The sequence below is a fragment of the Peribacillus sp. SRI_006 genome (genome assembly GCF_057586375.1).
The window spans coordinates 1-115,343 of record NZ_JBYCZT010000011.1 but is presented as its reverse complement, the minus strand read 5'-3'; the positions used below and the strand labels follow the sequence as shown (position 1 = coordinate 115,343).

Here is a 115,343-nt window from a genome sequence, read left to right as displayed (position 1 = left end):
TAAGATGTTTTGTTTATTTGGATAGGTGGGCTTGTTGCCCGGTTTTATCATGCCAAAGTAAAAAGAAACCCATTATTGCCTTACTGCTCGCTTCCGTCACTTTAGGGATCATCACAGGTATGGATATTCGGGATGTTGCAGATGCTGTTCAGACAGGGGTAGGTATTTCTCTTGGTAATGTTGATCGGAGCTTTGGTGAAGATTCAACATGGAATGATGGGTTGATTTCATTGGAAAACCAATCATTGCGCCTCATGGTTTCACTCTTTACATTAGGTTGCGCTAGAGGTTTTAATAAAGGGGAGCAAAACCAATTCATGTCCGCTGCCTCCATCATCTAGATTATTGGGGCGGGCGGTGCATTTAAAAATGTATGGCAAGAGCTGGTGAATGAAGCCATTGCAAGTCAGTCTAGCGACATCCTTTGATTTGTTGGGCTGGCTCGTTACAGCCATGATAAAATCTGCTTTCCTGGTGTTATAGTAAATTGCCGGTCCAATACTCCATCACATGTGAATGGAGCAGATTTTGGATGGTCAGCAGTCGCACATACGATAAAGACTTGAACGGTTATGGAAATGATTATATCAGTCGTTTCACTTATCCTAATCTTACTATTGAATTCAATTGTTTAAGAGAAAGGAGCATGATGTATATATGAAGCATTCAGGTTATATGATGGGGATCGATATTGGCACGACGAGTACGAAAGTTGTTCTTTTTTCAAAAGGGGGGGAAGTTGTCCAATCTTGTTCAAGGGGATATCCTCTGCACAGTCCAACTCCTTCCGTTGCGGAACAAGATCCCGAAGAAATTTATAAAGCGGTCATCATTGCTATAGGTGAGGTCATGATTGCAAGCGGAATAGAAAAGCAAGAACTGGGATTGATATCGTTCAGTTCGGCGATGCATAGCTTGATCGCCATGGGTAAGGACGGCAACCCGCTGACGAATAGCATTACATGGGCGGATAATCGAAGTGTTGCCTATGCGAGGAAACTGAAGGCTTCGAAACAGGGGATGCAATTGTATCACAGGACCGGAACGCCTGTTCACCCGATGTCCCCAATCACGAAAGTAATGTGGTTAAAAAATGAGCACCCCGGAATTTTTAACGAAACGGACAAATTTATAGGAATTAAAGAATACATCATCTATAAATTTTTCAATGAGTATGTAATGGATTATTCACTCGCTTCTGCAACGGGCATGTTCAACATGAATGACCTGAATTGGGATGAAGAGGCACTCACCATTGCTGGAATTGGGGCTGATAAGCTGCCGATGCTTGTCCCTACAACGCATATCCTCTCAGGTTTAAGTGAGGAATTAGCTTCAAAAATGAACATTCATGCTGGTACACCGTTTGTGATTGGAGCGAGTGATGGCGTGCTTGCCAACTTAGGTCAAAACGCAATCAAGCCAGGCGTTCTGGCAGTGACAATCGGAACGAGCGGTGCGGTAAGAACCGTCAGTGACAGGCCGCTTACCGATCCCAAAGGCCGGACATTCTGCTATGCCCTTACTGAGAATCATTGGGTAATCGGCGGACCGGTCAATAATGGGGGAATCACCTTCCGATGGGCACGTGATCAATTGGGCCGTGTGGAAATCGAAAAAGCAAAGGCTTCGGGACAGGACTCCTATGAGATTCTGACGGATATGGCTTCTAATATTGCACCTGGTTCTGATGGGTTGATATTCCATCCGTATATGGCAGGGGAACGGGCACCATTATGGAGTGCCGATGCAAGGGGCTCCTTCTTTGGACTGGCGCTTCATCACACTCGTGACCATATGGTCCGGGCAGTACTGGAGGGTGTAATGTACAACTTGTACAGTGTCCTTATAGCCGTAAAGGAATTGACTGGTGCTCCCGAAAAGATTCATGCAAGCGGCGGATTTGTCCGTTCGAAGCTCTGGCGCCAAATCATGGCTGATATATTCAATCAAAACGTGACAATTCCTGAAAGCTTTGAGAGTTCGAGCTTAGGTGCCGCCGTTCTTGGATTATATGCTTTAGGCGAAATCGAAAGCCTTGATGAGGTTGAGGGTATGGTTGGTGAAACGAATGAACTTGTCCCGATCGAAGAGAACGTCAAAGTGTATGAAGAATTGATGTCAATTTATTTATCCGTAAGCAGGCAATTGGAAGGCGACTACAAGAGGATAGCGGATTTCCAAAGACGCCATTTAGAATGACTCTTAGGATGAATGAGCACTGTGCTTCAATTTGTCGAAAAGAGAGCGGACTTCAGAACACGACTGGAACTTTTTTTAATAAAAACTGAGGAAAACAGGCTTTTCCTCGAATTTGTCTATAGTCTAAAAGCACAAATGCATAAGCACTGTGCTTTTCTTTTTGCCTGGTAATTAAAATGGTAAGATGGAATAAAACGATAAGGGGAATTTCTTATGGGAGCCAGTAAAACGAATGCAATGCGAATTCTTGATAACAAACGTATAGAGTATGGCATGATGAGTTATGATGCCCGCGATGGAAAAATTGATGGGATCACTGTTGCGGACAAGATTGGAAAAGCGCCAGAAACCGTTTTTAAAACGCTTGTCACCCATAACGGACCCCAGCAGCTTTACGTATTTGTCATTCCTGTAGCCACCGAACTAGACTTGAAAAAAGCAGCGAAGGCCGCAGGTGCAAAAAAAATTGAAATGCTTGCGGTTAAAGATCTGCAAAAATACACAGGGTACATTCGGGGAGGCTGTTCCCCGATCGGAATGAGAAAACAATACCCGACCTTTATCGATGAAAGTGCAGCAAACCTGACTGAAATCATCGTAAGTGGAGGGAGAATCGGTACACAGATCGTTTTAAAACCGTCAGAATTCCTGGAAGTCACACAAGCGGAATCTGCCGCCCTAATAAAATAAATTGTTTATCTTTAGGTATTCACCTATTAGGCACTTTTTTCATACGCTGTCTTGAAGATCACATCTTTATTGTGAGGGAGAGTGTGAAAGTGACAGGAAAAGTAATGAATTATTTTGCTGGAGGCAATACGGCTAAAGGTTTTTATAGTTTATATGATTCAAATTTAAAAGGTCTGGAAAGATTATTCATATTAAAAGGCGGACCTGGTTCCGGTAAATCGACCATTATGAAAAAAATCGGCCAAGAATGGCTGGATAAAGACTATGACATCGAGTATTTGCATTGTTCGTCCGATAACGATTCCATTGATGGAGTAATCATACCGGCTTTGAAAATCGGTATCGTGGATGGGACTGCGCCGCATGTGATTGAGCCGAAGGCACCAGGGGCGATTGAGGAATATGTAAATCTTGGGGCTGCCTGGGATTCCCAGCAGCTGGCTTCTGAAAGAGCGGCCATCATAAAGTTGACGAATGCGAGAAGCAAGAGTTTCGAAAAAGCATATACCCTATTCGCTGAAGCATTAAAGATACATGATGAATGGGAAGACATTTACAAGTCAAATATTGATTTCGCAAAATTGAATGGGTTGACCAATAAATTGATTGAAAGCTTTTATAGAGATATCGTCCTTAATAAGAAGTCGGATGTTCGTCACCGATTCTTAGGTGCAGCTACACCAACGGGTGCAGTTGATTTCATACCCAATATTACTGAGGGAATACAAAAACGGTACTTTTTAAAGGGGCGTCCAGGTTCAGGGAAATCAACGATGCTGAAGAAGATTGCAAAGGCTGCGGAGCAAAGGGGCTTTGATGTGGAAATATATCATTGTGGTTTCGATCCGCATAGCTTGGACATGGTAATCGTCCGGGAGGTGGGAATCGCCATCTTTGACAGCACATCGCCTCATGAATATTTCCCGAGTTGTGGAGGGGACGAAATCATTGATATATATAAAACGGCCATTTTGCCAGGAACAGATGAAATATATGCCGATCAATTAAAGGATGTTTCCACCAGGTATCGGACGAAAATGAATGAAGCGACAGCAAATCTGGCTAAGGCAAAAGAGCTGCATGACGAACTCGAAAAGATTTATGTAAAAGCAATGGATTTTACAGCCATCGATGATATTCAAAAAGACATCAATGAACAGATTACTGAACGGGCACAAGATGCAGATAGAAAAACGATTCTACATTAAGAAAATAAACTGCGCCTACCTTAAATAGGCGCAGTTTATTTATATACATAAAAGGATTTTTTAACCCCTGAAGCCACATCAAGAATATATACGGGTTTGTTAAACGTGTTTATCCACGCCCTTTCGGTTAAAATAGGGATTATATTGAAAAAAGGGGCCGATTGAATTGATAAAGACGATTGCGATTGATATGGACGGAACATTGCTAAACAAAATGCAAAAGGTCAGTGAGGAAAATAAACAAGCAATCCTGAGGGCGCAAAGCGAGGGAGTGGAAGTGATCATTGCTACTGGAAGATCTTATGTGGAAGCAAGGTTCGCTTTAGATGAAGCAGGCATCGTTTGCCCTGTCATCTGTGTAAATGGTGCGGCCCTCTTCACGGAGGAAGGGGAGATTGCCGCTTCTAATCCAATGTCAGCAGCCACTGCTAAAATGGTCGCTGGATTCCTCGAAGAACAAGGGATTTATTTCGAAATATATACGAGTCAGGGGATTTATTCCAAAGACTATGAAAACGCAATATCTGTTTTGGTTGATGTATTCGTTACAGCCAATCCCGACATTGACCCTGAGGGTATGCGAAAATTTGCAGAGCAGCGTTTACAGCTGGGACAGGTAACTTCCATTTCCGATTATTCCGAGTTATTCAGCCGTTCGAATGAGGAATATTATAAAATTCTCAGCTTCTCAAAGGATTTAACTTTATTAAATCAAATTGCTTCGAAATTGGAAGGACAGGGAGTTACAGTCACTTCATCAGGACGTGAAAATGTAGAAATCATGAGTGAAACGGCTCAAAAAGGTACGGCACTTGAAACATATGTGAATGGAAAATCCGGCTCGATGCAGGAAACCATGGCTATTGGGGATAATTATAATGATGTATCCATGTTTGAACGGGTAGGTTTGTCTGTCGCAATGGGAAATGCCCCGCTCGAAATTAAAAAACTGTGTGATGAAGTAACAGGCAAGAATGATGAATCAGGCGTCGCGGAGGCCATTTTAAAGGTGCTTAAACAGTCAGCCTATTAAACTCATGAATCAAAGGGGGAAAGAACATTGAAAAAAATGCTCTTATTTTTCCTTATGGCGACATTGTTTTTAACCAGTTGCAACATGAATGATGACGAAAGCAAAAACCAGCCGAATCCTGACAAGGAAGTGACAGGCACTTTAGGGGAAGATCCGGATGTGTTGGTAACGAACCTGCAGGCCCCGTGGTCGATTCAGAAGAATGGGGACATAATGTATGTGTCAGAGCGGACTGGAACAATCGTCGAATGGGACAAGGATAAGATGACACGGCAAAAGGTCAATCTTAAAAAGACATTGTCGGCTAAATCGGAAGCTGGATTGCTTGGATTTTTGCTAGCTCCCGATTTCTCTAAGAGCGGGCAAGCTTTCGCCTATTATACTTATGAAGAGGGCGGGAATTCCATCAATCGCATCGTCACTTTAGAAAAAAATGATGATATATGGCAGGAGATGGAGACCTTAATCGACGGAATACCAAGCGGGGACTACCACCATGGCGGCAGGATCAAGATTGGACCGGATGATAAGCTATATGCAACAACAGGTGATGCAAGAAAGTCTGAAATTGCACAGGACATAGAATCTTTAGGCGGGAAAATTCTGCGCTTGAACCTGGATGGCACCATTCCTAAAGATAATCCTTTCGGGAATTCATATGTCTATTCATACGGTCACCGCAATCCACAAGGTCTGGCTTGGGATGAAGCAGGACAGTTGTATGAAAGTGAGCACGGAGATTCGGCCCACGATGAATTAAATAAAATTGACCCCGGTAAGAACTATGGCTGGCCAGAGATACAGGGCGATGAGCAGAAACCGGATATGGTAAAACCATTGATTCATTCCGGTGAAAATACATGGGCTCCTTCAGGCATGGCCTATTTTGACGGAAAGCTTTATTTTGCAGCCTTAAGGGGAGAAGCGCTAAAGAGTTATGACGTAAAGAGCGGAAAACTGACCAATATCATAACGGGCTCAGGAAGGATACGTGATGTATTCGTTGATGAAGAATTCATATATTTCATAAGCAACAATACGGACGGCCGAGGAAATCCTGATGAAAAGGATGATAAGCTATATCGTTTGCCGCTATCTCGGTTAAATATGCCTTGATGTGATCAATGAGCAGAAAAGAAGCATATATTTGGGAAACCTCGCCAATAGCGGGGTTTCCTTTTTGTGTATGGCACCAAATTCACGAGTAAAGGTGTGAAACTCACGAGTAAAAGCATGAAACTCACGAGTAAAAGCGTGAAATTCACGAGTAAAAGCGCGAAATTCACGAGTAAAGGTGTGAAACTCACGAGTAAAGGTGTGAAACTCACGAGTAAAAGCGTGAAATTCACGAGTAAAAGTGCGAAATTGACGAATAACGCCCAAACTCACGTGTAAAAGCGCGAAATCCCCTGAAAAGGGTATTTTTTTGTCTCGGAAGTGGTGTAGAAGCTGAGGATACTGTTCCCTACGATTGTTTTCGTTCTTCCTGAGGGCTAGACATTTTTATTGAATAGGTGTATAGTTACCTAGGTAACTACTTTGCAGGAGGAATACCTTTGTCCTTTCAAAATGGGTTTTTTCATCATAACTTACAATTTTCAAGGTCATTTACGAAAAAGTTAAATGAACAATTGGCCAAGGTTGATCTTTATCATTCCCAATGGTCAATTGTATATTATCTGAGTCAGTTCGGCTGTTCTACGCTTGTTGAAATAAGCACTTATTTAGATGTGGAGAAACCGACGGTAACCAGGACGGTAAACCGGCTGGAAGAGCTTGAGTTGATTGAACAAGTTCCAGGAAAAGATAAACGGGAACGGAGAATACAGTTAACGGAGTCAGGTTTAAGGACTTATCAAGATGCCAAAAAGGTAGTTGAGGAATTTGAACTTCAATTAATGAGCGGTTTGGCTGAAGAAGACCGGGAGGCAACGTTACGTACGTTGATTTTCCTGAAGGAAAAATTAAAACAATAGTAAGGAAGAAGGATTGAAATGAATCACAAACCGAAATTGTGGACGAAAGACTTTCTGATTGTTTCGTCTGTGAACTTTTTTCTATTTTTAACATTTTATGTCCTGATGGTGACATTGACCATTTATACGATGGATAATTTTAATGCGTCGCAAGCACAAGCAGGGCTTGCTTCAAGTATTTTTGTTCTGGGGGCTGTGCTTGTCAGACCGATTGCAGGGAAAAAAATTGACAAGATCGGCCGCAGAAAGATGTTGCTTGGCTCGTTGGTTCTATTCCTGATCGCATCCATCGGCTATTTCCTGGTGAATAGTTTATCCCTCTTATTGATCGATCGGTTTATTCAAGGTTTTGCTTTTGGCCTTGCCACTACGGCAACTGGAACGATTGCTGCGGATATCATTCCGAATGAAAGACGCGGGGAAGGTACGGGTTACTTTGCCATGAGTACCAACTTGGCAATGGCATTCGGTCCGTTCATTGGATTGCTGATAACACAGCATTTCAGTTATTCCATCATTTTCTATGCAGCCTCCTTATTTGCCGCATTTTCTTTAGTTGCATCATTATTCATGAATGTGCCTGAGGGGGATAAAGGCGGAGCTTCGCCACAAAAAGGATTTAAAATCAGCGATTACTTTGAAAAAAGGGCACTGCCCATTTCCATTTTTATCGGGTTTGCCGGATTTACCTATTCGAGCATCTTGTCCTATTTAACGTCTTTTGCGAAGGAAATGGATTTAATGGATGCGGCAAGCTTCTTCTTTGTCGTTTTTGCTGTTTTCCTTTTGGCGTCCCGTCCGTTTACAGGACGGATGTTTGATGTGAAGGGGGAAAATGCAGTTATTTACCCATCGCTCTTACTATTTGCGGTCGGTATGGTCATCCTCAGCCAATCCCATCATGGTATCACGCTTCTGATTGCCGGCGCCTTGATCGGAGTGGGGTACGGTACATTCCAATCAAGCTGTCAAGCGATTTCCATCAAGGAAGCCCCATCAAATCGGATGGGATTAGCCACATCCACATTTTATACAATGTATGACTTCGGTATTGGTGTTGGTCCATTCCTATTGGGATTCCTTATTCCATTTACAGGGTTCAAAGGGTTATTCATGGGAATGTCGGTTTTTGCATTCGTACTTATTGGCATTTATTACTTGGCACATGGAAAAAAAGCCTCGGCAAGAGTGAAAATGCAGCATGAGGAACGCTTGTCTGCCTAAATTTTTTCAATAGGATTGTATAAAAAGAAGAATTTTGGGGATGCTTATATTATGATTGATTTTCCAAAGTATCCCCCTTTTCTCCGCCTGTAATCCAACAGGCGTTTTTTTTATGCCATAAACAAAGAAAACCGCCTTATTGGCGGTTTTCTTTAAATTTATAGGTCCATAATCTTTCTTTGCGGATCCAGTCTAGGAAATCTGCATCCTGATTTTCGAATTTCTCTTTCCAATCGATCACCATTGCTTCCGTTTGCGAACGGTGGGCAGTGAATGTGGCTACCTTTTTTTCTTCGACGGCAGTGATATCATGGACGATGTCGGGCTGTCCCAGTTCGTCAATGCAGTTATTCGAGAAGGCGACACAATGAAGTTTAGGTCTCTCTTTCTCTTCCATTCTTTCCACGGCCCGAACTACAGCCCGTGCTGTCGCTTCATGGTCCGGATGGACACTGTATCCTGGGTAAAACGTAATGATCAATGAAGGATTCAATTCATTGATGGCATCGGTGAATAATGAAGTCAGCTTTTCATCATCTTCGAATTCAATCGTCTTATCACGCAATCCAAGCATGCGTAAATCTTGGATGCCTATCGCATTTGCTGCATCGATTAATTCCTTTTTACGAATTTTAGGAAGCGATTCCCTTGTTGCGAATGGAGGGTTTCCTAAATTACGTCCCATTTCTCCTAAAGTTAAGCATAAATAGGTGACAGGAGTGCCCGCTTCTCTATGAAGGGCAAGCGTTCCGGAGACCGAGAAGGCTTCATCATCGGGATGTGGGAATATAACTAATACATGGCGTTCTTTTTCCAAGGTATATTTCTCCTTCCGTACTACTTACAGTAAGTATGTTTATCGGTGAATGGGAGTTTTCATCGGAATCATCATATGATATATATCAAGCAAGTTGTCATCATTCAAAGGGAGTGGGACTGAGCTGCATGGAGACAGCAAGCTTTCCGGAAAAATCAAGGCCTGCCAATAGCAATCTCCCCTGTTCATCCATTTCGAAGTGGTTAACGCCTTCTGCATATACCCAGCCAATATTGAGCTTCAAGCCGATGCGGTAGGGTCCATCCCCAACTATCTTGCCATGTTCATACTGAATAAAAGCGTTACGAATATAAGCACCTGCCGAGAAGAAAGCTTCATCTACATGAGTGGCATAGGCGCCATTTGTCGTTTCAAGGTGAAGATATACATCTTGTCCGGCGAAAGAATCAATGGCATTTTGCACCTCTGTACGGTCTATAGGTTTCATTCGATAATTTCCTCCTTAACTGGGCGGCTAGATAAGCTTTTCCTTCTTTCTATTTTACTAGATAAAAACAAAAAAAGCGAAAAAGGCCGCTCGATGAATTTGAGCGGCCATTAAACTTGATGTTTTATTTTTTTGTTTTTTCCGCAACCCCATATTTATGGTATGCACCATGATTGACGGGTCCGACATAGTCATTCATTTTCCAAGAATGGCGAACCGCTTCGGTGATGAAGTCTTTGGAAACGAGGATAGCTTCACGCGGGCTTTTCCCTTCAGCCAATTGAGCTGCAATGGCGGCAGAAGATGAACAGCCGGCACCATGTGTATTGGTCGTTTCGATTTTTTCCGATTCAAGGATTTCAAATTCTTGTCCATCATATAAAAGGTCGATGGCTTTATCATGATCAAGCTTATTACCGCCTTTGATCAAGACATATTTTGCACCAAGTGCATGAATCTTTTCAGCTGCAGCCCTCATATCATCAATCGACTTGATAGGAGCAGTTCCCGCTAACTGAGCGGCCTCGAACAGGTTAGGTGTGACTACAGTTGCACGTGGAACAAGCAGTTCGCGTAGTGCTACAGCCGTTTCAGGGTGCAATACTTCATCTTCACCTTTACATACCATAACTGGATCGATTACGACTTTGTCCAGCTTCAACTCATCTATTTTACGGGCAACAAGTTCAATGATTTCCACTGATCCAAGCATTCCTGTCTTCATGGCATCAATGCCTATTGATAGAATCGTTTCGATTTGGGCTTCCAAAACTTCGACCGGTGTAGGGAATACATTATGGGCCCAGCCATTCTTCGGATCCATCGTCACGATTGTCGTTAAAGCGGACATACCGTAAACGCCGAATTCTTGGAATGTCTTTAAATCTGCTTGAAGACCTGCGCCGCCGCTCGAATCAGATCCGGCAACTGTCATAGCTCTTTTCATAGTCATTATGTGACCTCCTCAGGAGAATTAGATATCGATATTATCAGCATACCAGTTAATATCCTATTTTTAGAATATACCAAAATTTCTTTTATGTAAAACTTAGCTTTCAGCCTACTATGAGTGTCTTGGCGAATGAAGGGCAATCGCCTCGTATAAGTCATTTTTCGAACCTGTAATTAAGGAAATTGGATGGATCTCAGCATGCACTTTTAGCTTCGGACCCTGCCTCCAACTTTTGATGGACAAAGCAAAGGTTGTGAAAGTGTCATTATTTTCAAATTTGATTTAAAATATTTAAATATAGTGGAGACACATTTAGTATAGCTTTTCCGTTCGATGCTGGATTAAACCCAAAAAAGGGAGGTTGATTTCTATGGAGTGGACCATGTTGCTTTTAGCTGGCGGGAAATCAAGCCGTATGGGAGTGAATAAGGCACTTTTGACCGTAGGCGGCGTTGTGAACATTTCAAGAGTGGCATCCGAGTTGAAAAAGGTGTCAGAAAACATTATGGTCATTACGAATACGTTTGAAGAATATCATTTTCTGCAACTTCCGCTCATTCCGGATTTACATAAAGATCAAGGACCTCTTGGTGGATTGCATGCAGGGTTGACCTCATCGAAAACGGAGCTTCAGTTCCTTGCAGCGTGCGATATGCCGTTTGTGAGTGCAGATGCCATAAAGGATATCATTACCCATTATGAACCTGGATTCGATGCTGTCATTCCAGAAATAAATGGCAGGCTCCAGCCGCTTTTTGCTGTTTACCATAAAAGGTGTCTTTCTGTACTGACGGAGTGTTTATTAAAACATGAATTAAAAATGAGTCTATTCTTGGAAAAGATCTCGGTGAAAATCATGAAAGAAACCGACTTTACGTTAAATCGCGAGAATCCTGAACAATTTCACTACCTTTTTTTCAATATGAATACGAGGGAAGATTATCAAGAGGCAGATTATATTGATCAAACTGAATTATATAAAGGATGGTAGACATGAATTATAATATTTCAAAAGAGCCGATTGTCATCCAGGAAGTGATTGATAAAGTAGTCAGTCGAAATGCGGGTGCCGTCACGACTTTCATTGGTACAGTGAGGGAAATGACGAAAGGAAAAAAGACCCTCTTCTTAATTTACGAAGCGTATGTACCGATGGCCATCAAGAAATTGGAGCAAATCGGATCTGAGATCAAGGAGCGTTGGCCTGATGCAGAAACGGCGATCACCCATCGTGTAGGTAAACTTGAAATCACGGATATCGCAGTGGTTATTGCCGTTAGTACGCCACACCGAAATGATGCATATGAGGCCAATAGGTATGCGATCGAAAGAATTAAAGAAATCGTCCCGATTTGGAAAAAAGAACATTGGGAAGATGGGGAAACCTGGGTAGGAAACCAGTTGGAAACCGTTCCATATCCATCAGGGAAACCGGAAGAGGGGGATATTGATGATTAATGTACTTTTATTTGCCCAATTGAAAGATGAGCTAGGCAAAGAGACTGTTTCAATAGAAGGAAATGGAATGACTGTTGCCCAGCTAAAAGGAAAGATGAAGGTGGATTTTCAATTGGAAGGTCTTGAAACCGTGATGACAGCGGTCAATGAGGAATTTGCTGATGATGACACGATTTTATCTGATGGAGATACAGTTGCTTTCATTCCGCCAGTAAGTGGAGGGTGAAGCGTCCGGAAGGGAGGGCTCACGGTGAAAGAGCGATATTCAAGGCAAACTTTATTCGCCCCAGTTGGTGAAGGGGGCCAATTGAAAATTATGAAGAAGCATGTCTTGCTTCTTGGTGCAGGGGCTTTGGGATCTGCTAATGCCGAGGCCCTTACTCGTGCAGGAGTAGGGAAGCTTACCATTGTCGACAGGGATTATGTCGAAACGAGTAATTTACAGCGCCAACAAATGTATACGGAACGGGATGTCGCGGAGAAACTGCCAAAAGCAGAGGCGGCAAAGCGTCATTTATTGGATATCAACCATGAAGTTGAAGTGAATGCCATCATCATGGATGCAACTGCCCAGAATCTCGAACGGCTGCTTGGTGATGTTGATTTGATATTGGATGCAACCGATAACTTTGAGACACGGATGATTATTAATGATTTATCACAAAAGCTTCATATACCGTGGATTTATGGGGCATGTGTGGGGAGCGTGGGCATGACTTTGACGATCCTTCCCGGGCAGACTCCATGTTTGCACTGTTTGCTTAAAGCGATCCCGATTCAAGGAATGACCTGTGACACAGGAGGGATCATATCACCAGCTGTTACGATGGTAGTGGCACACCAAACTGCCGAGGCTTTGAAAATCCTTGTTGAAGATTGGGAATCGGTACGGCCTGCACTAGTTTCTTTTGATCTGTGGAGAAATCAATACCAAACCGTTAAATTGACAAAAGCGAGAAAGAAAGATTGTCTCTCATGCGGAGAGCAGAGGACATACCCCTTTTTAACAATGGAAAATGCAACGAAAACGGCTGTTCTTTGCGGGAGGGACACTGTACAGGTAAGACCGCCAAAACCTCTGGAACTGCAACTCGAAAAATTAGCCAAAGATCTGGACGGCAGCGGTTATTTGGTGAAATTCAATCCGTTTCTTCTCTCCTGTGAAAAAGCTGGGGAACGTATCGTCATTTTCAAGGATGGCAGGGCGTTGATTCACGGTACGAAGGATATGGTCCATGCAAAGGCCGCGTACCAAAGCATCCTGGGATAATGCTCAAAAAAAACGAGGCCTCAGGTTTTGGGGCCTCGTTTTTTTATGAATCCATATAGGGTAATGGTACGGGTTTTAGTGTGTGACCCCGTCTTTGTTATCTTGTTTGGAAGCAACGATGACTACTTTTCCTTCGTCAAGAACTTCCTCGTAACGCTCTGCCTCCATATCGCTAAGGCCAAGGTTGCTCATTCGATTACGAAGTTCATCTCCGCGAGATTTAAAGAGATTTCCGACGGTATCAAGGAAACCTTGTTCCTTCATGCCTACACCTTCTGTATTTGTATTCTCGGTAAGGTGTTTAGAACGGGTTTTATCATGGGCAAACAAATATACATCGTCTTTCGTATAACCTGATGTAACTAATTCATCGATTTTTTCCTTTGCTTGTAAACCGTTTTCTACTACATGTACTTGATACATATAAACTCCTCCTTGAATTTCATTAAGGTTTTCTTGAAAATAGGTAAATGGAATCTTGCTTATTACAGTTGCTGATTGGCTATAGTAGTATATAACCTCATTTGGGCCCTGTTAAACATTTATCTCAAAGAATATTTAGTAAGTGGTGAAGCGGAATACCTTCTGTATGCGGTAGGTCAAGTATTTGAAGACAGGCAGTTTCTTTTGGTATTCACTGTAATCCAACGTGTATGTTCCGTTTTGATTTGTCCAGAGTCTATGGAAATAGCTGTCGACATCCTTGGAAACGTCCGCATCATTTGGAGCATGGATTTCAACATTCGCTTCAAGGTTATAGTCATCTAGATTTCGTGAAGTATAATTAGCCGATCCTCCAAGAATGACCGTTTCATCAGCCTTTCGGATCATCATCAATTTTGTATGGAACTGTTCTTTATCTGTTTTATACCAGCGGATCGAGATGTTTTCATCCCCAAGTTTTTCGAATTCGGCGGCAACCGGAAGATTGGGCAGCCCGATTTTTTCACTTCCGAATGCGTTTTGATTCGGATCCAATATCATTTCAATCTTCACACCCCGTTTAGCTGCATCCGTTAATGCCTCGACAACCTCGCGATCGGCAATGTAGAACATGGCAAGATGGATCTTGTCACCTTTTTCGGCATCCTTAATTGCCTTTAGGACATGTTTATTGATTTTTCCTTCCGTTAGCAGTTGTACTGATATCGGCCCTTTATCAGCTGATTTCTCCTTGAACTCAGGAAATGACTTTGGTCCTCCCGAGAATTTCGAAGCGGCTTCTTCGGCTTTAACGAAATCGCCGATGATATTCCCGTCCATCTGGAAGGCAATATTGGAGTGGAAGCCACTTGCGTCATGAGGATTGGCAGATGAGATGATGGCCGTTTTTTCAGTCGCGACCACTTTTCTGTGATTGGCTTTGATATTCATCAGTCTAAGATAAGAACGCAAGGTGACCTTTGGTGCGCTTTTAGCCATTGGATTGACAATCCAGCCTTTCCCTCTTTCACCGAACCATTGGAAAAAGGTCCGATATACACCTGAATAGAGAGGATTCGGATCCCGGAGGCGGTCTAAGTTGGTAACAATGACATCAATTCCATTTTTCTTCATCGTTTCCAATGCCTCTAACTGGTAGGCATTATAGGAAGTATTCACTTCATCAGTAATGAATATAATCTGGAGGTCAGGTTTCTTTTTCTTCTGTTCAACCAGATTATCCTTCAGCGTCTCGGTTAACTTCGGGAAGTTTATCTTTTCATCATAAAAAGCATTAAACAAAAACATATCGATTACGATATAAGAATCAGCCTCTTCTATGGCTTGATTTATGGTTTGGAAAATTCGCTGCTCATGTTGCAGATTCCCTTGTTCGTCGTGATAGGAAAGATTATAGATGAAATCGATATCCTCGACATGATGAACCTTCCCTTCATAAGAAATGCCATCGGGAAGTGGCTTGTAGCTGTTATAGGCAATGACGATTGCAATGATGATTAAAATGCTGACAAGCAGATAAAATCGTTTTCTTTTGTACCACTTTTTCATAGGAAAGCCTCCAACATGGTTAAATTGCTTGCTAACTTTCTATTTTCCCCTTTTTGGGGTATATAGAAACATAAATCGTAATCTATGGAAAAAGGCAAGGCGATGAAGTTTGATATAATATAGTTTCAAAAAGCGGAGAGGGGCTGTGGCAGATGGCAAAGCAGTTTTTAACAAATGATTGGTGGCCTCTATTGAAAGAGGAATTCAAAAAAGAATATTACCAGGAGCTATGGGAATTCATAAAGCAAGAGTACAGTCAGCAAGTCATTCATCCGGATCAGGACGATATTTTCAATGCGCTTCACTATACTCCTTTCGAAGATGTAAAGGTTGTCATCCTTGGACAGGACCCTTACCATGGCCAGGGTCAGGCGCATGGCCTTAGTTTTTCAGTCAAGCCGGAGGTGCGCATCCCGCCCTCTTTAAGAAATATCTTTAAAGAGTTACACACCGATCTTGGCTATGAGGTACCAGATAATGGTTACCTGGTCGAATGGGCAAAACAGGGAGTGCTTCTATTGAATACCGTCTTGACTGTCCGTGAGGGAGAGGCGCATTCACACCGCGGAAAAGGATGGGAAATCTTTACGAATCAAATTATTCGCCTATTGAATGACCGTCCGAAACCGGTTGTATTCATCCTGTGGGGGAAACCTGCTCAAACCAAAATCCCTTTGATTGATGAAGCCCGCCATAAAATCATTAAGTCTGTACATCCGAGTCCGCTGTCGGCTTCCCGTGGTTTCTTTGGCACCAAACCATTTTCCAAAACAAATCAATTGCTGATGGAAATGGGGGAATCTCCAATTGATTGGAAAATCCCGAACCGATGATATCGGCAAGAGAACGAAACGGGTGAATTGTATGGCTTGCCGTCATTTCTATATAACTTGGGATCTCAGTTTTCCAAAAGGCTGCCGTGCTTTTCAATTCAAAACATCAAACCAGCCTTCTCTTGATGTCTTTCGTTCTTCAGGAGAGCCATGCTTGAAATTTCAAGCAAAGCCAATTAAAAGGTAGGAAATATGCAAGGTGTTTTCTTCTCTGATTTTTGCTATGCTAGTTATGATAGTTTTGACCTGTATATAGACGAGGTGGTAAAGTTGGATATTTCATCAAGACAAATGTTAGATAAAATCGAAGAGCTTGTTTTAAAAGCGAAACAGACAAATTCAGAGGATAAGGTGCAAGGGTATGTAATGGCCATTAAGTCCCTTTGTGAAGTGATGGTTGATGAAAAAGCTGCGAACATCAGCATACAGAAGCCAATCACATTGACCCAGCCCGTCATGCCGGCTACACCGAATGTAGAACCGGTTAAAATGGATGAGGCCAATGGGGAGTCCTTGTTCGATTTTTAAATTAGGGAAGGGGAGCGAAATAATTGAAACTGTTCATCATTTTAGGTGCATTGAATGGGTTTATTGCTGTGGCACTTGGTGCATTCGGTGCACACGGCCTGGAAGGGAAAATTCCTGATAAATATTTGGAAACTTGGCAAACCGCTGTTCAATATCAAATGTTCCACGCGGTGGGTTTATTGGTGCTCGGTTTATTGGCTGGGAAAATTGATAGTCCGCTGATCAACTGGTCCGGCTGGCTTATGCTAATAGGAATTATCCTATTTTCCGGAAGCCTATTCGTTCTAAGCGTTACGCAAATCAAAGTCCTTGGTGCCATCACACCGCTTGGCGGAGTTTCTTTCTTGGTTGCTTGGGTCTTAATGATCATTGCTGCGTATAAATACTTGTAAGGTCAGCTGAGGCTGTAGACAAATTCGAAGAAATCGAGTTTGCCTGCAGTTTTTTTTATGGATTATACAATTTGGACGTACATTACCGCTGCAGGCACTCGCTTATCCAGAGGCGGGCTCGCACCTTTTTCTCCAATCAACTTTGTTATTACATTTAGATAGAAACCATACCTGATGAGTTGAAGGTGGAATGTTCCGAACCTCTACAAACTGAGCTGATCGATCTTTTTGGAAAAAGTCATTCCAATATAAGAAGAGCCTCGGAATTAAATAGATTCTGAGGCTCTTCTATATAGGATTTTTTTACCTTGGCGAATAGGTGGTAAGCCCAGTGCCTCCAAATGGATATTCATATTCGATTTCTTCATCGAACGTTATATAATCTAAGTATACCATCGGGATTAAGTATCGTTTTCCCGTTTGAGGATCGCTTATGATTAAATGATCGCGTCCTGCAGCCTCGATGATTCCTTTGAAGATCTTGGCATTCCATTCCTTGTTGTTTTCAAACGTTGTATAAACAGTGGCCAATTTCCCTTTATTCAAACGCAAGATGTTCTCGATGTACGACTGTTCGACCGGAAGCATGCCAGGTATCTGCGGTCCGGAAGTGGCTGGATTCACCTGCATCGGCATTTGTTGTGGCGTGCCTGCCATAGTCGGCTGTTGTGGCTGGTATGGTGGTTGTTGGTATCCTTGCTGCGGGTAACCCTGCTGCTGGTTAGGATTCTGCTGCCTTAGTTCAGGCTCATTATTTTCATAGGGGTAATAAGGGCTTCCTCCGTACGGGTAATTACCATAAGGATTATTTTGTGACATTGCATTCCCTCCTGAATTCAAGGTTTAGTTGATGCTGTGGAATTTGGATAATCCGAGAGTGTGGACTGGGAGAAACAGTGCGATTTATAGCGACCGGTAGTATTGTATATGTTTTCTGGACAATCCCCGGGTGGCTTAAAAAACCACAATGAATGTTAAGCGATACATAACGGCTGCCGTTCATGATATAAGCCATATCCTCTTGCCGGCTAATGAATAGAAGTAACGTTCCTTCACCTCGCTGGAGTCAGGAATTGCCTTGATCAATTTTCCTGAAGCTGAATGGGACTGTGAAAAAATAAATTCATCACTATTGAAAATGTATGGGATGGGGATTGGATTTATTCCACAGCCGGGGAAAAAATAAAAAGGAGCGGACGCAAAAAAAGCTTCCGGAGACCGGAAGCCCTTCGTCTTAAACGTATAGGAATGAAGATACATTTTCTTCAGGCAGGATATTGCCTACAAAGAAAGAGCCAAATGCAGCGTATCGTGCACTCACTTCATCAAAACGCATTTCATAGATTAATTTTTTGAATTGAAGGACATCATCTGCGAATAGAGTCACGCCCCATTCATAATCGTCAAAACCGACAGAACCTGAAATGATTTGTTTTACTTTACCGGCATAACTGCGGCCAATCAAGCCGTGGGAACGCATTAAGCCTTTGCGCTCTTCCATGGAAAGCATATACCAGTTATCATCGCCATCACGACGCTTGTCCATTGGATAGAAGCATACATGTTTCGCTTTTGGCAGTATCGGATAAAGTCTGGAACGAACATGAGGGTTCTGGTATGGGTCCTCACCATCTCCGCCAGCTAAGTAATTGCTTAATTCCACGACCGAAACGTATGAATAAGCGGGAATTGTATATTCGGCAAGCTTCGTTTTGTTGAATTCGTTTTCGATTGCATTCAATTCTTCCATGGTCGGGCGGGCAAACATAAGCATGAAGTCCGCTTTCTGACCAACGATGGAATATAGGGCATGGCTGCCTTCATTGTCGCTTTGTGTCATATTCCATTTATCCAGTAAACCTTGGAATTCCGAGATGGCCAATTGGCGTTCGTCACTTGATAACGTTTTCCAAGAAGCCCAGTCGATCAGGCGGAAATCATGTAAACAATACCAGCCGTCCAGAGTTTGTGCTGCTTCACTCATTACAATCACTCCTAAGTCTTATTATAACTTTAATATAGCATAGTTTCAGTATAAGGAAATTTATATCAACCCGCAAACACCATCACTGTTTTTCGGTGTTTCTGTAATTTTCAAATTTGCGGAGGGCTGGAATTTACCTGGCTGCTGGAGTATTCTTAAAAGAAGACGACAATGGATTTTACCGGATGGTTAAATATAGAAAAAATGGGGGAAACGTATCTAAAAAGGAGGAAGAGCCAATGAGTGATTTATTTGAAATATTGGAATCGAAAATTATGGGGCATAATCTAAAGATCGTTTTTCCGGAAGGGTTGGATGAACGGATTTTGGGAGCAGCAGGCAGGCTTGCCCAAGCTAAACTGGTGACACCGGTATTGATCGGGGATATCGGATTGATTCAAGAGAAGGCAAAAGACTTAAAGATCTCCCTTGATGCAATCGAAATATATGATCCGAAGAATTATATCATGATGGATGAAATGGTTGAAGCGTTCGTGAAGGTCCGTGATGGTAAAGACACTGATGTACAAGCACGTGAAATCTTAATGGATGAGAACTATTTTGGAACCATGCTCGTCCATATGAAACTGGCACATGGAATGGTTAGTGGCGCAACGCATTCTACTGCCGATACGGTTCGTCCAGCCTTAAAGATCATTAAAACAAAGCCGGGCGTCCAAAAAACCTCGGGAGTGTTCATCATGGTCCGTGAGGAAGAGAAATATGTATTCGCGGATTGTGCGATCAATATAAACCCGAGTTCCCAGGACCTGGCTGAAATTGCTATAGAAAGTGCGAAGACTGCATTAATGTTCGATATCGAACCGCGTGTGGCGATGCTGAGCTTTTCGACAAAGGGATCGGCAACATCCCCCGAGACCTTAAAAGTGGTTGATGCCGTCGATTTGGCAAAGGAAATGGACCCTGAAGTCATCCTTGATGGGGAATTTCAGTTTGACGCGGCCTTCGTCCCTTCTGTGGCAAGGAAGAAAGCACCGGATTCCCTTATTCAGGGGGATGCGAATGTTTTTATTTTCCCAAGTCTCGAAGCTGGGAACATTAGCTATAAGATGGTACAGCGCTTGGGTGGCTTCGAAGCGGTCGGTCCGATCCTTCAGGGGCTGAATCGTCCGGTGAACGACCTTTCGAGGGGATGCAGTGAAGAGGATGTATATAAACTGGCTGTCATTACAGCTGCACAGGGATTTGTGGCGCAGTATCAATAGGCAGCTTGAGGATTAAATGTAGAGGGAGATTCGTATGGGTGAGACAGATTCATTATTAATGCAGCAAGAGTGGAGGATTATTGATCAATCTTCCGTTGGACCTCAGTTTCCTGCTCTGGAGTCCTTTGCGATGGATGATACATTTTGCGCTTCCGTTGGGTCAGGTAAATCAGCGGCCGTAGCCAGGGCGTGGGTACACCACCGAACCATCGTCATGGGTATACAGGATACGAAGTTGCCTTTTCTTAAAAAGGGCTTGGATCATTTGGAGGAACATGGTTTCCGGGCCATCGTGAGGAATTCCGGAGGGCTTGCAGTCGTCCTGGATGAGGGGGTCCTTAATTTTTCGCTCATTTTTCCTGAAAACGAGCAGAAAATTGAAATCAATCGTGGATATGATGCGATGTGGGAGCTTGTCCAATTGATGTTTGCCGATTTCCCAGTCAAGATGGAGGCGCGGGAAATCGTCGGTTCCTATTGTCCTGGCAGTTATGATTTAAGTATAAATGGGCAAAAGTTTGCCGGTATATCCCAACGCAGGATCCGCAATGGTGTAGCGGTGCAAATCTATTTGTGTGTCAATGGAAGCGGGGCTGAACGTGCCAGTCTCGTGAAGGGTTTTTATGATGCAGCTAAAGGAAATGCAGAAACCAAATTCGCTTATCCTGATATCGTCCCTTCGGTAATGGCATCCCTAACCGAATTGTTGGGTGTGCAATTGAGCGTTCAAGAGGTGATGCTCAGATTCCTTCAAGTATTGAAGGAACATAGCGAAAGGATATTCTCTGACACACTTTCCGCTGAGGAATGGCCGCTGTATGAGGCGTACTTGACGAGAGTGGTCGAACGCAATGATAAAGTGTTCGATGCATTAAAGGATTGATATGAAAGAAGCCGTTCCATTAAGTCAGGAATGGCTTCTTTCATTTAATACGACTTTAGCATTCACTGAAACTGTAAAAGGACTGTATGATAGGCGGAGATAGTATTTCTTCTTTCTTGAAACAATGAAAAAAAGAGCCTTGTTGGCTCCCTTTTTTCGGATAAATAGGGGTGAAACGGCCTCTGGCATGTGGTTGATCTATATAACAGAACCCCACATTATCTTATTTATTACTCGGCCATTTTTTCCAAATTGCCATTCCGGTCCATCTTGAACTTCGTTGCCGGACGTTCCTCTTCCTCTAACAAGACCAGCTTTCTTGCTCGATTCATGATATTCATCAAAGTTTCATAATCTTCCTGCATCAAGCCGCTGTTTTGTTCTAGGTGGCTGATTTTATTCTCCAAATCTTCGTTTCGCTTTTTCAGTCCTTTAATTTCAAGCTTCAATCTTTCATTTTCGGTTTTTAATACTTCGGCTTGAAGCATGCGGCCGTTCATGGATTCCAAATAGGCGATGACGGCATCAAGGCTCATGGCCGATTCCAAAGTAACTGGTGTGTGCTGTGTCTTAGGAGTGAGGGCTTCTGCCACAACGAATTCCTCTGCTGCTTCATAATTGGCAGTATCGACTTCGGTATTCAACTCTAGTTCCTCCTCTTGTACATGGGGAACCATTATGTCGGAAATCGTTGGGGACGGCGGTGTATAAAGAAGCCGTTTTTTCCCTCCTTGATCTTTTCCAAGGATCCTTTGCCGCTGCTTACGCTGTTTCTTGGCAAGGGATAGCGCTTTATCATAATTATGGCGGACAACTGCATTCCAGCGGAATCCGCATGCTGCAGAGGTACGATTCAACTTATCTCCTACCTCTTCAAAAGCATTAAGCTGAGTGCTGCCTTCCCGCACATGGCGCAATACCGTTTCTGCCAAAAGCAAATCATCTTCTTCTGTCCAGGCGTCTTGACGAACCTTCATTTCTACATACTCCCTTTCTGGTAACTTTTAAAATAAATAACTATATAAAATATCGTGTGGCAGTGATTTATGGGTGTTCTACTAGCATTTTGGACAAAATATGGATTTTTTATACAAAAAGGTTAAAAGGATACTAGTTTTTTGATTAATTACATCATTTTTCACATCATTCAGCCCTCTTGATATTCATAAGTAGAAACGGTAAAATACCTTTTAGTCATATAAATGGATGAAATACAGTTTGTCATGGAAAGGATGGTGACCGGAGGATGTCCAATGAATTCAGAGTGTGCGATGACTGCTTGGCGGTAAACATAAAAACATTGATCCCGCGTCTTGAAAAGCTTGATCCCGACGCGAAAATTGAAGTGGGCTGCCAATCCTACTGCGGTCCTGGCAGAAAGAAGTCTTTTGCCTTTGTCAATAACCGTCCGGTTGCTGCACTGACAGAAGATGAGTTACTAGATAAAATCAATAAAAAACTAAAGTAGGATCCATGATATATAGGTAGAGTGGATTGTTTCTTATGATATATGGAACCAGTAATCATCACCCAGATTCGACACACTGCGGTGATTTTTTATTTCCTTATTTTCGAGACAAAACCAGACTGGAACTTCCGTTTTCTTAAAAAATGCCCCCTCTTACTAGCGAGGTGGAAGTTAGGGTTTTTTGTCAAAACACGCTATAATGAGTGCATCGAGATTATGAAAAAGAGGGTAGTTCATGGGATATTCCGGCGAAAAATTACAAGAAGAAAAAGTATTCAAGGATCCGGTGCACCGATATATACATGTTCGTGACCGGGTTATATGGGATTTAATAGGGACGAAGGAATTCCAGCGGCTTCGTAGGATCAAACAGCTGGGAACGACTTATTTAACCTTTCATGGTGCGGAACATAGTCGGCTTAGCCATTCGCTTGGAGTATACGAGATTGTCCGGAGAATCGTGGATGATGTTTTCGAGGGCAGACCGGAATGGAAACCAGAGGAGCGGTTACTATCCTTGTGCGCAGCCCTCCTGCATGATTTGGGTCATGGTCCTTTCTCTCATTCTTTTGAAAAAGTGTTTGATCTGGATCATGAGCAATTCACGCAGCAGATAATCGTCGGCGATACGGAAGTGAATAAGATCCTCCTTAGAGTTGGGCGTGATTTTCCAAAAAAAGTGGCAGAAGTCATCGCGAAAACCTATAAAGGCAAATTAGTAGTCAGCCTGATTTCAAGTCAGATCGATGCTGATAGAATGGACTATTTACAGCGTGATGCTTATTTCACTGGCGTGAGTTATGGTCATTTCGATATGGAAAGGCTTTTGCGTGTGATGAGGCCAAGGGAAGAACATGCCGTCATAAAGCAGAGCGGGATGCATGCGGTTGAGGATTATATCATGAGTCGCTACCAAATGTATTGGCAGGTTTATTTCCATCCAGTTACGAGAAGTGCGGAGGTCATACTTACCAAGATCCTTCATAGGGCGAAACATTTATATGAATCCGGTTATGAGTTTACCCAAGAACCGCACCATTTTTATTCATTGTTCAAGGGAGAAGTGACTTTAACGGACTATTTGAAAATGGATGAATCGGTGATGCTCTATTATTTCGAAGCATGGGAAGAGGAAAACGATGCGATTTTAAAAGATTTATGCACTCGCTTCGTTAACCGTAAACTATTTAAATATGTGGAATTCCATCCGTCGAACAGTCAAATGAACAGATTGATGGAATTAAGGACGCTATTCAAGAAGGCAGGCATCGATCCGGATTATTATCTTGTCGTCGATTCCTCATCAGATCTGCCGTATGATTTTTACCGGCCGGGTGAGGAAGAGGAGAGACTTCCGATTCACTTGCTTAAAAATAATGGCGAAATTCGTGAATTATCACGTGAATCCGAAATTGTCGATGCAATTTCAGGGAAAAGAAGAACGGATCATAAGTTGTATTATCCAGCGGATTTATTGCGTGATGAATCTACGAAGAAAAATATTAAAAAACAGATCCGCAAGCTTTTGGAGCTATCGGATTAAAGTGGTACATTTTTGGTGAGGAGTGACGGGCCTTGTTTAAGGATCATGCAAACATTATCAATGCAATTTCTACTGCCGGTGAAATCTCGGGTCGAAAAAAATTACAAAAAATCGTTTATATCGCGAAGAAGCTGTCCTTCCCATTTCATGAAAAGTTTCAATTTCACTTTTATGGACCGTATTCGGAGGAGTTGACCTTACGGATTGAAGAGCTCTGCGAAATGGGCTACTTGAATGAAGTAAGGGAAAAAAAAGCAGGCTATTATCAATATTGTTATTCGATAACGGATGCCGGCCAGGATTTCCTATCCATACAGGAAGTGGAGATGCCGGCACTTGAGGCATGCTTACAGGATATGAACGAACAGAATGCCAGGTTTTTGGAGCTGGTTTCAACGGTATTATACTTCGACACGCTTGAAAAAGAGGAAGTCACCGAGAAGATTTTTACGCTGAAAAGCAAACAAAAATATACCCTTGAAGAAATTGATGAGGCATATGAATATATTGAGCAGTTAAAAACAAAAGCTAAGCCGAATTGATGGCTTAGCTTTTCCCCATTATGTAGATCTTATAGATCGCTTTTACGGACACCGGCTACGGCTAAATGATTTTTTGACATTTCTTCAATGAAAATCGTCACGGCTTCAGCTGGTGCTCCAGTTGTTTCCGTCACGGCTGCAGTCACCTTTTCGACTAGAGCCTTTTTTTGTTCGTCTGTACGGCCTTCAAGCATTTTGACTGTTACATATGGCATCTCTTTTCCCCCCTTCCTCTCTTATCTTGTAGTGTTTCACAATGGAAAAAGAATTGCAAGACACGGAAGTCAGAGTTTTTTCACTTCTTGAGCTTTTGATGTATACTAACGGTATTAAACATTGGGGGAGAAGCTATCGATGCAATTCTTGGAGCAAATAGAACGGTTTTTGGTTTATCCTTTGGAAAAGCTTCCATATGTCATTGTGTCACTGTTGATCGCATTTACGGTTCATGAATTTTCCCATGCGTATGTGGCCTATAAGTTCGGTGACCCGACAGCAAAGAATGAAGGGAGAGTCACGTTGAATCCGATTTCACATTTGGATCCGATCGGAACTCTGTTGATATTGATAGCCGGATTTGGTTGGGCGAGACCCGTACCGGTCAATCGTTTTCATTTCAAGAATCCAAAATTGGCAGGGGTGCTCGTCTCTTTTGCCGGTCCGTTCAGCAATTTGCTTGTTGCAATTTTGGGGTATTTGATTTTTTACGGGTTGCTGGCGGCAGGCGTTGGACCTGAGTTACCGTTTTTCGTCGAGCCCTTCTTAAATATACTCATAAATTTAAATGTCCTTTTATTTGTATTTAATCTGTTACCGCTGCCGCCTCTCGATGGTTATAGGATCGTTCAGGATCTTGTTTCAGCAGACTTGCGGGCAAAAATGACCCAGTATGAACAATATGGCTCCCTTATTTTTTTGATTCTGATCATCACACCGCTGAGTCAATATACAATTAGACCGATTTTGGATACTGGCATTAAATTTGTAGGAGGCACCTTGAGTCAATTTTTTTCACTTTTGTTTTTTTAACCAATAATGACAAACGATAAAGGGGGATATGAACATGGAAGAACAACCAAAGAAAAAGGTAGGCTTCAATATTATAAAAAACGACCCAACAGAAGGCCATGGCGGATATGGGGCAGGGGTATTAACACTCGATAATATTTCTCCGGTCATCATCGATGTGGATGCGGGTGAAGCAGAAGTCGATATCGGTGCGATGCACGCAAGGAGTGCAGTGGAAAAAGGGATCAAGTTCTTAAAGACTAAAGAGGAAGTCCCGAATGCAAAACCCTACTGGCTTGTTTGGGTGACCATTGAAGCCACTCAAAATGGTCCGCACTATGCAGGTGTGACAGCATGTGAAATGACGGTCGACAGATCAATTAGACGCGGTTACAAATCGCTCCCGGAGCATGTTAACCGGATGGATAAATCGCTAAAACGAAAGATCATCGTTGAGGAAATGGACGATAAATCAAAACGTGTACTCGCAGACTTCCTGAAAAACCATGATGCGGGAATGTGGGAGCGTTCTTCAGATCAGCTGAAGGAGTCATTGACGGTTTGAATCTCGTTTGATGGATGAAATGTTAAGTTTAGTGAAAAATGCACTTGTAGGAAAGCGATAAAATCAGTAAACTTAAAGACAGCAGTTTAGTCACTGTGGAACTAGGACAGAAAAACCCCCGAAGCCTCTGCAGGCTTCGGGGGTTTTTCGTTATCCCCAAGGTTTTAAGATTTTCTTGTACCAAGGGGCCTTTTTAAGTTCTTCTTCTTTTGGGGCATGTTTCGGATTCCCACCCTTAAAGTGCTCGGCACAGTATTCGACAGGCTCGGTTCCTTTAACATAATAAGTCATTCTTGAGACGGGACAATCCTTTGTGGCCAATTTTCCGCTTACGGGATTCACGTTTACCCCGATTACGTTTTCGGTTTCCTTAAATGATTTTGCCGGTTTACCTTTTAGACCCTTTTCCATATAGGAAGCCCAGATTTTCTTTGCATAGCCTTTTTCAGCAGGGATCTCGATCTTTTTGCCTTGGTCATATCCAGTCCATACTCCTGCTACAAGCTCTGGTGTGTAACCGATCATCCAGCTATCCGTCGGGGTGGAGCCTGATTTGCCGGCATATGGGCGGGTCAGCTGGGAACTGATGGTGCTGCCGGTCACTTTCGTATAGCCATTTAACGTTTCATCGAAAACACCTGTAAGCATCTGGGTCATGACAAATGCCTTGTCCTTATCCAGAATCTGTTCTGGTTTCTCCTTTTCATCAAAAATCACTTCACCTTTTTGATTTTCCACCTTTTTGATAAACACGGGTTCAACCTTCTTGCCGCCGTTAGCCAGAATGCTGTATGCGTTCACCATTTCAATCGCCCTAACACCTGACGTACCGAGTGCCAGGGAAGGGACGGCATCCATCTTTGCCGTGATTCCGAATCGACGCGCCGTATCGACCAATGACTGTTCCCCAAGGAACAAATGCGTTTTTACGGCAAAGATATTATCGGAAAGAGCAATGGCCTGAGCCATCGTGATTTCGCCTTCCGCATACTGATGGTTATAATTATGCGGTGTGTAAGATGAGTGACCATCATCGAAAGAAAAGGTAGTTGTCTCGCTTTTCAAGGTGGTGGACGGTGTGAAACCATTCTCCAGCGCTGAATAGTATAGCAATGGCTTCATGGTTGACCCAGGCTGGCGAACGGCCTGTGTGGCCCGATTGAATGGAGACTCGGAATAATCTTTACCGCCGACCAGCGCACGGACCTCCCCGGTATCCGGATCCATTGCCACTATCGAGGCTTGAATGCCTGAAGACTTGGGTATGGTATTGGAAAGGACCTCTTCGGCAGCCTCCTGCTGGGTTTCGTTCAGTGTCGTATACACCTTAAGGCCGCCGAGCTCGATCGTCCGGTCATCTAAATGAAGCTGAGATTTTAAAGCCTGCTTGACGGCATCCTGGAAATAGGGAGCGGTCTTCTTGGTGACCGTTCCGTGTTCCCCTTTTAATGTAAGGGATGTTCGCAGTGCTTCCGCGATATCCTTTTCTGAAACGTAGTTTTTGCTTTTCATGGATTGCAGGACAACTTTCTGCCTTGATTTCGCTTTTTCAAAGTTATCCAATGGAGAATAGTTTGACGGCCCTTTTGGTATTCCGGCCAGCATGCTCGCTTCAGGAAGAGTCAGATCCTTGGCATCCTTGCCAAAGTAATATTGACTTGCAGCTTGGGCTCCATATGCGCCATGGCCATAGTAAATCGTATTTAAATAGCCTTCTAGAATTTCCTTTTTGGAGTAGTTCATTTCTAAACGTATCGTATAAAAGGCCTCATTAAGTTTACGCGACCACGTTTTGTCATGCCCAAGAAACAGGTTCCGGGCATACTGCTGGGTAATGGTGCTTGCACCCTGGACCTTGGACATTGCCTTAATATCGGCAAGGATGGCACCGCCGATCCGCTTTATATCAAATCCATAATGAGTGTAAAATTGGCGGTCTTCAACGGCGACAGTCGCTTTGATGAGCTGTGGTGAAATCGACTCCATTCCGGCCCAATAACGCTTCTGGCCATTATCTGTTTCACCGATCACATTTCCATCATCACTGTAATAGAGAGTGGACTGCGGCACGACCAAAGGAGGCGGACCTAATATTTTTGCGTAAATCAGTAAAGAGAGAAGCAATACAAAGAGTATTGTCAGCCCGATTGCGGCAAGGATAATGAAGGCCCGTACATATTTAGTTGTCCTTTTAAATCGTTCGCTTGGAATCAATTCCATTGCTTTCACCTCTCTTATCGGGTAAGAATCTAGTATCTATTACTATTATGGAAAAAAAAGAAAATTTTAAACATAAGAACTGCATTTAAGAAATTTATCTTGCAATTCTGCTAGATTCGTCTATAATTTTTCTAGCTAATGACTATACCGATTTTGGGGAACCTATAAGGTGACTGACAATATGAAATGGAAAAGGAGCGTTAATAAATGAGCATTTGGTTTACTGAAAAACAAACAGACAACTTTGGTATTACGATGAAAGTGAATCGTACTTTACATACGGAGCAAACTGAGTTTCAAAAGCTTGATATGATTGAAACGGAAGAGTGGGGCAATATGCTATTGCTGGATGACATGGTAATGACTTCACAGCGCGATGAATTCGTTTACCATGAAATGGTAGCCCATGTTCCTTTATTTACCCATCCTAATCCAGAAAACGTTTTGGTTGTAGGTGGAGGGGACGGAGGAGTTATCCGTGAAATCCTTAAACACCCAAGCGTAAAAAAAGCTACATTGGTGGATATCGATGGGAAAGTCATCGAATACTCAAAGAAATACCTGCCGGAAATTGCAGGCATGCTTGAAGATCCGCGTGTAGACGTACAAGTTGGGGATGGCTTCATGCACATCGCCAAAAGTGAAAATGAATATGACGTGATCATGGTTGATTCAACTGAACCTGTCGGACCTGCTGTCAATTTATTCACAAAAGGTTTTTATGCCGGGATTTCCAAAGCTTTGAAAGAAGACGGGATTTTTGTGGCACAATCCGACAACCCTTGGTTTAAAGCGGACTTAATTCGCGATGTACAACGTGATGTGAAAGAGATATTCCCAATCACGAGCCTGTATTTAGCGAATATCCCGACGTATCCAAGCGGCCTTTGGGCGTTCACGATCGGATCGAAAAAATATAATCCATTAGAAGTGACTGAAGATCGTTTCCATGAAATGGAAACTAAATATTATACAAAAGAACTTCATAAAGCAGCATTCGTTCTGCCTAAATTCGTTCAAGATTTAGTGAAGTAAGGGAGGCGTGGACCATGAAATTCGATGAAGCCTATTCAGGCAATGTATTCATTAAAAGCCACCCTGTTTTTGAGGAATCTGAAGCTGTGCTATACGGCATGCCGATGGACTGGACGGTAAGTTTCCGTCCGGGTTCTCGCTTCGGCCCTACCCGGATTCGTGAAGTTTCGATTGGTTTGGAAGAGTACAGCCCGTATTTAGATCGTGAATTAGAGGAAGTTAAATTCTTTGATGCCGGGGATATTCCATTACCATTCGGCAATCCGCAGCGCAGTATCGATATGATTGAAAAATTTGTCGACAGCTTGTTGGATGCAGGTAAGTTCCCAATGGGTATGGGAGGGGAACATCTTGTCACATGGCCTGTCATCAAAGCCATGTTCAAAAAGTATCCCGATATGGCCATCATCCATATGGATGCCCATACAGATTTACGTGAGGATTATGAGGGAGAGCCGCTTTCCCATGCGTCCATCATCCGTAAATCCGCAGAACTTATCGGCCCGAAAAATGTATACTCTTTCGGCATTCGTTCCGGTTTGAAGGAAGAATTCCAATGGGCAAAAGAAAATGGCATGCACATCTCTAAATTTGAAGTTCTTGAACCTTTGAAAGAAGTACTGCCGCAGTTAGCTGGCCGTCCTGTATATGTGACGATCGACATCGATGTTCTTGACCCTGCGCACGCGCCGGGAACAGGCACCGTTGATTGTGGAGGCATCACTTCCAAAGAGCTTTTAGCTTCGATTCATGAGATAGCACGGTCTGAAATAAATGTGGTCGGCTGCGATTTAGTAGAAGTCGCACCAATCTATGATCCATCCGAGCAAACTGCGAATACGGCGAGCAAGCTGATTCGCGAAATGATTCTAGGGTGGGTTCAAAAAGGTTAATGATGGAAGACTTGACTGTTCCTGTTTTTTTAGCGGGAATGGTCTTTTTTTATCCGTGGATAGAATTAAGGGCTCTTTTTGAATAATTCCGCCCAATGAGTCATTATTGCGTTAAAATCAAATGGATTGCAACAACTTGATTTCGACAGCACACTTCTGGTTTAACACTTTATTTTCCGCTCCAAGTTGAAACTTCCTTGAAGAATATTTATACTTATAAAGTTAAGAACGACATGATGAAGGAAGTGTAGCTTTGACTCTTCATGATATAGATAAGCATGCTATTAAAGTGACTTTACAGACAAAAATCAAGCACGGTTCAGAAACGGAAACGTATGAGCTAGTCACATTTGGTACAAAAATGTATAAAGGTGCAGATTTATATTTGCAATATAAAGAGGAAAATGAAACTGGTCAAACACAAACGACCATCAAGCACAAACCGGATGAAACGATCCTGCTTAGAAATGGTGCCATTAAAATGAGGCAGCTTTTCCGCTTGCAGGAAGCGACAAATGGGCATTACGAAAGTATATATGGCAGGTTAGGATTACGGACGACCGCGAAGAAGATCCATCATCAATGGGATGAGCAGGCCAAACAAGGGAAACTTGTCCTTAAATATACGTTACATATGCAGGGAAGCGAACCCGGTCAATATGAGATGACTATTTCCTACAAGGAGGAAGCATAACGCATGAATATAGTAAAAGAGGTACAGGAAAAACTGAAAGAAGAGATTAAAGCGGCAGTCATTAAAGCCGGTTTAGCAACAGAAGAGCAAATTCCGAATGTTGTATTGGAGCTGCCAAGAGATAAGACTCACGGAGATTATTCCACGAATATGGCCATGCAATTAACGAAGATTGCAAAGAAAGCGCCAAAGATGATAGCAGAGGCAATCATCGAAAACTTTGACAATTCAAAAGCATCCATCGAAAAAATTGAAATTGCAGGACCGGGTTTTATCAATTTCTACATGGATAATGCTTATTTGACAGAACTGGTTCCTGTCATTTTGAAAGTGGATGAAGCATATGGGGAAAGTGACTTTGGTAAAGGCGAAAAAATCCAAGTGGAGTTCGTTTCCGCGAACCCGACCGGTGATCTCCATCTTGGTCATGCCCGTGGTGCAGCAGTAGGCGATACGCTATGTAATATCCTAGCTAAAGCAGGTTATGATGTTTCACGTGAATACTATATCAATGATGCAGGTAACCAAATCAATAATTTGGCCATTTCCATAGAAGCCCGTTATTTCCAGGCACTTGGACTCGAAAAGGATATGCCTGAGGGCGGTTATCATGGCGAAGATATCATTGGCATCGGTAAGACGCTTGCAAGTGAGTATGGGGATAAATATGTAAATGCCGATGAGAAGGAACGTTTTGAATTTTTCCGTGAGTACGGCTTGAAATATGAAATGGAAAAACTGAAAACGGACTTGGGTAATTTCCGTGTCGGATTTGATGTATGGTACTCCGAGACATCCCTTTATCAAGACGGTAAAATTGATGAAGCACTTAAAGTGTTGAGGGAAAGGGGCCATGTTTACGAGGAAGATGGGGCTACATGGTTCCGCTCTACGGAATTAGGCGATGATAAAGACCGGGTGCTTATTAAGCAGGATGGGTCTTACACATATCTGACACCGGATATTGCCTATCACCGTAATAAATTGGAACGCGGCTTTGAAACGCTGATCAATATCTGGGGTGCCGATCACCACGGCTATATCCCTCGTATGAAAGCGGCGATCGAAGCATTAGGGTACAACCGCGAGCAGCTTGAAGTGGAAATCATCCAGCTTGTTCACCTGTACAAGGATGGCGAGAAAATGAAGATGAGTAAACGTACCGGTAAAGCAGTTACGATGCGTGACCTGATTGATGAAGTGGGTCTGGATGCAACACGTTATTTCTTTGCAATGAGAAGTGCGGATACTCATATGGACTTTGATTTAGATCTTGCGGTCTCACAATCCAATGAAAACCCGGTTTATTATGCACAGTATGCCCACGCCCGTATTTCCAGCATTTTGCGCCAAGGTGTGGAACAAGGGATCAGCTATGAAGGAGTCTCTGATTTCTCTGCCCTATCTACTGAAAAAGAAGTGGAGCTTTTGAAGAAATTAGGAGAATTCCCGCAGGCAATAGCGGAAGCAGCCGAAAAACGGATGCCTCACCGTATGACGAATTATATATTCGACCTAGCTTCTACATTCCACAGTTTCTACAATGCAGATAAGGTTCTGGATGTTGAAGAAATGGAAAGAAGTAAGGCGCGTCTTGGACTGGTCAAATCCGTCCAAATTACGTTAAAGAATGCATTGGCTATCATCGGGGTTTCGGCACCGGATAAAATGTAATGGAAAAAAGCGGCTGTTTCTAGCGAAACAGCCGCTTTTTTTAGGTTATTTAGCACTCAATGGCTCCGCCGCTCACCCTTTTTACACCTCGAATCTTAGCCATATCTTCAATCAGCTGCAACATTGCCCGATCCTTCATCTTGGCCTCGATCATGAAATCCACGTCCTGTCCAAGATCCTTAAGCACTTTAAAAAGGGGCATGATGAAGTCCAAATCGATATAATCTGCATGCGAGCGAAATTCACCTGCCGATTTTGGGGATGAAATATGAATCTTTGGTACCGCCCCTGCTTGATTCCAAGTGGTGAACACCTCGGTGAGCAGTTCGTTAAGCGGCTCATCTGAAAGGTTTGCAAGATGATGGTGATAATCGAATACAAGCGGGATTCCCTCCCTTTTACATACGCCAAGGGTTTCAGATGCTGTATAGGTTTTATCATCATTCTCCAAAGTCATTCTTTTCTTGATGTGCATAGGCAGTGATTTAAGGTTGTCATGAACCCTTACAAGGGCGGACTCTTTATCACCATAGGCCCCACCGACATGGATATTGATGAAAGAGGTGTCCGCAATGCCCATTGCATCAAGCATTTTATAATGGAACTCCATATCTTTCACGGCATTTTGTGTGATCTCGGGCTTAGGGCTGGTGAACAGCGTAAACTGATTGGGATGAAAGCTGAGCCTCATCTTGTGTGCAGTGGCCCAATCGCCAAGCTGTTTCCACTCTTTCTTAAAAGGAGTGACGAAATCCCATTCGATTTCGGGATGTGTCGCTAAAGGAACAATGGAACTGGACATCCGGTATACTTCTATTTGGTGTGCCGTGTTATATTGAAGGACCCTTAAGGTATTTTCAATGTTCTGCCTTGTCACATCCAGGAGCTTTTCCATTCCTTTTTCTGCACCAAGTGTGCTATATCGCTTGAAAGTAAGTGTCTTAGCCGGAGAAGCCTCCCATAAACAGGTGGCATTGGATACGAACCCAAATCTTATTTTCATTATATTTTTCTCCTTGAGCAAAGGGTTGTCAAAGAAAAGGAGAAAGGATGGAAGCCAGCGATTCTTTTGCTGAACGGACTACATTCATGCTGGAAAGAGCGTCCCCGTTCAGCGGTTTGGATTCGGCCAGGTCCACTGCCAATTCCTTTTCTACATCTTTTATAAATGTCCGGTCAAATACGGTGCAGTTCATTTCACTGTTTAAAAAACAACTGCGTTTATCAAAATTAGCCGTACCGATATCACACATTATATCATCGATCAGCATCACTTTAGAATGGTAGAACCCTCTTTGAAATTGCATGATTTCCGCCCCGTCTTTTATTAGTACCCGAAAATAGGGAAAAGAAGCTTCTTTTACAAGGGCGTGATCTGAAATTTCAGGTACGATGACCGTAACGGAAACATTGCGTGCAAGGGCATCCCTCAATTCCTGAAATAAAGTTTCACTGGGAATGAAGTATGGAGTCCCGATAATGATTTTTTTAGTCGCTTGACGAATCATGTGTGTCAGTGACTGTTCAAGATCACTGCCATTCGAGACGACAAACTGATGGGCCTGCGTCCCGGGATTCAATGTCGGAAAATAGGCAGGCGTTCCTCTGTAATCCTCGTTTGTATCATAGAACCAATCCGAGAGGAAGACTTCCTGAAGGTCCTTTACACCTTCCCCGGTCATTTTTAAATGGTAATCCCTCCAGGGGTTCAGCTTCTCCCCTTGGTTTATATACTCCTTACCGATATTAAAGCCGCCAAGATAGCCGATCTTTCCATCTATCACCGAGATCTTACGGTGATTTCTTTTTTGTATGGTATAGAAAAGGAAGGGGAGTTTCGGTTTAAAGCTGAAAGAAAAATGAACGCCGCTTTCAGTCAGCTCCTGAATGGTTTGGCGGGACATTTTTTTACTCCCTATCCAATCGACTAAAAGCCGCACTTCCACGCCCTCTTCCGCTTTTGACTGCAGTAACTTCAAAAAGTCCTTGCTGAATTTATCGTTTTTTACTATATAAAAAAGGATATGGATGGAATCCTGAGCTTGCCTGACTTCCTTGATATAATCTTCAAACAGGATTTTCCCTGATGTGAATACAGTTATTTCGCTATTCCGAGGCGGATATTTAATGTTGGTTGCGTGCTTCAAATAACGGTTATGCCCTACCTTAAGATCAACCCAGCACCAAGAGAAGATCAATAAAAATATAGAGGCAATCGTGGTGATTATCTTCAAAAAAAATCCCCCCTAAATGATTATATTTAGTTTGGCTCTAATTCCCTGTCAGTAACCATTAAAAAGGGGGAAAGGGTCTTCATTTTTTTTGAATGCAGAAGGGTAATGCATGGATTTGTCGAATTATATAATTAAGGGGCAGAAAAATTAAATGGTTTTTAAAAGAAAAAAGTTGACTGAATGCTCATTCATTATATAATGGAATTAATCAAATTTCAGAAAAATGCCAAATTTCCCATAATGGTACCTGGCATTTTGCAATTTACTAAAGAGGGGGAAAGACTGCATGGAAATGAATGGTTTACTATGGATCAACTTAGTTGCATTCCTGCTTGTAACCGCTTACGCCGCCGGTTTGTTTATCTATTTGATAAAGACTCGTATTGCTTATATAAAACTTGGCAAAAAAGTGGAATTCGATAACCGTGTGAAAGATCGTCTTGTCAAAATAGGGGTGTATGTATTTGGACAGAAGAAGCTCTTTAAAGATAAAAAGAGCGGGATCATTCATGCCTTGTTATTTTATGGTTTCATATTAGTGCAATTTGGTGCACTTGATTTTTTCGTTAAAGGCTTAAGGCCGGGGTGGCATTTACCGTTCGGCCCTGTTTATCCGGCCTTTACTTTCTTCCAGGAAATTGTGACGCTTACCGTTCTTGTTGCAATCCTATGGGCGGCATACCGCCGTTATGTCGAAAAGCTTGTTCGCTTGAAAAGGGATTTCAAAGCAGGTTTGGTTGTCATCTTCATTACCGGTATCATGATCACCGTACTACTGGGGAATGGAATGGGAATGATCTGGCATGGACACGATGCAACCTGGTCAGAGCCAGTCGCATCAAGCATCGCTTTCCTATTCGGCTGGATGGGGACAACAGCGGCAACAGTCGTTTTTTATGTAGCTTGGTGGCTGCATTTACTGATCATATTATCTTTCCTTGTTTATATCCCGCAATCTAAGCATGCTCACTTGATTGCCGGTCCGATAAATGTATTCCTGAATCGACTGGACAATCCGGGGAAATTGAAACCGGTTGATTTGGAAGAAGAGGTTTTCGACAAAGAAGGCAATCAATATTACGGTGCCAAATATATCGAGGACTTGACGCAATATCAAATGGTGGACCTCTATGCCTGTGTGGAGTGCGGTCGCTGTACGAATATGTGCCCAGCCACAGGTACCGGGAAAATGCTGTCCCCGATGGATATCATAATCAAGATGCGTGACCATTTAACTAATACAGGCGCTGCCGTTACAACGAAGCAGCCATGGGTGCCATCTTTTGTTTTTGGAAATACGAAGGGAAATAAGATCGCTCTGGCTGGTGCCGCGCAGGGGGTGCAGGAATCAGCTGCAGCAACTGAAGCATACAGTCCGAGCCTGATTGGCGAAGTCATTACGGAAGAAGAACTTTGGGCTTGCACCACATGCCGGAACTGTGAAGATCAATGCCCGGTAATGAATGAACATGTCGACAAAATCATTGATATGCGCCGTTATCTAGTGCTTACTGAGGGCAGACTTGATCCCGATGCACAGCGTGCCATGACGAATATCGAGCGTCAAGGGAACCCGTGGGGATTGAACCGTAAAGAGAGAGAAGATTGGCGGAGCCTTCGGGAAGATGTCAGCGTCCCAACCGTGAAGGAATTAAAAAAGGCAGACGAAGAATTCGAGTATTTATTTTGGGTGGGTTCAATGGGGTCATACGATAACCGAAGCCAGAAGATTGCCCTTTCCTTTGCTAAATTATTGAATGAAGCGGGCGTCACATTTGCAATTCTCGGAAATAAGGAGAAAAACTCAGGGGATACTCCACGTCGATTGGGTAATGAGTTTGTTTTTCAGGAACTTGCCATGAAAAATATAGAAGAATTCCAAAAGAATGAAATAACGAAAATCGTGACGATCGATCCGCATGCATACAATATCTTTAAGAATGAGTATCCGGATTTTGGCTTGGAAGCGGAAGTGTATCACCATACTGAGCTGTTGGCCAAACTTGTCAGTGAAGGCAGGCTGGTGCCGCAGTATCCGGTGAATGAGACGATTACATTCCACGATTCCTGTTACTTGGGAAGGTACAATGAAGTTTACAGCCCGCCGCGTGAAATCTTACAATCCATTGATGGAGTGAAACTTATTGAGATGGAGCGTAACCGTGAGAAGGGTATGTGCTGCGGAGCTGGAGGCGGTTTGATGTGGATGGAAGAAGAAACTGGAAACCGCATTAATGTCGCCCGTACCGAACAGGCGCTGGCCGTCAGTCCAACAGTGATCAGTTCAGGATGTCCTTATTGCCTGACCATGCTATCTGATGGGACGAAGGCAAAAGAAGTTGAGGAAAATGTTAAAACGTATGATGTAGCTGAACTACTCGAAAAAGCGGTCATTGGTGAAAAAAAATCGATTGCCTCTTAATTTTAAATGGAATTGCCTGCTTCCTCTAAATGAGATTCAAATGGAAGCAGGCAATATTTTCAATATTTATAAACTAAATATTTTCATTTTTGAGAAAAATGTGTAATATAATATAATATTAAGCGCTTACAACACTATTTTTTTAACTCCAAATTGAGCGAGCGTTCAATCAATGTTACTTATAGGGGGAAATAATGATGGCGAAAACAGTGATTATTAGCGGTGTGAGAACACCTTTTGGTAAATTCGGCGGTGGTCTTAGCAGTTTGACGGCATCACAGCTTGGTGGAATAGCAATCAAAGAGGCACTTGTTCGGGCAGGGATTGAAGGAAGCCAAGTGGACGAGGTCATCATGGGGAATGTGCTTCAAGCAGGCCAAGGCCAAATACCGTCCCGCCAGGCAGCCCGTCATGCTGGATTGCCTTGGGAAGTGAAAACGGAAACCATTAATAAAGTATGCGCATCAGGACTTCGCAGTGTCACATTGGCTGATCAGATCATTCGCTTAGGTGAAGAAGAAATCATTGTTGCCGGCGGAATGGAATCGATGAGCAATGCACCTTATATCCTTCCAAAAGCAAGGTGGGGCCTAAGGATGGGTGATGGGGAACTGAAGGATACGATGATATCGGATGGACTTAGCTGCAGTTTTACGGGCGTCCATATGGGGACTTACGGTAACAGTACAGCCGAGGATCTTGAAATCACCCGTGAGGAACAAGATAACTGGGCTTATGAGAGTCACCAAAAAGCGATAAAAGCAATCGATGGCGGAATTCTTGCAGAAGAAATCATTTCCGTACAAGTGCCGGTCCGAAAAGGCGAACCAATTACCATCGAACATGATGAAGCCCCAAGAAAAGAAACATCTGCCGGAAAGTTGGCTAAACTAGGTCCAGCTTTCAATAATGAGGGGACCATTACGGCTGGTAATGCACCAGGTGTCAATGACGGGGCGGGTGCTCTCGTATTGATGAGTGAGGAACGTGCTGAAAAAGAAGGGAAAACGCCTTTTGCCTATATTTTAGCTCATGCAGAAGTGGCAGTGGAAGCAAAGGACTTCCCTAAAACGCCAGGTCTGGTCATAAATGACCTTCTGAAGAAGACAGGTAAATCGATAGAGGAAATTGATTTATTTGAAGTGAATGAAGCATTTGCTGCGGTTGCATTGGCCAGCGGGAAAATTGCCAACATCGAGCCAGGAAAAGTGAATGTAAACGGAGGGGCCGTAGCATTAGGTCACCCAATCGGGGCAAGTGGTGCCCGCATCATCATTACGCTGATGCATGAACTGAAACGCCGCGGAGGGGGATTGGGCATCGCAGCGATCTGTAGTGGCGGCGGTCAGGGAGATGCCATTTTAATAGAAGTGCCTAAGCAAGGATAATAGTTTCATAGATAAATGAGGAGGGATATTCCCATGGGCATTCAAAAAGTGATGGTCATTGGTGCGGGACAGATGGGATCTGGCATTGCCCAGGTCTGTGCAATGAGCGGTTATGAAGTTCTTTTACACGATTTAAAAGATGAGTATGTAGAAAAGGGTTTAGGGACTATTGCCAAAAACCTATCGCGGCAGGTTGAAAAAGGGAAAATGGAATCCGAGGAGAAGGATGCAATCCTTTCACGGCTTACTTCCTCAACGATTTTGAAAAATGCAGCTGCAGTAGATTTGGTGATTGAAGCGGCAGTGGAAAACATGGAAATAAAAACAAGAATATTCGCCGAGTTGGATGAAATCACGCCCCGGCACGTCATTCTTGCATCCAATACTTCTTCGCTACCGATTACCGAGATAGCCGCTTCTACGAAAAGGCCGGAAAAGGTAATTGGCATGCACTTTATGAACCCGGTTCCAGTCATGAAGCTGGTTGAGGTCATCCGCGGCCTTGCTACAGCGGATGAAGTTTATCAAGAGGTTGAAAAGATGGCTGAATCCTTGAATAAGGTACCGGTGGAAGTCAATGATTTTCCAGGTTTTGTAGCGAATCGGATTTTGATGCCGATGATCAATGAGGCCATCTATACACTTTATGAGGGCGTCGCTACTAAAGAAGCGATCGATGACGTAATGAAACTGGGCATGAACCATCCGATGGGACCGCTTACGCTAGCTGACTTCATCGGCCTGGATACATGCTTGTATATAATGGAAACCCTTCACCAAGGACTGGGAGACGATAAATACCGACCGTGTCCGCTGTTAAGGAAATATGTAAAGGCAGGGTGGTTAGGCAAGAAATCAGGACGGGGCTTTTATGAATATAACTAATCATGGAAAGATGTGCAGCCAGGGAGGGATGTAGGATGGATTTCAAGTTTACCGAAGAACATGAAATGATGCGGAAAATGGTAAGCTCTTTTGCGGAGAATGAGATCACTCCTCATATCGAGGCAATGGAAACAGGCGTGTTTCCAAAAACGATTCTGCAAAAAATGGGAGAGCTTGGTTTGATGGGAATTCCGATTTCAGAAGAATACGGTGGCGCGGGTATGGACTTCATGTCTTATATCATTGCCATCAATGAGATTTCCAAAGTAAGTCCCACTCTCGGTGTCATACTGTCCGTTCATACATCTGTTGGCACAAATCCAATCGTTTATTTTGGAACGGAAGAGCAGAAGCGAAAGTATGTGCCTAAGTTAGCCGCTGGTAAAAATTTAGGGGCCTTTTGTTTGACTGAGCAAAGCTCAGGTTCCGATGCTGCGAGTTTGAAATCGAAGGCAGTGGCAGTAAAGGAAGGCGGACAATATCGAATAAATGGGTCCAAGGTTTTTATCACCAATGGCGGGGAAGCGGATGTGTTCATTGTTTTTGCCTCGACCGATCCACAGAAGGGAAGCAAGGGAATCTCTGCTTTTATTGTAGAAAAAGGGACGCCGGGCTTAATCATCGGTAAAGATGAACGTAAAATGGGCCTTCATGGTTCGAGCACCGTACAGGTGACGTTCGAGGATATGAAAGTCCCTGCAGCCAATCTCCTAGGTAAGGAAGGGGAAGGTTTTAAGATCGCCATGGCCAACTTGGATGCTGGAAGGATCGGGATTGCCGCTCAAGCGCTAGGAATTGCTGAGGGTGCCATGGAACATGCTGTCCGATATGCAAAAAGCAGGGAGCAATTCGGAAAACCCATTGCAGAACAGCAAGGGATTGGTTTCAAACTGGCCGAAATGGCAACGAGCATAGAAGCTTCAAGGTTACTCGTCTATCGCGCGGCGTTTTTACGCTCACAGGGATTAAAGTCCGGTAAAGAGGCGGCAATGGCTAAGCTATTCGCTTCGAGGACGGCCGTTGAGGTGGCGATAGAAGCAGTCCAAGTGTTCGGGGGCTATGGATATACAACGGATTATCCGGTCGAACGATATTTCAGGGATGCAAAGGTAACTGAAATTTATGAGGGTACAAGCGAAATACAGAGGATGGTCATCAGTAAAAGTCTGTAATTACGAGAAATTTAGGAGGCATTGCCATGCAATTTAAACTAACGGAAGAACATGAAATGATCAGGAAAATGGTGCGCGACTTTGCCCAGAATGAAGTGGCTCCGACTGCTGCCGAGAGGGATGAAGAAGAACGATTCGACCGTGAAATCTTCGATAAAATGGCTGAACTTGGATTGACCGGGATTCCGTGGCCTGAGGAATACGGCGGAATTGGAAGTGATTACTTAGCGTATTGCATAGCGGTTGAGGAACTTTCCCGCGTTTGCGCTTCTACTGGGGTGACTTTATCAGCCCATACTTCGCTCGCAGGATGGCCAATATATAAGTTTGGCACTGAAGAACAAAAACAAAAATACCTTCGCCCGATGGCACAAGGTGAAAAAATCGGTGCATATGGCCTTACTGAGCCCAGCTCAGGCTCAGACGCCGGAGGGATGAGAACGACTGCAAAGCTTGTGGGTGATGAATATGTTATCAGCGGTTCCAAAATCTTCATTACGAACGGCGGGATTGCGGATACATATGTCGTTTTTGCATTGACGGATCCTGAATCGAAGCAAAAAGGAACGAGTGCTTTTATCATTGAAAAGGACTTCCCGGGCTTCAGTGTTGGTAAAAAAGAGAAGAAGCTTGGAATCCGTTCATCACCGACTACGGAAATCATCTTTGATGAGTGCCGTGTTCCTAAAGAAAATCTCCTTGGAAAAGAAGGGGAAGGCTTTAAAATCGCGATGATGACGCTTGATGGCGGCCGTAATGGAATTGCAGCCCAGGCTGTAGGGATAGCCCAAGGTGCATTGGATGCCGCGGTTGATTATGCAAAAGAGCGCGTCCAATTCGGCAAGCCAATTTCTGCACAGCAGGGAATCGGTTTTAAATTGGCGGATATGGCAACGGGTGTTGAGGCTTCAAGGCTATTAACCTATCAGGCAGCCTGGTTGGAATCAGTGGGCCTTCCTTATGGGAAAGAGTCGGCCATGTCCAAACTTTTTGCCGGAGATACAGCAATGAAAGTGACGACGGAGGCCGTACAGGTTTTCGGGGGCTATGGATATACAAAAGATTATCCAGTGGAGCGGTATATGCGTGATGCGAAAATAACCCAGATTTACGAAGGTACACAGGAAATTCAAAAGCTGGTCATCTCACGGATGGTTACTAAATAGGGTTGAAACTGTGGTTTTCCGATGAGGCTCTGCCTTTACAGGAATTCCCTTTTCAATTTCTTCAGAATATCAATGGTTGAATAATGGGCTTTCAAAAGGAGTTTGGAAATGGAAAAAAGAGAGGTTCTTGCATCTGTAAAGGATGAGCGGCTGGTTGAAAAAAGGCGTACTCAAATGATTAAAGGAGCGGTGACCCTTTTTAAAGAAAAGGGATTTCATCGTACGACTACCAGGGAAATTGCCAAAGCGGCAGGCTTTAGCATTGGCACATTATACGAGTATATCCGGACCAAGGAAGATATATTATATCTCGTTTGTGACTTTATTTATGATGAAGTCCAGGAAAAGCTTCAGAAGGAAATAGAACAGAGTGATGGGACACTTGAAAGCTTGAAGTTGACGATCGCCTATTTTTATAAAGTGATGGATGATATGCAGGACGAAGTGCTTGTCATGTATCAGGAAGTGAAGGCCCTGACGAAAGATGCTTTACCATATGTTCTGAATAAAGAACTTCGGATGGTGGGCATGTTCGAAAAAGTGATAACGAAATGTGTTGAGAATGGGGAGCTATCATTAACGGAAAAACAAATAAGCCTTGTTTCACATAACATTTTCGTACAGGGACAAATGTGGAGTTTTAGAAGATGGGCTTTGCATAAACAGTACACGCTTCAAGAGTATGTTGAACTGCAGACGCAATTATTGATTCAAAATGTATCGGGTTCCAAAGTGCACTGATATAAATAAGTTTCAATAAGGGGGAGCTAAATGAGTACAGTTGAGGTGTATAAACCGAAGAACCATATTAGATTCGTTACAGCTTCGAGTTTATTTGATGGACATGATGCATCCATCAATATAATGAGGAGAATCCTTCAGTCCAGCGGGGCGGAAGTAATTCACCTAGGTCATAATCGTTCGGTGGAAGAAATCGTGAATGCGGCCATCCAGGAAGATGTCCAAGGCATAGCCATGTCATCTTACCAAGGCGGACATGTGGAATATTTTAAATATATGTATGACCTGTTGATGGAAAAGGGAGCCGGGCACATTCGGATTTTTGCCGGCGGTGGCGGGGTCATCATCCCTAGGGAAATTAAAGAACTCCATGATTATGGGATTGCCCGTATCTTTTCACCTGATGAAGGGAGGGAATATGGTCTTCAAGGAATGATAAACGTTTTGATGGAGGAGTGTGATTTCTCGACAGTCAAACCATCTTTACAGGAACGTTTTGATGAATTGATTGCCGGGGGAACGAATGCCATTGCCCAATTCATTACCTTTGCCGAAAATAGACTCGATGTTTCACAGGAATCAGCGGCAGCGGTGGAGAGTCTTTTTGAGCAGATCAAGACTTCCGAAAAGAAGGTTCCTGTTCTGGGCATCACGGGGACTGGCGGAGCTGGAAAAAGTTCATTGACTGATGAATTGATACGAAGGTTCATTAACGAAATTCCGGACGAGAGAGTCGCCATTCTATCTGTAGACCCGACCAAACAGAAAACGGGCGGTGCCCTTCTTGGTGACAGGATCAGAATGAATTCGATCTTTTCAGAGCGTGTTTATATGCGGAGCCTAGCCACGCGCCATTCAAAAAGTGAGCTGTCTTTGGCGATAAAGGATGCCATTTCCGTCGTGAAGGCAGCAGGCTTCGATTTAATCATCGTTGAAACGAGCGGGATCGGTCAGGGTGATGCAGAAATTGCCGAAATATGCGATGTATCCATGTATGTAATGACGAGTGAATTCGGTGCTCCTTCGCAACTTGAAAAAATCGATATGATTGATTATGCAGACTTGATAGTCATTAACAAATACGAGCGCAAAGGTTCCGAAGATGCAAAAAACCAAGTTCAAAAGCAATACCAAAGAAGCCGTACGCTTTTTGATCAAGATCCATCTGAAATGCCAGTATACGGTACAATCGCTTCCCAATTCAATGACCCAGGCACCAATGCATTATTCGCTGCACTGATTGAAAAGCTTAATGAAAAATCAGGAACGGCTTGGAGTACGGCCTTTTCGAAAGAAGCGGATGTTTACAAGCAAAATGTCATCATTCCAACTGACCGCCGGTATTATTTACGTGAAATCAGTGATACGGTCAGATCGTATCATAAGCGTGCCGCTGAACAAGTGCGTATTGCCCGGAGGCTTTTCCAGCTTGAAGGAGCCATTGATGCAGTTAAGGAAAAGGATAACAACGGCGATATGGTGGCTTCTTTAGAAAAACTGAAAAAGGAAACCGCTTCGAATTTATCACCTGAATCTAAAAAAATTCTTTCTGGATGGATGGATTTAAAAGAAAAGTATGCAGGAGAGCAGTTTGTAACGAAAGTAAGGGATAAAGAAATCGTGACAAAGCTGAAAACGAAAAGTTTATCAGGTTTAATGATCCCGAGAGTATCACTGCCGAAATATGTGGATTATGGAGAGATTTTGGGATGGGTATTCCGTGAGAACGTTCCGGGCTTCTTTCCTTACACAGCGGGAGTCTTTCCATTCAAGCGTGAAGGGGAAGACCCGAAGCGGCAATTTGCCGGTGAAGGATCGCCCGACCGTACCAACAGGCGTTTTCATTATTTATCAAAGGATGATACGGCTAAACGGCTAAGCACGGCTTTCGATTCTGTAACTTTATATGGCGAGGACCCTGATCACCGACCTGATATCTATGGAAAGGTAGGAGAAAGCGGAGTCAGCATCTGCACGTTGGATGACATGAAAAAGCTGTATGCAGGTTTTGATCTTTGCCACCCCTCAACCTCTGTATCCATGACCATCAATGGACCGGCACCAATCATTTTGGCCATGTATATGAATACGGCAGTCGATCAGCAGATTCAACGGAAAGAAGAAGAGCTAGGCCGTCCCCTTACAGACGCCGAAGCTGAAGAAGTGCAGGCTTATACGCTTCAGACGGTACGCGGAACTGTTCAGGCGGATATTCTGAAAGAGGACCAAGGCCAGAATACATGCATCTTCTCTACGGAATTTGCTCTAAGGTTAATGGGCGACATTCAAGCATATTTCATCGATCGGAAAGTCAGGAACTATTACTCTGTATCCATTTCTGGCTATCACATTGCAGAAGCGGGTGCCAACCCAATTTCACAGCTGGCTTTTACATTAGCGAATGGCTTTACTTACATCGAATATTATTTAAGCCGCGGAATGAATATTGATGACTTTGCCCCGAATTTGTCGTTCTTCTTCTCAAATGGGCTCGACCCGGAATATACGGTGATCGGGAGGGTGGCAAGAAGGATCTGGGCGACAGTCATGCGGGATAAATATGGTGCGAACGACCGCAGCCAGAAGCTCAAATATCATATACAGACATCCGGGCGCTCGCTTCATGCCCAAGAAATTGATTTTAATGATATCAGAACGACACTTCAAGCTTTAATGGCACTGCAGGACAACTGTAATTCCCTGCATACTAATGCGTACGATGAAGCCATCACGACGCCTACAGAAGAATCCGTGCGCCGGGCAATGGCCATCCAAATGATCATTACGAAGGAGCATGGTCTTTCAAAAAATGAAAACCCGATGCAAGGTGCCTTCATCGTGGAGGAATTGACGGATCTGGTCGAAGAGGCCGTCCTGCAAGAGTTCGATCGCATCAATGATCGTGGCGGTGTGCTGGGTGCAATGGAAACGCAATATCAGCGCGGGAAAATCCAGGATGAATCGATGCATTACGAAATGAAAAAGCATACGGGAGAATTGCCGATCATCGGTGTAAATACGTATTTGAATCCAAATCCTCCTTCCGAAGAAGCGGTGAACAGCATGGAAATTGCCCGTGCAACCAAGGAAGAAAAGGAAGGGCAAATCATAAATCTCCGGGCATTCCAGGAAAAAAATAAGGAGTTCACGGATGAAGCGTTAACTAAACTGAAATTGGCAGCCATGAATGGGGAAAATATCTTTGCTGAGCTCATGAACTGCGTGAGGGTGGCCAGTCTGGGTCAGATAACGAGGGCGTTATATGATGTAGGCGGTCAATATCGAAGAAATATGTAAACTTGGAAGGGGGCTCCGAACGTTTAGGGGCCCTTTTTTTTAATAATTCCCGTCTTTTTTAACAAAATGAAGATTTTACCTTATAATTATTCTGAAAAGGGGCAAAAATGAAGAATCAGCCCTATTGGAGTTGAGGAAATGAACCTGAAGATGATTGGGTTGATCATAGGTTACATTCTTGCCATCATTTTTTTATTTGAGCTGTATGAGCATCAATTGGGAGCCATTTCTTTTTTTATCCTGACTGTTGTCTTTTTTACGGCAGCCTATCGTCAGAAATCGAAAAAGAAAAAAAGGAATGATCTTTAGCTTTTGGTTTCCTGTGAATGATAGACAATAAGGTAAATCTGTGAAAGTATCATATAGAACTAGCATAAACCCATTTAGATTGTTTATAATGGAGTATATGTCTAGCAGGAATTGTCGTTATTTTATCGAACTACTGTTTTAGATTATTTTTTTATGTGAAAAAACACGGAATTCAGTGTTTGAATAGAGAAGGGAAGTGCGGAATTTGAGTTTAAAACAATACTCAAAAGAGCAATTATTGGAAATGTCCTTAATAGAGATGGCATATGATTTGTTAGTTGAAAGAAATGAACCGATTCCATTTAAAGACTTAATTAGTGAATTAGCTTCGCTGCACCATTTATCCAAAGCGGAAGTGGAAAAGAAAATTGCCCAATTCTATACGGATTTAAATGTGGATGGCCGTTTCACTTCACTTGGAGACAACCGCTGGGGATTGAAAACATGGTACCCAGTTGACCAAATCGAGGAAGAAGTCGTACATGTTGTAAAACCTAAAAAGAAAAAGAAAGCCAAAAAGGCTGCTGTCGTCATCGATGATTTCGATGAACTTGAAGACGAAGACCTTGACTTTGAAGAGGATATCGATGATCTGGACGAGGATGAAGATGACGACGATGATGATATTCTAGGTTCTCCAGTCATCGACGAAGTGCTTTTGGATGATGACGTGGATGATGACGACGACCTGGAAGAAGAAATAATCGAAGATGATGCATTTGTCCTGGAAGATGATGAGGACGAAGATGAAGACGAAGATGACTTGGATGACTTGAAAGAAGAGGATGAGAAATAAATAATCGCCCTTGACTTTTTAAGGCGAAATTTGTAGAATCATTTTTGGGCTCCTTAAAAAAGGACACAATGATTAAATTATATCGCTCCCTTACTTTTTTGTAAGCGGAGCGTTTTTGTTTTTAATGATGGAATGAATAAATGACATCATTTTTTTATTTTTAAAAATGATTTCTCGTAGAATTGTAAAAACTATAGAGAACATATTTATGTTAACTGTCATTTAAGGAAATTTATTCTTGTTCATGTATCCTGCATGACTCTCACTAAAGACCTTTAAGTGATTAATGGTTTGTACTGGTTACGGTTTTTAGCTTTTAACCGCTCATGTGGCGGAAGATTTGATTCAGGTTCCGATCTAATGATGTGAAGAACTGAATTGGAAGAAAACATTCTATTAGGAGGATATAAGATGACAAAATATATTTTTGTGACAGGTGGAGTAGTTTCTTCCTTGGGAAAAGGGATTACGGCCGCTTCTTTAGGAAGATTATTAAAAAATAGGGGATTGAATGTTACGATCCAGAAGTTTGACCCTTATATCAACTTGGATCCTGGTACGATGAGTCCATATCAACATGGTGAAGTGTTTGTAACGGATGATGGTGCTGAAACGGATTTGGATTTGGGGCACTATGAGCGTTTCATCGATATCAACCTTGGTAAACACAGCAATGTGACTACAGGCAGAATTTATTCAACCGTCCTGAGAAAAGAACGCCGTGGCGATTATCTAGGTGGAACGGTTCAAGTCATTCCCCATATCACGAATGAAATTAAAGAACGGGTTTTCCGTTCAGGCAATGAAACGAATGCCGACATAGTCATCACTGAAATTGGCGGTACTGTAGGGGATATCGAGTCTCTTCCATTCCTTGAAGCGATTCGCCAAATCAAGAGTGATATCGGCATCAATAATGTTATGTATATCCACTGTACACTGGTTCCCTACATCAAAGCTGCAGGTGAAATGAAAACAAAACCGACACAGCATAGTGTAAAAGAATTACGCAGCCTTGGCATTCAGCCAAATATCATCGTTGCACGTACAGAAAGCCCGATTTCACAAGATATGAAGGATAAAATCGCTTTATTCTGCGATATCGATAAAAATTCTGTTATCGAATGTCTTGATGCGGATACACTTTACTCCATCCCTCTAGCGCTTCAAGCGCAAAATATGGACCAAATCGTTTGTGATCACTTGCAATTGGACTGTGGCGAAGCGGATATGGAAGATTGGAAGGAACTAGTCAAAAAGGTTACTTCTTTATCAAAGAAAACGAAAATCGCCTTAGTCGGAAAATATGTTGAATTGCAAGATGCTTATCTTTCTGTAGTGGAAGCACTTAAGCATGCTGGTTACGCATTTGATGCAGATGTTGAAATCGACTGGGTGAATTCCGAAGATGTAACTAAAGAAAATGTTGCAGAACTTCTTCAAGATGCAGATGGAATCCTTGTACCTGGAGGTTTTGGAGATCGTGGAATCGAAGGGAAAATTGCAGCGACTGAATTTGCCCGCACGACAAAAAAACCATTCTTCGGAATTTGCTTAGGCATGCAGTTGGCGTCCATTGAGTATGCACGCAACGTCTTGGGATTGCCAGAAGCACATTCAGCTGAAATTAAGGAGGATACTCCTGATCCAATCATCGATCTTCTTCCTGAGCAGAAGGATGTAGAAGATTTGGGCGGAACACTTCGTCTTGGTCTGTATCCATGTAAGCTTATCGAAGGTACTAAAGCGTACGAAGCTTATAATGACGAGGTTGTTTATGAACGTCACCGTCACCGTTATGAATTCAATAACCACTACCGTCAAGCTATGGAAGAGGCAGGATTCGTGTTCTCCGGTACAAGTCCAGATGGCCGTCTAGTCGAAATCATTGAACTGAAAGATCATCCTTGGTTTGTGGCTTCCCAATTCCATCCGGAATTCACGTCACGTCCTAACCGTCCACAGCCGCTATTCCGCGACTTTGTCGGTATGTCATTAAAGAACGGCGAAAATCGTTAATAAACAAAAAAACAGCCCCTGTGGCTGTTTCAGACTGTAGGCAAACTTGAAGAAAATCGAGTTTGCCTACGGTTTTTTTATGGTTTGTACTTTGGGAGGTTGATGGCCACTCCAAGCACCGCTTAGACGTGCTTTCCCGCATGAGTCCCGCACACCCCCGCTCCAATCAAATTTGTTTTAACATTTAGATTAGAGGGTGGTCAGTGGGTTCGGGAACATCATTTGATGAAAGATATATTTTTCCGAACCTTTTTAGATGAATTCATCATTCTTCATCTTCATATTCTTTTATGATTTCTTCAAGAGTGAATTTAATTCCATGATAAGCGAAAAGAGCGGTAAGGAGGGTAGGGTACCCATATCTATTTCCGGTTTCATCGGGAATCAATCCCCGTTGGATGCGTAAATCAATATGTACGTCAGCCAACTCCAAAAGAGAATCTTCTTCGGAAGGGACGGATGTAGAAACCGCAACAAATGGGATATCTTTTTCCTTGAGTTGTTTTGCCAGCATCAATGCTTCTGAATCATCCGAATGGCGGCTGAATATAAGAAATCGATCTTCCTTGGAAATTGTTTCACTTAAATCATAGCTTTTTGCCTTAGGAAAGGGTTCCTCCCCATTCAATGCCTCGGCAGTGACGCCCTGCATTTCATCAAAACCGTGAATGAACACAGAACCGTCCCCAACCACAGCCTGAGCCAGCAGGCGTCCGGCATCCTCCATTTCAAAGGCTTCATTTTCAATCATTTTTTTAAATAAACCGCTTATCTGTGTCGAGAAAATTTTTAACATGATCAGGGACTCCTTTAAAAAATAATATACTTATTATAAAGGACTTTCCTTTGCATTGACAGGTTTCAGGGTTTTTGGTCCAAAGGGCAGAATTAACTAAATCGGTCGAAAAAACAAAAAAATTAAAATTCCTTTTAGCCATACAGCAGGAATTTTGTTACAATTATCGAATATGAACATAGATGTCATGAATGAATAAATGCGTTGCTCAAGTAATTTGACGCAATCTATGTAACTACCCTTTTTCGGGTAATAGGCCGAATAGGCTAATATATTAATGGATGAACCGGGAAGGGGGAGGTGATAAAATGCCAGGGAAAATATTGATTGTTGATGATCAATTCGGGATTCGTATTTTATTGAACGAGGTGTTACATAAAGAAGGGTATGAAACATTTCAAGCAGCTAATGGCATTCAAGCCTTGGAAGTGCTAAATAACCATTCACCCGATCTTGTATTGCTGGATATGAAGATTCCGGGAATGGATGGCATTGAGATCTTGAAAAGGATGAAAGTCGTCGATCCGGACATCCGGGTCATAATCATGACGGCATATGGTGAACTTGATATGATTCAAGAAGCAAAGGATTTAGGTGCAATGACACACTTTGCAAAGCCGTTTGATATTGATGATATTAGAAAAGCCGTTCGTGAATACTTACCGATTCAATCGAGTTAACGGTCTTGAAAGTTTAATATTATTGACGGGGAAATTACCGCGGCTATCTTTTTTTTAGATGGGCCGTGTTTTTTTGGAATAAAATTTGAGACATGGTACAGTTGTAATTGTTGCTGTTTTTTTGATGTATTGATATGCTAAAAGAGGAGAGATATTCTGATTTATAAAGCGTATGCTACTTTGGTTTTAGGGAATATCTAGAAAGAATTAACTTTAAAAATAAACATCCACTAGTAGGAGGAAATCAAATGCCTTTAGTTTCTATGAAAGATATGCTGAATAAAGCCCTTGATGAAAAATATGCAGTAGGTCAATTCAATATCAATAACCTTGAATGGACTCAAGCAATCCTAGCTGCTGCTGAACAAGAAAAATCTCCAGTCATCCTTGGTGTTTCCGAAGGTGCTGCCCGTCATATGGGTGGTTTTAAAACGACTGTCATGATGGTTCAAGGTTTGTTGGAAGACATGAAAATCACTGTTCCTGTGGCCATTCACCTTGACCATGGTTCAAGTTATGATAAATGTAAGGAAGCCATCGAAGCGGGATTCACTTCAGTAATGATCGATGCTTCACATCATCCAATTGAAGAAAATATCGAAACAACCAAGAAGGTTGTCGAATTCGCTCACGCACGTAATGTTTCGGTTGAAGCGGAAGTGGGCACGGTTGGCGGACAAGAAGATGATATAATCGCTGATGGAGTCGTATATGCAGACCCTCAAGAATGTGAACAGTTGGTTAAAGAAACGAATGTCGACTGTTTTGCTCCAGCTTTGGGATCCGTTCACGGACCATACAAAGGTGAACCTAACCTAGGCTATAAAGAAATGGAAGAAGTACGGGATTTAACGAACAAACCTCTTGTTCTTCATGGCGGTACAGGCATCCCTACGAAAGATATCCAAAAAGCGATTTCTCTTGGAACATCAAAAATCAATGTGAATACGGAAAATCAAATTGTGTTCACAAAAGCGGTTCGTGAAATCCTGAATAACGATTCTGAAGTGTACGATCCTCGTAAATACATGGTTCCTGGCCGTGAAGCTATTAAAGAAACGGTCATCGGCAAAATTCGTGAATTCGGTTCAAACGGCAAAGCATAATTTCAAAAGGGTTCCACCCCTTTAAATGTAAGGCAATATTCCCATTGGGGGGCTCCCCCCTAATGGTTTCTTTTAGATTTGGGCTTAATCCGATCTCTATTTTTCGAACAATTAGAATTCAATAGAGAAATAAAAAATCGATTACATACGGAGGATATTTTATGAAATTCTTTATAGATACAGCAAATATGGAAGAAATCAAACAAGCACACGAACTTGGCGTTCTAGCAGGTGTTACGACTAACCCATCACTTGTTGCAAGGGAAAAGGGAGTTTCTTTCCATGACCGGCTAAAAGAAATCACAAGCCTTGTTAAGGAATCCGTTTCTGCTGAAGTCATTGCGCTTGATTTTGAAGGAATGATGGCAGAAGCCAAGGAGCTTGTTGCGATTGCACCTAATATCACGATCAAAGTGCCAATGACTCCAGACGGCTTGAAGGCTGTTTCAGCACTTACAAAACAAGGTGTCAAAACAAATGTCACGCTTATTTTCAGTGCCAACCAAGCATTATTGGCAGCTAGGGCGGGAGCAACTTATGTATCGCCATTTTTAGGACGCTTGGACGATATCGGCCAAAATGGTTTGGATTTAATTTCGGATATTGCTGACATATTTGCAATTCATGATATCAATGCTGAGATCATTGCAGCTTCCATCCGCCATCCGATGCATATTACAGAAGCGGCTCTTAAAGGAGCACATATTGCAACGATTCCTTATAAAGTTTTAATGCAATTATTCCACCACCCATTAACGGATAAAGGGATTGAAGCTTTCTTGAATGATTGGAATTCACGTACAGAAGCATAATGCCTTGCCGCTAAGTCGCTATAGATTGCACTGTTTTGATAAAATTAACATAAATTAGAAATTTTTATCTTTTTTTACATGAATTTTCTACTTTTGTGTAAACTAAAGAACTAGATAGTAAATGTTGTCGGATTATGCAAATTTCTTGTGGTAAAATATTACTTTTTGGAAGTAGCTTCTAAGTGCTTAGCGTGGAAGGGAGTTTATTATGGAAAAACTTAAAATTGCCGGTGGCTATCCCCTAAAGGGAAGCATTCGTGTCAGCGGAGCAAAAAATAGTGCGGTTGCCCTTATTCCGGCAACAATTTTGGCGGACTCTCCCGTAACGATTGAAGGCCTGCCTGATATCTCGGATGTACAGATGCTGAAAGAGTTAATGGAGGAAATTGGCGGTGAGGTGTCCTTTGACGAAGGACAGATGACAGTCAACCCCAGCAGGATGATTTCAATGCCTCTTCCGAATGGCAGGGTCAAGAAGTTACGTGCTTCGTATTATTTAATGGGGGCAATGCTTGGTAAATTCAAAAAGGCAGTGATCGGCTTGCCAGGAGGCTGCCATTTAGGACCCCGTCCGATAGATCAGCATATTAAGGGGTTCGAAGCACTTGGCGCACAAGTGACGAATGAACAAGGAGCCATTTACCTTAGGGCGGACGAGCTCCGGGGAGCACGCATATATTTGGATGTCGTTAGTGTAGGGGCAACGATCAACATCATGCTTGCCGCCGTTTTGGCCAAAGGCCGCACTGTGATTGAAAACGCTGCGAAAGAACCGGAAATCATCGATGTCGCCACATTGTTGACCAATATGGGAGCAAAAATTAAGGGTGCTGGAACGGATATCATTCGTATTGATGGTGTGGAAAGTTTGCATGGTTGCAAGCATACGATCATACCGGATCGGATTGAAGCCGGTACTTTCATGATTTTAGCCGCTGCTGTCGGTGAAGGGATTCTGATCGATAATGTCATTCCCCAGCATTTGGAGTCATTGACTGCCAAATTGAGGGAAATGGGGATCAATATTGAAGCGGGTGATGACCAGATATTTGTCTCACCGGGAGAAAATTATAAATCCGTTGATATCAAGACGTTGGTTTACCCTGGATTCCCAACAGATCTTCAGCAACCTTTCACTTCCCTTTTAACAAAAGCAAGCGGTTCTAGCATGGTGACCGATACGATATACGGGGCACGATTTAAGCATATTGATGAACTGCGACGCATGAATGCGAAGATCAAAGTCGAGGGCAGAGCGGGCATCGTCGATGGTCCTGTCCAACTTCATGGGGCAAAAGTGAAGGCAAGCGATTTACGTGCCGGAGCAGCTCTGGTAATTGCCGGTTTAATGGCAGAAGGGATTACAGAAGTGACAGGGCTTGAACATATAGATCGCGGATATAGCCATCTTGTTGAAAAACTTTCAGGTTTGGGAGCGACGATTTGGCGTGAAGAAATGACGCAAGAAGAAGTGGAGCAGCTTAAAAGCTGATCCCTTTTCTTGTTACCTCATTGTGTTACTATATATGATATAATGTGTTATACTAATATATAAATAAATCATGCTAGTGTACATGAGGGGGAACCGGAAATGGAAAGAAGTTTATCGATGGAGCTAGTCCGCGTAACAGAGGCGGCGGCACTAAATTCAGCTCGTTGGATGGGAAGAGGAAAGAAAGACGAAGCGGATGATGCAGCAACAACTGCGATGCGGGATGTTTTCAATACCATTCCCATGCAAGGAACGGTTGTAATCGGTGAAGGGGAAATGGATGAGGCGCCAATGCTTTATATTGGCGAAAAACTTGGAACTGGTCTTGGACCACTAGTGGATGTTGCGGTTGATCCATTAGAAGGAACGAACATCGTTGCATCTGGCGGCTGGAATGCATTGGCTGTATTGGCGATAGCCGATAAGGGGAACTTGCTTCATGCCCCGGATATGTATATGGATAAAATAGCAGTCGGACCCGAGGCAGTTGGTCAGATTGATATCAATGCTTCCGTGTTGGACAACCTGAAAGCGGTAGCCAAGGCAAAAAATAAAGATATCCAAGACGTGGTTGCAACAGTATTGAACCGCGATCGTCATTCGAAGATCATTCATGAACTTCGTGAGGCAGGGGCACGTATCAAGCTGATCAATGATGGAGATGTCGCAGGAGCGATAAATACGGCCTTCGATCTTACCGGTGTTGACATCTTATTCGGATCTGGCGGAGCTCCAGAGGGAGTCATTGCAGCCGTTGCCTTGAAATGCCTTGGAGGGGAAATTCAAGGTAAGCTCGTTCCACATACTGATGAAGAAGTGGAACGCTGTGGGAAAATGGGCCTTGAATTAGGAAAAGTCCTCAGAATGGAAGATCTTGTTCGCGGAGATGACGCAATTTTTGCTGCAACAGGTGTGACTGACGGAGAACTTTTACGCGGTGTACAATTTAAAGGGCATTACGGCGAAACGCAATCCGTAGTCATGCGTGCTAAATCTGGTACCGTTCGATTCATTGATGGGCGTCACAGTCTTAAGATTAAACCGAATGGTTTGATTGACTGATAGCGTTTTTTAGAAAAATCACTTTTAAAAAGCGAGCGGTTTCATCGCTCGCTTTCTCTTTAAAAAAATTTAAGTTGAATAATTAAAATAAAAAAAGTAAAATAAAGCTTGGTCTACTATTAATAATTTAAAATCTGCCCTTTCACTCCAAACTTCAAGAAGCCTTCAAATAATTTTCTTCTTTACATGTAAAAATGTATCATCCTTTCTAAGAAAACTCTGGTCGGGTACATGGATTGCGGTTTTTCTTCCATCTAACAAACCAATTCTTTTTCAGTATGGGTGAAAACGTTTAATTAATAAAAGTGTGGTGTCATAATGAATTTAACTATTTCTAATTTAGAAAACATGAAACTTAAGGATCTCTATGAGCACGCTCGTGAATATAAAGTTTCCTATTACAGCAAACTTTCCAAAAAGGAACTTATTTTCGCTATCCTGAAAGCGCAAGCTGAGCAGGACGGTCTCCTATTCATGGAGGGCGTTTTAGAGATCATCCCTTCAGAGGGCTTCGGTTTCCTGCGTCCAATTAATTATTCTCCAAGCTCGGAGGATATTTATATTTCGGCTTCACAGATCCGCAGATTCGATTTGCGAAATGGAGATAAAGTGTCCGGTAAGGTAAGGCCTCCAAAAGAAAACGAGCGCTATTATGGATTGCTGCATGTTGAAGCGGTCAATGGCGATAATCCGGAATCAGCTAAAGAGCGTGTCCACTTTCCAGGTTTAACACCGCTGTATCCTAACAGGCAAATTAAACTGGAAACGACACCGAAGAACTTATCGACCAGGATTATGGATGTCCTGGCACCGGTCGGTTTTGGACAGCGTGGTCTGATTGTTGCACCGCCAAAAGCCGGTAAAACGATGCTCATCAAGGAAATTGCCAATGCGATAACCACAAACCATCCCGAATCGGAATTGATTGTGCTGTTGATCGATGAACGCCCGGAAGAAGTGACAGACATTGAACGTTCCGTCGCAGGAGACGTGGTAAGTTCAACTTTCGATGAAGTGCCGGAAAACCATATCAAGGTGGCTGAGCTGGTGTTGGAACGAGCCATGCGCCTTGTGGAGCATAAACGGGATGTCATCATTTTAATGGACAGCATCACTCGCCTAGCCCGTGCTTACAACCTTGTCATTCCGCCGAGCGGACGTACACTGTCAGGGGGTATTGACCCTGCTGCATTCCATCGTCCGAAACGCTTTTTCGGTGCGGCGAGGAATATCGAGGAAGGCGGCAGCCTGACAATCCTTGCTACAGCATTGGTAGATACGGGTTCAAGAATGGATGATGTCATTTATGAAGAATTTAAAGGTACGGGTAATATGGAGCTGCATCTAGATCGTGCCCTTGCCGAAAGGCGGATCTTCCCGGCAATCGATATTCGTCGCTCAGGCACGCGTAAAGAAGAATTGCTAATTCCGAAAGATCGCCTGGATAAACTATGGGCCATTAGGAAAACGATGTCAGATTCGCCTGATTTCTCGGAGAAATTCCTTCGCCGTCTAAAACAGACAAAAGGCAATGAAGAATTTTTCAGTAAGCTGGATGAAGAGATGTCAGAAATGAAAAAGGGTCCAGCGAGCGTAAAACGTTCTTAAACCCTGTAAGAAACAAACAGTTGCACAACTAGTCTTAAGTTGTTATAATGAGTTCATGTGTTTTTACAATAAATGTGAGGGTGCTTTTCCCTCAACTTGAAGTATATAACTCTGTTTCGAATGATTCAGGGCATAAGGAGATGAAAAGAATGAAAACTGGAATTCATCCAAATTATAAGCTTTCAAAAGTAATTTGCTCTTGCGGAAACACTTTTGAAACTGGTTCAGTTAAAGAAGAGATCAAAGTTGAGACTTGTTCAGAGTGCCATCCATTCTATACTGGTCGTCAAAAATTCGCTGAAGCTGGCGGACGTGTTGATCGTTTCAACAAAAAATACGGTATTAAATAAGCCGGACTTTTTAAAAAACAGGCAAGTATTTTTCTTGCCTGTTTTTTCTTTTCCATAAACAAGTAAGAATTTATTAAAAGCCAGGTCGACTTCAATTATGGCCAATGGATCGACAGGTGGAAGGGAGTAGCTGTTTCCATGTATGTAATGAAACAAACAGGCTGGATCGAGCTTATTTGCGGAAGCATGTTTTCAGGTAAATCTGAAGAATTGATTAAACGAGTCAGCCGTGCTCAATTTGCTAAAGAGCAGATAGCTGTATTTAAACCAGCTATTGATAATCGCTATGCGGAAGAGGCTGTCGTATCACACAATGGCTCTTCTGTGATGGCAAAACCGATTGCCCATTCAACGGATATTTTTAAGTATTTGGACAAGCCCTTGGATATCATTGCAATAGATGAAGTGCAATTTTTTGATCATGAAATTATCGGGGTTGCCCAGCATCTTGCGGACAGCGGTTATCGAGTGATTATGGCTGGACTCGATCAAGATTTCAGAGGTGAACCATTCGGCCCTATGCCTGTTCTATTATCGCTTGCAGAATCGGTGACTAAGCTGCAGGCAGTGTGTGAAGTATGCGGCTCACCTGCGAGCAGGACACAGCGCTTGATAGATGGGGAGCCGGCCTCCTATGATGAGCCGATCATCCTTGTGGGTGCATCGGAATCGTACGAGCCCCGCTGCCGCCATCATCACGAAGTTCCGGGTAAGCAGGCTGTTGGGATTAAAGAACATATTTGAATGATGGTGCCCTATGATCCAATGAGATCACAGGGTGCTTTTTTTATGCGGAAAAATGGAAAAACTGTCGAGTTATTCAGGTGGCCTGACCAATACATGGAAGGGAAATAAAAGATAAATATTGCCCCATTTTGGGTAGGCTAACGAGGAAATGTTCTTCTTAACCAGTCAAAATGGAGGGAAAAAATATGAAATCAAAACTGCTTATCATGACGGCCTTTCTGCTTGCTGCACTAACGGCATGCGGTCAAAATGACAATGCAATAAATAATGATTCGGAATATGGGGATCAATCCCGGGATGGCAGGGTTGGCAATGGTTTAAATCAAGTATCCAATAAAGATTGGGATAATGAAGCGGAACGACCATCAGATCAGGTCCTTAACACACCGCATCATACATCCAATAATTCTCCATCCATGGGTCAGCAAATTGATGAAATCCGCGGGGTGATCGAATCGGAAACTAATTATGAGGCCGGTTCCGTTTGGTTTAATGGAAATACCATACACGTTACGGTCCATGATAAAGGCAAAATCAAGACCGAAAAAGAAAGAAAAAAGGAAATGCAGCGAATACAAGGCATGATAAACAGGGTTGTGCCTCAATATAATGTAGATGTCAAATTAAATAAGTAACGGCACGACATTTTTGAATCTCTTTGACGTTGATTATTCACCTATACTATAATTAACCTAGAAGTGAACTGAGCTGGGGCACTGAGCTACTTATTTATAGTAATAAGAGATGGATTACTTCCAAATCGTTTAAGATGTTTTGGAAAATTTATGAGGTGAATAATTTGTTTGATCGTTTGCAAGCAGTAGAAGATAGATATGAAAGATTGAATGAACTATTAAGTGACCCGGAGATCATTAATGACTCCAAGAAGCTAAGGGAATATTCCAAGGAGCAATCCAGCATTCAAGAGACCGCGTCGACTTATAAAGAATATAAAGCGGTTCGTGAGCAACTTCAGGAAGCGAAGGCAATGCTGGAGGAGAAACTTGATGCGGAAATGCGTGAAATGGTAAAAGAAGAGATCAATGAACTTGATGAGACCATACAAGGCCTTGAGGATAAGCTGAAAATATTGCTTATTCCGAAAGACCCCAACGATGATAAAAACGTAATCATGGAGATCCGCGGTGCGGCTGGCGGAGATGAGGCGGCCTTATTTGCAGGCAGTCTATACCGGATGTATAGCCGTTTTGCCGAGGTGCAGGGCTGGCGGACTGAAGTCATTGAAGCAAATCCTACTGGGCTTGGCGGCTACAAGGAAATCATATTCATGATTAATGGCAATGGCGCTTATTCAAAGTTGAAATTCGAAAATGGAGCCCATCGCGTTCAGCGAGTACCTGAAACGGAATCAGGCGGTCGGATTCATACATCTACAGCCACGGTTGCCGTTTTACCTGAAGCTGAGGAAGTGGAAGTTGAAATCCATGATAAGGATATTCGTGTCGATACCTTTGCATCAAGCGGTCCTGGAGGGCAAAGTGTCAATACGACAATGTCAGCGGTGCGCTTGACTCATATTCCGACTAATACGGTTGTATCCTGTCAAGATGAAAAATCACAAATTAAGAACAAAGAAAAGGCAATGAAGGTTTTGCGTGCCAGGGTGTTCGATAAAATCAATCGCGAAATACAGGCGGAATATGATCAAAACAGGAAGCTGGCCGTTGGAACGGGCGATCGATCTGAAAGGATTCGGACTTATAACTTCCCGCAAAACCGCGTTACCGACCACCGCATTGGTTTAACGATTCAAAAACTGGATCAAATCATGGAAGGTAAACTGGATGAAGTCGTTGATGCATTAATCATGGAAGACCAATCTTCAAGGCTGGAAAATGCAGATGAGTAATTCTGCCGTGAAAGTTTTTGAAGCCCTTAAATGGGCTTCTTCTTTTTTAAAGGAAAATGATCGTGATGCCAATGCTGGGGAAATCCTGTTACAGCACTTTTTAAAACAAACTCGCTCCCAAATGCTGGCCAACCTTCATGATGAGCTTAGTGAAGCGGATTTTGGGCAATTTAAGGACGCTATTGAGCTGCATGCTGAGGGGACGCCCATCCAATATATAATCGGCAGTGAAGAATTTTATGGACGGACCTTTTTTGTGAATGAAGAAGTGCTCATACCGAGACCGGAAACAGAAGAATTGATTTATTATACATTACGTAAACTCCCGGCGATTTTTATGGAGGGACAGAAGCTCCGTTTAGTTGATATTGGGACTGGCAGCGGCGCAATTGCCATAACGATGAAACTCGAAAAATCAAACCTGATGGTGACGGCCACGGATATAGCGCAACCATCGCTTGAGGTGGCGAGGAAAAATGCCGAATCACTTGGTGCCGAAGTGGAGTTCATGCAAGGTGATTTGCTTTCGCCTTTCATGAATATAAACGAGAAGGTGGACATTCTTTTATCGAATCCGCCATATATACCAGAAGATGATCATAAATCCATGTCAGTGGTCGTGACTGGTCATGAACCACACCGTGCGTTGTTTGCCGGTATCGATGGGCTGGATTTTTACCGCCGCTTTATGGAACAGTTACCTTTGGTGATGAAGGTGCCAGGACTGATCGGTTTTGAAGTGGGTGCAGGACAGGGGGCGGCGGTTGCCGATTTATTGAAGCGAACCTTTCCTGCCGCGGAAGTATCCATCATAAATGACATTAATGAAAAAGATCGAATGGTCTTTGCTGAATTAAAATGATCCGTCTCCCTTATGTGAGACGGTTTTTTTTAGGGACAGCACCCTCATTATCCTTTGGAATCTATATTTCCAGCTATCAACTTTTTTGTTTTTACTAGTTTAAGATAGCTGAAAAATGGTGAGACTGATTCATGTGAGGGGGCGAAGGCGATGAAAACTAAACATTTAGCCATTATTTATCTATTAATCTTAACTATAGGAACGATCGTAAGTATATATATGCCTAAAGCGGAGATGGTCGGTGCAGAAGATACAAAGGTAATCCCGGATGAGGCGATTCGGCTGCGGATACTCGCCAATAGTGATAAAGAAGAGGACCAAGCGGTTAAACGGCTGATTAGGGATAAGGTAAATGAAGATATCACAAAGTGGGTCGCTGAGCTTACTTCTTTGGATGAGGCGAGGGATGTGATCACCTCGCATCTGCCGGATATCCAGGCGACGGCTGAGGCGGTAATAAAGGAACAGGGTTTGGAGCAGTCGGTGAAAGTGGATTTTGGACAAGCTGAATTTCCGACAAAGCTGTACGGGCAGTATTTATATCCGGCAGGGGAATATGAAGCAGTGATTATCACGCTTGGTGAAGGGGACGGTGCTAATTGGTGGTGTGTGTTATTTCCCCCATTGTGTTTCTTGGATTTTTCAAATGGGACGGCTGTAAGTCAAAGTCCGATTGTCGAGGATGAAGAGGAAGGTTCCTTGACTTCGGAAGGAACGGCGTATGCTGCAACGAATGAAGAGAGTGAACCTGTTGCGGAGGAAGTGGTTGAAGAAGAAGTGCTGGCTGAAAAGGAAAAAAGGCCGGAGGAAGTAGTTGAAGAAGAGGTAATCGAGGAGAGTGTAAAAGAGGAAGCACCGGAAGTAACGGTAAAAGAAGAGGTTGTACAGCCAGAGGTAAAAGAAGAAGTGGCAGTGAAAGATAAGGAACAAGTGACAGAGGAAGTGATTGAAGGGAAAGCTGAAGAAAACAAGGTTGAACTTGCGGCATCCAATGAAAAAGGTCAACAATTATATGAAGGGGAAAAGGAGCCCGAGGTGGAAGTGAAGTCCTTGTTTGCAGAAATCTTCAATGATCTATTTTAAGGAGGGGGCAGAGTCCCTCTTCTTTAAATTCAGATAATTTTAAAAACATATCCACAGGGTTATTAACAAAAAATCAAAAAAGTCTGTCATTAATCATTAATATCCACAAAGTTATCCACGGATTCGATGTGGTTATCCCCAATTTGTGGATAACACTTGAAATATGTGTATACTTCTTTTATACTTTCAAAGTATCTTTTAAGTGGAATTCGTACGTTAAGTTGAAAATACCGTTCATATTAAAGCGATTATATAAAATAAGAAATGTTAAAAGGCGATGGTGTTCAAGATGAAAACGAAAATTTGGTCAGTGGATAAAAATGTGGATAATTTACAAAGTTATCCCCAGATTACACAATCAGCTGAATTATTAAAGGCTAATCAAGTAGTTGCTTTTCCTACAGAGACCGTTTATGGACTCGGCGCGAATGCCAAAAATGACGAGGCGGTCAAAAAAGTGTTCGAAGCAAAGGGGCGTCCAAGTGATAATCCTTTAATCGTTCATATAGCCTCCGATGACCAGTTGTCGGGTATTGTAGAAGAGATTCCGGAACAGGCCCGGAAGCTAATGGCAGAATTTTGGCCGGGTCCTTTGACTTTGATCATGAAACGGAAACCGGGCCAGCTATCGAATCTTGTGACAGCTGGATTGGACACGGTGGCTGTCAGGATGCCGGATCATCAGGTTGCCCTTGGCCTTATTCGTGCGAGTGGTTTGCCCATTGCGGCTCCAAGTGCAAATACTTCCGGGAAACCAAGCCCCACTTCAGCAAAACATGTTGAAGATGACTTGATGGGCCGGATTGCAGGTATAGTCGATGGCGGGAATACAGGTGTGGGCGTGGAATCCACAGTACTGGATTGCACTGTGGAAGTCCCTGTTATTTTAAGGCCTGGCGGGGTGACCCTGGAACAGCTGGAAGCGGTAATTGGGGAAGTCAGGCAAGATGTCGCTTTGAAGAATCAGGAAACGGCGCCAAAGGCTCCGGGCATGAAATATACCCACTATGCTCCGAAGGCCCCTCTATTTTTAGTCAAGGGTAATCAAGCTTTCCTTCAGAAGCTTGTGGATGAAAAAAGAAGTGACGGGTTAAAGGTGGGCATCATTACGGCTCATGAACATCAACAGGATTATAAGGCGGATTATGTGGTTGTCCCAGGTTCACTAGCCGATTTACATACAGTTGCGACAGGCTTATATGATGCCTTAAGACAGTTTGACGAGCTGGAGGTCGATGTCATTTTTAGTGAAATGTTTCCTGACCATGGAATAGGGGCTGCGGTCATGAACCGGCTTGAGAAGGCAGCAGGTCATCAAATCATCAAGGAACATGTGTAATAAGGACTGATTTATCCTTCTATTTCTTTTCGGACATGCATAACATGTAGTAGGCACGTCCGAGGGGGATTGGAATGAATACATTTGCTGGAGAAATCATCACCTTATTGCTAATGGCCTTCGCTTTGGGAATGGATGCCTTTTCAGTGGGCCTTGGAATGGGAATGTTTAAGCTAAGGTTGAGGCAAATTCTGTTTATAGGTTTGACAGTCGGCATTTTTCATATTTGGATGCCCTTGCTTGGAATGGGGGCAGGCCGTTTCATTTCAGAAAAATTCGGGACCTTCGCTACATACGCCGGCGGTCTATTGTTGATCATTCTTGGTATACAGATGTTTATTCCTGGTAAAAAGGATGGGGCTGGTGCCATGCAAAATAAGATGCTGGCTCCTGTCGGGAAAGGTTTAATCATTTTTGCTTTAGGGGTAAGCCTGGATAGCTTCTCGGTAGGGTTGACTCTGGGGATTTACGGTGCCAAAACGATTTTAACGGTTCTTTGTTTTGGGTTTGCCGCCACTCTATTAACGTGGGCGGGGCTTTTACTGGGTAGAAAAATGCAGGGTTTGCTTGGCGTGTATAGTGAGATTCTTGGCGGAAGCATTCTGTGTGCGTTTGGATTGAAACTATTGTTCTCTTTTTGATCCGCCTGAATTCATATCATTCCTACCTCAACTGTTCCGATTAACGGAGCGGTTTTTATTTTTCTTCGGACAAAATGACAGTGATTTTTTGACTATAATAAACGGGCGATAGCTTATAATGAATAAAAAAGGAGGCGTTAAAATGATCCGAGTATTATTTGTATGTACAGGTAACACATGCCGAAGCCCGATGGCAGAAGCGATATTGAAAAACAAGAATATTGCGGGTGTTGAAGTGAAGTCCGCAGGCGTGTATGCTTCGACAGGTCAGGATGCTTCAATGCATGCTAAAAATGTATTGGTTGAAAATGACATAGTGCATAATCATCATTCAACGCCTTTATCCGCGAAGGAAATGGAGTGGGCGACTCATATCTTCACCATGACGGAAGGGCATAAATCGGCCATTACCCGTTCATATCCCCAAATGATCGATAAGACCTTTACTTTAAAAGAATTCATTCTCGGAGATAAATATGATAGAGATATAATGGATCCGTTCGGCGGTTCTGAAGGCATTTATCGGGAAACGTTCAGAGAGCTGCAGGAATTGATAGATGAATTAGTCAAAAGGCTTAAAAATTGAACTGGCGTACATAATGTTGCCGCTGGGGTAAAAGATACTACTAAGCTTGGTATAGGATCAAGGCAGCATTGGCTGCCATTGCAGAATAAGCATCTGCTGGAGCGGAAGAAGTGACGGCTGTCACAAGCGAACAAGGGGCAGTCATGGAAAATGTCGAAAAATCGGCAATGGAACTTAAAGCGAAAGCCGAAAAGTTGAACAGGACCATTACCCGCTAGCAGGAAACCAGAGTAGGTTTCCTGCTTCTTTGCGGGGAAAAGGATGGACATCCTTTATCTTTTCATAATTTTGTGACACAATAAAATCAAATGAAAAAGCTAGAGGAGGATTATGATGAAAGTTGCGATTGCTTCGGATCATGGTGGAATACATATCCGTGAAGAAATAAAGAATTTATTGAATGAGTTACAGATTCCATTTGAGGACTTTGGCTGTGAATGCAGTACGTCGGTGGATTATCCTGATTATGCCTTGCCGGTTGCTGAAAAAGTGGCAAGGGGTGAGTTCGATCGGGGCATTTTAATCTGTGGAACTGGAATCGGAATGAGCATTGCTGCCAATAAGGTCAAAGGAATACGATGTGCATTGGTTCATGATGTCTATAGTGCGAAATTGACCCGTCAGCATAATGATACCAATATGTTAGCGATGGGGGAACGTGTCATTGGCCCGGGTCTAGCCAGGGAAATTGCCCAAACGTGGCTGACTTCGGAATTTGAGGGCGGGCGCCATCAAAACAGGATTGGTAAGATTGCGGAGTACGAAGGTAAGCACAGCTAATTCTTTTGGTTTTTGGAGAGTTCCGATAGTAAGTTTTCTTATTGAAAGGATGCGTTTTCATGACAAGTGATGCTACATTTTCAAATGAGCTTGAGATATGGGAAAACCAGTTTCGGGAACTTTTATACGAGTTCCAAGAACAGACGGCTTTAAAAGAGAAACAGCTACTGGTTATCGGCTGCAGTACAAGTGAAGTGATCGGGAAAAGGATCGGTACTGAAGGGACACTCGATGTTGCTGGGATGATTTTTTCCGTAGTGAGGGATTTTCAAGGAAAAACGGGTGTTCAGGTTGCATATCAATGTTGTGAGCATCTAAACAGGGCCTTGGTTTTACAAAGGGAAACCGCGATTCGTTATGGTTATGAAGAAGTTTCGGTCGTACCTGTAAGAACAGCTGGTGGATCGATGGCGACGTACGCCTATCAGCAATGGAAAGATGCAGTCGTCGTTGAACATATCAAAGCGGATGCGGGGATAGATATTGGAGACACATTCATTGGTATGCATCTGAAGCATGTTGCAGTTCCGATTCGCTCTGCCATTAAAGAAATAGGACATGCACATGTGACGATGGCAAAAACCCGCCCGAAGCTGATTGGCGGGGAGCGTGCAGTTTATCTGGACCTCTCTGAAAACAAAAGTTGTACTTAATGGGTAAGTAAGACAGCATTTCTCGGATGGGGAATGCTGTTTTTTAATTAAGGCGGGCAAAATCGTAACGCTCAAGGTAAAGGATCAAAAGAAAAAACTTTCCTTTATAGTGCTAATAGAATGGTGATTTCGCTCTTGTAATATAAGGTGAAAGAGCTATTTACCATAATTCTGATGTTAAATACGAACATTTTTAAATGAAAAAACATTTAATGTTCGATAAAATTAGACTATCACTTCTAAATTAGACATGTTAAAATGGAGTAGAATTTTCTAATAACTATTGATATGGCTTTTTCATGCTTTTTGAAGGCATGTTGCACATAAATACTAAAAAGCGAATCACGCACAATTTAAGGAGGAATTACGGAATGAATCGTTTAGCAAAGCAAGATGAGCAAGTGTTTAACGCAATTCAACTGGAATTAGGGCGTCAAAGAAGTAAAATTGAGCTTATTGCTTCTGAAAACTTCGTGAGTGAAGCTGTCATGGAAGCGCAAGGATCGGTCTTGACTAATAAGTATGCAGAAGGATACCCTGGAAAACGTTACTATGGCGGATGTGAGTATGTAGACATCGTTGAAGATCTAGCACGTGAGCGTGCGAAAGAAATTTTCGGAGGCGAGTATGTGAACGTACAGCCTCACTCTGGAGCTCAAGCCAATATGGCCGTTTACTTTACAGTGCTTCAAACTGGCGACACAGTGCTTGGGATGAACCTTTCGCATGGCGGTCACTTAACACATGGAAGTCCAGTAAACTTCAGTGGTGTTAACTACAACTTTGTTGAATATGGTGTAGACGAAAAAGATCACCGTATCGATTACAATGATGTATTGGAAAAAGCGCGTCAACACAAACCTAAATTGATCGTAGCGGGTGCAAGTGCATATCCACGGGAAATCGACTTCAAGCGATTCCGTGAAATTGCGGATGAAGTCGGGGCATATTTAATGGTCGACATGGCGCATATTGCAGGTTTAGTTGCGGCTGGATTACATCAAAGTCCAATTCCTTATGCTGACTTTGTAACGACAACTACTCATAAAACACTTCGCGGACCACGCGGCGGGATGATCATCTGTAAAGAAGAATTCGGTAAGAAGATCGATAAATCCATCTTCCCTGGAATTCAAGGCGGTCCTTTGATGCATGTTATATCAGCTAAGGCTGTTGCATTCGGCGAAGCGCTTCAAGATGATTTTAAAGTATATGCTCAACAAATCATCGACAATGCTAAACGTTTGGGTGAAGGTTTGAAGAAAGAAGGGTTCACTCTTGTTTCTGATGGAACGGACAATCACTTAATTCTTCTTGATGTACGCTCTACAGGGTTAACGGGAAAAATCGCAGAGCATGTTTTGGATGAAATCGGTATTACCGTGAACAAAAATGCGATTCCTTATGACCCGGAAAAACCATTCGTTACCAGCGGTATACGTATTGGGACTGCGGCAGTGACATCACGTGGCTTCGGATTGGAAGACATGGATGAAATAGCTGCTATCATCGGACTTGTATTGAAAAATAATGAAGACGCAGCTAAGCTTGAAGAAGCAAAACAGCGTGTTGAATCATTAGCGAACAAATTTGAATTATATCCTTCATTGTAATATCGGGCCGCTCCCTTTAAAGGGAGCGGTTTTTTCATTTATGGAAGTCGGTGTGTTAGAAGAATCCGAATAGTGAAAATAGGTCTGACAACTAAACCTTTATTGAAGATTGAAACATTTTTCTGTAAAATAGGTTGAAGTGAAATTTAAAAGACACGAAAATTTTTCTATTCGATTAGGGAAATCATAAAAAAGCGCAAAACTAAGCAATGGAATTGGAGAGATGCCAAATGGGAAAAGTTTATGTTTTCGATCACCCGTTAATTCAACACAAATTAGCCTATATACGTGATATAAATACAGGAACAAAAGAATTCCGTGAACTAGTGGATGAAGTTGCATCATTGATGGCATTTGAAATCACGAGAGATATGCCGCTGGAAGAAGTGGAAATCCAAACGCCTGTAAGCACAGCGAAAGTGAAAATGCTTTCTGGTAAAAAAGTGGGAATCGTCCCGATTTTACGTGCGGGCATAGGGATGGTGGACGGAATCATTAAGCTGATTCCTGCTGCAAAGGTCGGACATGTTGGACTTTACCGTGATCCTGAAACATTGAAACCGGTTGAATATTATGCGAAGATGCCAAGTGACTTGGCAGAAAGGGAATGCATTGTCGTTGACCCGATGCTAGCCACTGGCGGATCAGCCATCGAAGCGATCCATTCCATTAAAAAACGCGGTGCAGTCAATATTAAATTCATGTGTTTGATTGCAGCTCCAGAGGGTGTGGAAGCTTTAAAAGAAGCTCATCCTGATGTTGATATCTATATTGCGGGTCTTGACGAAAAACTGAATGAACATGGTTATATCGTTCCGGGTCTTGGAGACGCAGGAGATCGTTTATTCGGCACAAAATAAGGAAAGAAACTGAGGTGTCACGAATGAACAAACCGATTAAAGTCATGACCATTTTCGGGACGAGACCAGAAGCTGTCAAAATGGCTCCCTTAGTACTCGAATTTCAAAAACACCCAGAATATTTCAAGCCGATCGTTGCTGTCACGGCTCAGCATCGCCAAATGTTAGATCAAGTTCTCGAACTATTTTCCATACAGCCGGACTATGACTTGGACATAATGAAGGAAAGGCAAACGCTTGCTGACATTACAACAAGAGCATTGAATGGTCTTGATTCAGTAATGAAGGAAGCTAAACCAGATATTGTTCTCGTTCATGGTGATACAACCACAACGTTTGTTGCCAGTCTGGCAGCTTTTTATAATCAAATTGTCATTGGGCATGTAGAAGCGGGGCTGCGCACATGGAATAAGTATTCCCCCTATCCGGAAGAGATGAATCGACAGCTTACGGGTACGATGGCGGATTTGCATTTTGCGCCGACTTCGAAAGCCGAGGAGAATCTGCTGAACGAGAACAAGAAGGATAATATCTTCGTGACGGGAAATACGGCAACTGATGCTTTAAAAACGACTGTAAGGTCGACATATTCCCATCCGGTTTTAAATGGACTTGGAGAAGACAGGCTCATTTTGCTTACCGCCCATCGCAGGGAAAATCTGGGGGAACCCATGAGGAATATCTTCAGGGCCGTTAAGAGAATCATTGTTGAGCATGATGATGTTCAAGTGGTATATCCTGTCCATTTAAATCCGCTTGTACAAGAATTGGCAAACGAAGTTCTCGGGGACGATCCGCGGGTTCACTTGATCGAACCGCTGGATGTATTGGATTTCCATAACTTCGCTTCTAGAGCCTTTCTGATTTTGACTGATTCTGGAGGAATCCAGGAAGAGGCACCGTCACTTGGTGTACCCGTCCTGGTTTTAAGGGATACGACCGAACGTCCTGAGGGGATTACGGCTGGAACCTTAAGATTGGCTGGTACTGATGAACAAACCATATATGATTTGGCACATGAATTGCTCACCGATCAAGAGGTGCACGAAAAAATGTCCAAAGCTTCAAATCCATATGGGGACGGAAATGCTTCGGTACGCATAGCTGAAGCCATCCGGTACTATTTTAAGCAAGTGAATATGCCGCCAACTAGATTTGAACCATAAAAGAGGAAAAGCCATGCGCTTTTCCTTTTTTTATTTGCATACTCCAAGGTTGTTGAGAAAAGATAACTGCTAAGGGGATGATTATGTTGGGAAAGAAAACGTTCATCGTGTTTGTTTTCCTTTTTATATTTATTTATCAATATGAAAAGGGCTTTGCAAAAGTCATTCTGCCGCCTTTACCAAAACTATCTGAATCTAAGGAAGTAACGGTTGTTGTCACGATGGATAAGGCGTTTAATCGAAAAAAGATCGAAAAACTGCTTGAAAAATATCCATCTCTTCAATTACGGAATGTTTATTCGGTTGCCCTGGATGGATTTTCCCTTCATGGGAAAATGAATGAAATAGAACAACTTAAAAAGGAGGGTGGAATTCAGGCAGTAACGGAAGTATCCGTTTATCAAGCCGTTTTGGATAAAAGTGTCCCATACATAGGAGGAGACAGGGTCAGGGGTTTCTTTGATAAGGAGAATCACCGGATCACCGGGAAAGGGATAAAGGTAGGGATAATCGATACTGGCATTGATTATACACATCCAGATTTGCAACGAGCTTATAAAGGAGGTAAGGATCTGGTTGATGGTGATGCAGATCCGATGGAAACCAAAAATCAAGGCGACCTGGATACATTACATGGCACTCATGTGGCGGGCATCATTGCAGCCAATGGAAAAATGAAAGGCGTCGCACCTGAAGCGGAGATTTACGCATATCGAGCATTGGGGCCAGGCGGTTCTGGAGATACAGATCAAGTGTTGACGGCCATTGAGTCAGCCATGAAGGATAAGATGGATGTATTGAACCTCTCTCTAGGTAATAACGTCAATGGTCCTGATTTACCTATCTCCCTTGCGTTGAATAAAGCTGTGGAAAGCGGCATTGTTGCCGTGACATCAAACGGGAATTCCGGTCCGGCTGTATGGACCGTCGGTTCACCCGGTACAGCGGAAAAAGCGATTTCCGTTGGGGCTTCGACTCCGCCCTTAAGGGTGCCGTATATGATTTACGGACTTGGATCAAAAAAGCATCAATCGCATTTAACCTTGTTTCAAGGCTCTAAAAAATGGAACCTGACGTTTTCCGAGGATGTCATATATGGGGGACTGGGTAATAAAAAGGACCTAAAGAATGTTCGGGATAAGATTGTGTTGTTGGAACGTGGCACACTTACCTTCCAGCAGAAAGTATCCAATGCAGAAAAGGCGGGTGCGAAGGGGGTAATTGTTTTTAATAATACGAGCGGGACCTTTACTGGAAGCTTGGAAAAAGAAATGAACATCCCGGCTTCTTCTATTAATAGAAGAGATGGATTGCAGCTCAAGCAAATCATGGAGCAAGGGCAGAGCAAAACCGTTCAATTTGTTTATAAGAACGAGCAGGATAGGCTCGCGGATTTTAGCTCCAGGGGACCGGTAACCGTATCATGGGGAATAAAGCCTGACGTATTGGCACCGGGAGTGGAAATTGAAAGCACCATTCCTAAAGGATATATGTCCCTGGATGGAACAAGTATGTCCGCACCGCATGTTGCAGGAGCATGCGCCTTAATCCTGCAAAAACACCCGGAGTGGACTCCTGATCAAGTCAAATCTGCATTGATGAGCACTTCCAAGCCATTGAGGAAAACAGCAAATCAATTGTATCACACATATGAACAGGGGGCTGGGCGCATCCAGGTCGACGAAGCGTTAAAAGCGGACACGCTCTTGAACCCAAGCTCATTGTCTTTTGGGATGTATACAAAAAAAGAAGGAATTGAAGAGCATCATGAAACGATAGTCATAGAAAATACCGGTACGGAAATGAGGAAGTACTCATTCATGGTCCCATTAAAAGAGACGGGACTCACTTGGGAATTGCCGAAATCCCTTACTTTGAAACCGAAGGAAAAGAAACGGATAAAAGTCGGATTGCAGGTCAACCCAGCCAAGCTTAAAAAGGGAGTCTTTGATGGATACCTCATTATAATGGAAGGAACCAAAAGAATATCCCTTCCTTATTTATATGTAAAAGAAGAGCCTGATTATCCAAGGATAATGGGATTTGACTTTGGTCAAGGGGACCAGGAAGGCACATATCGATACGAAATGTATCTTCCGCGCGGGGCTGAAGAATTCGGTATTGCCCTTTATGAGGAAGATAGCTTGAAATTCGCTGGATATTTGGATTGGTCCAGATCGGCTCCTTCCGGTTTGATCAAAAAAGATGTATTGAAAAAGGACTTGCCTCCTGAAGGAGTTTATAAAGCGATAATCTTTGCAAGAAGGGGCGGAAGGGAAGATCGGATAGAAAAGACGTTACTTATTGAGTGAACAGAGGCTAATAAGTAAAATAAAACGGATGTCAATAGAAGAAAAAAGATAATTTGTGAACAATTCGTTAATAATTACAAACCTGTGACAAATTTCACTAACCACTCATTGACAATGATTCTAGCCTATTGTATGCTAACTAAGGATGTAAAATGAGAGGGGTTTCATACGTTAATAACGTGTCAAATAGAAGTAAGTTTTTGACCTTCTATTTGGACTTGTTACGGGCAAATTCTCCTAAGCTAAACAAGATACTACAATATTTCTAGGGAGATTACATGACAAAATGCTAGAATTGGAAAAGATGTTCAATAGGCAGCTAAAATACATGTTGTATTTAATGGGTATTTATCTACTTGGGGTGGTTTTCACTTCCCATGATTCAGTCTTCCAAGGATTATTGCTTGGAACTGCCTTCAGCCTATTTATATTCTGGTCAATGGTCAAAAAGAACAAGAAGTTCGCCCAAGAGGTTGCCGAAGGAAAGAAAACGCGCTCCCTTGGTAGTTTAACTAGAATGTCTGTAGCGGGTTTAGCTGCAATTATTGCATTGAGATATCCTGGTGAATTTCAGGTTGTCTGCGTGGTTGTGGGATTAATGACAGTTTACTTTGTCATTATGATAGATTATTTTATGCAAAACATACGTAGGTAGTAAAGAAGAGAGGTGAATACTGTTGAATCATGAAGCTCCTATGTGGGAATTTATGAATACCGGAATACATTTCAACTTGGCTAATGTTCTTATGATGACCATCGCAAGTCTCATTGTCTTCATTATTGCTGTAGCAGCAACTCGAAAACTTGCGATGAAGCCAACAGGTATCCAAAACTTTATCGAATGGGTTATGGATTTTGTGAAAAATATCATCAACAGCAATATGGATTGGCGTACGGGTGGTCAGTTCCTAATGTTGGGAATGACGTTAATATTGTACGTATTTGTTTCAAACATGTTAGGATTGCCGTTCTCGATTGTAATAGGACATGAACTTTGGTGGAAATCACCTACATCTGATCCGGCAATAACTTTAACTTTGGCAGTTATGGTAATGGGTTTAACTCATTATTATGGTATCAAGATGAGAGGCATGAAAAATTATGCCAAAACTTATGTTCAGCCAATGGGTTTCTTGTTTCCGTTAAAGATTATTGAGGAGTTCGCTAATACGTTAACTCTAGGATTGCGGCTTTACGGGAATATTTATGCGGGTGAGTTACTATTAACTTTACTTGCTGGACTAGGAACAAGTGGTGTTGTGGGTGCAGCCACTGCTGCATTACCGATGTTAGCTTGGGAAGGGTTTAGTATCTTTGTCGGCTCCATTCAAGCTTTTATCTTTACTATGTTAACGATGGTTTATCTTTCCCATAAAGTAAGTGACGACCATTAATTATAAATATTGTTCATTTAGAACATTATATTGATGAAAAAATAAAACAACATTTCAAGGAGGAAATTTATCATGACAGGTTCTTTAGGTCTTATAGCTGCTGCTATCGCAGTTGGATTAGGTGCACTAGGTGCGGGTATTGGTAACGGTCTTATCGTTGGGCGTACAATTGAAGGAATGGCTCGTCAGCCAGAAGCTCGTGGTATGCTTCAAACTACAATGTTCGTTGGTATTGCATTAGTTGAGGCACTTCCAATCATCGCTGTAGTTATCGCGTTTATTGTAATGGGTAAATAAGATAACTTGAAAAAGTTCAATAATGGCGAAGATGATCCAAGGAGACCCTTCGCCATTGCTCTGTGTTAAAGTGAACATTTATGGCAGTGATACTGTCAATCGAAAATACAGAACTTCAATAGTGAATCTCATGAAGGGAGTGAACCGAGCGTGTTAACAAGCAATTTTGTTCTTGGTCAAGTCCACTTTAATGGTGGAGATATCATATACCAGCTTGTAATCTTTATTATTTTGTTAGCGTTGCTTAAGAAGTTTGCATGGGGTCCGCTAATGGGCATCATGAAAGAACGTGAAGAGCATGTTGCGAATGAAATTGAAGCAGCTGAAGTTAGCCGAAAAGAAGCACTGAAATATTTAGAAGAACAGCGTGAAATCGTAAAACAATCTCGCACTGAAGCGGGACAACTTATAGAGAATGCTAAGCAGCAAGGCGAAGCACAACGCGAAGATATTATTAATCAAGCGCGTGCAGAGGCTGAACGTGTTAAAGAATCAGCAAAACGTGAAATCGTTCAAGAGAGAGAAAAAGCAGTTGCCGCCTTACGCGAGCAAGTAGCTTCATTATCTGTCATGATCGCCTCTAAGGTGATTGAGAAAGAACTTTCATCAGCTGATCAAGAAAAACTAATCAATGAATATATTCAAGAGGCAGGAGAAGGTAAATGAGCGATATAACTGTAGCAGGACGTTATGCTGTAGCTCTTTTCCAAATTGCGAAAGAGCAAAATCTCATTAACCAACTTGAAGAAGAGCTTCGCATAGTGAATGAAGTTTTCACAAATGATAAAGATCTATTAAGCTTCTTGGCTCATCCTAAAATGACTAGAGATGCAAAAAATACAATGCTTGCAAATGCATTTGCAAGTCTTTCGTCTTCCGTTCGAAACACTGTAATGTTAATGGTGGAGCGTCATCGTACAGATGAAGTGATTCCTATGGCACAAGAGTTCATTGAACTTGCGAATGAAGAAAATTCAGTTGCGGATGCGACTGTTTATACAGTAAATCCATTAACTGAAGCTGAAGCGGAGGCTGTGTCTTCAGCTTTTGCTGCAAAGATCGGCAAACGTAATTTGCGTATCACTAATGTTACGGATAGCAATATTCTTGGCGGTATCAAACTTCAAATCGGTAACCGTATTTATGACGGAACGATACGTGGGAAGCTTGATCGCCTTAGCAAACAACTATTAGGTTAATATTCACAGATAGGGGTGAAATTCATGAGCATCAAAGCTGAAGAAATCAGTGCGCTGATTAAAAAGCAGATTGAAAACTATCAGTCGGAAATTAAAGTAAGCGATGTAGGTACAGTAATCACTGTTGGTGATGGTATCGCTCGCGTTCATGGTTTAGACAATGCAATGGCTGGGGAGCTCTTAGAATTTTCTAATGGTTCAATGGGATTGGCACAAAACCTTGAGCAAAATAACGTAGGTGTTGTTATTCTTGGACCATTCAGAGACATTCAAGAAGGCAGTGAAGTACGCCGTACTGGCCGTATCATGGAAGTACCAGTTGGAGAAGAATTAATCGGGCGTGTCGTGAATCCGTTAGGACAACCATTAGATGGTCTTGGTCCGATCGCTACAACAAAAACTCGTCCAATCGAAAGCCCTGCTACAGGTGTTATGGACCGTAAATCCGTTCATGAACCATTACAAACAGGAATTAAAGCAATCGATGCGCTAGTACCTATCGGACGTGGACAACGTGAGTTAATCATCGGTGACCGTCAAACTGGGAAAACATCAGTTGCGATCGATACAATCCTTAACCAAGCTGACCAAGATATGATCTGTATCTATGTGGCTATCGGTCAAAAAGAATCAACTGTTCGTGGAACTGTTGAAACACTGCGTAAAAATGGTGCATTGGATTACACAATCGTTGTGTCTGCATCAGCTTCTCAACCAGCACCACTTTTATACCTAGCGCCATATGCTGGTGTGACTATGGGTGAAGAGTTCATGTTCGCTGGCAAGCACGTTCTTGTGGTTTATGATGATCTTTCTAAACAAGCATCTGCATACCGTGAACTTTCCTTGCTACTTCGCCGTCCTCCAGGTCGTGAAGCATTCCCAGGGGATGTATTCTACTTGCACTCCCGTTTACTTGAGCGTGCAGCTAAATTGAATGACACTTTAGGTGCCGGTTCAATCACTGCGCTTCCATTTGTTGAAACACAAGCAGGCGACATCTCTGCTTACATTCCAACAAACGTAATTTCCATCACTGATGGACAAATCTTCTTGCAATCCGATTTGTTCTTCTCGGGTGTACGTCCTGCGATTAACGCTGGTCTATCCGTATCCCGTGTTGGTGGATCTGCACAAATTAAAGCGATGAAGAAAGTTGCTGGTACTTTACGTCTAGACTTAGCTTCTTATCGTGAATTGGAAGCATTCTCTCAATTCGGTTCTGATCTTGATGCTGCAACTCAAGCAAAACTTAACCGTGGTGCTCGTACAGTTGAAGTTCTAAAACAAGATCTAAACAAACCGATCAAAGTTGAAAAACAAGTCATGATTTTCTATGCATTGACTAAAGGTCATTTAGATGATATTCCAGTATCGGATATCCTTCGTTTTGAAGAAGAATACTATGTATTCCTAGATCGTTCTCATCCGGAATTATTAGATCACATTCGCACAACGAAAGGTCTTCCTGAAGATGCTGCTATCGTTGCTGCAATTAACGAGTTCAAAAAGAACTTCGTTATTTCTGAATAATAAGGTCTAACTAATTTATAAAGGGTGGTGAGAATGAATGGCCTCTTTACGCGATATTAAGTCTCGGATTACTTCAACGAAAAAGACGAGTCAAATTACAAAAGCGATGCAGATGGTATCTGCTTCTAAAATGAACCGTGCTGAAGCTAATGCTAAAGCATATGTTCCATATATGGATAAAATTCAAGAAGTAGTATCAAGTATTGCGAACGGAAGTACGGGTGCATCTCATCCAATGCTTGTCTCGCGTCCAGTTAAGAAAACCGGTTACCTGGTAATCACATCGGACCGCGGATTGGCAGGAGCATACAATAGTAGTATCCTTCGCCACGTTCATAAAACCATTCTTGAACGCCATAAATCCAATGATGAGTTCGTCATTATCGCAATCGGAAGGGTTGGCCGTGATTTCTTTGTCAGCCGTAACATGCACGTAGAGCTTGAAGTAACTGGAGTTCCTGATCAGCCTTCTTTCGCTGACATTAGCTCCCTTGCAAAATCAACAGTGAATTTGTATCTAAATGAACTGTGTGATGAGCTTTACATGTACTATAACCATTATGTCAGCCCAATCCAGCAGGATGTAACGGAAACGCAAGTCCTTCCGTTAGCTGACTTTAATACTTCCAATGCAGCAATGACTTCTTATGAATTTGAACCGAATGCAGAAGAAATCCTTGAGGTATTACTGCCTCAGTACGCAGAAAGTTTAATTTATGGTGCTTTGCTAGATGGTAAAGCAAGTGAGCACTCTGCACGTATGACTGCAATGAAAAATGCGACCGATAATGCTAAAGAATTGATTGATTCACTTTCATTGCAATATAACCGTGCACGTCAGGCCGCAATTACTCAAGAAATAACGGAAATTGTCGGCGGTGCAGCAGCTTTAGAATAAAAATTATTAAAGGGACGGTCGGACCGGACGATGCTTGGCCGTTCCATAAACTAGATTGTCGTTATAAGCAACGTTAGGAGGGAAAACGATGAATATAGGACGCGTTACTCAAGTTATGGGTCCGGTTGTTGACGTGAAATTCGAAGACGGACAACTTCCTAAGATCTATAACGCGTTAAGAATCGAAAATACAGCGTCTGGTACAGGACTAACTCTTGAAGTAGCCCTTCAACTAGGTGATAATACAGTTCGTACTGTAGCAATGTCTTCCACTGATGGTTTAACCCGTGGTGCAGAGACTGTTGATACAGGAGCTCCAATTTCCGTTCCTGTAGGTGAAGTAACACTAGGCCGCGTTTTCAACGTATTAGGGGAAAACATTGACCTATTCGAACCACTTACAGCAGAGGTGCGCCGTGATCCAATTCACAGACAAGCACCAACTTTTGAGGACTTATCAACAACAGTTGAAATCCTTGAAACTGGTATTAAAGTAGTAGATTTACTTGCTCCTTACATCAAAGGTGGTAAAATCGGTCTCTTCGGTGGAGCCGGTGTTGGTAAAACTGTACTTATCCAAGAACTTATCAATAACATCGCACAAGAGCACGGCGGTATCTCGGTATTCGCTGGTGTAGGTGAGCGTACTCGTGAAGGTAATGACCTTTTCTACGAGATGACTGATTCCGGTGTTATCAAGAAAACGGCAATGGTATTCGGACAAATGAACGAGCCGCCAGGTGCACGTATGCGTGTAGCTCTTAGCGGTTTGACAATGGCTGAATATTTCCGTGACGAACAAGGACAAGACGTTCTATTCTTCATCGATAACATTTTCCGTTTCACACAAGCAGGTTCTGAGGTTTCCGCCCTACTAGGACGTATGCCTTCAGCGGTTGGTTACCAACCAACTCTTGCTACTGAAATGGGCCAATTGCAAGAACGTATCACTTCAACAAATAAAGGTTCAGTTACATCCATTCAAGCGATCTATGTACCTGCCGATGACTATACGGATCCGGCTCCAGCTACAACTTTCGCTCACTTGGATGCAACAACTAACCTTGAGCGTAAACTTTCTGAAATGGGTATCTACCCTGCGGTTGATCCATTGGCGTCTTCTTCTCGTGCCCTTAGCCCAGAAATCGTTGGGGCTGAGCACTATAAAGTGGCTCGTCAAGTGCAATCGACTTTACAGAAATATAAAGAACTTCAAGATATTATTGCTATCTTAGGTATGGACGAATTAAGCGAAGACGAAAAAGTAATCGTTCAACGTGCTCGTAGAATTCAAAACTTCTTGTCACAAAACTTCCACGTGGCTGAACAATTCACTGGTCAAAAGGGATCTTATGTACCAGTTAAAGAAACAGTCCAAGGATTCAAAGATATCCTAGCTGGAAAATATGACGAACTTCCAGAAGATGCTTTCCGTCTAGTTGGCCGCATCGAAGAAGTTGTTGCTAAAGCAAAAGAAATGGCTTAATTAAAGGGACCTAGGAGGGAATGAAATGAAGACCATTAAAGTCAATGTTGTTACTCCCGATGGCCCAGTATATGATGCAGAAGTTGAAATGGTAAGCACTAAAGCTAAAAGCGGTGAGCTGGGAATCATGGCTGGACACGTTCCAACTGTAGCCCCGCTTACCATTGGTGCTGTCCGTCTTAAAAATGGAAGCAACACAGACTATGTAGCTGTAAATGGTGGCTTCTTAGAAGTTCGCCCTGATGTGGTAACCATTTTAGCTCAATCTGCTGAAAGAGCTGAAACTATCGATCTTGCACGTGCTCAAGCAGCAAAAGCCCGTGCTGAACAAAGATTGCAGAACAATGATGGATCAAATGATGCCAAAAGAGCTGATTTAGCGCTTAAACGTGCAATCAACCGAATCCAAATTGCAGAAATGCGATAACTTTAATTGATGAAAACACCTGATCAAACCATTCGTGGTAAGATCAGGTGTTTTTTTATCCAGATGGTTTTTGAAGATTATTGACATGGAAATCAGAATTAGGAGTAAAATGTCGAATTATAGAGTAAAGTATTTTCCATTTTAAACCTTAACTCGTCGACATGCTTTTATCCTAATGTTATAATGTATACGCTTACATTTATTGCTTCATACCCCTCCTTTCACGTTGCTTCTAAAAGAATGTTACCCTGCATAATATTTATAACGTATCCAAAATGAAGACAAGCAAACTTAAATTGTAGCCATTTAACATGATATATCCATAAAGGGAGATGAACATGGGACAGCTGCATATTTACCAAAATAATTATTTAATTGTATTTGTTTTCCTTTGTCTCGGAATTTTATTACCTGTGATCGCTTTATTTCTTGGTAGACTGCTAAGGCCTTATAAACCGACAGATATGAAGTATACGACTTATGAAAGCGGAATCGAACCTTTTCAGGATTCAAGGGTTCAATTCAATGTCAGGTATTATCTATTTGGATTGATGTTCGTCATATTTGATGTAGAAACGGTTTTTCTTTACCCATGGGCGGTTGCCTATGATGAACTCGGACTGTTTGCATTGATTGAAATGCTGTTTTTTGTCGTGATCCTTATGCTAGGGCTAATCTATGCTTGGAAAAAGAAGGTGTTAAAGTGGAATTGAAGTTGGATGAACTTACCCCTAAAGAAATGGAAGAAATGCGCCACAGTATTTTCTTATCCACACTTGAACAAATAAAAGGCTGGGCTAGAAGTAACTCACTCTGGCCAATGACTTTCGGTTTGGCATGTTGTGCAATTGAAATGATGGGTGTCGGCTCCTCTCATTATGATTTGGACCGATTTGGTTCTTTTTTTCGGACATCCCCCAGACAATCGGATGTCATGATTGTTTCAGGAACGGTAACGAAAAAAATGGCTCCAATAATAAGTAGATTATACGAACAAATGCCAGAACCGAAATGGGTTATTGCAATGGGCTCCTGTGCAACTGCTGGCGGGCCTTATGTTCACTCTTACTCAGTGGTCAAAGGGGTAGATCAAATTGTACCTGTCGATGTATATATACCGGGTTGTCCCCCAAACCCAGCTGCACTTATTTACGGAATCAATAAATTAAAAGAAAAAATCCGTTATGAGGCGAAAACTGGAAAGCGGGTGATATAGATGAGTGAAAAGGAAGACTTAGCGAAACAAAAGGCAGAGGCCGCGGCCAGGGCGAAGGCTGTAGCATTGGCCCGAAAACAGGCGAAAGAAGAAGCGGCAGAAAAGCCGGAAGTCGACATGGATATAGCGAAGCAGAAGGCAGCGGCAGCGGCCAAGGCGAAGGCAGCCGCTCTGGCCAAAAAACAGGCGAAAGAAGAAGTGGCAGAAAAGCCGGAAGTCGACATGGATATAGCGAAGCAGAAGGCGGCGGCAGCGGCCAAGGCGAAAGCAGCCGCGCTGGCCAAAAAACAGGCGAAAGAAGCGGAAGAAAAGCCGGAAGGTGAAATGGATATAGCGAAGCAAAAGGCGGCGGCAGCGGCCAAGGCAAAGGCAGCCGCGCTGGCCAAAAAACAGGCGAAAGAAGAAGAAGCGGCAGAAAAGCCGGAAGTCGACATGGATATAGCGAAGCAAAAGGCGGCGGCAGCGGCCAAGGCAAAGGCAGCCGCACTGGCCAAAAAACAGGCGAAAGAAGCGGCAGAAAAGCCGGAAGGCGAAATGGATATAGCGAAGCAAAAGGCGGCGGCAGCGGCATTGGCCCGGAAACAGGCGAAAGAAGAAGCGGGAGAAAAGCCGGAAGGCGAAATCGATGCAGCGAAGCAAAAGGCGGCGGCAGCGGCCAAGGCGAAGGCAGCAGCCGCTGCCAAAGCGAAAGCGGCTGCTGCTGCGAAGAACAGGACAGCTGTACAGGAAAGCGAGGAAGCTGACACCCCTAGCGAAATTTCCCCAAATCAGTCGAAACTCGATCAAATTGTTTCTGCTATTGAAAGCCATGTAGGACAAGGGGCATTATTAGAGAGCTATATTAATAGACTATCAAAAGATGTACCCACTTTAGTGGCTAATCCGGATACATATTTCTCAATAGCCAAATTTCTGCGGTATGATGAACAGCTTGACTTTTCGTATTTATCGGAACTTCATGGTACGGATTTTGAATCCCATATGGAAATCTATGTACATTTACACTCATTCAAAATGAACCAATCAGTTGCCTTGAAGGTGAAGCTTGATAGGGATACTCCCGTTATCCCATCATTGGTCCCATTATGGTCAGGTGCAAATTGGCCAGAATGTGAGGCGTATGATTTATTGGGCATTAACTTTTATGAACACCCTGATTTAAAGCGGATTTTACTTGGGGAAGATTGGAAAGGGTATCCCCTTAGAAAAGATTATGAGCCATATGATGTGGAGGTATAAGCCCTATGTTAAGGACGGAAGAAATGCTTCTCAATGTCGGGCCGCAGCATCCGAGTACACATGGTGTTTTTCGGCTTGTCATCAAGATTGACGGTGAGATTATCAAAGAGGCTACACCTGTCATCGGGTATCTGCATCGCGGTACGGAAAAACTAGCGGAAAATCTGCAATATACTCAAATAATCCCATATACTGACCGGCTCGATTATCTGGCGGCAATGACAAATAATTATGTACTTTGCCATGCTGTTGAGACAATGATGGGGGTGGAGATCCCTGAAAGGGCAGAATATTTGCGGGTCATCGCAATGGAATTGGGCAGAGTTGCAAGCCACCTCGTCTGGTGGGGTACATACCTGCTGGATATAGGTGCGACGAGTCCTTTCCTTTACGCATTCCGAGAACGTGAAATGATCGTTAATTTATTGACTGAATTGTCAGGGGCCCGCCTAACATTCAATTATATGCGTGTCGGAGGTGTGAAATGGGATGCCCCTGAAGACTGGATTGCGAAGGTTGCCGAGTTTGTCCCTTATATGAGGGAGCAGCTTGCCGGTTACCATGAGCTTGTGACAGGGAATGAAATCTTTGTTAATCGGGTTAAGGGGGTGGGCATCTATTCGAAGGAAGAAGCCTTGCAGTATTCGCTTAGCGGTGCCAACTTAAGGTGTACAGGTGTGAAGTGGGATTTACGAAAAAATGAACCATATTCCATTTATGACAGGTTCACATTCGATGTTCCTACAAGGGAAGAGGGTGATGCCTTTTCACGCTATCATTGTAGAATGGAAGAAATTGAAGAGTCACTGAAAATCATCGAGCAGGCGGTTGTGCAATTTCCAGAAGGGCCGGTCCTTGCTAAGGTCCCTAAAATAATAAAGGTTCCTAAGGGTGAGGCATTTGTCCGAATTGAATCACCAAGAGGGGAAATAGGCTGTTATATAGCGAGTGAAGGGAAAAAGGAGCCATACCGCTTGAAATTCCGCAGACCTTCGTTTTATAATCTGCAAATTCTTCCGAAATTATTGGAGGGGGAAAATATGGCGAACTTGATAACGATTTTAGGTGCAATCGATATCGTGTTAGGGGAGGTGGATGGATAAATGATCAAGGATCTTCTCCATTCCGCTCCAAGCCTGCTGAATTTTGGCATTTTTTTCGGTTTGGCAGTCCTGCTCCTGTTTGTCGTATTAGGGTTTGTAACCTATGGAATCCTTTCAGAGCGTAAAATCATGGGATTCATGCAGATGCGTGTCGGCCCAAACCAAATTGGAGGGAAATGGGGTCTTTTACAGACCGTTGCTGATGTTTTGAAACTTCTGATCAAGGAAGATACGATACCCAAGAAAGCTGATAAGCCGTTATATATTTTAGCTCCGGTAATTGCTTTTGCTCCCGCTTTCATGGTCCTTGCCACCTTGCCGTTCACCGATGCCTTCCAATTTGCTGATATAGGTGTCGGGCTGCTTTATTATATGGCGATTTCCGGCATATCGACCATCGGCATCGTCACTGCAGGTTGGGCATCCAATAATAAGTATTCTTTGATTGGCGGAATGAGGGCAGCCGCGCAAATGATATCTTATGAGATCCCTTTGGTGATGTCACTAGTAGGCATCGTCCTCATAACAGGCAGTTTAAACTTGAATGATATAGTCGCAGCCCAGGAAAAGGTTTGGTTCATTTTTCTTCAGCCTGTTGCGTTCATCGTGTTTTTCATTGCATCGGTTGCCGAGTTGAACAGGGTTCCTTTTGACCTTCCGGAAGCGGAATCCGAGCTTGTAGCAGGCTATCATGTTGAATACTCTGGATTTCGCTGGGCCTTCTTTATGTTATCCGAATATGTGTATATGTTTGCAATGGCAACGCTAACCACTGTATTATTTTTAGGGGGATGGAATTCTATTCCGTTTTTGGATTTTATTCCGGCGGCCATCTGGTTCGGTCTGAAGTTCAGTGCCGTATTCTATATATTGGTCTGGATCCGTGTAACCTTTCCTCGGATAAGGGCTGATCAATTGATGGAATTCGGATGGAAAGTGCTGCTTCCGGTTGCATTGGCAAATATATTTTTGACGGCAGTAATAAAAGAATTGCTTAACCTTTTTTAGAAACTTAAGCTGGTCGGAAAGCGAGGGATTTATATGCTTGGTTTAGCAAAAGGTTTAACCTATACATTAAAGAACTTGACGAGGAAAAAAGTGACATATGACTACCCGAATGAGCCGCTTCCGCTCCCTGACCGATTTCGCGGAATCCAAAAATTCTATCCTGAAAAGTGTATCGTATGCAATCAATGCGTGACGATTTGTCCAACGGATTGTATTCAATTAACTGGTAAGAAACATCCGGACCCGTCGAAAAAAGGGAAAATCATCGAGACGTATGACATCAATTTCGAGATTTGCATTTTATGTGATTTATGTACGGAGGTCTGCCCTACAGAAGCGATCGTGATGACGAATCAATTCGAGCTTGCCGAGTATAGCCGTGATCATCTATTTAAAAACCTGGAGTGGCTGGATGAAAATGATGAAAATATCCGGAAGGTGAATAAAGTATGAGTTTGTCGGGTGAATTAATTGCCTTTATTGGTTTGGCACTTGTCGCGATAGTAGGCGGGGTGTTGCTGATTACCTTAACAAAAGTGGTGCACATGGTTATCGCACTTGTTTTTACTTTCTTGGGCATTGCAGGCATTTATATGTTGCTCTCGGCAGAGTTTGTCGCCATTGTCCAAATCCTTATTTATTCAGGGGCAATTACGATCGTGATGCTATTCGGGATTATGCTGACAAAACACCAGGAAAATGATGCACCGGCTAAAGGGGGCTGGGGGAATTTCTCCTTGCTGGCAGCGATTGCCGGATTTGCCGTAGCGGTGTATCTGGGGATTTATAATCTGGATATACCTGTACAGCCAACGGCGTTGCATGAGGAAAATACAAAGCAAATAGGAATCGAACTTTTTTCAAAATATGTAATTCCATTTGAAGTGATGTCGGTACTCCTGCTTGTTGCTTTAGTCGGTGCCATCGTATTGGCTAAAAAAGATGATGAGGAGGGAGATCGATCATGACGGGAGTTCCTTTGTCGGCTTATCTTGTATTGGCTCTCGTTTTATTTTGTATAGGGCTGTATGGTGCCTTGACGAAAAGAAATGCGGTCATTGTTTTGATTTCAATCGAGCTGATGCTGAACGCTGCAAATATCAATTTAGTGGCCTTCAGTAAATTCGGGGTAACGCCATCCATTACGGGTCAAGTTTTTTCCTTATTCACGATTACGATTGCTGCAGCAGAGGCAGCTGTAGGGCTGGCCATTCTAATGTCCCTTTATCGCAATCGTAAGACGGTCAATGTCGATGAAATGGAAATGATGAAGAATTGAAGGTTTATATAATTGAAGAAGGGGATTTGATACGATGATGGAGCACGCATGGCTCATACCGATCTTTCCACTCGTCACGTTTCTGGTTCTGCTTCTATCAGGCGGGCGGTTGCGGGAACGAGGCGCTTTTATAGGAATAATATGTACAGTGGCTTCGTTCGTTTTATCGTTGCTTGTCCTGATCGAGCGATTTAAAGAACCTACTTATAATATATCGATAGATTGGCTTTCCTTCGGAGGGACGCAACTTTCAGCTGGATTCGAAATCAATCAGCTCAATGCCTTGATGCTTGTGGTCGTTTCCCTTGTCAGCCTGCTTGTCCAGATATATTCGAAGGGGTATATGAAGGGTGAAGTGCGATTCTCCATTTTTTATGCTTATCTGGGCTTCTTCACCTTTGCCATGCTTGGACTAGTCATGGCCCCCAATTTATTACAACTTTATATCTTCTGGGAATTGGTCGGGGTGGGGTCTTTCCTGCTCATTGGTTTTTACTTTTATAAACTGGAGGCTAAGGCTGCGGCGAAGAAGGCATTCATCATGACCAGGATTGGGGATGTAGGGCTATTAATCGGCATCATTCTGCTATTCTGGGAAACAGGCAGCTTTGAATATGGAGAGATCTTTCAAGCCGTTCAGTCGGGCATGATATCAAGTGAAAAACTGACATTAATTGCTATTTTGATTTTTATCGGTGCGGTTGGGAAGTCTGGACAATTTCCACTTCATACATGGCTTCCGGACGCAATGGAAGGCCCGACTCCGGTTTCCGCATTGATACACGCAGCAACCATGGTTGCTGCAGGGGTATACCTGGTGGCGGCCATGTTTCCGTTATTCATGGCTAGTTCTGCTGCGATGCAGGTAGTGGCCATAACAGGTGGGATTACAGCCATACTTGCCGCAAGCATTGCCATAGTGCAAAAGGATGTTAAGCGTGTATTGGCCTATTCGACCATCTCTCAGCTTGGTTTTATGATGCTTGCTTTGGGTACTTCGGGATATGTGGCCGGGGTGTTTCATTTAATGACCCATGCCTTTTTTAAAGCTTTGCTGTTTTTGGCAGCAGGCAGTGTTATTCATGCTATACATACACAGGATATGGAAAAAATGGGCGGCTTATGGCGCAAGTTGAATTGGACCGGTCCGCTGTTCTTGACTGGCACGTTGGCGATATCGGGGTTTCCGTTGCTCTCGGGCTTTTTCAGTAAAGATGAAATTCTAATGGCAGCTTGGGAGAATGGTAGTTATATATTGTTTGGTCTAGCGGTGGTTACCTCCTTTTTAACTGCGTTTTATATGTTCCGGCTGTTTTTCATGATGTTTGCAGGTGATTCGCGCAGTCAGGCAGAACAGGTCAAGGAATCACCTTTCATCATGCTAATTCCCATGCTCGCATTGGCTTTGCTTGCTGTAATCGGTGGGTATATCCAAACACCGTGGTTTGGAACTTTTCTTGGGGAGTGGCTTGTGGAGGGTAATGAAGCTCTTCTAGGCGCCAGACATAGTGAGGGGCCCGTTTGGATAATGTTGATGGCCGTGCTTGTGTCGCTGGCCGGGATTTACCTTGCTTATATGATATACGTTAAAAAGAAGTTATCTCGGGAATGGCTTGTCAAAGAAAACTCCGAGGTTTATAGGATTTTGGAAAATAAGTATTACATTGATGAGATTTATCATTTTACTGCAGGCTATGCAATCAAAGGCTTTAGTATATTCCTATCTTATATTGAAAGGTTCATTGTCGGTGGCCTTGTTTCCACTGTAACAAGTTCAATAGAAGGATTGGGGAAAATAGGGTCTAAACTGCAAACGGGACAGGTACAGCAATATGGCATGATAGCCTTTCTGGGACTTGCGGTACTGTTGGTGATTTTTGCAGTAACTGGGGGGTATCTAAGATGAATGTCTATTTGCTCTCGCTTTTAGTGTTTTCACCGCTGCTGGGCATCGTGATGGTTGCCCTCATGCCGAAAAAAGAGGAAAGGACGATTAAACAATTTGGTTTTTTCGGAACACTGCCTCCCCTTTTCCTATCATTCTTTCTTTGCAGCCAATATTATTCGGGTGTGGCCCTATCCATATTTGACATTAAGTTGAATTGGATCAGGTTTGGAAATTTGGAGATGTATGATCCCAAGCTCTTCACGGTTGATTTTGAGTTGGGGCTGGATGGCTTAAGTCTCATCTTCATATTACTGACAACAATCATTTCATCACTGGCCGCAATCGCATCCATTTATATAAAAAAAGAATGGAAAGGGTATTATTTATTATTTTTGATCCTGGAGATTGGAATGCTCGGTGTCTTCACGGCAGAAAATTTGATCCTTTTTTTCATCTTTTTCGAAATGACTTTGATTCCTGCTTTCTTTTTGATTGGCAGATGGGGCTTTCTGGAGAGGGAGAAAGCTTCTTATAGTTTTCTGATCTATAATGGCATTGGTTCGGCTGTTTTATTGGTGGCCATTTTGATTTTGTTTGCCAGGACAGGTACGACCAACATTACAGCATTGACACAGATGATGACAATGGGCGGCGTTTCGCTTTTTGCACCCATATCCGGTTCGATGAAATATGGTTTATGTCTTGCATTTCTCGTGGCATTTGCGATAAAGCTGCCGGTCTTTCCCTTTCATAGCTGGATGGTGCGGGTCCATGCAGAAGCACCTCCATCCATAGTCATGATACATGCCGGTGTCTTATTGAAAATTGGGGCGTACGGAATCATCCGGTTTGGAATGGGGATATTTCCTGAACAATATAAAAGCTTGGCCTTTACCATAGTCCTATTTGGGGTCCTCAGTTTTTTATATGGTGCTTTTCTGGCATTGGTACAAACGGATTTCAAGCTCGTTTTAGCCTATTCATCAATCTCGCATATGGGTATCGTCATGATGGGGCTGGGAGCTTTGAATGAAGCGGGCATTCAGGGAGCTATTTTTCAAGTCATCTCACACGGGCTAATTGCTGCTTTGTTGTTTTTCTTGATTGGAGCGTTGTATGAGCGTACAGGAACCACGATGCTTCCTAGGCTTGGAGGGCTGGCCAAGTCGATGCCGATTTTTTCAGGGTTTATGTTAGCTTCTGGGATGGCTTCACTCGGTTTGCCTGGCATGTCCGGTTTCATCAGTGAATTCATGGTATTTCTTGGCTTATTCAAGAGTCAGCCGTTGCTTGCGGCAATAGGGGTGATCGGACTGGTATTAACCGCTGTTTATGTACTGAGGGCGGTCATGCTTATGACTTTCGGGAAAAATGATAGCTTGATAGAAAAAGAGAAATGGGACCTAAGGGGCTGGGAGTTTTTGCCGGCGTTGGTTCTTCTCGGTTTGATAATATCTGTTGGGGTATACCCAAATTTGTTAGGCGGGCCTCTTCAAGGAACGATTGAAGCCATGATGCTTGCTCTAGGGGGGCGATGAAGGATGGATTGGAACACGATGCTTTCTTATGATTGGGGAGCGATGATGCCGGAATTCATCATTCTTGGAACGACCATGATTCTTTCGATACTGGATTTATTCTGGCCGAAGCACTTTAATCGGAGAAAACTGGCATGGCTCGCGCTAACCGGAATCATTTTGGCATGTTTGTCACTGATTAGCCTGCTGTCCTTTGAGACAGTCAGTATCTTATCCGATACGTTTCGTTTAGATTCATTTGCAAAAGCTTTTAAGCTGCTTCTATTATTCGGAGCGGCCCTGATCATCCTTCTGGCTGAAGGATATGAACCGCGAGAGGGGCTGCGGGAGCACCGGGGGGAATTTTATTATCTGTTCCTGACCGCTTTGCTTGGAGCGATGGTCATGTCCTCAAGCGGTGATTTGATCACGCTGTTCGTTGGACTGGAACTTCTTTCACTTTCGTCTTATATATTAGTCGGAATGCGCAAGCATGATCGGAAGTCCAACGAAGCGTCCATGAAGTATGTGATAAACGGAGGCATTTCCACAGCAATCACTTTATTCGGGATGAGCTATTTATATGGAGTGACCGGTTCCGTCAATCTAGGCGAAATGAGCAGGACGATGGCTGCGATGACCGACGGGCAGCTGCAATACATCATGGGGCTCGCTTTCTTCATGGTATTTGTCGGTGTATCCTTCAAGATAGCTGCCGCACCGTTTCATATGTGGGCGCCGGATGTCTATGAAGGGGCACCGACACCGGTCGCAGCCTTCTTGAGTGTAATTTCGAAAATGGCGGGTTTCGTCATCATCCTGCGCCTTTTTCTTTCGTTGTTCCTAACAGCTTCCGGTGATACGTTCGGGGCGCTAGATTTTTTGGATAAAAATAATATTTATATAGCTTCATTGGCGGGGCTGACGATCATCATTGGAAATGTGGTTGCGTTAAGGCAGCAAAATTTAAAACGAATGTTTGCCTATTCAAGCATCGCTCATGCGGGTTACCTGCTTGTGGCGGTGGCAACATTGGGCGGGGGATATTTCCTGCTTGATACTGTCTGGTTTTACCTAATGGCTTATGTATTAATGAATATCGGTGTATTTGCAGTCATTCAGCTGCTCTCCAGTCAAAGTGGGTCCGAAGATATCAGCATTCTTGCAGGAATGGGGAGGAAATCCCCGTATCTTGCCATGGCATTCACCGTATTCATCCTGTCGCTTGCTGGAATTCCCGGGACGACAGGTTTCATTGGCAAACTCAATATTTTTCTTGGGACATTCATAACGGAGCCTGGACATTTCGTCCTTGCGGGAATCATGATTGCAGGTACCATTGTGTCCTATGTGTATTATTTCGGATTATTGGTGCAGGTCTTTTTCCGACCGATTCATTCAGAGAAGGTCATTAAAATTCGTCCGGGTCTTCACATCGTATTGATCATATGCGTAATAGGCACCATACTTTTCGGGGTGGCGCCAAATATTGCCTTTGATTTTATTCATGATCAATTTGGTGATTTTACAGACTTTATTTCGAGTAAATGATATAATGCCTGTATCAGAGGCTTGTTCCATTGGATCAAGCCTCTATTTACAGTTTTAAAAAGATATTTTGCAATTCTTCCTTTTTAATTCCAAATATGAAGGGGTTTTGTGTTAGAATAGAACTCGGGTGTCTTTTAGGAGGTATGTACATGTTTTCAGCAATGGGACAGCAGGCTTTGACAGGAATAATTGCACACTTGTTTTTCATCGCAGTTACCTGGTGGGCTTTACAGGCATTACATTTTGATAAAATGTTAAGATCCAATTCGGTCATCAAGGCCAGGGTATTATATATTTTATTAACGGTTGCCATCGGTTCAGTTGTAAGTAATTTCTTCCTCGACTACCTGGGATTTGCAAACCAACTTCCGTATATGTTTAGTAATGACTGATAAGCTGTAAGAATATTCTTATAGCAAAATATGATTCTACTCTTGTATTCGCTATTGCTTCCTGCAAGTTTAAGGGGAAGGTGTCACCAATTGTCGGAAAACTCGAAGTATGATCTCTCTCCTTATGGAAAGAATGTGTAAAAGGGGAGGGATTTAACATGTATTTTTTAAATAAAAAAATGTTAACATACATAGTATTTCTCGGTTTGACGGTGATTTTAATTGGGAATAGTACGATTGTGGCAGAAAGTAAACCAGATATAGTTAAAATGGTGGGACTGTTACAGGAAGATAAAGATTTAGACATAGGGGATTGGTCTGTACTCACTAGAGAAATAAATAAAGAGATTACAACTAAACAAGAGTTTGAAAGCGAAGTTACAGCTTTAAAACGAAAATACCCTCAATTTCAATGGCATCGGAAAGATGATGCTTCCGGCTGGAAGGCTGAGGCATTAACTTACAATGTCGATTCAGGTCTGACCGAGTCTATCAAAGTAATGACAACGGAAGAGAAATTTGATAAAGTTACCTATGTTATTTACGAAGTGAAGGGGAAAAAGTGGAAGAAAGCCAATAATGCCTTTTTTACCGCTACGTTCCAAAACAGGGTGAATGACCTATTTATAGGAACTCCTACAATTTTTTCTTGTATTAAAGGGTCTATCAATGATAATATGGATTCGGTTTTAAACTCTAAAACTGAAGACCTGTTAGATATGTTCCAAGCAAGGGAAATTGAGAGTGTGCACGAAACAAACTTTACATCAATATCTGCACATTCAACTTTGTTTAAACAACCTTTGACAAAAGAAAAATTAAATTTGCAGTTTGGGCTACGGACAGAAGGATTGGGTGACCGAACGAACTTTGTAGTTGGCACACCAATCATAACGTTTGAATATTAATATAGAGAAAATGGACGCGGAGGGGAATACTTTTGGAAAAAATCATCGTCCGCGGCGGAAAAAGGCTTAGCGGGACAGTTAAAGTAGAAGGTGCTAAAAACGCCGTTTTGCCAGTTATCGCTGCAACATTATTAGCAAGTGATGGGAAAAGTATCATTAAAGATGTTCCTACGCTCTCCGATGTATATACAATCAATGAAGTATTGCGCAACTTAAATGCAGATGTTGCCTTTCATGACAATCAAGTAACTGTAGATGCATCAAGAGAGTTATTAGAAGAAGCACCATTTGAATATGTACGTAAAATGAGAGCTTCCGTTTTAGTGATGGGCTCATTACTAGCAAGGAATGGCCGGGCCCGCGTTGCTCTTCCTGGTGGCTGTGCCATCGGATCACGTCCTATCGACCAGCATTTAAAGGGCTTTGAAGCGATGGGAGCAAAAGTGAAGGTCGGCAATGGTTTCATTGATGCCGAGGTAGAAGGCAGACTTAAGGGTGCAAGAGTGTATCTTGACTTCCCAAGTGTTGGTGCCACCGAAAACATCATGATGGCTGCTACGCTTGCTGAAGGTATTACGATTCTTGAAAATGTGGCCAAAGAGCCTGAAATTGTAGATCTTGCGAATCTCCTTAATAAAATGGGTGCCAAAGTCAGAGGTGCCGGTACTGGTACGATGAGAATCGAAGGTGTCGATAAATTATATGGCACTGAACATACGATTATACCTGACCGTATCGAAGCTGGTACATTCATGACAGCGGCCGCTCTTACTGGCGGCAATGTTCTTGTTCAAGGAGCTGTACCTGAACACCTTACTTCCCTTATTGCTAAAATGGAGGAAATGGGCGTTAAAATTCTTGAAGAAGAAGATGGATTACGCGTTATCGGTCCAAAAACCTTGAAGGCCATTGACATCAAAACAATGCCGCATCCTGGTTTCCCGACTGATATGCAATCGCAAATGATGGCATTATTACTGCGTGCTGAAGGAACAAGTATGATTACGGAGACCGTTTTCGAAAACCGTTTCATGCATGTTGAAGAATTCCGTCGCATGAATGCCAATATTAAAATAGAAGGCCGTTCCGTTATCGTTAATGGTCCAACTAACATTCAAGGTGCTGAAGTAGCTGCAACAGATTTACGTGCCGCTGCAGCGCTCATCCTGACTGGATTGGTTGCAGATGGCATTACACGAGTTACAGAATTAAAGCATCTTGACAGAGGATACGTGAATTTCCATGGTAAATTGGCATCTCTAGGTGCTGATGTGGAACGTATTAACGAAGATGTGCCTGCTGAAACAAAAATTGCAGATTTAAACGCATAAGTAGCTTATAAAACCATTCACGTTCGAGTCTCCGAACCGTGAATGGTTTTTTTTATCATGTTCCGGATTCTTGGCCGACAGTTAAATAGTTGTCGTTTTTCTATTCATAAATGCTTGTCCTTCGACATACATTTGTTATGTAAAGATACCTGCTGGATACGATAATACGGCAGAGAACAAGTGTAGGGAGGCTCAGGAATTTGAAAGCAATCAAACCGATGGTCGTACTATTCATAGCAGTAGCATTCGTAATTATCATGATTCCGGCAGTGCTTGTGCTTCCATTTTCAAATGATAAGACAAGTGGGCAGTTAACCGAGCAGTTGGAAAAGAAAGGGAAGAGTGAGGGCAAAGAGGTAGCGGCAAATGAAATGAGTTCCGTAGAAGTTGCCGTTTACCGCACATCAGCAAAAAGGATTGAAAAACTGCCAATTGAATCGTACTTGAGTGGTGTGGTTGCAGCTGAAATGCCAGCAGATTTTGAAGAAGAAGCGCTGAAAGCACAAGCGTTGACGGCGAGAACCTATATTGTCAATCAGCTCATAAGCGAAAGTCGATTAGGCTTGCCCGATGGTGCCGATGTAAGCGATACGGTCATGCACCAAGTTTATAAGAATAATGATGAGCTGAAAAAACAGTGGGGCTCTGATTATAAATGGAAAATGCAAAAAATTAACAAGGCCATAAAAGAAACGGCAGGTCAAATCTTAACCTATGAAGGAAAACCGATTACTGCCACTTTTTTTTCGACAAGCAATGGCTATACGGAGAATTCCGAGGACTATTGGCAAGCCGAATTCCCCTATTTAAAAAGTGTATCCAGTCCATGGGATAAAGAAGAATCACCAAAGTTTTATAATAAAGTAGTAGTCGCTACTGCAGATTTTGAGAGAAAATTGGGTGTAAGTCTTTCTTCGGGAACATCCATAGGAACTGTCATTGAAAGAACATCAGGTAATCGCGTAGGTGTAGTGGATATCGGAGGAAAGAAAATGACAGGAAAACAGATTCGTGAGAAGCTCGGGCTGACATCTTCCGATTTTGACTGGGAGCGTCAAGGCAACCGGATTGTGATCACGACAAAAGGATCTGGACACGGAGTTGGAATGAGCCAATACGGTGCTAATGGCATGGCCAGGGAAGGGAAAACCTATGAAGACATCGTGAAATATTATTATAAAGGCGTCAAAGTTCAGTCTTCAAGTAAGTGGCTGAATACGATGACGGCAAAGAAATGAGAGATGGGAATTCCCATCTCTCATTTCTTTTCGTTTAATTTTTCTATAAAGGTCAAAAAGCCCCGTTTACGCTTGAAATAATGATATTGGACATGAAAATAAACTGCAGCTACCCCAATGATATCTTTAATGACATCTATTATGCTGGAGGAGCGGTACGGGACGAAAGATTGATGGTATTCATCAATCACTCCATAAAGGCAAGCTACAAGGGCAGCCAACAGGCTTAAACCAGGTCTCAGTTTTTGGTGTGCAGCAAGTGCCGAAACAAATAATATATACAAAAGGGCAAATTCGACCAAATGAAGTGCCTCTTTGATAAATCGGTCAAATGACGATGAGGGAAGATCAAGAATCATATCATCGGGGTTGCTCGACATTATCCAAATGGCAATCATATATAGAAAAGGCAATAACGTTAACACAAGTTTAAAAGCTTTTTTCATGATTTAAACATCCTTCAACAGTAAGATACCAAACATTTTACCATTCTACGAATAAAATCGGTTTCATTTCCACAAAATAAATCTAAAAAAAATTTTTCCTGAATGTATATAATTTTAACAAAATGTTCAGAATGATTGCTGAGGTGATTAATATGAGAGAGGAAGAAAAGAAACCAACTTCCACAATCCGACGTATACTAAAACAACGTTGGGCATTATCAGCAATCTATATCGCAAGTGCAGCCTTAATCTTAGCCGCGGCCTTCTTATTACAAAATAGTTTTAATGATTCAGCTAAAGATGGCAAAGAGGAATCGGCTGAAACAGGAAAAAACTATGGTGAGCCTTCTGTAGAGGTTAATAGCAATCTTGAGACAATCAAGATGCCTGTGGCCGATGCAGACAAATCGGTTATCAAGAAACAGTTTTATGATGTGAATGCGGATGAAAAGGCACAAGAAGAAGCATTGGTTTTCTACAACAATAGATATGAGCAAAACAAAGGTATAGACATTGCAATGGAAGATGGAAAGTCTTTCGATGTAAAAGCTTCCTTAAGTGGAAATGTAACGAAAGTTCAAGACGATGCGTTACTTGGAAATTTAGTTGAAGTAGAGCATGAAGATGGTGTTGTTACTCGTTATCAATCTGTTAAAGACATTAAGGTTGCAGTCGGTGACAAAGTGAAACAAGGACAAGCAATTGCTACAGCCGGAAAAAGCCAAATCAATGAAGAGGCTGGCGTACATGTCCACTTCGAAATCAGAAAAGATAACATTGCGTTAAACCCGCTTGATTTTGTTGATAAACAAGCTTCTGCGATTCAATCTGCAACTGAAGCTGAAGCTGATAAAGAAGAAACACCTGCGGTCGAAGGATCAGAAGCTGACAAAGAAACACCTGCAGTCGAAGGATCAGAAACTGACAAAGAAACACCTGCAGTCGAAGGGTCTGAAGCTGACAAAGAAGAAACACCTGCAGTTGATGAAACTGACGAGAGCACTGATTTAGAGAGTGGCACTGACGAGGAAGGCTCTGTCCCTGGTGAAGATACAACTGAAGAAAGCGATTCCTTAAAAGATTCGTTAAATCAATCTAATTAAGATTAAGATTTTTAATAAAATCAAAACAAAAACCTAGAGCGTTACGAATGACAACAACTGAAAATTTGGTAAAAGGAGGCCGTTCACTTTGAACGGCTTCTTTTTTTCTTTCGGGGAAATATTGGCCAATATGCTGAAACCTTTGAATTTCTGACAAATTTCTCGGGAAATAATTTACGTTTAATGAAAGTAAACAGATGAAAAATCAGAAATAAATCCAAACCTCCTGTCCCATTAGGCATATATTCTTAACCAAGCTAATAAGATGTTATAAACCATGCAAAGAGAGTGTTTGAGGTGAGGAATCGTTTATTACAAATTATCTAATAGGTGAATAATTCTATCTTTCATTGTTTATAGGGCAGCGGTATTCGATTCGAAAAATACGAATCTCATTTCACACTTCTCACATCCAATTTGGGGAGGTCGAGTGGTGTGCACGATTACATCAAAGAAAGAACTATCAAGATAGGAAAGTATATCGTGGAAACTAGAAAAACAGTCCGTGTCATTGCAAAAGAGTTCGGAGTCTCTAAAAGCACAGTGCATAAAGACTTAACTGAGAGGCTGCCAGAAATTAATCCTGATTTGGCTAACGAAGTGAAGGATATATTGGATTATCATAAATCCATTCGTCACCTTAGAGGTGGAGAAGCGACAAAATTAAAATACAAACGTTCTGAAAGAGAAGAAGAAATCGTTAAATGATACTTGAATCATTCCGGCAATTGGAAGTGAATCGGGCTATCGGGGAATGAATAAGGGGACATGAAAGTGAGTGTCAGCTTTTTCTTAACCTTGATGCGGTTCCATGCCGGGATTTTTTTTAATGGTAAAATACGGTAAGGTGGTACATAAGGCATTGATTTTTTTTACATATTGTCAAAATAGGAAATAATAGTCTGTATTAGTGTTTATTTATAATTCATACTTACTTGTGTCAATGCAATATGGTAAAATAAACAATTAGGACAGAAGTAGGTTATATGTGAGGATATTCAAGGAGGATTTAAGAAATGTTTGCTAGAGATATTGGGATAGATCTTGGAACAGCCAATGTTCTTATACATGTCAAAGGTAAAGGAATTGTGTTAAATGAGCCTTCGGTAGTCGCGATTGATAAGAATACGAACCGTGTTCTTGCCGTCGGGGAAGAAGCTCGAAAAATGGTAGGCCGTACTCCAGGAAACATCATCGCAATCCGTCCTTTAAAAGACGGTGTCATTGCAGATTTCGATGTAACAGAATCGATGCTTAAGCATTTTATCAATACATTGAATGTGAAAGGCTTTCTTTCAAAGCCTAGAATTTTAATTTGCTGCCCGACCAACATAACAAGTGTCGAACAAAAGGCGATTAAAGAAGCTGCCGAAAAAAGCGGCGGGAAGAAAGTATACCTTGAAGAAGAGCCGAAAGTGGCCGCAATCGGTGCCGGTATGGATATTTTTCAACCAAGCGGCAATATGGTCGTAGACATTGGCGGGGGTACAACGGATATTGCCGTTCTTTCAATGGGGGATATCGTTACATCTTCATCCATTAAAATGGCCGGTGACAAATTCGATAATGAAATATTACATTATATCAAGCGGAAGTATAAGCTCCTGATTGGTGAACGTACAGCGGAGAACATTAAAATCCAGGTTGCAACCGTCTTCCCTGGATCTCGTAATGAAGTCATCGATATCCGTGGGCGTGATATGGTATCGGGATTGCCTAGAACCATTTCGGTCAATTCTGAAGAAATTGAGGAGGCACTTCGCGAGCAGGTTTCCATCATTGTACAAGCTGCAAAAAGCGTACTTGAGCGGACGCCGCCAGAGCTTTCTGCTGATATCATCGACCGCGGCGTCATTTTAACAGGCGGGGGAGCCCTGCTTCACGGGATTGATTTACTTCTTGCTGAAGAACTTAAGGTCCCAGTACTCGTTGCCGAACATCCAATGGATTGTGTAGCAATCGGAACAGGTATCATGCTTGATAATATGGATAAATTGCCACGGCACAAATTCAACTAAAAAGCGGGTGGAAATCCGCATCATAAGATAGGGGTCTAAGGTTCAGACAAACGTGAGGCATAGTGAAAGTGCGTGCAGTTCCAGTACTGATGAGCAATAGGCCCTCTTCTTTTAGTCGAGATTTTAACACCATTCCTTTAAATTTGACCCAACCTACGATATGACAAATTCTTCTGCCTAATGCTTCTCCTTTTCCTTAAGATACTGATGTTCATGACCGATAAGATAGATATGAGATATTGAACGGATAAGTTATGTAGATTGGGGAGTGAAGAAGATGTTAAGAGGTTTTTATACGGCTGCTTCCGGGATGCTTGCACAGCAAAGGCACACGGAATTACTCACAAACAATATGTCCAATTCGAATACAACAGGGTATAAAGCGGATCAATTGAGTGTAAGGTCTTTTCCGGAAATGCTCATAAGCAGCATGGGTGGTGAAACGGTGCCCACGGAGAGCAAATTGGGCATGTCCAGCTTTTCCCAGGTTGAGGGGCTGAGTACGGGTGTTTACGTACAGGCTAATCCCTTATTTACCCAGGGAACATTGGAGGAAACCCAGCTTGATACGGATATTTCCCTTGTTGATGAAAACCTACCGATCAATGAGGAAACGGGTCGGCAAGGCTCGTTGTTTTTTACTGTCCAGGATGGCGATGGTGCTATCCGTTATACGCGTAACGGCAGTTTCACCCTGGATGGGCAAGGTTATCTGACTACGCCGTCCGGTCATTATGTATTGAACGAAAATAATGAAAAGATCCAGCTTGATAGCGATCGATTCACAGTAGCGGAAAACGGTGTTATTTTAGAAGGAAATGTTCAAATCGCACGTTTGGGGATCTGTTATTCGGATGATCCGTCATTACAGCTCATGAAAGATGGCGAAGGTCTATATAAGGCTGTGAATGATGGGGATTTACCTAGCGCATACGCGGCTGCGGATGTCGGTTTTTCTACTAAGCAGGGCTTTCTTGAAGGCTCCAATGTTGACCAATCGAGAACGATGACAGAAATGATGTCGGCATACCGCTCTTTTGAAGCAAGTCAAAAGGTGCTTCAAGCCTATGATAAAAGTTTGGATAAAGCGGTCAATGAAGTTGGCAGGCTTTAATTGAGCAGTAGGTGAAATTCGGAAATTTGAACTGTAAGGGGAAAAACCATGAACCGGACGATGATGACGGCGACGAATACGCTGAACCAACTTCAAAGTAAAATCGATCAAATAAGTAATAATATCGCGAATGTGGACACGACAGCCTTCAAAAAGACCCAAACGAGTTTCAATGACTTATTGACACAGAGTTTCAATAATCAACCGAGTGAGACCAAGGAAAAAGGAAGGTTGACCGCACCTGGCATCCGGCAGGGAACAGGTGCTATGTTAAGCCAATCTCAATTGGTGCTTTCACAGGGTGCCTTAAAGACGACGGACCGCAACCTTGATGCAGCATTCACCCGGGATGACCAATTCTTCACCGTAAGCGTTCAGGACGATAATGGGGTCAATACAAGGCTTACAAGGGATGGTGCCTTTTATTTATCCCCTAATGCTAACGATCAAATGTTGCTTGTTACCTCTGCTGGACATAAAGTACTTGATGAAAATGGTGAACCGATCCTTATAGAGGGAAATATTAAAGGCATTAAGATTTCGGAAAATGGCTTATTGATAGTGGATACGGAAGAATATGGCGAAAAGAGTTTTGGGCTCGGAATAGTCTCGGTCAAGAAACCGCAATTACTTGACCGGCTAGGCGGGAATTTACTTGGCCTGCCCAAAAACTTCAATGCCTTGGGTGTTACGGAAGACGATATCATGACTGCATTAACAGGGGATTCCCGCAACCAGGCAGCAGTCCGTCAAGGTACCTTGGAGTCCTCGAATGTCGATCTTTCCAAAGAAATGACGGATCTAATCAATGTTCAGCGGTCTTACCAATTTCAATCCCGGGCGGTAACGATGGCAGATCAAATGAGCGGATTAGTCAATGGAATCCGTTAAGGTACCTGGTAAATAAAATGTCTCCCTGCGGAATTAGAGCAAATCGGTTATAATGAATTCATAACAAAAGAAATCATTCGTGCCGACCATTTTGCATAGCTGCTGAATTTCTGGCGTATCGGGGAAATCAGTCGGCGAGTTTTCTTAAAAGGAGCTTTCACATTCTATATGGAACAAAATCGTGTAATGAGACAACAAATTGAAGAAGAGATAAAGGAAGTTGAGGCGAAACCGAATCGTAGGATCAAGGTCCGTCTTTTGCCAATTTGGCTTCGTTTACTCATTGTTATCGGATTGATTTTCATTGCTGTATTATCCGGGGCACTATTAGGATATAGTGTGATTGGCGGAGGACATGCAATGGATGTTTTCCAAAAATCCACATGGACCCATATTTTTGATATAGTGAACAAGGGCGCGTAGTTCCATGTTTTTTTGAAGTAGTTGCTGTCGTTAACGGATTTATATTTCATGGCAACTACGCCTCTGTCTAGATGACAGGGGCGAGTTTACGTTATGTTTGAAATATTTAAGTCATAGGAGGAACAAGTATGCTAGATATCACACAAATAAAGGAAATTATTCCGCATCGTTACCCATTCTTATTAGTCGACCGGATCATAGAAATTGATGAAGGGAAAAGAGCGGTTGGATTGAAGAATGTCTCGGCAAATGAAGAATTCTTTAATGGCCATTTCCCCGATTATCCAGTTATGCCTGGAGTTTTAATTGTAGAGGCCTTAGCGCAGGTTGGCGCTGTAGCCGTCTTGAAACAAGAAGAATATAAAGGCCGGCTTGCATTTTTCGCTGGGATTGATAATTGCCGCTTTAAAAAGCAAGTTAAACCAGGTGATCAGCTGCGTCTGGAAGTGGAAATAGTGCGTATGAGAGGTTCAATGGGTAAAGGGAAAGCAGTTGCAACGGTTGATGGGGAAACAGCATGTGAAGCCGATATCATGTTTGCTTTTGGTGACAAATAAGATTCTTTTTCCTTAACTATATATTTCAAAAAGAGGTTTAAGGAATCGTGAAGCGGTGTATATAAAAAGCACTGCATTGCTTTTTTAAAGCAAGAGCGGTTTTTAGATCTTTCTATTCTCCCTTTGAATGCCGGACATTTTTATGTCCGGCATTTTTTAATGTTTAATTCCAAATAGCAGATTTTCTTTTTAAATTTAAAATAGGACGCAAGTTATTTTCATATTCGGGCAAAATACCTAATGATAAAGAAAGAAGGGAGGTTGCCAAAAATGATGAAGAAAATTTTTGCACTACTTGGGGGATCTTTATTATCTATTATGTTCCTTGCTGGATGTGGAAATAATGATAATGATAATGACAAAAATCCCGCACCAGAAGATGATAACAACATCATAGAAGATAATAAAAATGGTGTAAATGATAACAACGATGATAACGATATGAATGATAACGATGATGATGGAGTGCTTGATAACGACGATGATAACGACGATAATAACGTCAATGATAACGACGATAATAACGTCAATGATAACGTCGATAATGATGCGGATGACTTGATTAAGAAAAAAGACGACAACAATAAGTAATTAGCAGAATGACAAAGACTGGCTTAGGTAAGAAGAGGATTTGTATCCTTATTCGTCTAAGTCAGTCTTTTTTATGTGCATTCGATTAGGGATGGGAATTAAGGGAAGGGTTTTATTTATTAGTTGCTAATTTAGGCTTTGAGCGGATTTTTTGCTTGAACTCTTTTATAAGTTCATCGCCGACGAGACCTTTTTGGACCAAATCTTCAAGAAGGAGTTCTGCATATTTGCTCCGTGTTTTTTGGATGTGACCAACAAATAAAAGGCTATAATGATTGCCCACTTTTCTTATTGTACGTAAAACAGTTTGAAACAAAGCCGGTTCATTGTCCTTTTTGGTAATGACTGCCTGGATATACACCTCTCCGTCTATATCGGGAAGTGAGGGTTCAAGCTCTTTGAAATGTTTTTCTTCTACAAAGGCTTCCAGTAACCATGATCTAGCATCGTTTTCTTTATTTATGATCAATCCATCTGTTAATGCAATATCAATCAAGTTTAAATTTTCAGTAACAATTTGCAACGAGATCAATTTGAATGATTTCATCTAATTCCTCCGTTTCTTGCAAGAAAGAGCGGCGATTACCTCTCTTAAACGTAAATTTTAAAGGGTACATATCGATAAATCCTTTTAAAGGTAATTATATCATACTAAAAAAAAGTCTCTTAATGAAATGAAAACCCAACATTTGTCTAAATTATGAAGGAAGGAATAAAAATTTGCAAAATATTTAATTTTGTTAACTATTCGTTTTTTACCTGATTTTAATCACTAAAAAATGTTTTTGCACCAATCCAAACGACTTTTTATGAAGAAAAACGGTGTAATAAAATCATTTCCTCCATTTTTTAATCGATGGAAGAAAGCGTATGATTAAAATAATTAAAGAGGAAGGAGTGAAACAATGATTAACCAAGTTACCCTCGTCGGCAGGCTTACGAAGGATCCAGAATTAAGATATACACCTGATGGCAAGGCTGTTTCCAATATCACATTAGCAGTCAACCGGAACTTCCGTAATACTGTCGGTAACTATGAGGCAGACTTTGTACAGTGTATCATATGGAAAAAGTCGGCTGAAAATACTGCTCAATATTGTAAAAAAGGAGCCATAATCGGCATAACTGGCAGAATACAAACAAGGAGATACGAAAATCAGGAGGGTAAATATGTATATGTAACTGAAGTGGTCTCCGAGAGGGTTCAATTCATCGGAACTAAACAAAATGATGGAAAGCCCAAGGATTTTGAACATATTGGTTTATAGTGTTACGTGAAGGTTGGGCATGCTAGCTTGCTTAACAAAGAATTGTTTTTAAGAAAATGTAAGATCTAAATTCGATACACAAATAAGTATTTATATGACCATAATGAATAACCAATGCATAGAATTACAGGGATTTTTTATGAAACTCGGCAGTAGCATATAGAATTTTTTTTCATCCATTCATTCCCCAAAGCTAATATAGCTTTTTCTTCGCAGTAAACCCCGATTTACCCTCAAAAAAATTGAGTTATATGATTTCCCCCTTGTAATGACTGCAAATAAGCAGTCTTTTTTTTGTGCCAAAATGTGTGTAAATAGAAAAAAATAAAAAATAATTCTGTTAAATTAGAATTTTTAGAAAATATATTGTAATATTTTAATTTTGATGCAATAATAAACCCAATAATATAATGGAAAATAAGTTATATATAGGAAGTGATTTGATGGACGAACCAATTATTAAGGTTAATGGGCTTCGAACCAGTTTTCGTACGGACGATGGGGTGATCCCTGTCGTGAATTCAATCGATTTTCATGTCAATCCTGGTGAGGTTTTAGGGATTGTAGGAGAATCGGGATGCGGAAAAAGCGTAACTTCTCTGTCCATCATGGGTCTGGTTTCTTCACCGGCTGGTAAGGTGGAGGGGGAAATCCTTTTTAAAGGGGAAAACATCGCAAATGCCTCTGAAGCGAAAATGAGAAAAATTCGCGGAAATGATATAGCGATGATATTTCAGGAACCGATGACAAGCTTGAATCCCGTGTTCACTATTGGCGAGCAGTTGGTCGAGACGCTTCGGATACATAAAAAATGGAATAAAAAGCAGGCACGAAATAGAGCGGTGGAAATGTTGAAGCTGGTTGGGCTTGGCCGTGCCGAGGAATTGCTCAAAGAGTATCCGCATCAGCTTTCTGGCGGAATGAGACAAAGGGTCATGATAGCGATGGCCATGATTTGTGAGCCGAAACTCCTTATAGCCGATGAACCGACAACGGCTTTGGATGTGACGATCCAGGCACAAATCCTGGAATTAATGAAGAATTTAAATAAAGAAACAGACACGGCAATCATGATGATTACCCATGATCTTGGGGTAGTGGCGCAAATGTGTGAGCGTGTCATAGTCATGTATGCCGGCAAGGTGATAGAGGAAGGAAATGTGCAAACGATTTTCCAAAACCCTAAGCATCCTTATACGGTCGGTTTACTTCAGTCGATTCCCGATATGCGAATAAAGAAAGAGCGCCTTTACTCGATACCGGGTAATGTGCCAAAACCTGGGACAAGCAACCTCGGGTGCCAGTTTGCCCCCCGCTGCTCCCATGCCATGGAGCAATGTATAAATGAGACCCCGTCTCTATTGGAATTCGATGAGGGTCAGCATGTTCGCTGCTGGCTTTATGAAGATGGGAAAGGAGCTTCCTTGCATGAATCAAACATTGGTTAAGGTAGAAAACCTAAAGAAGCATTTTCCGATAAAAGGAGGGGTTCTGGGACAGACAATTGGAGAGGTCAAGGCAGTTGATGGTCTGTCTTTTTCCATTTATAAAGGGGAAACCTTGGGGCTTGTCGGTGAAAGCGGTTGCGGAAAATCCACGACGGGAAGGTTATTGCTTCGATTGCTTGAGCCGAGCGAGGGCAATGTTTATTTCGAAGGAAAGGACCTGACAGCTTTATCTTCCAGTGAAATGAGAAAGATGCGCCGTGAAATGCAGATGGTCTTCCAGGATCCATTCGCCTCCCTCAATCCCAGGCATACTATTGAAAAAATTTTGGAAGAACCGCTCATCGTCCACGGGGTTAAAGATAAAAAGGCGCGAAAGGCCCGTGTACAGGAACTTCTTAAGGTCGTTGGCCTAAGCAGTTACCATGCTAAAAGGTATCCGCATCAATTCAGTGGGGGCCAGCGGCAGCGTATTGGCATCGCGAGGGCACTTGCAGTCAATCCCAAACTGATCATTGCAGATGAGCCGGTATCTGCACTGGATGTGTCGATTCAAGCCCAGGTCTTGAATCTGTTGCAGGATTTGCAGGAAGATTTTGATTTGACCTACTTGTTCATTGCTCATGATCTTGGAGTGGTAAGGCATATCTCCGACCGTGTCGGTGTCATGTATCTTGGACATATTGTTGAATTGACGGAAAGTGAAGGGCTTTATGAAAATCCGCTTCACCCATATACACAGGCTTTATTATCGGCCGTGCCCATTCCGGATGTGGAATATAAGGGGGATAGGGTAATCCTGCAGGGAGATGTTCCAAGCCCATCAAACCCGCCCAGCGGCTGTCCATTCCATACGAGATGTCCGAAGGCGATGGCAGAATGCAATACGGACAAGCCGATCCTGACTGAACATAAACCTGGTCACTACGTTGCTTGTCATCTATACAATTGACACGACGTATACATAAATTCGCAATAATAAGGGGGAAGAATATGAAGAAAACATTGGCATTGTTGCTGACTGGCATCCTGGCTCTTTCGCTGGCGCTTGCGGGATGCTCCTCGTCTACATCAAAAGAGAAAGATGATGGTAAAGGGGGATCGAGTGAAGCGAAGGGCGGAGTATTGATATACGGTAAAGGCGGAGATGCTGTCGGTCTTGACCCAGCTATTGTAACCGATGGGGAATCATTCATCGTCACTCAGCAGATTTTTGAAACGCTTGTGAAATATGGGGAAGATGATACGGAAATCAAACCGGGTCTTGCAAAGTCATGGGAAGTGTCCGATGACGCGAAAACATACACATTCAAATTGGAAACCGGAATCAAGTTCCATGATGGTACGGATTTCAATGCAGATGCGGTCGTAAAAAACTTTCAACGATGGGCAAAAAGTAAGGATGAAGGGAAATTTGCGTACTATGCCTCCATGTTCGGAGGATTTGAAGGCGATGAAGGTCATGTTATCAAAGAAGTAAAAGCGATCGATGCCAGCACGGTGGAATTCACTTTGAACCGTCCGCAGGCGCCGTTCCTGAAAAACCTTGCCATGCCTACATTTGCTATAGCCAGTCCTGATGGAATTGAAAAAGAGGGTGACGACTTCACTAAAAACCCATCTGGTACAGGTCCTTTCAAGTTCAAATCATGGAAACCTGGCGATACGATTGAAGTGGTGAAAAACGATGACTATTGGCAAGATGGACTGCCTAAACTTGATGGAGTCACGTTTAAAGTCATTAAAGATAACTCTGCGCGTTTAAATGCTGTAATCAAAGGTGAAATCGACCTAATGGACGGTTTGAACCCAAGCGATATCAGCAAAGTTACAGGAGATGACAAACTGCAGTTATTCGAACGTCCTTCCATGAATGTCGGCTACTTTGCATTCAATGTTGAAAAAGCACCATTCGACAAAAAGGAAGTACGCCAAGCTATCTCTCACCTAATTAACAAAAAAGAAATCATTGATAACTTTTTCGAAGGCACGGCGGAGCCTGCCAAGAATCCAATGCCACCATCCGTTTCTGGATACAATGACAACATTGAAGACTATGATTACGATGTCGAAAAAGCGAAAGAACTTCTGAAAAAGGCCGGATATGAAAAAGGATTTAAAATGGATCTATGGGCAATGCCAGTACCACGCCCGTATATGCCAGATGGTCAAAAAGTGGCTGAGGCCATTCAAGCGAGCTTAAAGCAGGTTGGTATCGAGGCAAATATCGTTTCATACGAATGGGCTGCATATTTAGAGAAAGTGCAGGCTGGTGAGGCTCAATCCTTCATGCTAGGCTGGACAGGCGATAATGGAGATGCAGATAACTTCCTTTATGCCTTATTGGATAAGGATAATATCGGCTCAAATAATTATTCCCGTTATGCAAATGATGAAGTGCACGATCTATTGATCGAGGCACAGTCCACGGCAGATGAAGACAAGCGTAATGAGTTATATGGAAAAGCCCAGGAAATCATCCATGATGAAGCTCCATGGGTTCCGCTTGTACACTCTTTACCGCAGTTAGCCGGATCTAAGACGGTCAAGGGGTTTGTTCCACATCCAACTGGTTCACAATCCCTTGTTAATGTTTCTCTAGAAAATTAACCGTACGAACCGGGTAGTATGGAGTCTTGCATGCTTCCCGGTTTTGTTATGGAATGCATTTCAAAATGATCGAGGGCGCTTCGAAGGACCCTTATTTAAAAGGCGGGTGATTGTTTTGTTCTCCTATACCGTACGACGTTTAGGATCTCTCATTCCGGTGTTACTTGGAATGGCGTTTATTGTGTTCATGATGATACGGGCAATTCCTGGAAATCCAGCACAGGTGATTTTAGGGCAGCAAGCAACGGAAGAGGCAGTCGCTGCGATGACAAAGGAACTTGGCCTGGATAAACCTTGGTTCATTCAATTTTGGGATTACTTGTCAGGCCTGTTAAAGGGGGACCTGGGTGTTTCGTTAAAAACGAATAGTCCGGTTTCTGAAGAAATTGGTCCATACTTAATGGCCACGATAGAACTGGCCTTGATCGCGATGATCATCGCCGTGGTCATAGGCGTGAATGCAGGGATAGTATCAGCTTGGTTTCAAAACTCATGGTTTGATTATGTCGCCATGGTGATTGCGTTGATTGGTTTGTCCATGCCTATTTTCTGGCTGGGATTAATGGAGCAATACATCATTTCAATTCAATGGGATTTACTTCCGACGACAGGGCGGGACAATATCAGGGATCCTGTTGAGGCCATAACCGGCCTGTATTTGATAGATACACTCATGGCTGGTAGGGTTGATCAGTTTTTCGAGGTGATCAAGCATCTCATTTTGCCGGGGATAGCGCTTGCTACCATTCCGATGGCGATTATTGCAAGGATGACACGTTCGTCCATGTTGGAAGTCATGAGATCGGATTTCATTCGTACGGCTCGTGCTAAAGGAATGAAAATGTTTTGGGTTGTTTACAAGCATTCCTTTAAGAATGCCTTGATTCCAGTGGTGACGGTTATCGGTCTGCAGACAGGATTACTTTTAGGCGGCGCCATTTTAACGGAAAACATTTTTGGATGGCCAGGTATCGGTACATATATTTATGATGCAATCCTATCTCGGGATTATCCGGTGATACAGTCCGGAATTCTCGTCATCGCCTTTTTGTTTGTCATGATTAATCTAGTTGTGGACTTGTTGTACGCAGTGATCGATCCTAGGATTAAGTATAAATAGGGAGGGAAACTCATGCCTGAAATAGCAACGAATACTCCGCCAATCCTTCCTCCAAAAGAGGCAGAGGAAAAAGTCATCTCTCCCTGGAAGGAAGGCTGGAAAAGCTTTAGGAAAAACAAGGTAGCCATCGTGGGTCTGGGGATTGTTTCATTTTTCATCTTAATCGCCATCTTCGCGCCCGTTATAGCACCTTATTCATTTGATGGGCAAAAGCTAAGTGATAAACATTTGGCCCCGTCTGCGGAGCATTGGTTCGGAACGGATGAATTTGGCCGGGATATTTTGAGCAGGGTCATTTATGGCTCGCGCATTTCAATAGGGGTCGGCTTCTTATCTGTTGCCGGATCTGTTGTGGTTGGGTCTTTTTTGGGGATCATTGCCGGTTATTACGGCAGGTGGATAGATACGATCATATCAAGGATCTTTGATATTATTCTGGCCTTTCCTAGTATCTTGCTTGCCATTGCTGTCGTTGCCGTTTTGGGGCCCTCCCTTCGCAACGCACTTATTGCCATCGCCATCGTCAATGTCCCGATATTCGGCCGGCTTTTACGATCACGGGTCTTAACGGTGAAAGAAGAGGAATATGTAACGGCTGCAAAGGCAATTGGAATGGGGGACGGCCGCATTCTCCTTCACCACGTCCTTCCGAATAGCCTTGCACCGATTATTGTTCAAGGTACCTTGGCGATTGCAACAGCCATCATTGAGTGCGCAGCACTCGGCTTTCTCGGTCTCGGTGCACAGCCGCCAGCACCAGAGTGGGGGAAAATGCTCGCCGATTCCAGGGCGTTCATCATTCAAGCGCCATGGACGGTTCTCTTCCCTGGACTTGCGATCATGCTTACGGTACTCGGCTTTAACCTAATGGGGGATGGGCTGCGTGATGCCTTGGATCCAAGAATGAAAAACTAGAAGTAAAAGGGTGATGTTAGTTTAACATCACCATCTTTTTGCCGTTTATCTTGTAAATCTAACAAAATATGAAAAATAATAAAAAAATCCTAGTTCTAAATAGGAAAATAGTGACTATTACCCCTTAAAATCACCCCAAAAGTTGTGATACTTTTATACTCAGTAAGAATATTCCAAAAATTGTTTATTTTAGAGGAGGAAAGTTCATTGATCAAACGTAGCTTGTCCATTCTAGCAATCTTTCTATTAGTATTTACTGCAAGCGTTTCCGCAGCCAAGCTCCCAGATCCCCCGACAGGCTCGGGCGGTGCAGGTAAGAAGAATCAGGAAAGCATTATAAAGCTGAAGAAAAATGACATGGGGAAGAAATACAAAAGCAATGAGAAGGTCAGGGTCATCGTAGAGATGAAGGAAGCCCCGGCAATAGAAACCGCTTCGAAAGAAGGAAAGCTTTTTAAACAATTATCAAAAAATAAGAAACAACAATTAAAGTCTGAAAAGCTAGCTACTCAGAAGAAATTGAAAAAAAAGGTGAAAGAGAAAAAAATAGCTTTCAAGGAACTTGAGAGTTTTACGACAGTCGTCAATGGATTCAGCGGTGAACTTCAGTATGGTGAGATCAAAAAGGTGGAAGCCATGCCTGAAGTTGCTGAAGTACATATAGCGAATGAATATGAACGTCCTGCAGAGAAACCCGACATGCTATATAGCAAAGAGCTTGTCCAAGCCCAGGAAGCATGGCGGGAATATGGATATAAAGGGGAAGGGATGGTCGTCGGGATTATTGATACTGGAATCGACCCATCTCACCGTGATATGGTCCTGAACGACGAGAATAAGGCTGAACTGACTGAAAGTGAAATCAGCGCGATGAAGGAATCCAGCCATCTATTAGGCAATTACTATACGGCCAAGGTTCCTTATGGATACAATTACATGGATGAAAATGAAGAAATCCTTGACCTTGGTGAAGAGGCTTCCATGCATGGGATGCATGTGGCAGGTACTGCCGGAGCCAATGGAGATGAAGAGAATGGCGGCATTAAAGGGGTTGCTCCTGAAGCCCAGCTGCTTGCATTAAAGGTCTTCGGAAATGATCCCGACATGCAGACAACATGGGGCGATATATATATTAAGGCGATTGACGATGCCATCATTCTTGGGGCGGATGTGCTGAATATGAGCCTTGGCTCCACTGCAGGCTTTGTATCGGCAGACGATCCGGAGCAGCAGGCGGTATCCAGAGCTGTTGATAATGGGATCCTCATGTCGATTTCAGCAGGAAACTCGGCACACTTTGGAAATGGATTTGCCAACCCATCAGCCTCGAACCCGGACATTGGCGTTTCAGGTTCACCTGGACTTGCTTACGATTCTGTACAAGTGGCATCGGTAGAGAATAATTATATGGATTTGGATGCAGCGACTTATGAAATAAACGGTCAAGCAGGAAAAGCCCCATTCATGTCGGCTTCAAGCGTGCATCCCAATGCCTTGAAGGATAAATCACATGAATTGGTGGCTGCTGGTCTTGGGACGCCAGAGGAGATTTCCAAAGTGGATGTTAAAGGCAAGTTCGCCCTCATCGAGCGCGGCACGCTTTCTTTTATAGAAAAGGCGCAAAATGCCCAGGCAGCAGGAGCGACAGGAGTCATAATTTACAATAATGCTGACGGATATATTTCCATGGCTACAGATCCAAGCATCACCATTCCCCAGCTGTTCATGTTGAAATCGGATGGTGCGAAGCTGAAAGCGGCCTTAGCGGATGGCGAAAAGGTGATGATTACCTTTAATGGTGATAAAACAAAAGCTGTAAATCCAGAAGCAGGGAAAATGAGCTCATTCAGTTCATGGGGAGTCGCACCGAACTTGGATTTCAAACCGGAAATCACCGCTCCGGGCGGACAAATTTATTCAACGCTGAACAATGATGAATATGGAATGATGAGCGGTACTTCGATGGCGGCGCCGCATGTTTCCGGCGGCTCGGCACTGGTTCTGGAAAGAGTGGATAAAGACTTTAAATTAGAAGGCTCGGCCCGGGCTAATTTAGCGAAGAACCTGATGATGAATACATCAAAACCATTAACGGATCAGGGGGTCGTCAATAAGGCACTTGACTGGAAAAATCCTTACTCGCCTCGCAGGCAGGGAGCCGGGGTCATGCAGCTGCAATCCGCATTGTCAACACCTGCTGTCGTGACCGAGGCATTCACGAAAGAAGCGAAGGTTGCCATGAAGGAGGTCGGCAATAAGTTCGCCTTTACTTTAAAGGTTGAAAACTTCAGCAACAAAGCAGTCAAGTATGATGTAAAAGGAAATATCCAAACAGACTATGCAATCCAGGGACAACTGGGCTATTCCGCTAACGTGCTGGAAGCACAGGAAATTAAGAACGCTACGATTAAAATCAATAATAAAAATACAAATAAGATTACCGTTCCTGCAAAAAAATCGATTACATTCGAAGTGAAAGTGGACATATCCGACGCAAAGGTACTTGGTGATGACCTTCAAACTCTTGTAGATATTGACAAGGTGTTTCCAAACGGCTATTTTGTTGAAGGGTTCATCTCATTGAAGGATCCAGCCGATACGAATCCGGAACTGAATGTACCGTATGTAGGATTTAAAGGGGAATGGGACAAAGCCCCGATCCTGGATGGCACCAAATATGACAAAGAATCTTTCTATGGCATGGCAGGGGGAGTATCAACAGCAGGTGAAGATTTCACGTATCTTGGCTATGACCCTGCGGGGAAAACATTCAATGGCAAAAATATCGCGATTTCCCCTAATGGCGATGGTGCACAGGATGACTTCGTGCCTGTCCTATCATTCTTAAGGAATGCGAAAAAGGTAGAATACAATATATTGAATGGTGAAAACAAATCAGTCCGGAAACTTCGCACAGAGAATAATGTACGCAAGGACTATTATGATGGCGGACTAGGGACCGCATACACGCTGGATCCGGCCCGTAAATGGGACGGTAAAATCAATAATGCACTCGCTAAGGATGGGGTCTATTATTTTGAAATCAAAGCGATGATAGATTACGAGGGTGCAAAATGGCAGACGGTTAAAATGCCAATCAAAATCGATACGGTAAAGCCGACGGTCAAGATTTCGAAAAAGGGCAATGTTTTAACCATCCAAGGTAAGGATAATTTGAATGGTTCAGGGCTTGCTTATTACGATGTACAAGTCGATGGAGCATCCATTATGGAAGAGCCGCTCCCGGCGAATGCTAAACAATTCACCCTACCTGATGTAAAAGGGGAAAAGGTTCAGGTTGTGGCAATCGACTATGCAGGTAATGAGAAAACGGCTGAAACCGAATTGGCCGGTGATTCGGCTCCAATCGATAATCATGCACCAGCTGTAAAGATCAAGAGTCCTGAAGCCTTGAGCGTGAACAATAAAAATAAAATCAAAATAACAGGAGAAATTGAAGAAGCGTCGGAAATAAAGGAATTTAAAATCGACAATAAAACGGTACCTGCAACGTATAACAAAACGAATAAAAAATATGAATTCTCATATGAAAAGAAATTCGAAGATGGTGTCCAAAGCTTCACCGTTAAAGCAACCGATAAATGGGATAACACGGTTTCCTTTAAAAGGACGATAATGGTCGATGCAACAAAGCCGGGTTTAAAAGTTAAAGGCGTACCGGAAACTGTGGGATTCAAAGGCAAAAATCCAAAAGTGGACGTGACGGTAGAAGATAATTTCGATGAAATCCGCCTTTACCTGAACGGAAGTGAAATATTCTATCATGAATTCAAGGAACCATACAAAATGCGTTCCTATAAGAAAAAGATAGAGGATTTGGAACTGCCGCTTAAGACTGGCAACAACAAGATTGAATTTAAGGTGACCGATCTTGCAGGAAATGAATCGAAAAAATCCTTTAACATCAATAAAGCAAAAAAATAAACGAAACGCAGCCCTCTTATTCAAGAGGGCTGTTTTTTGTGGACAAATACGAAGAAAGCGAGTTTGCCTACAGTTTTTTCTTAATAAGTTCCAGTGATTTCTTCTAGCTAATGAGGATTTCATTTCATATGAAAAGGTAAAAATTAATGGAGGATAAACAATTCTTCCTTTCTTCATGGTTCGGGTTAATCCATTTCGAAGCACCTTTTGTACGAAGCCTACAGTATGCTTTTAAAAAAAATACCAGTTGATTGAAACGAAAGGTACGGGACTCCTGCGGGAAAAGCATGTCCAAGGGAGACCCCGCAGGCGCAAGCCGAGGAGGCTCCCCGACCGCCCGCGGAAAGCGAGTGCCTGGAGTGGAAATCAACGTTTCAATTGTACTAACCCTCAAAAAAACTGTAGGCAAAATCAATTATTATCGAGTTGTTCTATAGTCTAAGCCCTCTTACCCAAGAGGGCCGTTTTTGCGTAATAAGATATCCGGATTTTGAATTTTTCGTGAAGCTGGAGTAGTTTACTGTAATTTCACCGTGTTAATATGGAAATCTCTTGGTGAGGAAGTTTTTTCATTATCCGGCAGGTATATCGAATAGGATAAAAGAATTAGGTATAAAGGGTTTATTAAAAGGAGGGTATCTATGAATTATAAGAAGAAATCTAGCAATAAAGTAACTAGTATTGCAATTACAGTGAAATTCGAAAGGAGAGGAAGCGACAGGTCATATCTTACAAAAACGAGTTTCTTTGATGCACTTCAGCACGTCCATTCTCCCTTTGAAAAGGATCCCCGCTCAGATTCACCCTATCAGGATTTTCCTCTATGTCAGGAGGTAACCCTTTCTTTTTTTGAAAGTGGTGCTAAAACATCTATTAATTATGACCCCCACCAAGGAAAAGTCATCATTGAGGAAAGTTCAGAGACTTATCAGCTGAATAAGGGGGAGGCGCTTACTGCAATCCTCGATCACATCATGATCAATCATGGCTATCACCATTCTTTTTTCATCATCCAGCAAAAAGAGCGGAACGTAAAAATGAAAGCTGCCAATAAGTGATATGGTTGGAGCTGCCACGGCAGCTCCATTAATGTTTCGCCATGATGAGCGTTCCTATCCTTGGAGATGTCAAACCAACCGCCGAATGATCTTTGAAAGGGTTTGGATGCCATAAGCTAATTGTTCCTCCGAGGCGTATGAATATGAAAGCCGTATATGTGTATGGTTATTTGGTTCGTATATGTATCCCGGATTAAGAAGTATGTTTTCCTTTATCGCTTGCTTGAAAAGGTTTGGATTCACGATGGGTTTACATAATTTAAGCCATATATAAAATCCGCCTTGAGGTATTTGCCATTCGGCCAGCCCTTTAAAATATTGATTGAGAAGAGTTAATGTAAAATCCCTGCGTTCCATCAACTCTTGCCTTAGCCACTCTATATGCTTTGAATATTGACCAGTTGCTAACCATTCTGCCACAAGGTGTTGGGAAAGTGCACTGGAACCGTAATCCATTTGCATTTTAATGTCCGCTAAACGTTCAATCACAGTTATGGGGCCAGCAATCCAGCCGATGCGCAATCCTGGGCTTAATGTTTTGGACATGCTGCCAATGTGCAATACAAGGCCATCTACATCAAGGGATTTTAATGGCGGCGGCGGTTCCTCACCAAACCACAAATCACTATATACGTCATCTTCAATAATCGGGATCTGTTCTTTTTTGCATAGTGATAGGAGGTTAAGTCTTTCTTCTTTTGACCATGTAGTATTCGTTGGATTGTTAAACGTTGGGACAGTATAAAACAGTGACGCTTTCTTCCGTCCATTGATGCGCTTCATTTGTGTCGGGATACTTTCACGTCCTTGTTTTGATAAACCTACTAAATGCATGCCGGCAGATTGAAAAGGGTGGACGGAATTTAAATAGGAAGGGGACTCATGTAAAATCATCGATCCCTTTTGAAGTAAACCAACTGAAATCAACTGGAGGGCCTGAAGCCCGCCAGAAACGACCATGAGGGAGCTGGGACTTGCGTTGATCCCTTTTGTTTCTAAATAAACACTTATACATTGGCGAAGTCTCTTGTTACCCTTGGGTTCGGAATATCCTAATGAGTGCGCATCAAAGGAAGTGGAGCGCAACGTCTTTTCGATTTGCTTTGTAGGCAATAGAGCTGGAGATAATTCACCAGTGCCTAGTCTGATGATGGCAGTGTCCGTTTCATACTGATTAATATCCTGAATCGTTTTTAAATTAGGTTCATGAAGGCCATTCCGGACATAGTTTTTCCAGTCGGGCTGTTTGCTGGAGACGAGCACATTCCATGTATTATTGGAAACGAATGTGCCAGAGCCAAGCTTAGTTTCCAATAATCCGTCTGCAATCAACTCATCTATGGCTGTGATGATGGTACTTCGGTTTACGCCAAATGAGTCGGCCAATGAGCGTTGTGATGGAAGCTTAGTGCCAACTGGCCATTCCCCCCGTGTAATTTGTTGTTTGATCCAATCTACTATTTGTTGGTGAAGTGATTGCGCGGAAGACCGGTTTGGTCCCCATTCGATAAACATACGAAAACCACTCCTTTCATGTTCTATATTCATTATAAATTGGTTGGTTTGAAGACCAACCAATTGGATGGTCAATTCCTTTGTTTAATTCATTATACTGAATATGAAGGAAGGGGGTATTCATATGGGGCCATTTTTTCATGGATTATTATTGGCATTAGGGCTGATACTTCCATTGGGAGTGCAAAATGTTTTCATTTTTAATCAAGGAGCAATCCAACCTACAATAAAAAAAGCATTGCCAGCAACGATCACGGCTGCAATTTGTGATACGGTGCTCATTCTGTTAGCTATTTTAGGTGTATCGTTGATTGTCATGCAATACGATTGGTTGCGCCTTACATTAATCATAATCGGCGTTATATTTTTATTGTATATGGGCTTTCAGATTTGGTTTGCCAAATCAAACTCACAGTCAGGTGTCCAATCCATGCAGATGTCGACAAAAAAACAAATTGTATTTGCTCTATCCGTATCAATACTGAATCCGCATGCAATCCTGGATACGATAGGTGTAATCGGTTCGAGCTCACTTGTTTATTCAGGAAAAGATAAAATGATTTTCACCATGACGTGCATCTTTGTGTCATGGTGCTGGTTCCACGGATTATGTCTTGCGGGAAGATTGCTGAAAAAGGTTGATACATCTGGAAAATTCCTTGGAATATTAAATAAAATTTCTGCAATTATCATTTGGATCACAGCCCTCTATATGGTGAAGTCGCTTTTTTGAATCAGATAAACGTTTTCGAACCAAACGAGGCCATGTATAACAGGACGTCTATGTATAAAAAAAGGGGAATGCATATCACATA

General features: G+C 42.7%; 115 protein-coding genes. 99 read left to right on the top strand and 16 right to left on the bottom strand.

Features of this window, described 5'->3' with window-relative positions; genetic code table 11:
• The first annotated feature begins 17 nt into the window (after positions 1-17).
• From AC2YHV_RS17255 to AC2YHV_RS17215, 9 genes are all read left to right on the top strand, one after another.
• Entirely contained in the window at positions 18-341 is a 324-nt protein-coding gene (locus AC2YHV_RS17255; RefSeq protein WP_363929694.1) for a GntT/GntP/DsdX family permease, read from the top strand.
• Between the two features lie 316 nt (positions 342-657).
• Positions 658-2,202: a gluconokinase gene (gene gntK / locus AC2YHV_RS17250; RefSeq protein WP_487373687.1), complete on the top strand. Its 1,545-nt coding sequence runs from the start codon at positions 658-660 to the stop codon at positions 2,200-2,202.
• A gap of 213 nt (positions 2,203-2,415) precedes the next feature.
• Positions 2,416-2,892 carry a Cys-tRNA(Pro) deacylase gene (gene ybaK / locus AC2YHV_RS17245; RefSeq protein ID WP_487373686.1) on the top strand — a complete coding sequence of 159 codons (477 nt, stop codon included), beginning with the start codon at positions 2,416-2,418 and terminating at the stop codon, positions 2,890-2,892.
• An 89-nt stretch (positions 2,893-2,981) separates the two neighbouring features.
• The gene (locus tag AC2YHV_RS17240; protein ID WP_057278215.1) at positions 2,982-4,100 is read left to right on the top strand and encodes a PRK06851 family protein; all 1,119 of its coding nucleotides are present in this window, start codon (positions 2,982-2,984) and stop codon (positions 4,098-4,100) included.
• Between the two features lie 166 nt (positions 4,101-4,266).
• Positions 4,267-5,133, top strand: a complete 867-nt coding sequence (locus AC2YHV_RS17235) for a Cof-type HAD-IIB family hydrolase (protein WP_098185033.1) — start codon at positions 4,267-4,269, stop codon at positions 5,131-5,133.
• A 27-nt stretch (positions 5,134-5,160) separates the two neighbouring features.
• Positions 5,161-6,249, top strand: coding sequence for a PQQ-dependent sugar dehydrogenase (locus AC2YHV_RS17230; protein ID WP_487373685.1), 1,089 nt, complete (start codon positions 5,161-5,163; stop codon positions 6,247-6,249).
• Between the two features lie 66 nt (positions 6,250-6,315).
• Positions 6,316-6,528 (top strand): hypothetical protein, encoded by a 213-nt coding sequence (locus AC2YHV_RS17225; RefSeq protein ID WP_487373684.1) that lies wholly within the window; start codon positions 6,316-6,318, stop codon positions 6,526-6,528.
• A gap of 161 nt (positions 6,529-6,689) precedes the next feature.
• The gene (locus AC2YHV_RS17220) at positions 6,690-7,109 is read left to right on the top strand and encodes a MarR family winged helix-turn-helix transcriptional regulator (RefSeq protein ID WP_487373683.1); all 420 of its coding nucleotides are present in this window, start codon (positions 6,690-6,692) and stop codon (positions 7,107-7,109) included.
• Between the two features lie 18 nt (positions 7,110-7,127).
• Positions 7,128-8,333 carry an MFS transporter gene (locus tag AC2YHV_RS17215; RefSeq protein ID WP_283929694.1) on the top strand — a complete coding sequence of 402 codons (1,206 nt, stop codon included), beginning with the start codon at positions 7,128-7,130 and terminating at the stop codon, positions 8,331-8,333.
• 136 nt (positions 8,334-8,469) lie between these two features.
• Here AC2YHV_RS17215 and bshB2 read toward each other — a convergent pair whose 3' ends face one another.
• The 3 genes from bshB2 to pdxK form a co-directional block, all read right to left on the bottom strand.
• Positions 8,470-9,150 (bottom strand): bacillithiol biosynthesis deacetylase BshB2, encoded by a 681-nt coding sequence (bshB2, locus tag AC2YHV_RS17210; protein WP_283929693.1) that lies wholly within the window; start codon positions 9,148-9,150, stop codon positions 8,470-8,472.
• A 100-nt stretch (positions 9,151-9,250) separates the two neighbouring features.
• Positions 9,251-9,598: a YojF family protein gene (locus AC2YHV_RS17205; protein ID WP_034315946.1), complete on the bottom strand. Its 348-nt coding sequence runs from the start codon at positions 9,596-9,598 to the stop codon at positions 9,251-9,253.
• Between the two features lie 124 nt (positions 9,599-9,722).
• Positions 9,723-10,550 carry a pyridoxine/pyridoxal/pyridoxamine kinase gene (pdxK, locus tag AC2YHV_RS17200; RefSeq protein ID WP_487373682.1) on the bottom strand — a complete coding sequence of 276 codons (828 nt, stop codon included), beginning with the start codon at positions 10,548-10,550 and terminating at the stop codon, positions 9,723-9,725.
• Positions 10,551-10,920: 370 nt separating this feature from the next.
• On the opposite strand from pdxK, the gene mobA reads away from it, so the two are divergent.
• Genes mobA through AC2YHV_RS17180 form a run of 4 tightly spaced genes read left to right on the top strand, consistent with a single transcriptional unit; the run spans position 10,921 to position 13,278 of the window.
• Positions 10,921-11,541: a molybdenum cofactor guanylyltransferase gene (gene mobA, locus AC2YHV_RS17195; protein WP_487373680.1), complete on the top strand. Its 621-nt coding sequence runs from the start codon at positions 10,921-10,923 to the stop codon at positions 11,539-11,541.
• Positions 11,542-11,543: 2 nt separating this feature from the next.
• The gene (locus AC2YHV_RS17190) at positions 11,544-12,008 is read left to right on the top strand and encodes a molybdenum cofactor biosynthesis protein MoaE (protein ID WP_053536924.1); all 465 of its coding nucleotides are present in this window, start codon (positions 11,544-11,546) and stop codon (positions 12,006-12,008) included.
• Positions 12,001-12,234 carry a molybdopterin converting factor subunit 1 gene (gene moaD, locus AC2YHV_RS17185; RefSeq protein ID WP_487373679.1) on the top strand — a complete coding sequence of 78 codons (234 nt, stop codon included), beginning with the start codon at positions 12,001-12,003 and terminating at the stop codon, positions 12,232-12,234. The genes AC2YHV_RS17190 and moaD overlap by 8 nt, the downstream gene beginning before the upstream one ends.
• A gap of 24 nt (positions 12,235-12,258) precedes the next feature.
• Entirely contained in the window at positions 12,259-13,278 is a 1,020-nt protein-coding gene (locus AC2YHV_RS17180) for a MoeB/ThiF family adenylyltransferase (protein WP_487373678.1), read from the top strand.
• A 75-nt stretch (positions 13,279-13,353) separates the two neighbouring features.
• Here the strand turns inward: AC2YHV_RS17180 and AC2YHV_RS17175 are convergent, their stop codons facing one another.
• Positions 13,354-13,701, bottom strand: coding sequence for a YflT domain-containing protein (locus AC2YHV_RS17175; protein WP_053536921.1), 348 nt, complete (start codon positions 13,699-13,701; stop codon positions 13,354-13,356).
• Positions 13,702-13,836: 135 nt separating this feature from the next.
• On the bottom strand, positions 13,837-15,270 hold the full coding sequence (locus tag AC2YHV_RS17170) for a phospholipase D family protein (protein ID WP_487373677.1): 1,434 nt from the start codon (positions 15,268-15,270) through the stop codon (positions 13,837-13,839).
• Positions 15,271-15,422: 152 nt separating this feature from the next.
• Here AC2YHV_RS17170 and AC2YHV_RS17165 point away from each other — a divergent pair, with 152 nt between their 5' ends.
• From AC2YHV_RS17165 to AC2YHV_RS17155, 3 genes are all read left to right on the top strand, one after another.
• Positions 15,423-16,103: a uracil-DNA glycosylase gene (locus AC2YHV_RS17165; protein WP_057278207.1), complete on the top strand. Its 681-nt coding sequence runs from the start codon at positions 15,423-15,425 to the stop codon at positions 16,101-16,103.
• Between the two features lie 270 nt (positions 16,104-16,373).
• A complete protein-coding gene (locus AC2YHV_RS17160) occupies positions 16,374-16,631 on the top strand; it encodes a YwdI family protein (protein ID WP_487373676.1) in 258 nt (85 codons plus the stop codon).
• Between the two features lie 23 nt (positions 16,632-16,654).
• A complete protein-coding gene (locus AC2YHV_RS17155) occupies positions 16,655-17,023 on the top strand; it encodes a DUF423 domain-containing protein (protein WP_053536916.1) in 369 nt (122 codons plus the stop codon).
• Between the two features lie 303 nt (positions 17,024-17,326).
• Here the strand turns inward: AC2YHV_RS17155 and gerQ are convergent, their stop codons facing one another.
• Positions 17,327-17,842: a spore coat protein GerQ gene (gerQ, locus tag AC2YHV_RS17150; protein WP_268563621.1), complete on the bottom strand. Its 516-nt coding sequence runs from the start codon at positions 17,840-17,842 to the stop codon at positions 17,327-17,329.
• Positions 17,843-18,257: 415 nt separating this feature from the next.
• The gene (gene hemQ, locus AC2YHV_RS17145) at positions 18,258-19,007 is read right to left on the bottom strand and encodes a hydrogen peroxide-dependent heme synthase (RefSeq protein ID WP_053536913.1); all 750 of its coding nucleotides are present in this window, start codon (positions 19,005-19,007) and stop codon (positions 18,258-18,260) included.
• A gap of 239 nt (positions 19,008-19,246) precedes the next feature.
• Here hemQ and pta point away from each other — a divergent pair, with 239 nt between their 5' ends.
• Positions 19,247-20,233 carry a phosphate acetyltransferase gene (pta, locus tag AC2YHV_RS17140; protein ID WP_034315909.1) on the top strand — a complete coding sequence of 329 codons (987 nt, stop codon included), beginning with the start codon at positions 19,247-19,249 and terminating at the stop codon, positions 20,231-20,233.
• Between the two features lie 34 nt (positions 20,234-20,267).
• Entirely contained in the window at positions 20,268-21,116 is an 849-nt protein-coding gene (gene lipL, locus AC2YHV_RS17135; protein WP_487373675.1) for an octanoyl-[GcvH]:protein N-octanoyltransferase, read from the top strand.
• Positions 21,117-21,346: 230 nt separating this feature from the next.
• Here lipL and AC2YHV_RS17130 read toward each other — a convergent pair whose 3' ends face one another.
• Positions 21,347-22,093, bottom strand: coding sequence for an RsfA family transcriptional regulator (locus AC2YHV_RS17130; protein ID WP_095390579.1), 747 nt, complete (start codon positions 22,091-22,093; stop codon positions 21,347-21,349).
• Between the two features lie 269 nt (positions 22,094-22,362).
• On the opposite strand from AC2YHV_RS17130, the gene AC2YHV_RS17125 reads away from it, so the two are divergent.
• From AC2YHV_RS17125 to AC2YHV_RS17115, 3 genes are all read left to right on the top strand, one after another.
• Positions 22,363-22,584 (top strand): YuzB family protein, encoded by a 222-nt coding sequence (locus tag AC2YHV_RS17125; protein WP_034315903.1) that lies wholly within the window; start codon positions 22,363-22,365, stop codon positions 22,582-22,584.
• A 235-nt stretch (positions 22,585-22,819) separates the two neighbouring features.
• Complete coding sequence (locus AC2YHV_RS17120) at positions 22,820-24,127, top strand: HD domain-containing protein (RefSeq protein WP_487373674.1); 1,308 nt, start codon at positions 22,820-22,822, stop codon at positions 24,125-24,127.
• A 32-nt stretch (positions 24,128-24,159) separates the two neighbouring features.
• A complete protein-coding gene (locus tag AC2YHV_RS17115) occupies positions 24,160-24,669 on the top strand; it encodes a YwgA family protein (RefSeq protein WP_034315899.1) in 510 nt (169 codons plus the stop codon).
• 29 nt (positions 24,670-24,698) lie between these two features.
• Here AC2YHV_RS17115 and thmT read toward each other — a convergent pair whose 3' ends face one another.
• On the bottom strand, positions 24,699-24,884 hold the full coding sequence (gene thmT, locus AC2YHV_RS17110; protein ID WP_034315897.1) for a 2-hydroxymuconate tautomerase: 186 nt from the start codon (positions 24,882-24,884) through the stop codon (positions 24,699-24,701).
• A 139-nt stretch (positions 24,885-25,023) separates the two neighbouring features.
• On the opposite strand from thmT, the gene AC2YHV_RS17105 reads away from it, so the two are divergent.
• Together AC2YHV_RS17105 and AC2YHV_RS17100 are read left to right on the top strand one after the other, a co-directional pair.
• Complete coding sequence (locus AC2YHV_RS17105) at positions 25,024-25,698, top strand: site-2 protease family protein (RefSeq protein ID WP_194719487.1); 675 nt, start codon at positions 25,024-25,026, stop codon at positions 25,696-25,698.
• 34 nt (positions 25,699-25,732) lie between these two features.
• Positions 25,733-26,242 (top strand): YwhD family protein, encoded by a 510-nt coding sequence (locus AC2YHV_RS17100; protein ID WP_098185023.1) that lies wholly within the window; start codon positions 25,733-25,735, stop codon positions 26,240-26,242.
• Positions 26,243-26,392: 150 nt separating this feature from the next.
• Here AC2YHV_RS17100 and AC2YHV_RS17095 read toward each other — a convergent pair whose 3' ends face one another.
• On the bottom strand, positions 26,393-28,462 hold the full coding sequence (locus tag AC2YHV_RS17095; protein WP_487373673.1) for a transglycosylase domain-containing protein: 2,070 nt from the start codon (positions 28,460-28,462) through the stop codon (positions 26,393-26,395).
• A 207-nt stretch (positions 28,463-28,669) separates the two neighbouring features.
• Here AC2YHV_RS17095 and speE point away from each other — a divergent pair, with 207 nt between their 5' ends.
• The 4 genes from speE to argS all read left to right on the top strand — a co-directional run bounded on the left by speE (position 28,670) and on the right by argS (position 32,758).
• The gene (gene speE, locus AC2YHV_RS17090; RefSeq protein ID WP_487373672.1) at positions 28,670-29,497 is read left to right on the top strand and encodes a spermidine synthase; all 828 of its coding nucleotides are present in this window, start codon (positions 28,670-28,672) and stop codon (positions 29,495-29,497) included.
• A gap of 14 nt (positions 29,498-29,511) precedes the next feature.
• Positions 29,512-30,390: an agmatinase gene (speB, locus tag AC2YHV_RS17085; RefSeq protein WP_034315888.1), complete on the top strand. Its 879-nt coding sequence runs from the start codon at positions 29,512-29,514 to the stop codon at positions 30,388-30,390.
• 253 nt (positions 30,391-30,643) lie between these two features.
• Entirely contained in the window at positions 30,644-31,084 is a 441-nt protein-coding gene (locus AC2YHV_RS17080; protein ID WP_048683553.1) for a YwiB family protein, read from the top strand.
• Between the two features lie 3 nt (positions 31,085-31,087).
• Positions 31,088-32,758, top strand: a complete 1,671-nt coding sequence (argS, locus tag AC2YHV_RS17075) for an arginine--tRNA ligase (RefSeq protein ID WP_377331892.1) — start codon at positions 31,088-31,090, stop codon at positions 32,756-32,758.
• 49 nt (positions 32,759-32,807) lie between these two features.
• On the opposite strand, the gene uvsE is transcribed toward argS, so the two are convergent.
• Together uvsE and cls are read right to left on the bottom strand one after the other, a co-directional pair.
• The gene (gene uvsE, locus AC2YHV_RS17070; protein WP_095678755.1) at positions 32,808-33,761 is read right to left on the bottom strand and encodes a UV DNA damage repair endonuclease UvsE; all 954 of its coding nucleotides are present in this window, start codon (positions 33,759-33,761) and stop codon (positions 32,808-32,810) included.
• Positions 33,762-33,789: 28 nt separating this feature from the next.
• The gene (gene cls / locus AC2YHV_RS17065) at positions 33,790-34,992 is read right to left on the bottom strand and encodes a cardiolipin synthase (RefSeq protein ID WP_400449987.1); all 1,203 of its coding nucleotides are present in this window, start codon (positions 34,990-34,992) and stop codon (positions 33,790-33,792) included.
• Positions 34,993-35,284: 292 nt separating this feature from the next.
• On the opposite strand from cls, the gene AC2YHV_RS17060 reads away from it, so the two are divergent.
• The 10 genes from AC2YHV_RS17060 (at position 35,285) to pyrG (ending at position 49,187) form a co-directional block, all read left to right on the top strand.
• Positions 35,285-37,414, top strand: a complete 2,130-nt coding sequence (locus AC2YHV_RS17060; RefSeq protein ID WP_487373721.1) for a (Fe-S)-binding protein — start codon at positions 35,285-35,287, stop codon at positions 37,412-37,414.
• A gap of 197 nt (positions 37,415-37,611) precedes the next feature.
• Positions 37,612-38,802 (top strand): acetyl-CoA C-acetyltransferase, encoded by a 1,191-nt coding sequence (locus AC2YHV_RS17055; protein WP_487373670.1) that lies wholly within the window; start codon positions 37,612-37,614, stop codon positions 38,800-38,802.
• 33 nt (positions 38,803-38,835) lie between these two features.
• A complete protein-coding gene (locus tag AC2YHV_RS17050) occupies positions 38,836-39,687 on the top strand; it encodes a 3-hydroxybutyryl-CoA dehydrogenase (RefSeq protein WP_487373668.1) in 852 nt (283 codons plus the stop codon).
• A 35-nt stretch (positions 39,688-39,722) separates the two neighbouring features.
• The gene (locus AC2YHV_RS17045; RefSeq protein ID WP_063574644.1) at positions 39,723-40,859 is read left to right on the top strand and encodes an acyl-CoA dehydrogenase; all 1,137 of its coding nucleotides are present in this window, start codon (positions 39,723-39,725) and stop codon (positions 40,857-40,859) included.
• 26 nt (positions 40,860-40,885) lie between these two features.
• Positions 40,886-42,025, top strand: coding sequence for an acyl-CoA dehydrogenase (locus tag AC2YHV_RS17040; protein WP_034315870.1), 1,140 nt, complete (start codon positions 40,886-40,888; stop codon positions 42,023-42,025).
• Between the two features lie 108 nt (positions 42,026-42,133).
• Positions 42,134-42,766: a TetR/AcrR family transcriptional regulator gene (locus AC2YHV_RS17035; protein ID WP_034315867.1), complete on the top strand. Its 633-nt coding sequence runs from the start codon at positions 42,134-42,136 to the stop codon at positions 42,764-42,766.
• A gap of 30 nt (positions 42,767-42,796) precedes the next feature.
• Positions 42,797-46,063 (top strand): fused isobutyryl-CoA mutase/GTPase IcmF, encoded by a 3,267-nt coding sequence (icmF, locus tag AC2YHV_RS17030; RefSeq protein WP_487373667.1) that lies wholly within the window; start codon positions 42,797-42,799, stop codon positions 46,061-46,063.
• Between the two features lie 138 nt (positions 46,064-46,201).
• Positions 46,202-46,372, top strand: a complete 171-nt coding sequence (locus AC2YHV_RS17025; RefSeq protein WP_156319604.1) for a hypothetical protein — start codon at positions 46,202-46,204, stop codon at positions 46,370-46,372.
• Positions 46,373-46,577: 205 nt separating this feature from the next.
• Positions 46,578-47,168: a DNA-directed RNA polymerase subunit delta gene (rpoE, locus tag AC2YHV_RS17020; protein ID WP_134782714.1), complete on the top strand. Its 591-nt coding sequence runs from the start codon at positions 46,578-46,580 to the stop codon at positions 47,166-47,168.
• Between the two features lie 411 nt (positions 47,169-47,579).
• Complete coding sequence (gene pyrG, locus AC2YHV_RS17015; RefSeq protein WP_048683527.1) at positions 47,580-49,187, top strand: CTP synthase; 1,608 nt, start codon at positions 47,580-47,582, stop codon at positions 49,185-49,187.
• Positions 49,188-49,452: 265 nt separating this feature from the next.
• Here the strand turns inward: pyrG and AC2YHV_RS17010 are convergent, their stop codons facing one another.
• Positions 49,453-49,983, bottom strand: a complete 531-nt coding sequence (locus AC2YHV_RS17010; protein ID WP_487373666.1) for a DUF2529 domain-containing protein — start codon at positions 49,981-49,983, stop codon at positions 49,453-49,455.
• 308 nt (positions 49,984-50,291) lie between these two features.
• Here AC2YHV_RS17010 and AC2YHV_RS17005 point away from each other — a divergent pair, with 308 nt between their 5' ends.
• The 45 genes from AC2YHV_RS17005 (at position 50,292) to spoIID (ending at position 93,509) form a co-directional block, all read left to right on the top strand.
• Positions 50,292-50,663: a response regulator gene (locus AC2YHV_RS17005; protein ID WP_034315860.1), complete on the top strand. Its 372-nt coding sequence runs from the start codon at positions 50,292-50,294 to the stop codon at positions 50,661-50,663.
• Between the two features lie 248 nt (positions 50,664-50,911).
• On the top strand, positions 50,912-51,769 hold the full coding sequence (locus AC2YHV_RS17000; RefSeq protein ID WP_048683519.1) for a class II fructose-bisphosphate aldolase: 858 nt from the start codon (positions 50,912-50,914) through the stop codon (positions 51,767-51,769).
• Between the two features lie 161 nt (positions 51,770-51,930).
• The gene (gene fsa, locus AC2YHV_RS16995; protein ID WP_034315855.1) at positions 51,931-52,581 is read left to right on the top strand and encodes a fructose-6-phosphate aldolase; all 651 of its coding nucleotides are present in this window, start codon (positions 51,931-51,933) and stop codon (positions 52,579-52,581) included.
• A gap of 208 nt (positions 52,582-52,789) precedes the next feature.
• Positions 52,790-54,073, top strand: coding sequence for a UDP-N-acetylglucosamine 1-carboxyvinyltransferase (gene murA, locus AC2YHV_RS16990; RefSeq protein ID WP_034315853.1), 1,284 nt, complete (start codon positions 52,790-52,792; stop codon positions 54,071-54,073).
• Between the two features lie 99 nt (positions 54,074-54,172).
• Positions 54,173-55,135: a class II fructose-bisphosphatase gene (gene glpX, locus AC2YHV_RS16985; protein WP_034315852.1), complete on the top strand. Its 963-nt coding sequence runs from the start codon at positions 54,173-54,175 to the stop codon at positions 55,133-55,135.
• Between the two features lie 318 nt (positions 55,136-55,453).
• Positions 55,454-56,743 carry a transcription termination factor Rho gene (gene rho, locus AC2YHV_RS16980; RefSeq protein ID WP_034315849.1) on the top strand — a complete coding sequence of 430 codons (1,290 nt, stop codon included), beginning with the start codon at positions 55,454-55,456 and terminating at the stop codon, positions 56,741-56,743.
• Between the two features lie 149 nt (positions 56,744-56,892).
• Complete coding sequence (gene rpmE, locus AC2YHV_RS16975) at positions 56,893-57,093, top strand: 50S ribosomal protein L31 (RefSeq protein WP_034315847.1); 201 nt, start codon at positions 56,893-56,895, stop codon at positions 57,091-57,093.
• A 138-nt stretch (positions 57,094-57,231) separates the two neighbouring features.
• Complete coding sequence (locus AC2YHV_RS16970; protein WP_034315845.1) at positions 57,232-57,837, top strand: thymidine kinase; 606 nt, start codon at positions 57,232-57,234, stop codon at positions 57,835-57,837.
• A gap of 188 nt (positions 57,838-58,025) precedes the next feature.
• Positions 58,026-58,475, top strand: a complete 450-nt coding sequence (locus tag AC2YHV_RS16965) for a hypothetical protein (RefSeq protein ID WP_057278192.1) — start codon at positions 58,026-58,028, stop codon at positions 58,473-58,475.
• A 164-nt stretch (positions 58,476-58,639) separates the two neighbouring features.
• A complete protein-coding gene (prfA, locus tag AC2YHV_RS16960) occupies positions 58,640-59,710 on the top strand; it encodes a peptide chain release factor 1 (protein WP_048683507.1) in 1,071 nt (356 codons plus the stop codon).
• 7 nt (positions 59,711-59,717) lie between these two features.
• Entirely contained in the window at positions 59,718-60,572 is an 855-nt protein-coding gene (gene prmC, locus AC2YHV_RS16955; RefSeq protein ID WP_063577562.1) for a peptide chain release factor N(5)-glutamine methyltransferase, read from the top strand.
• Between the two features lie 150 nt (positions 60,573-60,722).
• Positions 60,723-61,655 (top strand): stage II sporulation protein R, encoded by a 933-nt coding sequence (gene spoIIR, locus AC2YHV_RS16950; RefSeq protein ID WP_487373665.1) that lies wholly within the window; start codon positions 60,723-60,725, stop codon positions 61,653-61,655.
• Between the two features lie 289 nt (positions 61,656-61,944).
• Positions 61,945-62,994, top strand: a complete 1,050-nt coding sequence (locus AC2YHV_RS16945; RefSeq protein ID WP_106027217.1) for an L-threonylcarbamoyladenylate synthase — start codon at positions 61,945-61,947, stop codon at positions 62,992-62,994.
• 74 nt (positions 62,995-63,068) lie between these two features.
• Positions 63,069-63,635, top strand: a complete 567-nt coding sequence (locus AC2YHV_RS16940; protein WP_048685870.1) for a manganese efflux pump MntP — start codon at positions 63,069-63,071, stop codon at positions 63,633-63,635.
• Between the two features lie 142 nt (positions 63,636-63,777).
• Positions 63,778-64,221: a low molecular weight protein arginine phosphatase gene (locus AC2YHV_RS16935; protein WP_048685867.1), complete on the top strand. Its 444-nt coding sequence runs from the start codon at positions 63,778-63,780 to the stop codon at positions 64,219-64,221.
• Positions 64,222-64,554: 333 nt separating this feature from the next.
• Positions 64,555-65,001: a ribose 5-phosphate isomerase B gene (gene rpiB, locus AC2YHV_RS16930; RefSeq protein WP_034315832.1), complete on the top strand. Its 447-nt coding sequence runs from the start codon at positions 64,555-64,557 to the stop codon at positions 64,999-65,001.
• Between the two features lie 59 nt (positions 65,002-65,060).
• On the top strand, positions 65,061-65,654 hold the full coding sequence (locus AC2YHV_RS16925) for a TIGR01440 family protein (RefSeq protein ID WP_487373664.1): 594 nt from the start codon (positions 65,061-65,063) through the stop codon (positions 65,652-65,654).
• Between the two features lie 371 nt (positions 65,655-66,025).
• The gene (locus AC2YHV_RS16920) at positions 66,026-67,267 is read left to right on the top strand and encodes a serine hydroxymethyltransferase (RefSeq protein ID WP_053536892.1); all 1,242 of its coding nucleotides are present in this window, start codon (positions 66,026-66,028) and stop codon (positions 67,265-67,267) included.
• Positions 67,268-67,497: 230 nt separating this feature from the next.
• Entirely contained in the window at positions 67,498-68,127 is a 630-nt protein-coding gene (gene upp, locus AC2YHV_RS16915) for a uracil phosphoribosyltransferase (protein ID WP_034315825.1), read from the top strand.
• Between the two features lie 23 nt (positions 68,128-68,150).
• The gene (wecB, locus tag AC2YHV_RS16910; protein ID WP_063574650.1) at positions 68,151-69,293 is read left to right on the top strand and encodes a non-hydrolyzing UDP-N-acetylglucosamine 2-epimerase; all 1,143 of its coding nucleotides are present in this window, start codon (positions 68,151-68,153) and stop codon (positions 69,291-69,293) included.
• An 83-nt stretch (positions 69,294-69,376) separates the two neighbouring features.
• Positions 69,377-71,605: a S8 family serine peptidase gene (locus tag AC2YHV_RS16905; RefSeq protein ID WP_487373663.1), complete on the top strand. Its 2,229-nt coding sequence runs from the start codon at positions 69,377-69,379 to the stop codon at positions 71,603-71,605.
• Between the two features lie 286 nt (positions 71,606-71,891).
• Entirely contained in the window at positions 71,892-72,260 is a 369-nt protein-coding gene (locus tag AC2YHV_RS16900; RefSeq protein ID WP_034315821.1) for an ATP synthase subunit I, read from the top strand.
• Positions 72,261-72,282: 22 nt separating this feature from the next.
• Positions 72,283-72,999 carry a F0F1 ATP synthase subunit A gene (atpB, locus tag AC2YHV_RS16895; protein WP_034315819.1) on the top strand — a complete coding sequence of 239 codons (717 nt, stop codon included), beginning with the start codon at positions 72,283-72,285 and terminating at the stop codon, positions 72,997-72,999.
• Between the two features lie 72 nt (positions 73,000-73,071).
• Positions 73,072-73,296 (top strand): F0F1 ATP synthase subunit C, encoded by a 225-nt coding sequence (gene atpE / locus AC2YHV_RS16890; RefSeq protein ID WP_034315818.1) that lies wholly within the window; start codon positions 73,072-73,074, stop codon positions 73,294-73,296.
• A gap of 150 nt (positions 73,297-73,446) precedes the next feature.
• Positions 73,447-73,962 carry a F0F1 ATP synthase subunit B gene (gene atpF, locus AC2YHV_RS16885; RefSeq protein ID WP_034315815.1) on the top strand — a complete coding sequence of 172 codons (516 nt, stop codon included), beginning with the start codon at positions 73,447-73,449 and terminating at the stop codon, positions 73,960-73,962.
• On the top strand, positions 73,959-74,495 hold the full coding sequence (locus tag AC2YHV_RS16880; RefSeq protein ID WP_034315814.1) for a F0F1 ATP synthase subunit delta: 537 nt from the start codon (positions 73,959-73,961) through the stop codon (positions 74,493-74,495). The genes atpF and AC2YHV_RS16880 overlap by 4 nt, the downstream gene beginning before the upstream one ends.
• Before the next feature lie 24 nt (positions 74,496-74,519).
• Positions 74,520-76,028, top strand: a complete 1,509-nt coding sequence (atpA, locus tag AC2YHV_RS16875) for a F0F1 ATP synthase subunit alpha (RefSeq protein ID WP_034315812.1) — start codon at positions 74,520-74,522, stop codon at positions 76,026-76,028.
• A 37-nt stretch (positions 76,029-76,065) separates the two neighbouring features.
• A complete protein-coding gene (locus tag AC2YHV_RS16870; RefSeq protein ID WP_034315808.1) occupies positions 76,066-76,926 on the top strand; it encodes a F0F1 ATP synthase subunit gamma in 861 nt (286 codons plus the stop codon).
• Between the two features lie 88 nt (positions 76,927-77,014).
• Complete coding sequence (atpD, locus tag AC2YHV_RS16865; protein WP_034315806.1) at positions 77,015-78,412, top strand: F0F1 ATP synthase subunit beta; 1,398 nt, start codon at positions 77,015-77,017, stop codon at positions 78,410-78,412.
• 25 nt (positions 78,413-78,437) lie between these two features.
• Positions 78,438-78,839, top strand: coding sequence for a F0F1 ATP synthase subunit epsilon (locus tag AC2YHV_RS16860; RefSeq protein ID WP_034315803.1), 402 nt, complete (start codon positions 78,438-78,440; stop codon positions 78,837-78,839).
• A 338-nt stretch (positions 78,840-79,177) separates the two neighbouring features.
• Complete coding sequence (locus AC2YHV_RS16855; protein ID WP_057278185.1) at positions 79,178-79,552, top strand: NADH-quinone oxidoreductase subunit A; 375 nt, start codon at positions 79,178-79,180, stop codon at positions 79,550-79,552.
• Between the two features lie 26 nt (positions 79,553-79,578).
• Positions 79,579-80,055 carry a NuoB/complex I 20 kDa subunit family protein gene (locus AC2YHV_RS16850; protein WP_170946902.1) on the top strand — a complete coding sequence of 159 codons (477 nt, stop codon included), beginning with the start codon at positions 79,579-79,581 and terminating at the stop codon, positions 80,053-80,055.
• Positions 80,056-81,294 carry an NADH-quinone oxidoreductase subunit C gene (locus AC2YHV_RS16845; protein ID WP_487373662.1) on the top strand — a complete coding sequence of 413 codons (1,239 nt, stop codon included), beginning with the start codon at positions 80,056-80,058 and terminating at the stop codon, positions 81,292-81,294.
• Between the two features lie 5 nt (positions 81,295-81,299).
• Complete coding sequence (locus tag AC2YHV_RS16840; protein WP_487373661.1) at positions 81,300-82,397, top strand: NADH-quinone oxidoreductase subunit D; 1,098 nt, start codon at positions 81,300-81,302, stop codon at positions 82,395-82,397.
• On the top strand, positions 82,398-83,405 hold the full coding sequence (gene nuoH / locus AC2YHV_RS16835) for an NADH-quinone oxidoreductase subunit NuoH (RefSeq protein ID WP_098864893.1): 1,008 nt from the start codon (positions 82,398-82,400) through the stop codon (positions 83,403-83,405).
• 33 nt (positions 83,406-83,438) lie between these two features.
• Positions 83,439-83,858 (top strand): NADH-quinone oxidoreductase subunit NuoI, encoded by a 420-nt coding sequence (gene nuoI, locus AC2YHV_RS16830; protein WP_034315789.1) that lies wholly within the window; start codon positions 83,439-83,441, stop codon positions 83,856-83,858.
• Entirely contained in the window at positions 83,855-84,373 is a 519-nt protein-coding gene (locus AC2YHV_RS16825) for an NADH-quinone oxidoreductase subunit J (RefSeq protein ID WP_048685826.1), read from the top strand. The genes nuoI and AC2YHV_RS16825 overlap by 4 nt, the downstream gene beginning before the upstream one ends.
• Positions 84,370-84,684, top strand: a complete 315-nt coding sequence (gene nuoK / locus AC2YHV_RS16820) for an NADH-quinone oxidoreductase subunit NuoK (protein WP_034315785.1) — start codon at positions 84,370-84,372, stop codon at positions 84,682-84,684. Before AC2YHV_RS16825 ends, nuoK begins: the two co-directional genes overlap by 4 nt.
• Positions 84,685-84,718: 34 nt before the next feature.
• The gene (gene nuoL / locus AC2YHV_RS16815) at positions 84,719-86,590 is read left to right on the top strand and encodes an NADH-quinone oxidoreductase subunit L (protein WP_487373660.1); all 1,872 of its coding nucleotides are present in this window, start codon (positions 84,719-84,721) and stop codon (positions 86,588-86,590) included.
• Positions 86,587-88,110 carry an NADH-quinone oxidoreductase subunit M gene (locus AC2YHV_RS16810; RefSeq protein WP_487373659.1) on the top strand — a complete coding sequence of 508 codons (1,524 nt, stop codon included), beginning with the start codon at positions 86,587-86,589 and terminating at the stop codon, positions 88,108-88,110. Before nuoL ends, AC2YHV_RS16810 begins: the two co-directional genes overlap by 4 nt.
• A 3-nt stretch (positions 88,111-88,113) precedes the next feature.
• A complete protein-coding gene (gene nuoN, locus AC2YHV_RS16805) occupies positions 88,114-89,640 on the top strand; it encodes an NADH-quinone oxidoreductase subunit NuoN (RefSeq protein WP_057278181.1) in 1,527 nt (508 codons plus the stop codon).
• A gap of 149 nt (positions 89,641-89,789) precedes the next feature.
• Positions 89,790-90,032 (top strand): DUF1146 family protein, encoded by a 243-nt coding sequence (locus AC2YHV_RS16800; RefSeq protein WP_034315776.1) that lies wholly within the window; start codon positions 89,790-89,792, stop codon positions 90,030-90,032.
• 158 nt (positions 90,033-90,190) lie between these two features.
• Entirely contained in the window at positions 90,191-90,940 is a 750-nt protein-coding gene (locus AC2YHV_RS16795; protein WP_057278179.1) for a YwmB family TATA-box binding protein, read from the top strand.
• Between the two features lie 32 nt (positions 90,941-90,972).
• Complete coding sequence (gene murA / locus AC2YHV_RS16790) at positions 90,973-92,271, top strand: UDP-N-acetylglucosamine 1-carboxyvinyltransferase (protein WP_095678745.1); 1,299 nt, start codon at positions 90,973-90,975, stop codon at positions 92,269-92,271.
• A 200-nt stretch (positions 92,272-92,471) separates the two neighbouring features.
• Entirely contained in the window at positions 92,472-93,509 is a 1,038-nt protein-coding gene (gene spoIID, locus AC2YHV_RS16785; protein WP_223255874.1) for a stage II sporulation protein D, read from the top strand.
• Positions 93,510-93,529: 20 nt separating this feature from the next.
• Here the strand turns inward: spoIID and AC2YHV_RS16780 are convergent, their stop codons facing one another.
• On the bottom strand, positions 93,530-93,955 hold the full coding sequence (locus tag AC2YHV_RS16780) for a VanZ family protein (protein WP_057278178.1): 426 nt from the start codon (positions 93,953-93,955) through the stop codon (positions 93,530-93,532).
• A gap of 152 nt (positions 93,956-94,107) precedes the next feature.
• Between AC2YHV_RS16780 and spoIIQ the strand changes: the two genes are divergently transcribed.
• The 8 genes from spoIIQ to AC2YHV_RS16740 all read left to right on the top strand — a co-directional run bounded on the left by spoIIQ (position 94,108) and on the right by AC2YHV_RS16740 (position 100,652).
• A complete protein-coding gene (spoIIQ, locus tag AC2YHV_RS16775) occupies positions 94,108-95,058 on the top strand; it encodes a stage II sporulation protein SpoIIQ (RefSeq protein ID WP_095678744.1) in 951 nt (316 codons plus the stop codon).
• 435 nt (positions 95,059-95,493) lie between these two features.
• Positions 95,494-95,766, top strand: coding sequence for a sporulation transcriptional regulator SpoIIID (gene spoIIID, locus AC2YHV_RS16770; RefSeq protein WP_034315767.1), 273 nt, complete (start codon positions 95,494-95,496; stop codon positions 95,764-95,766).
• A gap of 308 nt (positions 95,767-96,074) precedes the next feature.
• On the top strand, positions 96,075-97,076 hold the full coding sequence (mreB, locus tag AC2YHV_RS16765; RefSeq protein WP_098187446.1) for a rod shape-determining protein: 1,002 nt from the start codon (positions 96,075-96,077) through the stop codon (positions 97,074-97,076).
• A gap of 277 nt (positions 97,077-97,353) precedes the next feature.
• Entirely contained in the window at positions 97,354-98,190 is an 837-nt protein-coding gene (locus AC2YHV_RS16760) for a flagellar hook-basal body protein (protein WP_487373658.1), read from the top strand.
• A gap of 48 nt (positions 98,191-98,238) precedes the next feature.
• Complete coding sequence (locus AC2YHV_RS16755) at positions 98,239-99,081, top strand: flagellar hook-basal body protein (RefSeq protein ID WP_487373657.1); 843 nt, start codon at positions 98,239-98,241, stop codon at positions 99,079-99,081.
• 168 nt (positions 99,082-99,249) lie between these two features.
• Entirely contained in the window at positions 99,250-99,504 is a 255-nt protein-coding gene (locus tag AC2YHV_RS16750) for a DNA-directed RNA polymerase subunit beta (protein WP_053087418.1), read from the top strand.
• Between the two features lie 128 nt (positions 99,505-99,632).
• Complete coding sequence (gene fabZ, locus AC2YHV_RS16745; RefSeq protein ID WP_034315755.1) at positions 99,633-100,061, top strand: 3-hydroxyacyl-ACP dehydratase FabZ; 429 nt, start codon at positions 99,633-99,635, stop codon at positions 100,059-100,061.
• Positions 100,062-100,331: 270 nt separating this feature from the next.
• Positions 100,332-100,652 carry a hypothetical protein gene (locus AC2YHV_RS16740; RefSeq protein WP_095678741.1) on the top strand — a complete coding sequence of 107 codons (321 nt, stop codon included), beginning with the start codon at positions 100,332-100,334 and terminating at the stop codon, positions 100,650-100,652.
• A gap of 112 nt (positions 100,653-100,764) precedes the next feature.
• Here the strand turns inward: AC2YHV_RS16740 and AC2YHV_RS16735 are convergent, their stop codons facing one another.
• On the bottom strand, positions 100,765-101,199 hold the full coding sequence (locus tag AC2YHV_RS16735; RefSeq protein ID WP_034315749.1) for a YwpF family protein: 435 nt from the start codon (positions 101,197-101,199) through the stop codon (positions 100,765-100,767).
• A gap of 358 nt (positions 101,200-101,557) precedes the next feature.
• Between AC2YHV_RS16735 and ssb the strand changes: the two genes are divergently transcribed.
• From ssb to AC2YHV_RS16695, 8 genes are all read left to right on the top strand, one after another.
• The gene (gene ssb / locus AC2YHV_RS16730; protein ID WP_053536875.1) at positions 101,558-101,920 is read left to right on the top strand and encodes a single-stranded DNA-binding protein; all 363 of its coding nucleotides are present in this window, start codon (positions 101,558-101,560) and stop codon (positions 101,918-101,920) included.
• Positions 101,921-102,363: 443 nt separating this feature from the next.
• Complete coding sequence (locus AC2YHV_RS16725) at positions 102,364-103,368, top strand: ABC transporter ATP-binding protein (RefSeq protein WP_148666451.1); 1,005 nt, start codon at positions 102,364-102,366, stop codon at positions 103,366-103,368.
• Positions 103,349-104,317, top strand: a complete 969-nt coding sequence (locus AC2YHV_RS16720) for an ABC transporter ATP-binding protein (RefSeq protein ID WP_487373656.1) — start codon at positions 103,349-103,351, stop codon at positions 104,315-104,317. The genes AC2YHV_RS16725 and AC2YHV_RS16720 overlap by 20 nt, the downstream gene beginning before the upstream one ends.
• Positions 104,318-104,358: 41 nt before the next feature.
• On the top strand, positions 104,359-105,975 hold the full coding sequence (locus AC2YHV_RS16715) for an ABC transporter substrate-binding protein (protein ID WP_214811234.1): 1,617 nt from the start codon (positions 104,359-104,361) through the stop codon (positions 105,973-105,975).
• A 115-nt stretch (positions 105,976-106,090) separates the two neighbouring features.
• Positions 106,091-107,095: an ABC transporter permease gene (locus AC2YHV_RS16710; protein WP_098864885.1), complete on the top strand. Its 1,005-nt coding sequence runs from the start codon at positions 106,091-106,093 to the stop codon at positions 107,093-107,095.
• A gap of 12 nt (positions 107,096-107,107) precedes the next feature.
• Positions 107,108-108,010 (top strand): ABC transporter permease, encoded by a 903-nt coding sequence (locus AC2YHV_RS16705; RefSeq protein ID WP_048685793.1) that lies wholly within the window; start codon positions 107,108-107,110, stop codon positions 108,008-108,010.
• A gap of 207 nt (positions 108,011-108,217) precedes the next feature.
• Positions 108,218-111,955, top strand: a complete 3,738-nt coding sequence (locus AC2YHV_RS16700; protein WP_250161623.1) for a S8 family serine peptidase — start codon at positions 108,218-108,220, stop codon at positions 111,953-111,955.
• Positions 111,956-112,596: 641 nt separating this feature from the next.
• Positions 112,597-113,013: a hypothetical protein gene (locus AC2YHV_RS16695; RefSeq protein WP_487373655.1), complete on the top strand. Its 417-nt coding sequence runs from the start codon at positions 112,597-112,599 to the stop codon at positions 113,011-113,013.
• A 69-nt stretch (positions 113,014-113,082) separates the two neighbouring features.
• Here the strand turns inward: AC2YHV_RS16695 and AC2YHV_RS16690 are convergent, their stop codons facing one another.
• Positions 113,083-114,528: an aminotransferase-like domain-containing protein gene (locus AC2YHV_RS16690; RefSeq protein ID WP_487373654.1), complete on the bottom strand. Its 1,446-nt coding sequence runs from the start codon at positions 114,526-114,528 to the stop codon at positions 113,083-113,085.
• Positions 114,529-114,652: 124 nt separating this feature from the next.
• Between AC2YHV_RS16690 and AC2YHV_RS16685 the strand changes: the two genes are divergently transcribed.
• Positions 114,653-115,261, top strand: a complete 609-nt coding sequence (locus AC2YHV_RS16685) for a LysE/ArgO family amino acid transporter (RefSeq protein WP_057278163.1) — start codon at positions 114,653-114,655, stop codon at positions 115,259-115,261.
• The last annotated feature ends 82 nt before the right edge of the window (positions 115,262-115,343 follow it).

Excerpts from the sequence above, each read along its gene's own strand:
- icmF (WP_487373667.1), top strand. The coding sequence starts at position 42,797 with ATGAGTACAGTTGAGGTGTATAAACCGAAGAACCATATTAGATTCGTT.
- atpE (WP_034315818.1), top strand. The coding sequence starts at position 73,072 with ATGACAGGTTCTTTAGGTCTTATAGCTGCTGCTATCGCAGTTGGATTA.
- AC2YHV_RS16740 (WP_095678741.1), top strand. The coding sequence starts at position 100,332 with ATGATGAAGAAAATTTTTGCACTACTTGGGGGATCTTTATTATCTATT.
- AC2YHV_RS17165 (WP_057278207.1), top strand. The coding sequence starts at position 15,423 with ATGGCAAAGCAGTTTTTAACAAATGATTGGTGGCCTCTATTGAAAGAG.
- AC2YHV_RS17205 (WP_034315946.1), bottom strand. The coding sequence starts at position 9,598 with ATGAAACCTATAGACCGTACAGAGGTGCAAAATGCCATTGATTCTTTC.
- mobA (WP_487373680.1), top strand. The coding sequence starts at position 10,921 with ATGGAGTGGACCATGTTGCTTTTAGCTGGCGGGAAATCAAGCCGTATG.
- atpA (WP_034315812.1), top strand. The coding sequence starts at position 74,520 with ATGAGCATCAAAGCTGAAGAAATCAGTGCGCTGATTAAAAAGCAGATT.
- rho (WP_034315849.1), top strand. The coding sequence starts at position 55,454 with ATGAATTTAACTATTTCTAATTTAGAAAACATGAAACTTAAGGATCTC.
- argS (WP_377331892.1), top strand. The coding sequence starts at position 31,088 with ATGAATATAGTAAAAGAGGTACAGGAAAAACTGAAAGAAGAGATTAAA.
- glpX (WP_034315852.1), top strand. The coding sequence starts at position 54,173 with ATGGAAAGAAGTTTATCGATGGAGCTAGTCCGCGTAACAGAGGCGGCG.
- AC2YHV_RS16755 (WP_487373657.1), top strand. The coding sequence starts at position 98,239 with ATGAACCGGACGATGATGACGGCGACGAATACGCTGAACCAACTTCAA.
- AC2YHV_RS17100 (WP_098185023.1), top strand. The coding sequence starts at position 25,733 with ATGGAAGAACAACCAAAGAAAAAGGTAGGCTTCAATATTATAAAAAAC.
- AC2YHV_RS17000 (WP_048683519.1), top strand. The coding sequence starts at position 50,912 with ATGCCTTTAGTTTCTATGAAAGATATGCTGAATAAAGCCCTTGATGAA.
- AC2YHV_RS17095 (WP_487373673.1), bottom strand. The coding sequence starts at position 28,462 with ATGGAATTGATTCCAAGCGAACGATTTAAAAGGACAACTAAATATGTA.
- AC2YHV_RS16965 (WP_057278192.1), top strand. The coding sequence starts at position 58,026 with ATGAAATCAAAACTGCTTATCATGACGGCCTTTCTGCTTGCTGCACTA.
- spoIIQ (WP_095678744.1), top strand. The coding sequence starts at position 94,108 with ATGAGAGAGGAAGAAAAGAAACCAACTTCCACAATCCGACGTATACTA.
- thmT (WP_034315897.1), bottom strand. The coding sequence starts at position 24,884 with ATGCCATATGTAACAGTCAAAATGCTTGAAGGCCGTACAGACGAACAA.
- AC2YHV_RS17105 (WP_194719487.1), top strand. The coding sequence starts at position 25,024 with ATGCAATTCTTGGAGCAAATAGAACGGTTTTTGGTTTATCCTTTGGAA.
- nuoL (WP_487373660.1), top strand. The coding sequence starts at position 84,719 with ATGATGGAGCACGCATGGCTCATACCGATCTTTCCACTCGTCACGTTT.
- AC2YHV_RS16795 (WP_057278179.1), top strand. The coding sequence starts at position 90,191 with ATGTATTTTTTAAATAAAAAAATGTTAACATACATAGTATTTCTCGGT.
- AC2YHV_RS16810 (WP_487373659.1), top strand. The coding sequence starts at position 86,587 with ATGAATGTCTATTTGCTCTCGCTTTTAGTGTTTTCACCGCTGCTGGGC.
- rpmE (WP_034315847.1), top strand. The coding sequence starts at position 56,893 with ATGAAAACTGGAATTCATCCAAATTATAAGCTTTCAAAAGTAATTTGC.
- AC2YHV_RS16825 (WP_048685826.1), top strand. The coding sequence starts at position 83,855 with ATGAGTTTGTCGGGTGAATTAATTGCCTTTATTGGTTTGGCACTTGTC.
- ybaK (WP_487373686.1), top strand. The coding sequence starts at position 2,416 with ATGGGAGCCAGTAAAACGAATGCAATGCGAATTCTTGATAACAAACGT.
- AC2YHV_RS17125 (WP_034315903.1), top strand. The coding sequence starts at position 22,363 with ATGTCCAATGAATTCAGAGTGTGCGATGACTGCTTGGCGGTAAACATA.
- AC2YHV_RS16705 (WP_048685793.1), top strand. The coding sequence starts at position 107,108 with ATGCCTGAAATAGCAACGAATACTCCGCCAATCCTTCCTCCAAAAGAG.
- AC2YHV_RS17215 (WP_283929694.1), top strand. The coding sequence starts at position 7,128 with ATGAATCACAAACCGAAATTGTGGACGAAAGACTTTCTGATTGTTTCG.
- AC2YHV_RS17045 (WP_063574644.1), top strand. The coding sequence starts at position 39,723 with ATGGATTTCAAGTTTACCGAAGAACATGAAATGATGCGGAAAATGGTA.
- pdxK (WP_487373682.1), bottom strand. The coding sequence starts at position 10,550 with ATGACTATGAAAAGAGCTATGACAGTTGCCGGATCTGATTCGAGCGGC.
- ssb (WP_053536875.1), top strand. The coding sequence starts at position 101,558 with ATGATTAACCAAGTTACCCTCGTCGGCAGGCTTACGAAGGATCCAGAA.
- AC2YHV_RS17120 (WP_487373674.1), top strand. The coding sequence starts at position 22,820 with ATGGGATATTCCGGCGAAAAATTACAAGAAGAAAAAGTATTCAAGGAT.
- pyrG (WP_048683527.1), top strand. The coding sequence starts at position 47,580 with ATGACAAAATATATTTTTGTGACAGGTGGAGTAGTTTCTTCCTTGGGA.
- AC2YHV_RS16940 (WP_048685870.1), top strand. The coding sequence starts at position 63,069 with ATGAATACATTTGCTGGAGAAATCATCACCTTATTGCTAATGGCCTTC.
- AC2YHV_RS16735 (WP_034315749.1), bottom strand. The coding sequence starts at position 101,199 with ATGAAATCATTCAAATTGATCTCGTTGCAAATTGTTACTGAAAATTTA.
- AC2YHV_RS16860 (WP_034315803.1), top strand. The coding sequence starts at position 78,438 with ATGAAGACCATTAAAGTCAATGTTGTTACTCCCGATGGCCCAGTATAT.
- speE (WP_487373672.1), top strand. The coding sequence starts at position 28,670 with ATGAGCATTTGGTTTACTGAAAAACAAACAGACAACTTTGGTATTACG.
- AC2YHV_RS16970 (WP_034315845.1), top strand. The coding sequence starts at position 57,232 with ATGTATGTAATGAAACAAACAGGCTGGATCGAGCTTATTTGCGGAAGC.
- fabZ (WP_034315755.1), top strand. The coding sequence starts at position 99,633 with ATGCTAGATATCACACAAATAAAGGAAATTATTCCGCATCGTTACCCA.
- murA (WP_034315853.1), top strand. The coding sequence starts at position 52,790 with ATGGAAAAACTTAAAATTGCCGGTGGCTATCCCCTAAAGGGAAGCATT.
- nuoH (WP_098864893.1), top strand. The coding sequence starts at position 82,398 with ATGATCAAGGATCTTCTCCATTCCGCTCCAAGCCTGCTGAATTTTGGC.
- upp (WP_034315825.1), top strand. The coding sequence starts at position 67,498 with ATGGGAAAAGTTTATGTTTTCGATCACCCGTTAATTCAACACAAATTA.
- AC2YHV_RS16900 (WP_034315821.1), top strand. The coding sequence starts at position 71,892 with ATGCTAGAATTGGAAAAGATGTTCAATAGGCAGCTAAAATACATGTTG.
- lipL (WP_487373675.1), top strand. The coding sequence starts at position 20,268 with ATGGGTGAGACAGATTCATTATTAATGCAGCAAGAGTGGAGGATTATT.
- AC2YHV_RS16690 (WP_487373654.1), bottom strand. The coding sequence starts at position 114,528 with ATGTTTATCGAATGGGGACCAAACCGGTCTTCCGCGCAATCACTTCAC.
- AC2YHV_RS16685 (WP_057278163.1), top strand. The coding sequence starts at position 114,653 with ATGGGGCCATTTTTTCATGGATTATTATTGGCATTAGGGCTGATACTT.
- AC2YHV_RS17055 (WP_487373670.1), top strand. The coding sequence starts at position 37,612 with ATGGCGAAAACAGTGATTATTAGCGGTGTGAGAACACCTTTTGGTAAA.
- nuoI (WP_034315789.1), top strand. The coding sequence starts at position 83,439 with ATGCTTGGTTTAGCAAAAGGTTTAACCTATACATTAAAGAACTTGACG.
- AC2YHV_RS16800 (WP_034315776.1), top strand. The coding sequence starts at position 89,790 with ATGTTTTCAGCAATGGGACAGCAGGCTTTGACAGGAATAATTGCACAC.
- AC2YHV_RS16840 (WP_487373661.1), top strand. The coding sequence starts at position 81,300 with ATGTTAAGGACGGAAGAAATGCTTCTCAATGTCGGGCCGCAGCATCCG.
- AC2YHV_RS16870 (WP_034315808.1), top strand. The coding sequence starts at position 76,066 with ATGGCCTCTTTACGCGATATTAAGTCTCGGATTACTTCAACGAAAAAG.
- hemQ (WP_053536913.1), bottom strand. The coding sequence starts at position 19,007 with ATGAGTGAAGCAGCACAAACTCTGGACGGCTGGTATTGTTTACATGAT.
- AC2YHV_RS17175 (WP_053536921.1), bottom strand. The coding sequence starts at position 13,701 with ATGTATCAAGTACATGTAGTAGAAAACGGTTTACAAGCAAAGGAAAAA.
- uvsE (WP_095678755.1), bottom strand. The coding sequence starts at position 33,761 with ATGAAAATAAGATTTGGGTTCGTATCCAATGCCACCTGTTTATGGGAG.
- speB (WP_034315888.1), top strand. The coding sequence starts at position 29,512 with ATGAAATTCGATGAAGCCTATTCAGGCAATGTATTCATTAAAAGCCAC.
- rpiB (WP_034315832.1), top strand. The coding sequence starts at position 64,555 with ATGAAAGTTGCGATTGCTTCGGATCATGGTGGAATACATATCCGTGAA.
- AC2YHV_RS16760 (WP_487373658.1), top strand. The coding sequence starts at position 97,354 with ATGTTAAGAGGTTTTTATACGGCTGCTTCCGGGATGCTTGCACAGCAA.
- AC2YHV_RS16880 (WP_034315814.1), top strand. The coding sequence starts at position 73,959 with ATGAGCGATATAACTGTAGCAGGACGTTATGCTGTAGCTCTTTTCCAA.
- AC2YHV_RS16720 (WP_487373656.1), top strand. The coding sequence starts at position 103,349 with ATGAATCAAACATTGGTTAAGGTAGAAAACCTAAAGAAGCATTTTCCG.
- AC2YHV_RS16850 (WP_170946902.1), top strand. The coding sequence starts at position 79,579 with ATGGAAGAAATGCGCCACAGTATTTTCTTATCCACACTTGAACAAATA.
- mreB (WP_098187446.1), top strand. The coding sequence starts at position 96,075 with ATGTTTGCTAGAGATATTGGGATAGATCTTGGAACAGCCAATGTTCTT.
- AC2YHV_RS16695 (WP_487373655.1), top strand. The coding sequence starts at position 112,597 with ATGAATTATAAGAAGAAATCTAGCAATAAAGTAACTAGTATTGCAATT.
- AC2YHV_RS17025 (WP_156319604.1), top strand. The coding sequence starts at position 46,202 with ATGAACCTGAAGATGATTGGGTTGATCATAGGTTACATTCTTGCCATC.
- AC2YHV_RS16780 (WP_057278178.1), bottom strand. The coding sequence starts at position 93,955 with ATGAAAAAAGCTTTTAAACTTGTGTTAACGTTATTGCCTTTTCTATAT.
- wecB (WP_063574650.1), top strand. The coding sequence starts at position 68,151 with ATGAACAAACCGATTAAAGTCATGACCATTTTCGGGACGAGACCAGAA.
- AC2YHV_RS16725 (WP_148666451.1), top strand. The coding sequence starts at position 102,364 with ATGGACGAACCAATTATTAAGGTTAATGGGCTTCGAACCAGTTTTCGT.
- nuoN (WP_057278181.1), top strand. The coding sequence starts at position 88,114 with ATGGATTGGAACACGATGCTTTCTTATGATTGGGGAGCGATGATGCCG.
- AC2YHV_RS17170 (WP_487373677.1), bottom strand. The coding sequence starts at position 15,270 with ATGAAAAAGTGGTACAAAAGAAAACGATTTTATCTGCTTGTCAGCATT.
- AC2YHV_RS16920 (WP_053536892.1), top strand. The coding sequence starts at position 66,026 with ATGAATCGTTTAGCAAAGCAAGATGAGCAAGTGTTTAACGCAATTCAA.
- fsa (WP_034315855.1), top strand. The coding sequence starts at position 51,931 with ATGAAATTCTTTATAGATACAGCAAATATGGAAGAAATCAAACAAGCA.
- AC2YHV_RS17130 (WP_095390579.1), bottom strand. The coding sequence starts at position 22,093 with ATGAAGGTTCGTCAAGACGCCTGGACAGAAGAAGATGATTTGCTTTTG.
- AC2YHV_RS17060 (WP_487373721.1), top strand. The coding sequence starts at position 35,285 with ATGAATGGTTTACTATGGATCAACTTAGTTGCATTCCTGCTTGTAACC.
- AC2YHV_RS16945 (WP_106027217.1), top strand. The coding sequence starts at position 61,945 with ATGAAAACGAAAATTTGGTCAGTGGATAAAAATGTGGATAATTTACAA.
- AC2YHV_RS16935 (WP_048685867.1), top strand. The coding sequence starts at position 63,778 with ATGATCCGAGTATTATTTGTATGTACAGGTAACACATGCCGAAGCCCG.
- AC2YHV_RS17035 (WP_034315867.1), top strand. The coding sequence starts at position 42,134 with ATGGAAAAAAGAGAGGTTCTTGCATCTGTAAAGGATGAGCGGCTGGTT.
- AC2YHV_RS17040 (WP_034315870.1), top strand. The coding sequence starts at position 40,886 with ATGCAATTTAAACTAACGGAAGAACATGAAATGATCAGGAAAATGGTG.
- AC2YHV_RS17190 (WP_053536924.1), top strand. The coding sequence starts at position 11,544 with ATGAATTATAATATTTCAAAAGAGCCGATTGTCATCCAGGAAGTGATT.
- moaD (WP_487373679.1), top strand. The coding sequence starts at position 12,001 with ATGATTAATGTACTTTTATTTGCCCAATTGAAAGATGAGCTAGGCAAA.
- spoIIR (WP_487373665.1), top strand. The coding sequence starts at position 60,723 with ATGAAAACTAAACATTTAGCCATTATTTATCTATTAATCTTAACTATA.
- AC2YHV_RS16750 (WP_053087418.1), top strand. The coding sequence starts at position 99,250 with ATGGAACAAAATCGTGTAATGAGACAACAAATTGAAGAAGAGATAAAG.
- nuoK (WP_034315785.1), top strand. The coding sequence starts at position 84,370 with ATGACGGGAGTTCCTTTGTCGGCTTATCTTGTATTGGCTCTCGTTTTA.
- gerQ (WP_268563621.1), bottom strand. The coding sequence starts at position 17,842 with ATGTCACAAAATAATCCTTATGGTAATTACCCGTACGGAGGAAGCCCT.
- gntK (WP_487373687.1), top strand. The coding sequence starts at position 658 with ATGAAGCATTCAGGTTATATGATGGGGATCGATATTGGCACGACGAGT.
- AC2YHV_RS16925 (WP_487373664.1), top strand. The coding sequence starts at position 65,061 with ATGACAAGTGATGCTACATTTTCAAATGAGCTTGAGATATGGGAAAAC.
- AC2YHV_RS16715 (WP_214811234.1), top strand. The coding sequence starts at position 104,359 with ATGAAGAAAACATTGGCATTGTTGCTGACTGGCATCCTGGCTCTTTCG.
- AC2YHV_RS17010 (WP_487373666.1), bottom strand. The coding sequence starts at position 49,983 with ATGTTAAAAATTTTCTCGACACAGATAAGCGGTTTATTTAAAAAAATG.
- pta (WP_034315909.1), top strand. The coding sequence starts at position 19,247 with ATGAGTGATTTATTTGAAATATTGGAATCGAAAATTATGGGGCATAAT.
- AC2YHV_RS16905 (WP_487373663.1), top strand. The coding sequence starts at position 69,377 with ATGTTGGGAAAGAAAACGTTCATCGTGTTTGTTTTCCTTTTTATATTT.
- AC2YHV_RS16855 (WP_057278185.1), top strand. The coding sequence starts at position 79,178 with ATGGGACAGCTGCATATTTACCAAAATAATTATTTAATTGTATTTGTT.
- atpD (WP_034315806.1), top strand. The coding sequence starts at position 77,015 with ATGAATATAGGACGCGTTACTCAAGTTATGGGTCCGGTTGTTGACGTG.
- AC2YHV_RS17005 (WP_034315860.1), top strand. The coding sequence starts at position 50,292 with ATGCCAGGGAAAATATTGATTGTTGATGATCAATTCGGGATTCGTATT.
- AC2YHV_RS17050 (WP_487373668.1), top strand. The coding sequence starts at position 38,836 with ATGGGCATTCAAAAAGTGATGGTCATTGGTGCGGGACAGATGGGATCT.
- AC2YHV_RS16845 (WP_487373662.1), top strand. The coding sequence starts at position 80,056 with ATGAGTGAAAAGGAAGACTTAGCGAAACAAAAGGCAGAGGCCGCGGCC.